The following is a 109,829-nucleotide window of genomic DNA, read 5'->3' as shown; positions in this document are numbered from 1 at the left end:
AGCCATGGGCAGGTTGAAGGTTGAGTAACATCAACTGGAGGACCGAACCCACTAACGTTGCAAAGTTAGGGGATGACCTGTGGCTGGGGGTGAAAGGCCAATCAAACTCGGAGATAGCTGGTTCTCCCCGAAAGCTATTTAGGTAGCGCCTCGGACGAATACTACTGGGGGTAGAGCACTGTTTGGGCTAGGGGGTCATCCCGACTTACCAACCCCATGCAAACTCCGAATACCAGTAAGTAATATCCGGGAGACACACGGCGGGTGCTAACGTCCGTCGTGAAGAGGGAAACAACCCAGACCGCCGGCTAAGGTCCCAAAGTTCTGGTTAAGTGGGAAACGATGTGGGAAGGCTCAGACAGCTAGGATGTTGGCTTAGAAGCAGCCATCATTTAAAGAAAGCGTAATAGCTCACTAGTCGAGTCGGCCTGCGCGGAAGATGTAACGGGGCTCAAACCAGGCACCGAAGCCGCGGATTCACGCTAAGCGTGAGTGGTAGGGGAGCGTTCTGTAAGTCTGCGAAGGTGTGTCGAGAGGCATGCTGGAGATATCAGAAGTGCGAATGCTGACGTAAGTAACGATAAAGGGGGTGAAAAGCCTCCTCGCCGGAAGACCAAGGGTTCCTGTCCAACGTTAATCGGGGCAGGGTGAGTCGACCCCTAAGGTGAGGCCGAAAGGCGTAATCGATGGGAAGCAGGTTAATATTCCTGCACGACTTGTAATTGCGATGGGGGGACGGAGAAGGCTAGGTGGGCCAGGCGACGGTTGTCCTGGTGAAAGTGCGTAGGCGGTACCTTTAGGTAAATCCGGAGGTGCAACGCTGAGACACGAGACGAACGCACTACGGTGCGGAAGCCATTGATGCCCTGCTTCCAGGAAAAGCCTCTAAGCTTCAGATTACAAGTCATCGTACCCCAAACCGACACAGGTGGTCGGGTAGAGAATACCAAGGCGCTTGAGAGAACTCGGGTGAAGGAACTAGGCAAAATAGTACCGTAACTTCGGGAGAAGGTACGCTCTTGTTGGTGAAGTCCCTTGCGGATGGAGCTGACGGGAGTCGCAGTGACCAGATGGCTGGGACTGTTTATCAAAAACACAGCACTCTGCAAACACGAAAGTGGACGTATAGGGTGTGACACCTGCCCGGTGCCGGAAGGTTAATTGATGGGGTTAGCGCAAGCGAAGCTCTTGATCGAAGCCCCGGTAAACGGCGGCCGTAACTATAACGGTCCTAAGGTAGCGAAATTCCTTGTCGGGTAAGTTCCGACCTGCACGAATGGTGTAACCATGGCCATGCTGTCTCCACCCGAGACTCAGTGAAATCGAATTCGCCGTGAAGATGCGGTGTACCCGCGGCTAGACGGAAAGACCCCGTGAACCTTTACTACAGCTTGGCACTGAACATTGAACCTACATGTGTAGGATAGGTGGGAGGCTTTGAAGGCGTGACGCCAGTTGCGCTGGAGCCGTCCTTGAAATACCACCCTTGTATGTTTGATGTTCTAACGCAGGCCCCTGAATCGGGGTCGCGGACAGTGCCTGGTGGGTAGTTTGACTGGGGCGGTCTCCTCCCAAAGAGTAACGGAGGAGCACGAAGGTTGGCTAATCCTGGTCGGACATCAGGAGGTTAGTGCAATGGCATAAGCCAGCTTAACTGCGAGACGGACAGGTCGAGCAGGTACGAAAGTAGGTCATAGTGATCCGGTGGTTCTGAATGGAAGGGCCATCGCTCAACGGATAAAAGGTACTCCGGGGATAACAGGCTGATACCGCCCAAGAGTTCATATCGACGGCGGTGTTTGGCACCTCGATGTCGGCTCATCACATCCTGGGGCTGAAGTCGGTCCCAAGGGTATGGCTGTTCGCCATTTAAAGTGGTACGCGAGCTGGGTTCAGAACGTCGTGAGACAGTTCGGTCCCTATCTGCCGTGGGCGTTGGATGATTGAAGGGAGTTGCTCCTAGTACGAGAGGACCGGAGTGAACGAACCTCTGGTGTTCGGGTTGTCACGCCAGTGGCACTGCCCGGTAGCTAAGTTCGGAATCGATAACCGCTGAAAGCATCTAAGCGGGAAGCGAGCCCTGAGATGAGTCATCCCTGACCCCTTGAGGGTCCTAAAGGGCCGTTGGAGACCACAACGTTGATAGGCGGGGTGTGTAAGTGCAGCGATGCATTGAGCTAACCCGTACTAATTACCCGTGAGGCTTAACCATACAACACCCAAGAAGTGTTCTGGGCCTTGTAGCGAATGAGCGAACTACTAATTCAGTGATAGCGACCAGTCGTTATTCACGTCAGCTTTCCAAGATTGAAGAATTTGCTTGGCGGCCATAGCGCCGTGGAACCACCTGAACCCATGCCGAACTCAGAAGTGAAACGCGGTAGCGCCGATGGTAGTGTGGCATTCGCCATGCGAGAGTAGGACACTGCCAGGCACCCAACATGAAAACCCCGCTCACTGAGCGGGGTTTTTTTATTGCCTGAAATTCAGGGTTTCTGATGCCCGCCTCATTCGTTCGATATCTATTCACGGCATGTCTTGGCTGGATATAAAAAGCACAGAATGTGATGCCTCCACCTTTCTTGTGATCCCCGCTCTGGTTTAATTCATCAGTCCACCACGATGGACCAAGGAATCACAATAATTTGAGGAATGGACACATGTTCAAGAGAACAGTAACGATGATACTGGCGGCGGGAACCCTGGTATTGGGCGGTTGTGCATCCAATGGTGGTGCTGAGTCGTCGATCGATAACGGCGATTTTGGTGGCAAGTCCATCTACCTGCGCGGGGAGATGAATGACTGGATGGCAACCGATGAGAGCAAGGTGGTCAAGGTGGCCGACAAGCTCTACATGGCCAAGGGCACGCTCAAGAAAGAGTGGGCCCCCTACAAGTTCAAATTTGCCGACTCTGGCTGGAGCTGCGGCACCAACTTCGGCTACAAGAGCCCGAGTGACGGCGTTGCGGTGCTGGGTGGTGAGGCTGTGCCGGTCAATCCCTGCTCCAAGTATGAGGACATGAAGTTTTCACCCGAGGTGGACGGGGTCTACGAGTTCTATCTGAATATGGCCGGCGAGACGCCGACCGTGTATGTCAAACAGCCCTGAGCTCAGTCTGAACGTTAAATCTTTCAGGAAATGAACCAGTTAAATGCCCCGGTCCAGAAATCTGCTGGCCGGGGCGTTTTTTTAGGATAAAATCAGCGCCCTCATGGCGGCAGGTATACTATATATTGTGTCATTTTTATTTAATGTCACTATTGGTTGTGTTGTGTGCCGCGCGGTGACCTAGGTGCATTCATATAAGGTTGATTGAATATGGCTAAATCCGAACCGGTACTGGCGAGCGAAACCGGCTCTCGCCTTATCCCTTTGCAAGAGACCTCTCTCGAAATCTGGGATAGCAAGTATCGCCTCAAAAGCAAGGATAGCGTGCCCGTCGATGGCAGCATCGATGACACCTATCAACGGGTGGCCCGAGCCCTGGCTGCACAGGAGCAGGATCCGGCGGCCTGGTATGAGCCCTTCTTGTGGGCGCTGCGCAATGGTGCCATTCCGGCTGGCCGCATCACCTCCAACGCGGGGGCCTTCGAGCACAAGCCGGCAACCTCGACCATCAACTGCACCGTCTCCGGCACCATCGAAGATTCGATGGACGATATCCTCGGCAAGGTCCATGAGGCAGGCCTGACCCTGAAGGCCGGCTGCGGCATTGGCTATGACTTCTCGACCCTGCGTCCGCGCGGTGCTTTTGTCTCCGGTGCCGGTGCCTACACCTCGGGTCCGCTCTCTTTCATGGATATCTATGACAAGATGTGTTTCACCGTGTCGTCTGCCGGTGGTCGTCGTGGCGCCCAGATGGGCACCATGGATATCCGTCATCCCGATGTGATCGAGTTCATCCAGGCCAAGCGGGAAGATGGCCGCCTACGCCAGTTCAACCTCTCCCTGCTCATCACCGAAGACTTCGTCAAGGCGGTGAAGGAGGATGCTCCCTGGCCGCTTATCTTCCCCTACACCGCCAAAGAGGTGGAGCTGGATGGCATAGCGCTCGACGACCCGGAGCAGGTGGTCTGGGCCGACTGGCCCAACAAGGAAGGGGTGGTTTTCAACGAGCTGGGGCAGGTCGCCTGCAAGGTCTACAAGACCCTGCCTGCCCGCAAGCTGTGGAATGTCATCATGACCTCCACCTATGACTATGCGGAACCCGGTTTCATCCTGATCGACAAGGTCAACCAGATGAACAACAACTGGTTCTGCGAAGAGATCCGCGCCACCAACCCTTGTGGCGAGCAGCCTCTACCGCCTTATGGCGCCTGTCTGCTGGGATCGGTCAACCTGACCCGCTTCGTGCGCGATCCCTTCACCGAGCAGGCCGCCTTCGACTGGCCCGCGTTTCGCAAGGTGGTGGCCATCTTCACCCGCATGCTCGACAACGTGGTGGAAATCAACCAGCTGCCGCTGGCCAAGCAGCGCGAGGAGATCGTAAACAAGCGTCGTCACGGCATGGGCTTCCTTGGCTTGGGCTCGACTCTCACCATGCTGCAGATCAAGTATGGCTCTGCCGCCTCCGTCGCCTTCACCGAGCAGGTTTCCCAGGAATTGGCCATGACTGGCTGGCAGGAGTCTCTGCGGCTGGCAAAGGAGAAGGGCCCGGCTCCCATCATGGAGCAGGAGTTCGAGGTGACCGGCAAGATGCTGCGACTGCGTCCCGAGATGGCTGCCGATGGCATCAAGCTGGGCGACAAGGTCAAGGGCAAGGTGCTGCATGCACGCTACAGCCGCTACATGCAACAGGTGGCCGAGGTGGATCCCGAGCTCGTTGCCGAACTGGCCGAAGTAGGTGGCCGCTTTACTCACCACAGCAGTATTGCGCCGACCGGTACCATCTCGCTGTCGCTGGCCAACAACGCCAGCAATGGCATCGAGCCAAGCTTTGCCCATCACTATTGCCGCAACGTCATCAAGCCGGGCAAGAAGAGCAAGGAGAGCGTGGATGTCTACTCCTTCGAGCTGCTGGCCTACCGTGAGCTGGTGAATCCGGCCGCCATGCCCCATGCCGAGGATGAGGCGAGCCGGTTGCCGGACTACTTCATCACCGCCGATGACATCAGCCCGGCCCAGCATGTGGATATTCAGGCCGCGGCCCAGCGCTGGATCGACTCCTCCATCTCCAAGACCGCCAATGTGCCGACCGATTTTCCGTTCGAGCAGTTCAAGGACATCTACATGTATGCCTCGGACTCCGGCCTCAAGGGCTGCACCACCTTCCGCTTCAACCCGGAGGCCTTCCAGGGCGTGCTGGTGAAGGAGAAGGATCTGGAGAACACTCAATACGAGTTCACTCTGGAAGATGGCTCCGTCATCACCGCCAGGGGCAATGAAGAGATCGAATACGACGGCGAGCTGCACACCGCTGCCAACCTCTATGACGCCTTGAAAGAAGGCTATTACGGTAAATTCTGAGAACGACATCATGGTCAAGAAGATCGACAAGAAAATCGTCGCCTACAAGGTGCACACCCGGGATGAGCCACAAGAAGATCTGGCACCGCAGGACGACGTGGTACACATGCACGAAACCGTGCTGCGCCCGGAGCGGCTGATGGGCACTACCTACAAGCTGAAGACGCCGGAACATGTCTCCGAGCACTCGCTGTTTATCACCATCAACGACATCATCCTCAACGAAGGCACTGTCCATGAGACCCGCCGTCCGTTCGAGATCTTCATCAACTCCAAGAGCCTGGAACACTACCAGTGGATCGTGGCGCTGACCCGCATCATCTCGGCGGTGTTTCGCAAGGGCGGGGATGTTACCTTCCTGGTGGAGGAGCTGCGCTCCGTGTTCGATCCCAAGGGCGGTTACTGGAACAAGGGCAAGTATGTTCCCTCCCTCATCGCCGAAATTGGCAACGTGATCGAGACCCACCTCACCGAGATTGGCATGCTCAAGGCCCCCGGGCTGGATGAACACCAGCAGGCGTTTCTGGCCGAGAAGCAGGCCGAACTCCAGGCCCAGCAGAACGAGGAAGCTCAGTCGGCCGGCAATGGCTTCCCGGCCAATGCCGCGCTCTGTTACAAGTGCCACACCAAGGCGCTGGTACTGAAGGATGGCTGTATGACTTGCCTCAACTGCGGCGATTCCAAGTGCGGTTAAGTAGATGAACCAGCAAAGCGACCGGCCACAGTGCCGGTCTTTTTTTGCTGCTTTTATGCGCAAACGATCGAGATGAATAAGCGATTTGTTGCGCGATGGTAAAATCGGGCGTAGCGTTGAAAGTAATAAAACTGTCACGGCCGTGTGGTTTCAATGACATCTGAGATTCACACACGTGGCACCTTCAGTGCCAAGGAGGATGCTTATGGACAATGCTGACCGAAAGCTGTTTATCCTGGATACCAACGTTCTGCTTCACGAACCCCTCGCCATCTACTCCTTCAAAGAGCACGACGTACTGATCCCCATGACGGTGCTGGAGGAGCTCGACAACATCAAGGATCGCCACAAGGATGTCAGCCGTGACGCCCGGGTGGCTATTCGGGCACTGGAGGATGTTTTTCGCGATGCCTCGACCGACGAGATCACCCAGGGCGTTCCTCTGGCCGGTGAGGCCAGTGGCCACATCTGCATCTTCAGCGATCACCATCTGCCCCAGGATGCCGAGGTGTTCACCGACAAGGAGGCGGACAACCGCATCATCAACGCCGCCCTCTATCTGCAAAAGCATGAGATGAAGCGCCAGGTGGTGCTGGTGACCAAGGACATCAACATGCGCCTCAAGGCCAAGGGGGCTGGGCTGGCGCATGTGGAGGATTATCGCAGCGACCAGCTGATCGACGACATCCGGCTGCTGGCCAAGGGCTTTCAGGTGGTGCCTGGCAGTTTTTGGGAGCGGGTGGGGGAGTGCGAGAGCGAGACCCACGGCCGCGACACCATTCACGTCATTGATGACAAGCTGCTGGATGGCGTCCACGTCAACCAGTACCTGATCGATGAAGAGAACTTCTTCGCGGCCAGGGTGCTGAGCCACGATGGCCACAAGATCCGCCTCAAGGATCTGGGACGTGAGCGCCTGCTGTCGCGCAAAGCCTGGGGCGTACATCCCAAGAACGTCTATCAAGGCATGGCGCTGGACGCCCTGCTCGATCCCCACATCGATCTGGTGATCCTGACCGGCCCGGCCGGCTGCGGCAAGACCCTGCTGGCCATGGCGGCGGCCCTGGAGCTGGTGATCGAGAAGGGGATCTACGACAAGGTGATCGTCACCCGTAACACCCCCGAAATCGCCGAGAGCATCGGCTTCCTGCCCGGCACTGAAGAAGAGAAGATGATGCCCTGGCTGGCAGCCATCACGGATACCCTGGAGGTGCTGCACAAGCAGGACGAGAACATGAGCGGGTCGCTGAGCTACATCATGGAGAAGGCCAACATCCAGTTCAAATCGGTCAACTTCATGCGCGGGCGCAGCATCCAGAACACTTTCGTGCTGCTGGATGAGTGCCAGAACCTGACTGCCTCCCAGATCAAGACCATCATCACTCGCTGCGGCGAGGGGACCAAGATCGTCTGCTCCGGCAACCTGGCGCAAATTGACTCCAACTACCTGAGCCCGGTGACCTCGGGTCTGACCTACATAGTCGAGCGATTCAAGGACTTCGATGGCAGTGCCAACATCTTCCTGAACGGGGTAATGCGCAGCAAGCTCGCCTCCTTCGCCGAGGAAAACCTCTGATTGCAGGCGATCTCTGTCCATGCAAAAGGGGAAGCCAGTCGGCTTCCCCTTTTTGATCTCATCGCTGGTTTATTGCCCCAGATAGCGCAGCAGCCCGGGATGATCGCTCTGTTGCAGGATGGTCGGCGTGCCTTGCAGGGCGATGCGTCCCGCGCCGATGAAGAGCACCTGATCGGCGATAAGCTGGGCATCATTCAGAGCAATGAGGGGGAAACCATCGCTGTTAATTGTTCCTTTATGGTGCGGGAGTACAGCCAAGGTAGCGCAGCAGCCCGGGGTGATCGCTCTGTTGCAGGATGGCCGGTGTGCCTTGCAGGGCGATGCGTCCCTCGTCGATAAAGAGCACCTGATCGGCGATAAGCTGGGCATCTTCCGGATTGTGGGAAACCATCAACACTGTGATGCCCTGTTCGCAGGCGAGGCGGGCGACTTCGGCCAGCATCTCCCGGCGCAGGGCGGGATCGAGCGCCGAGAAGGGCTCATCCAGCAGCAGCAGAGGCTTGCCCCGCACCAGGGCGCGGGCAAGCCCCACACGTTGTTGCTGACCACCGGATAGCTGCTCCGGCAGACGTGTCAGCATCTCGCCAAGGCCCACTCGTGCAGCGGCATCTCTCACCTGTTCCCGCTGGGCTGGAGTCAGTCTCAGGCCCGGGTGCAGGCCGATGGCGATGTTGTCGAACACCGAGAGGTGCAGGAACAGGTTGTGATCCTGAAATAGGGTGGTGACCGGTCGTTCGGCCGGCCCCAGCGGCAGCAGATCCTGACCGTCGAAGCTGAGAGCGCCAGACTCCACCGGCACGAAACCGGCGATCATCCCGAGCAGGGTCGACTTGCCCGCGCCGCTCGGGCCAATCAGCGCGGTGATCTCCCCCTTCGGCAGCGTCGCCGTGAAGCTCACGCGCCAATCCGGGTAGCTAGTGACGAGGGTATCAATGTTCAGCATTCTTTCTTCCTCAAGGGGTCCGTTCGGCCAGCCAGAATAGCCCCAGAAACGGTAATGCAGAGAAGTAAGCTCCTTTGTCGCTCAATGCTCGACATGTTTCCCTCCAAGTCCCCGCTCGACTAGCCAGAACAGGGAAAAACAGAGCATCAGCAGCAGCAGGGCGGTGGCGGCCGCCTCGGTCAGGCGATAGCTGCCGAGCTGCTGATAGAGCAGCCAGGGCAGGGTGGTGAGCTCCTGGCTGCCAAACATGGCGATGGCGCCAAGATCCCCCAGCGAGAGGATCATGGAGAGCGCCGCCGCCTGGGCCAGCGGACGGCGCAGCAGGGGCCACTCCACCAGCCGCAGGCGATGCAGGCTGTGTACCCCCAGGCTGTCAGCCAGCCGGTCATACTGGCGTACCACCAGCTGCATGGGAGCGGAGAGAGTGCGTAGCACATAGGGCAGTGCCATCAGAGCGTTGACCAGCACCACCAGCCAGGGACCGAGAGCAAACACGTCGGTGAAGGGCATGAACATGATGAACAGGCCGGTGGAGAGCACCACGGCCGGGATCATCAGGATCATGGAGCCGCTGGCTTCCCACAGGGCGGCGGCCCGGCACTTGTGTTCACGTACCTTGAGGTGACGACTGGTGAGCAGCAGGGCGGCCCCGAGCAGGGTAGCCAGGGTGCCCGCCGCGAGCGCGATGAGGATCGACTGGCCACTGGCCTGCCATAGCCGGTTCGAGCTCAACGCCGTCAGCAGGCCGGGGTGAAAACCGGCCACGACGATGGCCAGCAGTGGCGGCAGGAAGATGGCGAGCCCGCTGAGCAGTGCCAGAGTATCGACCGCGAGCGTGCCAGGCTGGTGGCGGTCCGGGCGCAAGCAGGGGCGGCGTGAGCTCAGGCGGTTGGCCGGTGTGGTTTGCAGCTTGTGCTGCAGCAGGAGCAGGGCGGCGGTCAGCAGCAACTGCACCAGCGCCAGTCCGCCGGCGGTGGCGAGATCGAAATCAAAGCGCAGCGCCTGATAGACGGCCACCTCCAGGGTGGTGGACTTGGGGCCGCCACCGAGGGCCAGTACGGTCGTGAAGCTGGTGAAGCAGAGCATGAAGATGAGGCTCGCCAGACCCGGTAGCTGGGCCCGGATCAGCGGCCACTCCAGCAGTCTGAAGATGTGGATCGAGCGCATGCCGAGCTGACTGGCGAGGCGCCAGGAGGATTCTGGGATGCTCTCTATGCTCTGCAGGATGAGGCGCGCTGCCAGCGGCATGTTGAAGAAGACGTGGGCCAGCAGGATGCCGAACAGACCGTAGAGGTAATTGCCGGGATCCAGCCCGAGGGAGCGCAGCAACTGTGGTAGCCAGCCCTGCTTGCCGTGCACCGCGACGATGCCGAAGATGGCGATGATGACCGGCAGCACCAGGGAGAGGCCAAACAGTTTGAGCAGCAGGCGGCGACCGGTAAAACGGCGCCGTGCCAGAGCGCGGGCGACCGGGATGGCGAGCCCGAGGCTCAGCAGGGTGGAGAGCAGCGCCTGCCCCAGGCTGAAACCCAGTACGTGGCGCAGGTAGGGATCGGCCAGCAGGGTGCGAGGGGCGAGCCCCCCGGCCTGCCACAACAGGGCCGCGAGCGGCCCCAGGGACAACAGCAGGATCAGGAGGGTGGCTGCACTGCCGGGCAGCCACCAGAGAGGGCGGCCCCCTGGTTGCACGAAGAGACGGCTCACTGGGTGACGGCTTGCAACCACTCGCGGATCCACTCCTTGCGATGGGTGGCGACCTCATCGGCAGTGAAGGCCAGCGGCTTGCTGACGGTGATCATCTGCTCGAATCCTTTGGGCAACGGCATGTCTGTCACCGGATACATCCAGTTACCGGTGGGGATCGCCTGCTGGAAGGCGGGGCTCACCATGAATTGCAGGAACTGGTTGGCCAGCTTGTCCTGCGCCGCGCTCTTGAGTTTGGCCGCCACTTCAACTTGGCGATAGTGCCCCTCTTCGAACGCGGCTGTCTGATACTGGGGCTTGCTCTCGGCGATGAGGTGATAGGCCGGGGAGGTGGTGTAGGAGAGCACCATGTCCGCCTCGCCATCGAGGAACATGCCATAGGCCTCTGACCACCCCTTGGTGACGGTGACCGTCTTCTTGGCAAGTTGGGCCCAGGCGGCAGGAGCCTGGTCGCCATAGACGCTCTTCATCCACAGCATCAACCCCTGACCCGGGGTGGAAGTGCGGGGATCCTGGTAGATCACTTTGATATCGGGGCGTTCCACCAGCTCTTTCAGGCTCTTGGGCGGTTGCTTGAGCTTCTCCTTGTCGTAGACGAAGGCGAAGTAGCCGTAGTCATAGGGCACGAAGGTGTCATCCTGCCAGCCGCCCGGCACTTTCAGACCATCCAGCTTGATGGTGTGGGGGGCGAACAGGCCGCTCTGCTTGGCTTCACTCAGCAGGGCATCATCCAGCCCCAGCACCAGATCGGCCTTGCTGTGTTTGCCTTCCAGTCGCAGCCGGTTGAGGATGGCGACGCCATCTTCCAGCGCCACCAGATTGAGGTTGCAGCCGCACTCCTTCTCGAAGGACTGCTTGATCTTGGGACCAGGCCCCCATTCGGCGGCGAAGGAGCTGTAGGTGTAAACGGTGAGGGTATCGGCCGCGAAGGCGCTGGCCGAGAGCAGGCTGGTGGCAACCAGCAGCAGGGTTTTCATCGAGGGCACTCCCTGTGAGTCACTAGGTGCCATCGGTATGGTGTTTGGCGATGGCACATTTGGGGTTGTGAAGTGCCAGCGGATGAGGGCGCCCGCAACGGGAGCCATGCCTCAAATTCCTCCGCCAGCATTATCTGGATCAGGTATACGGGTATAATCTCAGCGGCAAGCCGCACCCCGTTTGAGAAACGAACCGCATTGTATTAACGTTCTTGGGGGGAGGCCAGCACTATGTTTCTGCAGGCCGTCGAGATGGCGCCAGTACAACAGAGGATGCTCGCGTGATAACCAATACCAAGGAAAGACGCGCCTTCCAGCGCATGATCATCAATGCTCCCGTTACCATCTTTCAGCAACAACAGGTGCTGGAGGGGATCTGCCGGGACCTCAGTGCCAACGGCATGGGGATCGCCATTGCCGAACACCGGCTGGATGTAAATCAGCCCATCCGGGTGAGCCTTGCCACCCACAACAACCTGTTGCCCCCCTTCGAAGCCCAGGCCCGCATCATACGGGTTCTGGAAGAGGAAGAGGGGCTGCTGCTGGCCATTGAGTTTCACTCCCTCGGCTGAGCCCTTGTTTAGATGACCTATGAATCGACCGGCAACCCGCCGGTCGATTTCATTTCGGCCTCCGTCAGGGGGTTGCCTGCACCGGCTGGATGCTCAGTTGCCCGCTGTCGATCAGCGTCTTGCTGGTCGGCGCTATCTGGCCGGGAGGGAGCTCCGCCGGCCCCGTGGGTTCCAGCAGCAGATAAGTCTGCCCCTGCCAGCTGATGGTCTCATCCCCGGGCTGGGCGGGCAAGTCGACGGCCAGCAGCGCATGACCCGGCACGAAGACCATGGCCTGTTTAAGCTCGGGAAAGAGCTGGGCAAGCAGGGCTGCCATCAGGGTAACCTTGCTGTCGCAGTCGCCGCGATTTTGCATCAGCACCTGGCGCGGCGTGAGAAAGCCCTTGCCCAGCCGTCCCCCCAGATTGTCCAGCTGCAGATAGGGAATGCTCTGGATGAAGGTGAGCATATGGGCCGCCGTTTTCTGGCGCGCCTCCACTTCGGTGGCCCCCTCCTGCTTGAGCTGGGCAGCCAGCGGGGCCAGCTCGCCACGGCTCTCCAGCGCGATGCGCACATGATCCTGTTTGACGGCCAGCTGTCCATCGGGCGGGGTGAAGTATTGAAAGTAGTGCTTGTGCAGCCAGGCCTCTTCGGCCTTGTTGCGCTCGGCTTCCAGCCAGGCCATCGCCTCGCCGGCCTTGTCCGGATTGCGGCTCTTCATGTGCAGCTCGAGTGAGGGGCGGGCCAGGGTAAATTGTACCTCCGGGTATTGCTGGCGCACCTGGCGCAGCAGTCCCTGCAGCACCTCTTCCTGCATTCGTGCCGGGCGGTAGGCGATAAGCGGCGGCAGCTTGCCCGGTTCCAGCCGATAGGTGAGCTGCTGGCGTTCTCCCTTGCTGTCTTGCCAGCCGACATTGTTCTGGCCACCACTGACATTGAAATAGGTTTGTTCGGCGCTGGCCGGCAGCGCAAACAGCAGGGCGGCGAGCAGCGGAACTGGCATGGCTTTCATCGAGACTCCTTTGCAGGTGCGCACTCCCTGGCACCCATGACCGGACAGTAAAACGGGGAGCCAAGGCTCCCCGTTGATTCTACTCGTTTTATTGCAATCAGCTCGTCAAATCCAGCACGGCTGCTTCGCTTCGAAGGCGCTGATGGACGCCTCGTGTTGCAAGGTGAGACCGATGGCATCCAGCCCGTTGAGCAGGCAGTAACGGCGGAATTCGTCGATCTCGAAACTGAAGGTGAGTTCACCGGCCCGCACCTGATTGGCCTCCAGATCCACTTCGATCTCGATGCCCGGCTGGGCGGCGACCAGCTGGAACAGGGCGTCGACCTCCTCCTCCTTCAGGCGCACCGGCACCATGCCGTTGTTGATGGCGTTGCCGTAGAAGATGTCGGCAAAGCTTGAGGCGATCATGGTCTTGAAGCCGTAATCCGCCAGCGCCCAAGGTGCGTGTTCGCGACTCGAGCCGCAGCCGAAGTTCTCGCGAGCCAAGAGGATGCTGGCGCCGGCGAATTGTGGCCGGTTCAGCACGAACTCGGGGTTGGGCTGCTTGCCGGCATCGTCCAGAAAGCGCCAGTCGTGGAACAGGTGCTTGCCAAAACCAGTGCGGTTTACCTTCTGCAGAAACTGCTTCGGAATGATGGCGTCGGTGTCGACGTTGGCGCTGTCGAGGGGGACGACGATCCCTTTATGCTGTTTGAACCCTGTCATCTTGTTCTCCTCGTAATTACAGCGCGCGAATGTCGGCGAAACGGCCGGTAACGGCGGCGGCGGCGGCCATGGCCGGGCTCACCAGGTGGGTACGGCCGGCACGGCCCTGGCGCCCCTCAAAGTTGCGGTTGCTGGTGGATGCGCAGCGCTCGCCCGGTTGCAGGCGGTCGTTGTTCATCGCCAGACACATGGAGCAGCCCGGCAGGCGCCACTCAAAGCCGGCCTCGATGAAGATCTTGTCCAGCCCCTCGGCCTCGGCTTGTGCTTTCACCTGCTCGGAGCCTGGCACCACCAGCGCCTGTACCCCGGCAGCGACCTTGCGACCACGGGCGATGGCGGCGGCGGCGCGCAGATCCTCGATGCGGCTATTGGTACAGGAACCGATAAACACCTTGTCGATGGCGACCTCGGTGAGCTTCTGGCCGGCATTGAGCCCCATGTACTCCAGCGCCTTGCGGGCGGATTGCTGCTCGATGAGATCGGCAAAGCTCTCGGGGGCGGGGATGGGGGCATTGACGTCGATCACCTGGCCCGGGTTGGTACCCCAGGTCACCTGCGGTGCGATATCGGCGGCTTCCAGCACCACTTCGGCGTCGAACTTGGCGCCTTCGTCGCTCTTGAGGCTCTGCCAGTAGGCGATGGCCTGTTCCAGTGCCTCACCTTTGGGTGCAAACTCCTTGCCACGGATATAGTCGATGGTGGTTTGATCGGGGGCAATCATGCCCGCCTTGGCACCCAGCTCGATGGCCATGTTGCACACTGTCATCCGCCCTTCCATGGTGAGCCCTTCGATGGCCTCACCGGCGAACTCCACCACGTAGCCGGTACCGCCGGCGTGGCCGACCTTGCCAATGATGGCGAGCACCACGTCCTTGGCGCTGATCCCCTCGGCCAGCTTGCCGCGTACGCTGATGCGCATGGTCTTGGCGCGACCCTGTTTCAGGGTCTGGGTGGCCATCACGTGCTCGACCTCGGAGGTGCCGATGCCAAATGCCAGCGATCCGAAGGCGCCGTGGGTGGCGGTGTGGGAGTCGCCGCAGACGATGGTGGTGCCGGGCAGGGTGATGCCGAGCTCGGGGCCCATCACATGGACGATACCCTGGTACTTGTGGTTCAGGTCATAGAGACGAACCCCGAACTCCTTGCAGTTGGCGGCCAGGGTCTCCATCTGGATGCGAGCCATCTCGCCGGAGGCAGCGATGTCCTTGGTGGTGGTGGAGACGTTGTGATCCATGGTGGCCCAGGTCAGATCCGGGCGGCGCAGCTGGCGGTTCATGGCGCGCAGGCCGTCGAAGGCCTGCGGGCTGGTCACTTCATGCACCAGGTGGCGGTCGATGTAGATGAGGGGCGTTTCGCCTTCCACTTCCCGCACCACGTGGGCGTCGAATACTTTCTGATAGAGGGTCTTGGCCATTGCTCAGTTTCCTTGTTATCGATTCCGTGGCGTCAGATGCGGGCGGCGATCTGGTCACCCATGGCGGCAGTGCTCTGTACCGGGTGGCGGGCGCTTGCCTGGTGCAGATCGGCGGAGAAGTAGCCTTCGGCCAGGGTCTGGGCCACGGCCTGCTCGATGGCTTGGGCGGCAGCTTCCTGGCCCAGGCTATAGCGCAGCATCAGGGCGGCTGAAAGGATCTGGGCTATGGGGTTGGCGATGCCCTTGCCAGCGATGTCCGGCGCCGAGCCACCGGCCGGTTCGAACAGGCCGAAACCGGATTCGTTCAGGCTGGCGGAGGGGAGCAGCCCCATGGAGCCGGTGATCATGGCGCACTCGTCGGAGAGGATGTCGCCAAACAGGTTGGAGCAGAGCAGCACGTCGAACTGGGACGGATCCTTGATGAGCTGCATGGTGGCGTTGTCGATGTACATGTGGTTGAGGGCCACGTCCGGATAGGACTTGGCGACTTCGGTCACCACTTCGCGCCACAGGATGGAGGAGGCGAGTACGTTGGCCTTGTCGATGGAGGTGACTTTACCGCGACGAACACGGGCCGATTCAAACGCAATCTTGGCGATGCGCTCGATCTCGAAGCGATGGTACACCTCGGTGTCGAATGCCTTCTCGGTGGGGCCTTCCCCTTCACGCCCCTTGGGCTGACCGAAGTAGATGCCACCGGTCAGCTCGCGCACGCAGGCGATGTCAAAACCGCGATCAGAGATGTCGGCCCGCAGCGGCGAGAACTGCTCCAGACCGGTGTAGATGCGAGCCGGACGCAGGTTGCAGAACAGCTTGAAGTGGGCGCGCAGGGGCAGCAGGGCACCGCGCTCCGGCTGATCGTTGGGGGGCAGGTGCTCCCACTTGGGGCCACCGACCGAGCCGAACAGCACGGCGTCGGCGGCTTCGCAGCCTTTGATCGTGCTCTGGGGCAGCGGAGTGCCGTGGTTGTCGATGGCGATGCCGCCGACGTCATGGCGATCGTACTCGAGATTGAAGCCGAACTTGGCCTGCACTTTTTCCAGCACCTTGACGGCCTCGGCCATCACTTCCGGGCCAATGCCGTCACCCGGCAATACTGCGATCCGATAACTGCTCATACTGTCTCCGTCTTGATATTGTTATTGCGTTCCATCTGCTCGGCGACCTGATCGGCGCGCCAGATGCTGTTGATCACATGCAGCAGGGCATGGGCTGATGATTCGATGATGTCGGTGGCCAGCCCCATGCCATGGAATTTGCGTCCCTTGTACTCGGCGACGATATCGACTTGGCCGAGGGCATCTTCCCCTTCCCCCTTGCTCTTGAGGGCGTATTTGTCGATGCGGATCTCGTAACCCGTGATGCGGTTGATGCACTGGTAGACCGCATCCACCGGACCATTGCCGGTGGCCGCCTCGCAGACCAGATCCTGCCCTACCTTGAGCTTGACCGAGGCAGTGGCGAGCACCGAGCTGCCGCTTTGCACCCCGAGGTATTCCAGCTTGAAGTGCTCCGGCTCTTCGTGGATCTGGCTGAAGAAGGCGAGCGCCTCCAGGTCATAGTCGAACACCTGCCCCTTCTTGTCGGCCAGGGTGAGGAACTTGGCATAGAGATCGTCGAGGCTGTAGCTGCTCTCGGCGTAACCCATGGACTCCATCCGGTGCTTGATAACGTGACGGCCGGAGCGGGAGGTCATGTTGAGGTTGTTCTGGGTCAGGCCAATGCTCTCGGGAGTGATGATTTCATAGGTGTTTTTCGCCTTGAGCACGCCATCCTGATGGATGCCGGAGCTATGGGAGAAGGCGTTGGCACCGACGATGGCCTTGTTCGGCTGCACCGGCATGTTGCAGAGTTGGCTGACCAGGGTGCTGGTGCGATGAATTTCGCTGTGGCGGATATTGGTGTGCACCCCGAGCAGGTCGGCGCGGGTTTTGAGGATCATCGCCACCTCTTCCAGCGAGCAGTTGCCGGCCCGCTCGCCGATGCCGTTGATGGTGCACTCGATCTGGCGGGCCCCCATCTGCACGGCACCGATGGAGTTGGCCACCGAGAGCCCCAGATCGTCGTGGCAGTGCACCGAGATGATGGCCTGGTCGATGTTGGGCACCCGGTTGAACAGGGTCTGGATGATGCCGGAGAACTCGGTCGGGACCGTATAGCCCACGGTATCCGGAATGTTGATGGTGCGGGCTCCGGCCTTGATGGCGGCTTCTACCATGCGGCAGAGGTTATCGATCGGGGTGCGGCCCGCATCCTCGCAGGAAAATTCCACGTCATCGGTGTAGCGGCGGGCGTGTTTGATGGCGCCGATCCCCATCTCCAGTACGTCCTCGAAGCTCTTCTTCAGCTTGCTTTCGACATGGATGGAGGAGGTGGATATAAAGGTGTGGATGCGAAACGCCTCGGCGACTTTGAGCGCCTCACCGGCGGCATCGATGTCTTTTTGCAGAGCCCGGGCGAGGGCACAGACCCGGCTCTGCTTGATGTGGCGGGCGATGGTCTGCACCGACTGGAAATCGCCGGGGGAGGAGACCGGGAATCCCACTTCCATGACATCGACACCGAGCCGCTCCAGGGCTTGGGCTATCTGCAGCTTCTCCTTGACCGTCAAACTGGCGGCCAGGGCCTGCTCACCATCACGCAAGGTGGTGTCGAATATGATGACCCGATCTGACATGTGACTTCCCTCTTCCTAAGTTCGGTGACGTGCATCCTGCGGCGGCATAAAAAAACCCGTGCAGGGTGCACGGGTTTTTGTAAATTCCGGCTATATCTGAGCCCGGCTACAAGGATCCCGCGCGAGTCAACGCGATTAGGGAGATTAGTAGTAGCGGGGTGGCAATATGCATGACGGTGTTATTCCTTCCTGTCGGTAACGCCTTTACCAATATCGAGATTTTTATGCTGTGTCAACACGGGCGGCCAGGGGCAATCTGCTGACGTATTTAATCGGATTGTAAAGGATTGCAAATTTCCTTGTCCCATATTCGGCCCATGACTGATTATTCGGTCATTCCTGCTGTACTCGATTCTTTGCACAACCAGATCGACTTATCAGCATTGGCTGAATTATCTGAGGTGTTAAATGGAAAAACGTAGACCTGGTCGTCCGGTCGGGCGTTCTGACATTCGTGACAAACTGCTGGCAGCCGCTCGCGAGCGCTTTCTCTCCACTCCCTACAGCAAGGTCACTACCCGCGAAATCGCCGAGCTGGCCGGCTCCAATCTGGCGATGATCCACTACTACTTCGGCAGCAAAGAGGGCCTCTACAAGGCGGTGCTGGGAGATGTGGCCGAGCCACTGGAACATGCCTGGCAGGATGAGCACAGTAACCACAGTCTCAACGAGTTGCTCAACACCTACTACCAGGTGATGGCGCCGAACAGCGAGTTGACCTCCGCCATCTCCAGCGCATTGTCGACCGAGAAAAGCCCGGGACGGGATTTTGTGCTGAGTCGTCTGCTGGAGCGCCAGCTGCCCCAGTTCGATGCGCTGCTGGAATCCATGAAGTCCAACGGTGAACTGGGTGACAACCTGGATCCCGAGATGCTGAAGGTCTCCTTCCTCAGCATGATGTGGCAGCCGTTCGTGATGAAGGATCTCTACGAGCAGGTGTTTGGCCTGAAGGTGGATGAGCACTTCATGGCCCGTCTGGCGGATCACAACTGCCGTCTGATGGAAAACGGTCTGCGTGGCAGCCTGAACTAAAGACGCCGAGGCACACCCCCTGGCAGTCATCAAAAGGGCACTTCGGCCCTTTTTTCATAAATCTGTTATCCCCCGTTCAACACCCTGTCATCCCCCTTTCCTACCCTGCCATGAAAGCTCAAGGAAGGAGGGGTTATGAACAAGCTCCAGCAATGGGATCTGCAGGTATGCCGGGTCTGCCTGCTGCATGCCTACAACCGGCCACAGGCAAGAGTCAGTCGGCTGATTTCCCGCACCGGTGATGGCCCGCTTTATGGCGTGCTGGGTGCCTTGCTCTGGTGGCAGGGGGAGCGGGAACTGGTAGGGCAGGTATTGCTCGCCTTTGCCCTCGAGCTGCCACTCTATCTGCTGCTGAAAAACAGCCTCAAGCGGCAGCGCCCGGTGGGGCTGCCGGTCTTCATTACTCCCTCCGATCGTTACAGCCTACCCTCTGGTCACACCGCCGCCGCTTTTCTGATGGCCACCCTGCTGGCCACGGCGTTTCCGCTCTGGGCACCTCTGCTGTTTAGCTGGGCCGCCCTGGTAGGGGCATCCCGATTGTTGCTCGGGGTGCATTATCTCAGCGATCTGGTGGCCGGCGCCCTGCTCGGCGGTGGCTGCGCCATGCTGGTACTGCTCTGGAGTCAGGGATGAGAATACTGTTCGGGGTGCAGGGCACCGGCAATGGCCATATCAGTCGCAGCAGAACCCTGGCCCGGGCTCTGCGCGGCGCCGGGGTGGAAGTGGATTATCTGTTCAGCGGCCGTCCCGCCGACGGTTACTTCGACATGGCGGAGTTTGGCGCCTATCGCGCGTTCTCCGGGCTCACCTTTGTCACTCATGAGGGCAAGGTGTCTCCCTGGCGCACCCTGCAGGCGGCATCGCCGCTCACCTTCTGGCGGGATCTGCGCGCCCTTGATTGCCGTGCATATGACCTGGTGGTGAGCGATTTTGAGCCGCTCACCGCCCATGCCGCCCGCCGTTATCACAAGCCGAGTCTCACCATCAGCCATCAGGCCAGTTTCAACTGGCCTATCCCCCGCTGGGGAGAAGATGGCCTGAGCCGCCAGCTGATGCGCCACTTTGCTCCCGTTTCCCGGCCGCTCGGATTGCACTGGTTTCACTTCGGACAACCCCTGTTGCCACCGGTGATCGACCCTCTGGTTGCGGCGCCAGACAACGGCAACATCCTGGTCTATCTCCCCTTCGAGCAGACCGAGGCGATTGCTGCTCTGTTGTCGCGTTTCAGCCAGCAACGCTTCGTCTGCTTTCATCCGGCGATCCGCAACGTCAGCCAATGGCGCAACCTGCGCTTCGAGCCCCCCTCCCGTGAGGGTTTCCTTGAGGTGCTGCGTGGCTGCCGCGGAGTCATCTCCAACGCCGGATTCGAGCTGGCGAGCGAGGCCTTGTCCCTTGGCAAGAAGCTGTTGGTCAAGCCGCTGCACGGCCAGTTCGAGCAGTTGACCAACGGCAAGACGCTGGAGATGATGGGGCTGGCGACCCTGATGGATTGCCTCGACGCCAACCAGGTTCGCCACTGGCTCGACAGCGCCGCCCCGGGAGTGATCAGTTACCCGGATGTGGCGGGCGAGGTGGCACGCTGGCTGGCGGCAGGGGCCGAAGAGAGCGTGCCCGCCCTGTCACGGCGGCTCTGGGCCCGTACCCTGTTTCCGGAAGAGGTCAGCGATCGCCTGAGCGAGCTGGAAGGGGGCGAGAGTTTGTCCGGTTGCTGGTTATCGCAAGTCAGTGTTGTCAACTAGACTGAAAGGCGAGCCGGCAAGATGCGAAGAGGAGGGAAGTAATGCGCTTTACCAATGAAAATGGCGAAACCATGGATCTGGCAGACAACCTGACATTGCACGAACTGCTGGACATGGGCGTCAGTATCTCTGTCAGCGAGGAGACAGATCCGGATCAACAAATCTGGCTGGCCGAGCCGGAACAGGATCACTGAGTCACCCGCAACGATAAAGCCCACCGATCAATCGGTGGGCTTTTTTATGGCCGTCACTGCTCTCATCGGGACGATCCGCTGGCTTTTCATCGACTTACTTCCCGTTTGTGTTACCGCCATGGTAGCAAACCATTGAATGTTAATAGCCGGTTGAAATCTATGACTGTTTCGGTCAGACAAAGCCGTGGACAAGCGTTCACGGGCAGGTTAAGTTGGTTTTTCACCCGATTCTCGGGTCAATGATGGAAAAATCCTTTTTTTCTGCTGTCGGCGGGGCTGAATTGGCCCGATCTGCATTCAGATAACAACAAGAAACGGATTGGGCTGTGCCGGGAAGCACGGTGCTGTCGACGGGATTCGCTAAACGGAGCAAAGCCTGGAGGGCTTTATCATGGAGATGTTATCAGGCGCCCAGATGGTGGTTAGAGCGCTGGAGGATCAGGGAGTCGAACACGTATTTGGCTACCCGGGTGGTTCGGTGCTCGACATCTACGACGCTCTCTTCGAAAACGGCAAGATGGAGCATGTTCTGGTGCGGCACGAGCAAGCCGCTGTGCACATGGCTGATGGTTACGCCCGTTCCACCGGCAAGGTGGGAACCGTACTGGTGACCTCTGGCCCTGGCGCGACCAACTGCATTACCGGTATTGCCACCGCCTACATGGATTCCATTCCGCTGGTGATCCTCTCCGGCCAGGTGCCGACCAGTATGATCGGCGAGGATGCGTTCCAGGAGACCGACATGATCGGCATCTCCCGCCCGGTGGTGAAGCACAGCTTCCTGTGCAAGAAGGCGAGCGACATTCCCGAGGCCATCAAGAAGGCCTACTACATTGCCGCCAGTGGCCGCCCGGGGCCCGTGGTGGTGGATCTGCCCAAAGACGTGCAGAACCCGAAAGAGAAATTCCCCTACCAGTATCCGGAGACGGTCTCCCTGCGCTCCTACAACCCGACCAAGTCAGGTCACAAGGGCCAGATCAAGCGCGCCGCCAAACTGCTGGTGGAGGCCCAGCGCCCCGTGATGTACGTGGGGGGCGGTGCCATCAACGCCAATGCGGATCATCTGGTGACCAAGCTGGCCGAGCTGTTGAACCTGCCGGTGACCACCACCCTGATGGGGCTGGGGGCCTTCCCGGGTACCCATCCGCAGTTCATCGGCATGCTGGGGATGCACGGCACCTTCGAAGCGAACAAGACCATGCACAACTCGGATCTCATCTTCGCCGTGGGTGCCCGCTTCGATGACCGCGTTACCAACAACGTGGCCAAGTTCTGTCCCAACGCCACCGTGGTGCATATCGATATCGATCCCACCTCCATCTCCAAGACGGTGCAGGCCCATGTACCCATCGTCGGCTCGGTGGAAACCGTGCTGGAGCAGATGCTGGAAGTGATCCGCGAGAACGGCTTTGACAACGACAAGCAGGTGATGGCGGACTGGTGGGAGCAGATCAACCAGTGGCGCTCCCGTCACTGCCTCGCCTACGAGACCTCGCCCACCCAGATCAAGCCGCAGCAGGTGATCGAGACCCTCTACAAGGTGACTCAGGGCCAGGCGTTCGTCGCCTCCGACGTGGGCCAGCACCAGATGTTTGCCGCCCTCTACTACCCGTTCGCCAAGCCGCGCCAGTGGATTAACTCCGGTGGTCTCGGCACCATGGGCTTTGGCATTCCGGCCGCCATGGGCGCCCAGTTTGCCAACCCGGATGCTGTTGTCTGCTGCGTTACCGGCGACGGCTCGGTGCAGATGAACATCCAGGAGCTCTCTACCTGCATGCAGTACGGGGTGCCCATCAAGATCATCTCCATCAACAACCGAGCGCTGGGCATGGTCAAGCAGTGGCAGAAGATGTTCTATGGCGGCCGTCACAGCCACTCCTACATGGAATCCCTGCCGGACTTCGTCAAACTGGCGGAAGCCTACGGCCATGTCGGTATCGCGGTGAGCGATCCGGCGGAGCTGGAGAGCGCCATGGAGAAGGCGTTTGCCATGAAGGATCGGCTGGTGTTCATGGACATCTCGGTCGACCCGGATGAGCACGTCTATCCGATGCAGATCAAGTTCGGTGCCATGGACGAGATGTGGCTGAGCAAGACGGAGAGAACCTGACGATGGAACATATTATTTCGGTCGTGCTCAAGGAGCTCAAGTTTGGTTCCATCAAGGACGAGATGTGGCTGAGCAAGGCGGGGGAAATATCATGAGACATATAATTTCCGTTCTGCTGGAGAACGAATCCGGCGCCCTGAGCCGGGTGGTAGGCCTCTTCTCCCAGCGCGGTTACAACATCGAGACCCTGACCGTGGCGCCCACCGAGGATCCCACCCTGTCGCGCATGACCATCGTCACCATGGGGGATGAGCGGGTGCTTGAGCAGATCCAGAAGCAATTGCACAAGCTGGTGGATGTGCTCAAGGTGTGCGATCTCAGCGAAGGGGAGCACATCGAGCGGGAGATCGCGCTGGTGAAGGCGCGCGCCGCCGGAGGTGGTCGCGACGAGCTCAAGCGCCTGGCGGATATCTTCCGTGGTCAGATCGTCGATGTGACCCCGGAGCAGTACACGGTGCAGCTGGTGGGCACCAGCGAGAAGCTGGATGCCTTCATCAAGACCGCCGCCCAGACCAACGAGATCATCGAAGTGGTGCGCTCCGGTGTCTGCGGCATCTCCCGTGCCGACAAGGCGCTGCGTCCCTGATGCAGGTGCAAGTCCGCGGGGCAAGAGAAAGACACCCATGATACAGGGGGCTCTGCGGAGCCCTCTGCTTTTGGCAATCAGGAAGTAGAGGAGGAGAGATGTTCGGGATCCACGATTTGGCGCTGTTTGTGGTATCGGGTCTGCTGCTCAACATGATGCCGGGGCCGGACTCCCTGCTCATCATGCTGCGCAGTGGTTCTCAGGGGTGGCGAGCCGGTTCGGCGGTGGCCCTGGGGATAGGAACCGGCACCATGATCCATGTGCTGGCGGCCGCCCTTGGTCTCTCGGCCCTGCTCAGCGCCTCGGCCGAGTTGTTCGCCGTGATCAAGTTGGTGGGGGCTCTCTATCTCATCTATCTGGGGATTTCGCTGTTTAGCCAGAAATCGGCCAGGGTCGACAGTTCCGGGGTGAGCCTGCCGGCGCTCTCCTATGGCCGCATTTACTGGCAGGGGGTGTTGACCAATGTGCTCAACCCCAAGGTGGCGCTCTTCTTTCTCGCCTTCGTGCCCCAGTTCATCGCGCCGGATTCCCCCGACAAGGCCCTTGCCTTTATCCTGCTTGGCTGCATCTTCAACCTGAACGGCATGATCTGGTGCCACTTTCTGGTCTTCAGCACCGCCTATGCCAGCAACAAGGTGAAGCTGCCGACCAGGATTGGCCGCTGGCTTAACCGGGGTATCGGCACCCTCTTTGTCGGGCTCGGGGTCAAGCTGGCGAGCGAATAGTCCGCCACTCCCTGACCTGGGGCAGGTTATCCCCGGTGACCCTGTGATATGGTCGTTGGGTATTTCCATTCGCGACCACGGCCTGCAGGCCGCCGACAATCGAGACCCACTAGCACAGATGAACATCGCCCGGCTCAAGAATTTTACCGAGATAGTGAAGAACAACTTCAACATCTCGGCGACGGCGGAGAAGCTCTACACCTCCCAACCTACCCTCAGCAAGCAGATGAAGATGCTGGAAGACGAGCTGGGGCTGGCCCTCTTCACCCGCAAGGGCAAGAACCTCATCGGTCTGACCCCTGCCGGTGAGCAGGTGATGGAGCTGGCCAAGGGAGTGGTGGCCCAGGTGGAGCAGATCAACCAGCTGTCCCTGGGCGAGCAGCTCGCTACCAGCGGGGTGCTGCGCATCGCCACCACCCACACCCAGGCTCGCTACAAGCTGCCCGAAGTGATTACCGAGTTTCACCGCCGCTATCCCGAGGTGGCGATCCATCTTCATCAGGGGGCGCCCGCCCAGCTGGCCCAGATGGTGCAAAGCGGTGACGTGGAGATGGCCATTGCCACCGAGTCCATGTACCTGTTCGACGAGCTGGCCGCGGTGCCCTGTCATCGCTGGGGGCGCAGCGTGGTGGTGCCCCATGGCCACCCGCTCCTTGAGTGCCAGCCCTTGTCCATGGCCGATCTGGCCCGTTACCCTCTGATCACCTATGTGTTCGGCTTCACCGGCCGTTCCAAGATGGACAAGGCCTTCGGTCGCCATGGCCTCTCCCCGAAAATCGTGCTGACAGCCACCGACACCGATGTCATCAAGCATTATGTGCGGCTCGGCATGGGGGTCGGGGTGATTGCCAGCGTTGCCTTTGACGAGGGGGACAGGGAGGATCTGGTCTGCCTCAACATCGATCATCTGATCGCCTCGAGTGCCACCCACGTCTGCCTGCGCAAACATGTGCACCTGCGCGATTACATGTATGACTTCATTCACCTCTACGCCCCCCATATCAGCCGGGAGACGGTACAGCGCCACCTGATGAACCAGCCGCCGGCCATCAATATGGCGGAGCTGCCCTGGCTGTAACGCCGTGTCCGCCATATGGATTTGAATCGCAGAGATAAAAAAAGAGAGGCGCTTGCCTCTCTTTTGTTTCAGGGGATGGAACTTTAAGGGCGACGGGTCGCCAGATTGATAAAGATCTGGGCCGCGATCAGCAGACAATCGTCATCCAGATAGTAGGGGCATTGACATAGTGCAGGTAGTTGCAGGCCCCTTTGTCCGTCAGGCGCGCCTGGTCGCCAGATTGATAAAGATCTGGGCTCCGATCAGCAGGCAATCGTCATCCAGGTAGTAGGGGTTCGCGTGCAGATAGTTGCAAATCCCCTTGGCCTGGCAGCCGCTGCCGAGGAAGAACATGGCGCCCTTGCGGCCACGGCAGGCGTTGACCATGTAGCTGAAATCCTCGCTGCCGGTCATCGGCTGACCCTGAGCGTTGATCCCTTCTGCTGGCAGTACGTCGGCGGCGGCCAGCAGCAGGCGCTCGCACGCCTCCTGGTGGTTCTCCACCGCCGGATAACCGGCATAGACCATGCTGGTCTTGAAGCCGCGCAGCTCGCTCTGGGCCACTATCTCCCTGAAGCTGTTTTTCAGGATCAGGTCGGTTTCGGCGTCCATGGCGCGGATGGTGCCGCGCGCCTGCACATGATCGGCGATGGCGTTGGGAATGGTGCCGCCGTTGATCATGCCGCAGCCGAACACCGCCGGGCTGAACGGACTGGTGCGCTTGGCGACGATATAGTCCATGTCCTCAATGATGCGCACCGCCTCGCGGATGGCGTCCAGCCCCTTGTGGGGAGTGGAGCCGTGGGCCGAGACCCCGTGCACTTCCAGGGTCCAGGCTGACCCCCAGGAGGACATGACGCCGCTGTTGAACTTGATGGAGCCGGTCTCCATGGCGCCGTCGTTGTGAAGGGCATAGACCTCGTCCACCCCCGCCATGCAGCCCAGCTCCACCATCTTCTCGGCGCCCGGCACCCGCATGTCTTCCTCCGCCATCTGGAAGATGACGCGCACATTGTGGGTCAGCCGCTCTTTGTGTTCCGCCAGAAATTTCGCCGTGGTCAGGGCGATCGCCATATGGGAGTCGTGACCGCAGTTGTGGGCCATCCCCTCGTGGGTTGACTTGAACGCCACCTCGCTCATGTCGTGCATCTCGAGGCCGTCCATGTCGGCCCGGAAGGCGATGGTGGGCAGGCTGGGGTCTATCACCAGATCCCCGTGAAAGCCGGTGAAGCCCGGGTAGTCGGTGAGGCGGTAGCCAAAGCCTTGCATCAGCTCGCGGCAGTAGGCCGAGGTCTTGAACTCGACGCCGGAAGCCTCGGGGATGGTGTGCAGGTGGTGGCGCACTTCCTGGCTGAAGTCGCGCAGGGCCAGCAGGGCCGGTTCAATGTGATAGTGGTTCATCAGATGATCCCTTGAATGGAGAAGCCAAGCTGGGCAACCAGCGACGCGCCGAAGAAGCAACTGGTGGAGACGATCATGAAGATCAGGATCACCTTCCACGACATCTTCTTCAGCTCCTCCAGCTGACCGCCCACCGAGAGGCCGGCGAAGGCCAGCAGCGGCACGCAGCAGGAGAGGAAGGAGATCTTGGCCACGGCATCGATAAAGAGGCCGCGCACCGGAGTGTCCGGCAGGCAGATGAGAATGCCGATGATGGTGGCATAGGCAAACGCCGGCAGGGAGGAGGGCAGATAGTGCTTGGCCACCAGAGAGGCAAACACCACCAGCGACATGGCCACGAAGCTGTCACCCATCTGCCAGATCGGCAGGCCAGTGGTCAGAGTCTGGGTAAACATGGCCAGCAGGATCGCCAGAAAGACGAACCGCATATCCATTACGATGCTTTTCATGCTTTCTCTCCTTTCGCAGTCAGGGCAAAGATCTTCTCGGCAAGGGGCAGTCCCAGGTAGGTGAGGGATAGGGCGCCCAGCGCCGACGAGAGCAGGTTTGAGGCGGCTGCGATGCTCAGCACCTGCTGGGCCAGCGCCTCGTCGAGGCCGTTGATCAGCGCCCCGGAGGCGGCGCTCAGCATGGAGCCTGAGCCCACCCCCGAGCCGGCGGCCAGCGCCAGCGGATGCAGGCCGGTGAGCGGCGCTATGCTGCCGAGCACGCTGAACCAGAGGGTGCCGATGACTGAGCCGCACAGGTAGATGGCGAGCACGCCTATGTACTCCTGGGAACCGGTGCCGAAGCGACCCTGGATGACTGCGACCGAGGGCTCACGGCTGATGGAGGAGCAGGCCCCGATGGCGCGGCGGCCGAAACCGAACTTCACCGCCAGCGGAATGGCGATGAGGATGGGCAGCAGGTTGCCAATCTCCTGTAAAAAGAGCGGTACGCCGACGCTCAGGATCAGTTTCAGGTTGGGGATGATCATCCCCGCATACTGGGTACCTAGGATCAGCAGGCTGAAGCCCACCATCTTGCCGCAGAACCCTTCTTCTTTTTCGGAGAAGAGCTTGCGCCAGCCGGGGATGCGCTCCTTGACCGGTTTGGCGGAGACAATCATGCCGATGATGACGGCAAAGAGCATGGGCAGGATGGGGATGATGGCGATGCCAATCTTTATCTCCTGTTTGCCTATCAGGTACTGGGCCACAAAGATCAGCATGGCGGTTGCCAATATGCTGACCGTGACCGTCTTGAGGGGGCTGGTTTGCTGCATAGTCTTCTTCTCTTGTTATCCCATGTGTGGCCATCCTCAGGGCGGGCCTGACGGATGATGGAGGCATGATAGGGTGCGGGTGAGGCGAGTAATGTGACCGCCATCAAGCTGGCCATATGGCATTTTTTCATGGGGTATGCCCTTTAACCCTTTGGATACCAAGGGTTAAATCCAGTGACACATCAGCGTGACAGATGCGGGCAAAAGCAGTGGGGGTGGGCCATTGGATGGATGGCCCACGGGAGAGGCTTATCGTTCGAGCGGCTTGAGCCGGGTGCTGCGCAGCAGCAGGGGGAGTTGGTAGAGCACCAGGGCACCCAGCACCAGCCCGGCGCCGGCCAGTTTGCTGCCACCGAGCGGCTCGTCATAGAAGAGGGTGCTGAGGATTAGGGTCCAGACCGGTTCCAGCAGCATCATCAGGGCGGCGTGGGCCGTGGTCATCCTGCTCAGGGCGTGGGTGAGCAGCCAGTAGCGCAGGGTGGTGGCGATCAGGACGCTCGCGGCAAACCAGCCCCAGATACCGTGGCTGATGTTGGCGGGCCACTGCTCGGTTAGCAGGGAGAGCAGGGCGCCAAGCAGGCCGGTCACCGCCAGCTGGATGCAGGTGAGCCAGGTGGGGGGAATGGACTGGGCGAAGTGGCGATGAACCGCAAGCTGGATGCCGAGGGTAGCGGCGGCTGCCAGAAACCAGAACAACGACAAAGATACGCCCCATTGGGTGCTGCTGGAGAGCAGCAGCAGGCCGGCGATGGCGAGCGGCAGGGTAAGCCAGTAGTGGCGACCCGGTCTGGCCTTGAAGGCGGCCCAGGCGGCGAGCGGCGCCATCAGGGTGGCCACGCTCATGATGAAGGCGCCGCTGCCGAGCGCATCGCTCTGGCTGATGGCGGTGACCCAGAGCAGCAGGCTGGTGCCGAGCAGGGTGCCGCAGCCCGCGGCGCGGATCAGTTGGCCGCGGTTGGGGGGCGGCTCGCGAAGCCAGGCGAGCGGCAACAGCAAGAGGGCGGCCAGCAGGAAACGGCTGCCGATAAAGGCGGCGGGAGGGAGTTCGCGGATCGCCTCTTTCGAGAAGAGCCAGCCGGCGGCGGCCAGCAGGGTGACCAGCACCATCAGCAGCAGGGGCGTGCGGTTCATAGGGGGCATCATGATGAAACAGGAGGGGAGAGCATAAAGGAAAGGCGCCGGGTATTGCTACCCGGCGCCTTTCATCTCTGCCTGGCATCGCTTGCACGATGCCCGGCCAGCAATCAGTTCATGCCGTAACGCTTGAGCTTCTTGCGCAGGGTGCCACGGTTGATACCCATCATCACGGCGGCGCGAGTCTGGTTACCACGGGTGTACTGCATGATCACGTCCAGCATGGGAGCTTCGACTTCGGAGAGAACCATATCGTACAGATCAATCACTTCCTGACCGTTCAACTGGGCCAGGTAGTTACGCAGGGCCTGTTGCACAGAGTCACGCAGGGGGCGCTGGGTCGGCTCGGCAGCGTGATTGTGAGTAGTTGTTACCAATGCATCAGAAGTCAGGGTTTGTTCGAACATATTCGGTCGGCTCTTTAGTTATCTTGTTAACCTAATCCATCGAAATACGCTTCGAGTGCCTCGAGCTGTGCGTCTGCACAATCCAGGGCATTGAAGTGCTTACGGAATTCTCGGCCCGTCTCTTCTTCATCCAGGTACCAGCCCACGTGTTTACGGGCGATGCGCGCTCCCAGATATGCACCATAAAACCGGTGCAGGTTGGTGACATGCTCGTTCATCAGGGTGCGAACCTCTTCCCTCTCGGGAGGCGGCAGCTTGGTGCCCGTCTCAAGAAAATGACGGATTTCCCGGAAAATCCAGGGTCGTCCTTGCGCAGCGCGGCCGATCATCACGGCATCGACACCGGTATAGTCGAGGACATACCGGGCTTTCTCCGGGCTGTTGATGTCGCCATTGGCGACAACAGGAATCGATACGGCCTGCTTAATCGCCCTGATCGTGTCGTACTCCGCTTCGCCTTTGTAGAGGCAGGCGCGGGTGCGACCATGCACGGCAAGGGCCGCGATACCGCAATCTTCGGCGATTCGGGCGATCTCCACGCCATTGCGGTTATCCGGATCCCATCCTGTGCGGATCTTCAAGGTGACAGGAACCTCCACTGCGTCCACCACGGCCCGGCAAATTGCTTTGACCTGGTCTGGGTAACGCAACAGGGCTGAGCCTGCCAGCTTCTTATTCACTTTTTTTGCCGGACACCCCATGTTGATGTCGACGATCTGTGCGCCCTGCTCCACGTTGTAGCGGGCAGCAAACGCCATCATCTCGGGATCGGCTCCGGCAATCTGGACCGATCGCAAACCCCCTTCAGCAGAGTGATCCATTCTCATCCTGGTTTTCTGGGTATCCCAGACATCCGGGTTGGCCAGCAGCATCTCGGAAACGGCCATGCCGGCCCCCAGTCGCAAACAAAGTTCACGGAATGGTCGGTCTGTTACACCGGCCATGGGAGCCACGATCAGGGGAGTTTCAAGCGTGTGGGGACCTATCTGCATTCCACGGTTACCATCGGCTTAGGGCGGCGTATATTACGCATTTTTTAGGCAGGAGAAAAGGTTAGTATTTGAGCGTCAGCCATTTTTTTCTGAAAAAAACGTCGCGCCAAGGCTTGCAAATTCTGGAGTTGTTGAAAAACGGCCAGATTGGGCGGCAAGGATCTCTATACCATAGGGGAAGCTCCCTTGCATAATTGTCAGTCCACTTGCGAGGCCTGTTTGCGTTATGATGGCGAGCTTCCAAAGAGTAAATACTCCAAACATTTTCATAACAATGCGGGTTGGGGATCTATGACGTCAAGGTTCATCAAATCACTCTGGCCATGCCTGATGGGGGCCATGCTGGGGTCGGCGCAGGCGCAGACCATCAGCTTCAGCGAAGCTTGGACCCGGGTCATCCAGCAGGATGAGGGGCTGGCGGCCGAACAGGCAGGGGTGGAGCGCGCCAAACAGCTGCGAGAGGCGGCCAAGGACATGTATCTGCCCAAGGTGGATGTGGGGGCCAGCTATACCCACCTCGATCAGCCGATGGAGCTCGACATGATGGATCTCAATCCCATCGCCAACCATCCCGAGCTTGGCAAGGTGCTGGCTCCCCTGATGCAGGCCTTCAGGCTTACCCCGGATGACTTCGTCACTCCTCTCACCAAACAGAATGTGGTCACCAGCTCGGTCAAGATGCTGTGGCCGCTGTTCACCGGGGGTCGCATCGATGCGGCGCAGGACATTCGCGAAGCCCAGGTGAGCGAGGCACAGCAGCTGCTGGTGCTCAAGCAGCAGTCCACCTTCGAGAGCCTCTCCCAGACCTATTTCGGGGTGGTACTGGCCGCCCAGGTGGTGCAGACCAAGCAGGAGATCGAAGACGGGCTGGCTCATCATCTCGATCACGCCAACAAGCTGGAGGCCCAGGGCCAGATCGCCCGGGTCGAACGCCTCTCCGCCCAGTCAGCCTATGACAGGGCACGCATCGATACCCAGAAGGCGCGACGCAGCCTGGAGATCGCCCAGCTGGCCCTCGGCCACATGCTCAAGCTCAAGCAGGCAAACCCGGACAGTGCTCTGTTCGTCAACACAGAACTGCCGCGTCTGGAAGGGTTGGTGAGCCAGACCCTGGAAGTACACCCCGGCCTCAAGCTGCTCAGCGCCAAGAAGGAGCAGGCCAAGGGGATGATCCGGCTGGAGAAGGGCAAGTATGCCCCCGAGGTGTTCCTGTTTGGCAACTACAACCTCTATGAAGATGACTCACTGGCGTCCAAGACCACCCCGGACTGGCTGGTGGGGGTCGGCGTCAGCATGCCGCTGGTGAGCCGCGATGGCCGCTCCGAGACGGTGCAGGCCGCCAAGAGCGCCGAGCTGCAGGTCAATCTGCTGCAGGCCAAGACCCGCCAGGATCTGGAATTACTGGTGGAGAAGACCTGGCGCGAGGCGGCTCAGGGACTGGAGGAGTATCAGTCTCTCTCCTCCACCCAGGCACTGGCGGAAGAGAACGTGCTGCTGCGGGACAAGGCATTCGGACAGGGGCTCTCCACCTCGCTGGATGTGGTGGATGCTCGCAACCAGCTGGCCGGGGTCAAGACCCAGCGCGCCGCAGCCGCCTATCAGTACGTGGTGTCGCTGGCCCGCCTGCTGGCGCTCTCCGGCCAGATCAACAGTTTCAACCAATATCAGCACGGCCAGGTGATCGAGGTGAACTCATGAGCCTGATGTTGACCGTGGATCTCTTTGTTCGTGTTTCGACCGCCAAGGGTCGCCAGATTGTCGAGGTGAAGTGATGAGCCATCCCCCCATCAAGAAGAAGATGAGCCAGGGTAAACCGCTGTTGTTGCCGCTGGCGCTGGTGATCCTGGTCGGCTGGCTCGGTTGGCGCTTCTGGCTCGCCTATCAGCCCGAGCCGGTCCATCTGCAGGGCCAGATCGAGGCGCAGCAGTATTCGGTCTCCTCCAAGGTACCGGGCCGCATCAACGAGGTGCTGGTGAAGAAGGGGGATCAGCTTGCCAGGGATCAGCTGGTGTTCACCCTGGCGAGTCCCGAGATTGAAGCCAAGCTGAGCCAGGCCAAGGCCGGCGAGGCTGCCGCCGGCGCCCTGGCGTTGGAGGCGGAGAGGGGGGCTCGTGCCCAGCAGATCGCCGCCGCCAAGGATCAGTGGCAGAAGGCCAAGGCCGCCGCCCTGCTGCGGGGCAAGACCTATGAGCGGGTCGCCAACCTGCACCGCGATGGCGTGATGCCGCTGCAAAAGCGCGATGAGGCCTGGACCGCCTGGCAAGCCGCCCGCTACACCGAGGGGATGGCCTGGCAGCAATACCAGATGGCGCTGGAAGGGGCGCGGGAAGAGACCAAGATCGCCGCCCGTGAGAAGGCCAAGATGGCGGCGGGCTCGGTGGCCGAGGTGGAGGCCTATCTGGCCGACACCCGCATTGTCAGCCCCCATGCCGGCGAGGTAAGCCAGGTGCTGCTGCGCAGCGGCGAGCTGGCGCCTCAGGGCTTCCCCGTGGTGACCCTGCTCGACATGAACGACGCCTGGGCCCAGTTCCATATCCGCGAGGATCTGCTGCCCCGCTTCCCGGTCGGCACCGAGTTCGACGCCCGCATCCCGGGTCTGGGGGATCAGACGGTACGCTTCAAGGTGACTCATGTGGCCGTGATGGGGGATTTTGCCACCTGGCGCGCCACCGATACCCGCCAGGGGTTCGACATGAAGAGCTTCCAGGTGGAGGCGCGTCCGCTGCAACCGGTCGACGGGCTGCGGGTCGGCATGAGCGTGCTGGTTGATCTCTGATGGGACGCGAACTTCGGCTGCTGTGGCAGGATCCGTTCAGCCGGGCCCTGATGAGCTGGGTGCCGTTGCTGCTGATGGGGATCCTCTGCTGGATCTTCTCGGCGGGGCTTGCCCGGGATCTCAAGGTGGGGCTGGTGGATCTGGACCAGAGCAGCCTCTCGCGCCAGCTCGCCTTTTCGCTGGATGGCTCGGCGGGGCTCAAGATTGCGCGCCAGTTTGACTCCATCGATGCTGGTGCCCGCGCCCTGCGTGGTGGCGACATCTATGCGCTGGTGGTGATCCCGAACCATCTGGAGCGGGATGCCCGTCAGGGCACCCAGCCGCAGGTCACCGTGTTCAACAACGGCCAGTTCATCCTGATCGCCAAGCTGGTCAATTCGGCGCTGGCCCAGGTGGTGGGCACCCTCAACGGTCAGGTGGGGGTGCTTTCCGCCATGGCCGACGGCAAGGCGCCCCCCGGAGCGCTCGGGCAGGCGGTGCCCATCAGCAGCCAGGTGACGGCGCTTTACAACCTCAACTCCAGCTATGCCCAGTTTCTGCTGAGCGCCATCCTGCCCGCGGTCTGGCAGATCCTGGTGGTGCTGTTCGGCCTCAATGCGCTGGCCCGTACCGACCGGCTGGGACTGGATTGGACCACCCGCGGCGTCTGGTTCGGGCTCTGGCGCACCCTGTTGCCCCATGTGCTGATCGGCTGGGCCTGGGGGCTGGCCTGGAGCTGGCTGCTGTTCAAGGGCTTTGCCTATCCCATGCACGGCAACTGGGCGGTGCTGGTGGCGGGGCTCGGGCTCGCCTCGGCTGCCTGCGTTACTATGGGGGCCTTCTTCTACGCCATCATCCGGGATCCGGCCCGCGCCCTGTCGCTGGCGGGAGCCTACACAGCGCCCGGCTTTGCCTTCATGGGGGTGACCTTCCCGGTGAGCGCCATGGGGGATTTCGCCCGCTTCTGGCGCAACCTGCTGCCGGTTTCCCACTATGTGGAGCTGCAGATTGGCCAGAGCAACTACAGCCTGCCACTGCAGGCCGCGCTGCCCCAGCTCGGGGCCCTGCTGCTGTTTCTCTTGCCCCTCATTCTGGTGGTGCGCCGATACAGGCAGCAGGCCGAGCTTGCCCGTCAACCTGCCGAGAAGGAGTCGCCGTAATGCTGGGTTTTCGGGATTTGCTGCGCCTTGAGCTGCGCACCCTGCTGGCAGATCGCGCCATCATGCTCACCCTGTTTGGCGGGATCTTCTTCTACTCCTTCCTCTATCCCCAGCCCTATCTGCACCAGCTGCCGCGGGAAGAGGCGGTGGTGCTGGTGGACGAAGATGGCAGCCAGCTTTCGCGCCAGCTGGCGTTCATGGCCGATGCCACCTCCCAGGTCAGGCTGGTGGCGCAGGCCAGCTCCCTTGAGAGGGCGCGCCAGCTCCTGCTGGAGGGCAAGGGGAGCGGCATACTGCACATTCCCAGACACTTCTATCGGGATCTGATGCTGGGCCGGAGCGTCACTCTGAGCTATGCCGGTGATGCCTCCTATTTCCTGGTCTATGGCACCATCGCCGAGGGGCTGGCTCAAGCGGGCGGTACCCTGGCGGCCCAGGTGAAGGTGGCGCGGCTGCTCACCCACGGCGAGGCGTTGCCCCAGGCAAGGATGGGCTGGAACGCGGTGGCCCTCAACGTGGTGCCGGTGTTCAACCCCACCATGGGCTATGTGAACTATGTGGTGCCTGCGGTGTTCGTGCTGATCCTTCACCAGATCCTGCTGATGGGGGCTGGCATCATGGGGGCGACCCAGAACCAGCGGGGCCTTCGCGGCGAGACCGGCTACTGGCAGAGTGCGCCCGTGCTGCCTCTGCTGCTGGCGCGTACCCTGGTGACGGTGGGGCTGTTCCTGTTGCCGGTGAGCTACTTCTTCGGCTTCTGCTTCGATTACTACAACATTGCCCGCAACGCCGAGCCGGCGCAGTTGTGGCTCTTCACCCTGCCATTCTTGCTGGCAACCTGTTGGCTGGGCATCGTGCTTGGCGCCCTCTTTACCCGACGTGACATACCAACCCAGGTGGTGCTCATCTCCTCCCTGCCGCTGGTCTTTCTGGCGGGCTTTATCTGGCCGCTGGAGCTGATACCGGCGCCGCTCAACTGGCTGGCACAGTGGGTGCCGAGTACGGCGGCCATCGAAGGATTTCTGCGCCTCAACCAGATGGGGGCGGGGTTTGAGCAGGTGGCCCCTTACTGGTGGCAGCTGTGGGGACTGGCGCTGCTCTACGGTATTCTGGCCTGCCTGTTGCTGCGCTGGCGCCAGCGCCAGTTGCCGCTGGCCACTCAGGGTGCCGCCCATGGGGCGACCACGGAGAGCGGCGCAACCGGTGGCTAAACGATGCCGGATGGATAACGAAACGGTCAGCCCTTGGGCTGACCGTTTTTTTGGGTTCAGGCGCGGGTGAGCGCGGGATCGGCGATGGCGTAGATCTGGCCCAAGGCGTCCTCATCGAAGAGCAGCCGCAGCCCCTGTGCGGCGACATCGGCACGGCGTACCAGGCCATGCACTTCCCGTCCCTGACTCAATTCGGCAAGACCGGTGGCCTCGCCATCCTGCAGACCCGCCGGGCGCACTATGGTCCAGGCCAGCTCGCTGGTTTGCAGCCAGCTCTCCGCCAGGCTTTTGAGCCGCACCTCGTGACCGAAGGCGGCGCGAGCCCGCTCTGGCAGATATTGCCAGCTGTCGCCACAGCCGAGGGAGGTGACCAGCAGCAGGCGCCTGAGGCCCTGTTGTTCCATGGCATCGATCACATGGCGGTTGCCGAGATAGTCGACGGGCTCGTGCTGGCGAAAGCTGCCGAGGGTGGAGACAACATGGGCATCCTTGCCAGCGAGCGTGCAGGCTCGTGCCACGGCCCCCATATCCAGCGCATCCCCTTCAACGACGTCGACCCCCTGTGTGCGCAGCTCGGCGGCCATCTCGGAGCTGCGCACCAGCGCCACCACCCGGTGGCCTGCTTGCAGGGCGTGATCGGTAAAGGCGCGGCCCAGCCCGCGGCTGGCTCCGAAGATGAGTGTGGTCGGCATAGATGAGGTTTCCTTCAAAGAAAGGGCTAGCCTAGTGGCTGACTCTTTCGATGTAAATGAGAGCTGTTTTTATTTGTGGAGCAAGAGATAAAAAATGCGAGCCGTATGGGCTCACATTTTTGCACGGGCTTAGCCGCGATAGTTACCGATGCTGGGGCGACGGCTGGGGCCGCTCAGGTGGATATCCACCGGGTTGAAGGCCTTGATCGCCTCGTAGCTGAAGTCACCGATCGCCTGATGCAGGGTCTGTGGCGTGTGGTTGGTGATGATGATGACGCTCTTTGACAGGTTGCGACGCCGGCGCAGCAGGTGGCCGAGGAAGCTGGACTGGCTCTCCGCCATCTTGGCCCGGTTGGCCGACACTTCATCGATGATCAGCAAGTCCACCTCTTCCAGGGCGCGGCGATACTGGTTGCGTTCGTCTTGATCGGGGATCACGTTGAAGAACAGCCGATCGACGATGGAGGCCCACTGCTGGAAGATCACCGACTTTTGGTGGCGCTCGATCAACTCATGAGCCACGGCACCTGCCAGAGTCGATTTGCCGGTGCCGTAGTCACCGTAGATCAGCATACAGCCGCCGCCGCTCTTCTCCCAGTGTTCGAAGCCGCTGATGAAGTAGCGGGCGGTTTCGATGGGATATTGCAACGCCGGATCGCCAGCATCCATCTTGTCGAATACCCAGTCCGGGTTGAGGTCGGCCTGGGCGATCAGCTTCTGGATCCGCTCCTGGCGCGCCACCTTCTGCAGCTCGCGCACCTCGGCATTGGCCTTGGCATCGTACTCCTTGCGCAGGGTTTCGTAGTCGTACTGGCTGCCACCGGTCTCCTGTTGCAGACGGCGAATCCGCTCCAGCAGGCTGCCGACGTGACGTTTCAGCTCGGGGTCGTGGGCGCGTTGATCCTGCTTGGTCTTGGCAATTTTCTGGCGCTTGGCCTCGATCTCTTCCAGCTCCTGGCGCAGGGGATCGTGCGGGTCAGTCATGGAGTGCTCCTTCTGCTTGATCAGGGATGGGGGGACAGGGGGCTGATTTTGCCTGTTGGCGGGGGCCTGTATCAATCATTATCCGGTGCCTCTGCTGCTTGTTGTCCCTGGGCCAGCCGTTTGGCCTCCTCGATCATCTCTTGGGCCCGCCGGCTAGGGCCAGCCTCCGCCGGCGCTGGCGTCACCTGTTGGTAACCCCTCACCTCCGTCGGTTGGCGACGGGCATAGCGGCGGGTCTTGAGGGCGCGGATGAACTTGAGCATCCACTGGTGCTGGGAATCGAACACCTCTGGGCGACCCAGCCAGTAGGCGATGAACTCCCCCAGATCCTCTTCGCTGTAACTGGCATCGATCACCCCGCACAGGCGGGCGAGGGCGGGCAGCTCCTCGTCAGGACGCCATTGCAGGTGCATCTGGAACGGGCGATCCGGCAACGGGCTGCGTACCTTCTGGGCCAGCAGCGGCAACTGGAATGGGCACTGATGATAGTGCTCACTCTCGCCCTGAGCCTCTACCTGCAAGAGCCCAGCCTCCATCAGCTCGTCGAACAGCTCGGTCAGTTGGCGGGCATTGACCTGATAGGAGAAGCCGCAAGGATCGCCTGGGTCGACCACCGCCAGCGCCCGGCCAAGCTCGGGGTAGTTGAGCCGGGCCAGCTGATTTTCCAGCACCAGTCTGCGCAGCTGCAGGGTGTAGAGGCTGCGGGCCGGGTGGGAGAGTCTGGGATGGGCGAGGGCGCTGTATTCGGCTGGGGTCATGGTCTTCTTCATGTTCTGGAGTAAGGGGCATTATCCCCCATGGCGGGGGCTTGCACAATTCGCCCGGCCGGTGCGGGAAGAGGATATCCTTGATAGAAGGGCCGAGAATCCGGGCTCTTCCTCCCGACGGTCGTGTCACTTCGAAGGCTTCCAGATGAGCTGCCGTTATCTTGAATGGCAAAACCATTTCAAATACATGGTTTTTGTGAGCAAGCTCGGGATTTGCGACCGTTTCTGACGAACTCGTTTCGGCGTTTTTGCCGATTTGGTCTAGTCTTATTGAGTAAATAACAGATTGACTAATAAGGATTTTATAACAATGTCAACTGCCGGGCTAAGGATCCTGGTGGTGGAGGACGAAGCCGTTTTTCGCCACTCGCTTGTGAGCTATCTGATGGGGGATGGGGCGACCGTTTTCCAGGCCGAGGATGGTATCGAAGGGCTGTCGGCTGCAGCGCTTTATCATCCCGATGTGGTGCTGTGTGATCTGAACATGCCGAATATGGATGGCCATGAGGTGATCGCCTGTCTCTCGGCTCGCAGCCCGGATATTCCGGTGATCGTGATCTCGGCCCAGAGCACCATGGAGGCGGTAGCTGCTGCCCTGCGTGCCGGTGCCCGGGATTACCTGATCAAGCCGCTCGACAATTATGTCCAGCTCGAGCGCAGTATTTCCGAGTGTCTGCACGGCAGTGTCGCACGCAGTCCACAGCTGGAACTGATGGATCATGTCGACTACTTTCGGGCTCACGATAGGGCGGCGACCCGCCTGCTGGCGGGTCTCAAGTCGCCGGGTGTGCAGGAGTGGGGGCCCTGGCAGGTGACTTTCAAGGGGAGGGGAGCGCTGTTTCTCTCCGATACCTTCAAGGTGGCTGACAAGCTGTTGATGCTGATCATCGAATTGCCGGTGGTGGGGGCGGATGCGGCGTTTTGCGGCGCCCTGGTGCGTTCTTTGATGAACGTACCTTACCGCCAGTTTCAGCGCGAGGAGAGCCAGTTGCTGGATCAGCCGCACAGGCTGCTCGACTACCTCAATCACCAGCTGATGGAGTCCGGCCTGCGCCACTCGCTGGCCATGGCGGCCCTGCTCTTCGATCAGGAAGATGGTCTGGTCTTTGCCAATGCCGGGTTGACCTCCCCTCCCTGGTTGATGCGAGCCGGCGGTTTGCCCCTGGGGTTGATGCGCAGCAGTCGCTATGCCTTGCACAGGCGCAGCTGGCATGAACCGTTCGAGCTGCAATTTCGCAACGAGAGTGGCTGCTCACTCCAGGTTCAGGTTCATCATCACTGAGTGAAAGCGAGCTTGCTCCAATAAAAGAGGGCGTCCCGTGGGACGCCCTCTTTACTTGCGTGATGCCAGCCTGTCAGGCAGTGGCAGATTGCAGTTTCTCGTCGCTTGTGTGCGGCTCTTTGGCCGGACCTTCGGCGCCATGCATCCAGTAAACCAGGCGGTTGGCCATGGCTAGCAGGATCAGGGCACTGATGATGGCCGCAAGCGCGATACCACCGAAGATGGCCAGGGGACCGGACTCGCCAATAAAGGAACCGATAAGGCCGGCTGCATAGTTGGCAACCGCGATGAAGCCAAGCCAGGCACCCATCATCAGGGAGGCCAGGCGCAGCGGAGCCAGCTTGGTCACCATGGAGAGGCCGATCGGAGAGAGGCAGAGCTCGCCCAGGGTATGGAACAGGTAGGCGCCCACCAGCCAGAACATGGAGGTCTTGACGCTCTGATCTCCGCCCTGCTCCAGCACGGCACCCACCATGAACAGGAAGCCGATGGCCAGGAACAACAGACCCATGGCAAATTTGACCGGTGAGTTCGGCTCTTTTTTGCCGAGCTTGACCCAGATAGCAGCTACGATCGGTGCCAGGGTGATGATGAAGAAGGGGTTCAGGGACTGGAACCAGGCGGTCGGCACTTCGAAGCCGCCGATCATCCGGTCAGTGTACTCTTGGGTGTAGAGGTTCATCAGACCACCGGCCTGCTCGAAGCCAGCCCAGAAGATGATGGTGAACAGGCCCAGCACCAGGATAACCTTGATGCGATCCACTTCCTGCTTGGTCAGCGGGGCTTTCTGGCCTTTGTCGCGCAGGGCGGCTGCGCGCTTGGCGGCAGGGATGCGGCCGATATCGCCGAGGAAGCGTTGGGCCAGGGTTGCCTGCAACACCAGGGAGATCAGCATGCCGATACCGGCGCCGACGAAGGCGGCTTGCCAGCCATAGGCCGTGGCAGCAGCACCGCAGATCACGCCGGTCAGCAGGGAGCCCAGGTTGATCCCCATGTAGAAGATGGTGAAGGCACCATCACGGCGGTGATCGCCCTCTTCATAGAGGTCGCCCACCATGGTGGAGATGTTCGGCTTGAACAAGCCGTTACCGATGATCAGCAGAGCCAGACCGGCGTAAAAGACGGTTACCACCTGATCCGGGAACATGCTGTGCGGCAGTGCCAGCGTGAATTGGCCGAGCGCCATCAGGACGGCGCCGATCAGAATGGCGCGGCGTTGCCCCAGGAAGGTGTCAGCCAGCCAGCCACCGATGAGCGGAGTGATATAAACCAGACCGGTATAGATACCGTAGAGCTTGAGGGCATCTGCCTGATTCCAGCCCAGACCACCGTTGGCAGTCAGGTCGGTCAGATAGAGTACCAGTACGGCACGCATGCCGTAGTAGGAGAATCTCTCCCACAGTTCGGTACTAAAGAGCAAAAAAAGCCCTTTAGGGTGACCTAAAAAGGTCCCTTTCGACGGGTTATTCATTGAAACTTCCACCTGTGTCTTATATTTTTTTAAGTTTTTTATGCAAGGGCGAGAAACACGCCTTAATCCTTATAGAACATGCGTAGATAAATTACAACATTATGATTTGATGGGGTTTTATTTATCAAAGATTGAGAAAGTGTTGCTGAAATGAAAAAGGAGCATCGTTTGATGCTCCTTTAATTTGTCTGTAGATAAGAGATTTATCAGCGATTACAACTGCTTGACGAACTGCTTCAGCCAGCCGATGAACTCGCCGTTCAGTTCGTGATGGCGTACGGCATATTCCACATTCGCCTTCATATAGCCCAGTTTGCTGCCGCAATCATGGCTCTTGCCCTTCATGAAGTAGGCGTTGACCTGCTCGCGCTCCATCAGCATGGCGATGGCGTCGGTCAGCTGGATCTCGTCGCCGGCACCGGCCGGGGTTTTTTCCAGCAGCGGCCAGATGTTGGCAGAGAGTACATAACGGCCGACCACGGCCAGGTTGGAGGGAGCCTCGTCACGGGGCGGTTTCTCGACGATGGCCTGCATCGGCAGTGACATGCCAGCACTCAGCTCTTCACCCTTGATATCGGCGATGCCGTATTTGTCCACTTCGCTCTCGGGAACCGCTTCCACCATGATCTGGCTGAGCTGGTTCTCTTCGAACATGTGCACCATCTCGGCCAGGTTGTCCTGTTTCGGGTCGCTGGCGGCCTCGTCGATCAGCACGTCCGGCAGCAGCACGGCGAAGGGGTTGTCCCCGATCAGCGGACGGGCGCAGAGCACCGCATGGCCCAGGCCTTTGGCCTCGCCCTGGCGCACGTGCATGATGGTGACGTCCTTGGGACAGATCTGTTGCACCTCTTCCAGCAGTTGACGCTTGACCCGCTTCTCGAGGGTTGCCTCCAGTTCGAAGCTCTTGTCGAAGTGGTTTTCGATGGAGTTCTTGCTGGAGTGGGTGACCAGTACAATTTCCTTGATACCGGCCGCGATCGCCTCGCGTACCACGTACTGGATCAGGGGCTTGTCGACCACCGGCAGCATCTCTTTCGGGATGGCCTTGGTGGCAGGCAGCATGCGGGTGCCCAGACCGGCTACCGGCAGCACGGCCTTGCGAACAACGAGAGGTGTCTTTTTCATGGAGAGGTGTCCAGGAGGAATAAAGTGGGGCCATGATACCCGAAGAAAAATGGGGCAGCCATAAGCCGCCCCATTTGTAGCTTTTTCATCGGACGTTATTTGACCATCATCATATCCCTGTTGGCTTCCAGCGTGGCCGGGCCGATCCCCGTGACATCTGCCAATTGATCTACAGAGGTAAATTTCCCCTGTTTCTCACGATATTCGAGGATGGCCTGAGCCTTCTTCTCGCCAATACCCTTGAGGGTAGTGAGCTCGGCCAGGGTGGCCGTATTGAGGTTGAGTTTGCCACTCTCCTTGGCGGCGGTTGTGGTAGTGGTTTGCTTGGTCTGCGTCTGTTCGGCTGCCAGCGAGGGCTGGCTGAACAGGGGCAGGGTTGAGAGCAACATCACGGCGGCGAACTTGTGTATCTGCATTTTGCTTCTTCCTTCAATGACTGTTTGCATCAGCATATTGATAGATAGCGCAGCAGTAGAATGCGTCACTGTGATAAATGACAGCGGAGTTATCCGGCACTCTTTTTGAAGATTTGCTATAAGCGTTCTGGACGTTGCCTGATATTGATTTAACTGACTAATTCCAATCTGTTTTTACTGAGGCTTTTGAATCTGAGCTGTTGGGATTCATATTGATCTCCAGTGCGTATTCATGAGGCAGCTGACACGGGGTTTCACTGGTGGAAATAAGCGTTGTTGGTATCTTTCACTGGTTGTCAAAAGAGAACCAATAAAAAAGGCTGCCCACCTTGGGTGAGCAGCCTTAATGATCGGTTTTTTCAGAGGGCGGACGATTACTCGGCCTGAGCCGCCTGAATACCTGTCAGGGCGATGGTGTAGACGATGTCGTCCACCAGGGCGCCGCGGGACAGGTCGTTGACCGGCTTGCGCATGCCTTGCAGCATGGGGCCGATGGAGACCAGCTCGGCGGAGCGCTGTACCGCCTTGTAGGTGGTGTTGCCGGTGTTCAGATCCGGGAACACGAACACGGTGGCCTTGCCTGCTACCGGAGAGTTCGGTGCCTTGGACTTGGCCACGTTCTCCATGATGGCGGCATCGTACTGCAGCGGACCATCGATGATGAGGTCGGGGCGCTTGGCCTTGGCCAGTTCGGTCGCTTCACGTACTTTCTCTACGTCCGCGCCGGCGCCGGAGGTGCCGGTGGAGTAGGAGATCATGGCCACACGCGGCTCGATGCCGAAGGCGGCAGCGGAGTCGGCGGACTGGATGGCGATCTCGGCCAGCTGCTCGGCAGTGGGATCCGGGTTGATCGCGCAGTCACCGTAGACCAGTACCTGATCCGGCAGCAGCATGAAGAAGATGGAGGAGATCAGGGAAGAGCCCGGGGCGGTCTTGATGATCTGCATCGGCGGACGGATGGTGTTGGCAGTGGTGTGCACCGCGCCGGATACCAGACCGTCGACTTCGTTGCGCTCCAGCATCATGGTACCCAGTACCACGTTGTCTTCCAGCTGTTCGCGGGCAACCACTTCGGTCATGCCCTTGTTCTTGCGCAGCTCGACCAGACGGGCCACATAGCGCTCGCGCACGGCAACCGGATCGATGATCTCGACGCGGTCGGTCAGCACCACGCCCTGCTGTTCGGCGACGCGACGGATCTCTTCCGGGTTGCCCAGCAGCACCGGACGGGCGATGCCGCGCTCGGCACAGATGGCGGCAGCCTTGATGGTGCGCGGCTCTTCCCCTTCCGGCAGCACGACGCGCTTGTTGGCCTGACGGGCCAGCTCGGTCAGCTGGTAACGGAAGGCCGGCGGGCTCAGGCGACGGGAGCGGGTGGACTTGGCGGAGAGAGACTCGATCCAGTGCTTGTCGATGTGGCCAGCCACGTAGTCTTGTACCAGCTCGATACGCTCGCGGTCATCTTCCGGAATATCGACGTTGAAGTTCTGCAGGCTGACGGCGGTCTGCCAGGTGTTGGTACCGGTGATCATGATCGGCAGGCCGGTGGCCATGGCCTGTTGGCACAGAGCCATCACCTGGGGTTCCGGATGGTAGTTACCGGTCAGCAGCAGGGCACCCAGCTTGACGCCGTTCATGGCGGACAGGCAGGCGGAGACGATGACGTCGGAGCGGTCGCCGGAGGTCACCAGCAGGCTGCCCGGGCGGAAGTGCTCGATCATGTTGTGGATGGAGCGAGCGCAGAAGGTCACGGTCTGCAGACGACGGCTGTCCAGCTCGCCCTGGTGCAGGATCTTGGCGGCCAGGTGCTTGGCGAGATCCTTGGCGCGCGGGGCGATCAGCTGGGTATTCCAGGGGATGCAGCCCAGAATGCGCAGCGGGCTCTTGCCAAAGACCTGCAGCACTTCCAGGTTGTGGCCGGTGTCGGCGCCATGGTGGTGGGCTTCGAACATCTCGGTCAGATCCGGGCGGGTCACGCCGTGCTCGTCAACCGGGGCGCCAACCTTGTTGATGACGCAGCCCACGATGCGCGGGTTGTTGACACCACCGAAGTTGGAGCAGGCCAGCTCGATGCGCTCTTTGAGCTTCTGGCTGGAGTCGTGGCCCGGGTGGGTAACGAACACCATGTCGGCGTCCAGCGCTTTGGCCACGTCGTAGTTCAGCTTGTTGGCAAACGGCTGCTTGTCGGTCGGCACCATGCCTTCGACCACCAGCACTTCGGCCCCGCTCGCTTTCACGTGCTCTTCGAAGCGGGCCACGATCTCTTCCAGCAGGATGTCGGTGTTGCTGGTGGTGATCATGTTCTCGGCGTAGGAGAGGGCGAACGGCTCGGGCGGATTGATGTTGGCTGCGGCGCGGATAACGGCGGTAGAACGCTCAGGACCGGTCTCACCCGGACGCGGCTGGGCGACCGGTTTGAAGAAGCTGACATTGACACCGTGACGTTCCATGGCGCGAACCACGCCAAGACTCACGGAAGTTACGCCGACACCAGTGCCGACCGGGATAAGCATAATAGTGCGTGCCACTTTATACCCCTTGTTCATTTTTTGGGATCAGGAAAAGGCCGCCCGAGGGCGGCCTTGCTTTACAGCGAAATTAGGCGCCGACCAGTTCCAGCGCATCGTGGGCGATGACCCACTCTTCGTTGGTCGGGATAACCAGAGCCTTGGTGGAGCCAGCCTTGGTGATCTCGCCACCCTTGCCGAAACGGGCGGCCAAGTTGGCGTCGTGGTCGACGTCGAAGCCCAGCAGGCCCAGTTTGCCCAGGGTGATTTCACGGATCGGGGCGGAGTTCTCACCGATACCACCGGTGAAGACCACTGCGTCCAGACGACCGTCCATGGCGGCGGCGTAGGCACCGATGTACTTGGCCAGGCGATAGCAGTAGACGTCCATGGCGCGCTTGGCTTCTTCCTTGCTGTCGTAGTTGTCTTCAACGAAACGGCAGTCGGAGGTCACTTCGGTCAGGCCCAGCAGGCCGGATTCCTTGGTCAGCATGGTGTTGATCTGCTCAACGCTCATGCCCAGCTTGTCATGCAGGAAGAAGATGATGGCCGGGTCCAGATCGCCGGAGCGGGTACCCATCACCAGGCCTTCCAGCGGGGTCAGACCCATGGAGGTGTCGACGGACTTGCCGTTCTTGATGGCACAGACGGAGCCGCCGTTGCCCAGGTGGCAGTTGATGATGTTGAGCTCTTCCACCGGCTTGTTCAGCTGCTTGGCAGCTTCTAGGCTGATGTAGTAGTGGCTGGTGCCGTGGGCGCCGTAGCGACGGATGCCGTTCTCTTTGTAGAGTTTGTACGGCAGGGCGTACAGGAAGGCCTCTTCCGGCATGGTCTGGTGGAAGGCGGTGTCGAACACGGCGACGTTCTTGTCGGCCAGGGCCGGGAACACGCGACGGGCTTCACGAATACCGATCAGGTGCGCCGGGTTGTGCAGCGGTGCGTACGGTACGGCGGCTTCGATGCCGGCGATCACGTCGTCGCAGATCACGACGGAGGAGGTGAAGCGCTCGCCACCGTGAACTACACGGTGACCGATGGCGATCAGGTTCTTGGCCAGTTCCGGATTGAGCGGCAGGATCTTGTTGACGATGAAGTCCAGCGCTTCCTGGTGAGCAGCCCCGGCGCCCAAATCGGCATTGCCTTTCTCGCCGTTCAGTTTCCACTTGATGCGTGCATCGTCGAGGTTGAAGCATTCGGCCAGGCCGGACAGCAGGTCATCACCGGTGGTTGCGTCAATGACGGCGAACTTCAGGGAAGAGCTGCCACAGTTAAGAACAAGAACCAGCTTACTCATGAATAAATCCTATCGCAGATTGGGTTGTGTAGGCGGATGGTGTTGGGCGCAGGGCGTCCAAAAACTTTCAACTTATCCTTATGAGGGTTGGCAATCTGTTGCTTGCCCCTTGTATAGTGATACAAGACCCGGAGTCCAGACGTCCCTGACAGGCCAACAGCAAGATGCGGTTGACGCAAAAATGGGCGTACAAAGGATAACCCGATTGTTGAAAAATAACAAAGTCATCCTCAACCTTTGTTACTTTGCATCAAAAAATGTCGAGGTTTTGCCGTCAGTGCGTTCAAAAAGCGCTCGGAGGTTGTATGAGCATGAACATTTTTGGAACTAAGTTACAGCAAGGCCACCATTATATGACGCTTTGGCCCCGTCGTCCCGAGCTCAATTCGATGTTTCCGGAAAATCGGGTGATCAAGGCCACCGAGTTTGCCCTCAAGGTCATCCCGGCGCTGGCAGTGCTCAGCGTCATGCTGCAATTCCAGTTTGGCGAGCACCATTACTGGCCTTCCGTCATCACTTCCGTCCTGTTTCTGTTCAGCCTGCCACTGCAAGGATTCTACTGGCTCGGCAAACGCGCCGATACTCGTCTTCCCCCCTCGCTGGCCAGCTGGTATCGCGAGATCAACGGCAAAATGAATGAGCAGGGCGGGCGTCGCCAGCTGGTCGCGCAGCCCCGTTATGAAGAGCTGGCCGATACCCTCAAGGCGGCTTTCCAGCAGCTGGATAAATCCTTCCTCTACGAATAATGCACCGCAAGCAAAACAAAGGCGCCATGGGCGCCTTTGTTTTTGTTGGGCATATCGGTCATCAGGCCGCCAGCACCTTGCGGATCTCCTGGATGGAGAGCTTGTACTGGCGCGGGCACTGACGCCACTCCACCAGCATGCGCTGGTATTTGCCGCGCATGGCGATGTCGCTGGAGAGCTCGTCACACGGGCACTTGAGCTCGGGGAAGCGCTTGTCCACCTCCAGCAGGAAGCAGACATAGTCCGCCAGCTCACGCTCCTGGCTGCGGCTGTAGCCGTTGAATTCCAGCCGACTGGCAGCTATCTCGGCCTGTTCGGCAGCCTCCAGGTTGCCCCAGGAGATGGCCAGCGCGTGATGCAGCTCCAGGGTGTCGATCACCTCCTGGCAGGTGGCCTGATCCAGGTGGCCGAAGTGCTTCTCCAGCTCGAGGAGTTGCAGGCAGTAGCCGCGCTCAATGATGGTGCTGGCACGCTGATAGAAGGCCGCCTTTTCCGGATTGAGCTTGGCCAGGATTTCGTACTGGTTGCTCAGGATCAAACGCTCTGCATTACTGATGTTCATGGGATATCTCACTGGAAGATGACACTGGGGTCACGTTAACCCATATCTAGAATGAATTTTTTGATCTGGCGGGGCTGTTGGCGAGAAAAGCGGTGCTAAATGCCGGGGCGGCCGAGAGCACTGAGGCCTGCGGTTGCAGGCCTCGAAGTGGGGGAATTACCCCTTGAGGAATGTCAGTACCACCTGATGGTGATCGCTGGTCTTGAACTTGGTGAAGTGATGGGCAACCTTGCCCTCTTCATCGATGAGGAAGCTCTGGCGATGGATGCCGTCATACTCCTTGCCCATGAACTTCTTCGGACCCCAGACGCCGAAGGCGTCAGCCACGGCATGATCTTCGTCCGCCAGCAGGGTGAAGTTGAGCTGATCGCGCTCTTCAAATTTCTTCAACCGTTTGGCGCTGTCCGGGCTGATGCCGAGCACGACCACATTGAGAGCCGCCAGCTCGGCGTTGACGTCGCGCAGGCTGCATGCCTGGGTGGTACAGCCCGGGGTCATCGCCTTGGGATAGAAATAGATCAGCACCTTCTTGCCGCGCAGATCGGCCAGGCGAACCGGGTTGCCATTCTGGTCCGGCAGGGTGAAATCGGGGGCGGTGCTACCTGCTTGTAAGGGTTGCATGGGATCTCCTCGAATAAACGCCCTCAGGCGTGTTTGCGATTGACGATAAACTCGAACGACTCGGCACCCAGTTCACGACAGAATTCGGCGAAGGCCGCCTGGGAGCCTTCCGGTTCTCCCTGCTTGGCCAGATTGAGTTGGAAACTCGCTTTGAGCAAGTTGAATGGCTGCTGTTCCAGGGTCATGGTCTGCATCGCCTGGATATCCCAGCCGTGGTCGCTGAAAAACTGGGTGCACTGGCTGACGATGCCATGCTCGTCACGGATCAGGATCTCGGCGTTGGCCCCGACATCGTACTGCAGTGACTGATGACGTTCGGTGCGTTTCATCATGGTGATGAGGTCCCACTCCTGACTGCGCAGGGGCAGGCTTATCTCGAGCTGCATCAGGCTGTTCCAGTCACCGGACAGCAGCATGATAAAGGTGAATTCATTGCCGAAGATGCCAAGGCGGCTATCCACTATGTTGCAACCACAGCCACTGACGTGGCGGGTGACCTCATTGACGATGCCGGGCCTGTCCGTGCCGATGGCCGTTACGACCAGGTAGTGAGTCATAAATCTTCTCTCGTCCGTTATATGTTGCGAAAGCGCCGCTGGGCCACCGATGCGCTGGTCAAATGACGCTTCCCTGACAGGCGGTGCCGGCTTTCGTTCATGGCGTTTGGAACCGGATGGTAACACGGCTCGCCCCCTCTCTCCCTTGTTTTTCAAAGGGGGCAGCTTTACCATTACGCCCCTGAAAATCGGGAGAATTATCCATGTTACGCGGTAGTATTGTTGCGCTCGTTACCCCCATGCTGACTTCGGGTGAAGTTGACTGGGCCAGCCTGGCCAGATTGGTCGACTATCATGTCAGCGCAGGCACCAGCGCAATCGTGGCAGTTGGCACGACAGGGGAGTCGGTGACCCTGAGCGAACAGGAACACATCGCCGTTGTTGAAAAAACCGTTGAATACGCCGCAGGTCGCATCCCGGTTATTGCCGGTTGTGGCTCCAACAATACCGCCCATGCCATCGAGTTGGCCAAACGGCTGGCCAAAACCGGCGTGGTGGCGGGCCTCTCGGTGACACCTTACTACAACAAGCCCACCCAGGAGGGTCTCTATCGCCACTATTGTGCGATCGCCGAGGCTAGTGGTCTGCCCCAAATTCTTTATAATGTGCCCGGTCGCACCTGTTGTGATCTCAAGCCGGAGACTGTGGCCCGTCTGGCCAAGGTGCCCGGCATCATAGGTTTGAAAGAGGCGACTGGCGATTTGAGCCGCACCCCGCTGTTGCGTGAACTGTGTGGCCCGGATTTTGCCCTTTACAGTGGCGACGATGCCACTGGTTGTGATTTTATGCTGCAAGGTGGTGATGGCGTCATTTCGGTCACCACCAACATTGCAGCGGCCCGGATGGCCGACATGTGTCGTGCTGCGCTGGCCGGTGATGCCGGTCTGGCTCATGACATCGACAATCTCTTGATGCCGTTGCACAAGACTCTGTTCTGCGAGCCGAGTCCGACCCCGGTGAAATGGGCCTGCGCCCGACTGGGACTGATTGCAACGGCCACCTTGCGTCTGCCGCTGGTTGACCTCACTGCCGAGGGCGAACAAGCGATGGCGCAAGCACTGACCACTGCGGAGTTGATGGCGAGTGTTTAAATCAAATGGAAAGGGAAATAGAGCCCGTCTGGTGCTGAGTGTCGCGACCGTTGCTGTGCTGGCGGGGTGCAGTACCCCCCAGGATCGCAAGATGGCCAACCGTGGTTTCGAATATGAAGATGCCCGTCTCGAGGGCCGTGCTTTCTTGATCCCCGCCGGATTGAGTGCCCCCACCTTCAACAGCCAGTTCGATATCCCGCCGCTTCCCGAAAGCAGCCGTGAAGGCGCCCTCGGTGCCAAAGTTGACGTGCGTCCCCCTGCCCAGCTGCTGACCGTGGTACCGGGCAGCCAGGTAGTGCCCAATGCCAGCGAACCCACCATCGCCTACTATGCCCTGAGCTCTGGCCAGAGCGTGGAGCGCGATACCTGGTCGTTCCTGATGAACTTCCTGGCCAAGTACAAAGTCTCCACCGAGAAGCTGGATCAGCAGGCCGGCGTGTTGCAGACCGGCTGGTTTGACAACACAGTCGCCCTCGATGGCTGGGCTGAAGATGACGAAGACTTCAAAATCCGTCAGCGCTACCAGTTCACGGTTCGCAACGATGAGCAGCGCCATGCCGTCAACATGTCGGTACGGGTGCTGGATCACGAAGAAACCATCGACGGTGAGACCAGCAACCGGATGAGCGAGGCCGAGGCCCAGCGCTATGCCGCACGGGTGCTCAACCAGTTCTCCCTCTACTACGACAGCCAGCTCAAGGCTCGCGAACAGCACAAGGCCAGCGATGGCATGGGGCTTGAGCTGGGTCTGGACAACAACGAACTGGCTGCCTGGGTCGCCAACGGTTCCTTTGAACAGGTATGGCGCCGTCTCAATCAGGTACTGCCGAAGTACGGCTTCATCATCAAGGATACCCAGCAGTCGCTGGGCTGGATCGATGTCGAGTATGAAGAGCCGGGTGCCGAGTTCTGGCAGGCCAAGGGTAGCGAACCGTTCAAGCTGGACGAGGAAAAGTACCGCTTCCAGCTGGGCGAGATGGCCGGGGGCAAGACCTCCATCACCCTGTTCGACAAGGACAAGAAGCCGGTGTCGTCCGGTGTCATCTCCCAGATGTATATCAGCCTGTCCGAGGCCTTTGCCAAGGGCTTGGCCGACCAGGCTGCAAACGCAGAATAACAACAGGGGCCTAGTGCCCCTGTTTTGTTAGGTTGATCCCCCTGTCAATACAGGGGCTGAAGCGCTTGATATGTTAACCCCCGGAAGCAGGAGCCCGGCGCTCTTGTTTCATTACTCCCACAAACAGGAAGTGTTATTAGCCATGAGTCTTGCAGATCAAGTATTGGCGGTGAACGACGATTTGCCGATCCACACCGATAAACCTGTCCATTCCGGCAAAGTGCGCAGCGTCTACTGGTTGACCCCGGCAGACAGTGCCCGACTCATCCAGGAAAAAGGCTATGATGTGCCCGCCGATGCGCCCCTCGCCCTCATGGTGATCAGCGATCGCATCTCGGCTTTCGACTGCATCTGGCAAGGTGTGGACGGGCTGAACGGCGTGCCGGGCAAGGGGGCTGCGCTCAACGCCATCTCCAGCCACTGGTTCAAGTTGTTCAAGGAGAAGGGACTGGCTGACAGCCACATCTTGGATATTCCCCATCCGTTCGTCTGGATCGTGCAAAAGGCCCGCCCCGTGCTGATCGAGGCGATCGCCCGTCAGTACATCACAGGCTCCATGTGGCGTGCCTACCAGGATGGCGAGCGCGAATTCTGCGGCATCACCCTGCCGGAAGGGCTCGAGAAGGATCAGAAACTGCCAGAAATTCTCATCACCCCTTCCACCAAAGGCATACTGAAAGGCCTGGATGGCGTGCCGGAAGCGGACGACGTCAATGTCTCCCGTGCCGACATCGAGCGCCACTACCAGGCTTTCGGCTTCCGCTCCCCGGCCGACATCGATCGCTACGAAGTGCTGCTCAAAGAGGGCTTCAACGTGATCAGCGACGCCTTGGCCGAGCTGGATCAGGTCTTCGTCGACACCAAGTTCGAGTTTGGCTATGTCCAGGATGCCGCTGGCAACGAGAAGCTGATCTACATGGACGAAGTAGGTACCCCCGACAGCTCCCGTATCTGGGATGGCCCCGCCCTGCGCGACGGCCAGATCGTCGAGAAGTCCAAAGAGGGTTTCCGCCAGTGGCTGCTCAACCACTTCCCGGATCCGGACATCCTGCTCAACAAGAACCGCATGCCGGAACGCTTCGCCCTGGCTCGTGACAACAAGCTGCCGACCGAAGTGATGATGGATATCTCCCACACCTACGTGGGGATTGCCGAGAAGGTTATCGGCCACCCGCTGGTGCGCGCCGCCAATCCGAAACAGGAGATCATCGATATCCTGCGCGATCAGTACGGTCTGATCGACTGAGGTTCTTGCTCTTTTTTTGTCGCCAACAAAAAAACGTTTGCTGGTGGCAAAATGAAGCATCGATATGACAAGCCGACGGGCCCCATAGCGGGGCCCGTTTTTATTGCCGTGACGACAAGCTACTGCCTGCCAGCCCGGTTATTTTTTTGTCATCTTCCCTTGTTACCCTTCGCCTATCGTAGGGATAAGGAAGATGAAAGAAGATGAGGGGTTATCAGAATTGGCGTAATTTGGCGCTGCTGTGTGCGGCAATGGGAACGGGGACAGTACAGGCCGCAGTGGAGGTGACGGTACCCGAGGATTTCCGGATCCTGGCGGTGAGCGAGGGTCGGCTGCACGACGAACAGCACGCCACCCTGGCCGATGGAGAACAGCAACTGCTGGTGCGTTTCGAAGGGGTGATCCCCAGTCGAAACAGCAGCGAGAACGATCGCCAGATCCGCTCCGAGCCGCAGGTCCTGCGCTATCGGGCCGACAACCAGTCCTTGCAACTGAGTGCCAAGGTGCCGGACAAAGAGCAGGGGATGGAGGCCTATGCCAGGGAGCCCGTCATCGCGCTGCAGGCCGGTGGGCAGCCGCTGCAGATAGCGCAGGATGCGCTGGTGACCCGTGGCATGCTGATCGGCATGGACTGGAACGCCAGACTCGTGGAGTACAACCGTAGTGGTGGCAAGGCGGCGTTGCGTGTTGCTGCGCCCAGTGGTGGTGCTGTTGTTGTCCCCGGTGGAGCGACAGCCGCGAGCGCGCCTGTGCTCCCGCAGAGCGAGCTTGAAGAGCAATTGCAGCAGCTGTTCCTGCAGGCCGACCCGGTTCTTCGCAAGCGCTTCATCGGCTGGGCCGTGCCTCAGCTTTAAGTTTGCCCCCCGTTGCAGTAACGTGAGGGGCTTGCGGCGTGCCTTGCGCCCCTCCTTATGCAACGAGGTCTTCATGTTTGAACTGCACTCCCGCCTTTTGGCGGATACCCGGCAGCTCGGGGATCTGCCCCTCTGCCGTGTCCTGCTGGCCAAGGACAGTCAGTATCCCTGGCTTATCCTGGTCCCCCGTGTGGCCAATCTGCGGGAGATCCACCACCTGGCGCCAGAGCAGCAACAGCAGCTGATGCAGGAGTCCTGCGCGGTGGCGAGCCTGATGGAACAGGCGCTCAATCCGGACAAGATCAACATAGGGGCACTCGGTAATCTGGTACCGCAACTCCATGTGCACCATGTCGCCCGTTTCACTACCGACAAGGCTTGGCCGGGTCCTATTTGGGGAGCTCACCCATCAGTGCCTTATGAACCACAAGTTTTGCAGCAACAGGCCGATATATGGCGTGCCCGACTCGCCAGGCTGACCGGTTTTACCCCTTTGACTGCTGATAACGGAGCCAACTGAGAGGTCCGTCGCTATTTCAGTCCCCGGCCAGCGCTATCTGTTAGAGTTATGGTATAGATAAGCCCATTTTCGATGTTCAGGAAGGTCCCATGATAGTAACAAGATCCGATGACGATGCCGTATTGACCACAGAGGATGTGCTGCTCAGCCTGTGCAACTCGGTAACGGATGTCTTGAGTGCCGCGACCATGAGCCAGGTGCGGTTTTCCGGTATGGTGCAACGGATCAGCAAGACCTGCCTCAAGCCGGACATTGGCTGTTTCGTGCTGTTTGATGGCGGTTTTTCCGGCCTGGTGGTGATCAACTTCTCCGCCGCGGCCGCCATGGAGCTGTACGAGAGCTACATGCTCAGCATGGGGCTCTCCAAGGAAGATCTCGCCATCTCCCACACCTCGGATGAGGTGAGCAACGTGATGGGCGAGCTGATGAACCAGATCGTCGGCAGCTTCACCGTCAAGGTAGGGCGCGACATGCAGACCCACATCACCCAGAACCAGCCCAAGATGCTGGCCCTGAACAAGCAGGTGATGCTGAGTGTCGATACCAACCTCGACAACCCGGAATCGCGCCGGGTAACCTTCTTCACCGCCCGCAACAACATCTTCTATCTGGAGCTGGCGATGGACAAGACCGAGTTCATCCGCATCCACAGCGACGGCATGGATGAGGAGGAGCTGGATCCGGATGCCCTGATCGCCCAGGCCAAACAGGGGGCTGCCAAGCCTGCATCTGCTCCGGCGCCAGCCGCCGGCAACGATCATGATGACCTGCTGGACTCCCTCGGCATCTGAATCGGTGCCAGCCAGAAAGCAAGAAGGCCACCCGAGGGTGGCCTTCTTGCTTTCTGGCTTTGCTATCAGAAGTTGTAGAGCAGGCCGGTGTTGAACAGCACGGCATTGCTGTCATAGAAGTCGATATCGGAGTCGGATTTGGAGTAACCGGCGGTGAAGGTCGCCGAGAGTGGCTCGATACCGAACAGGCGATGCCAGAAGAAGGTACCGCTCACGGCAAACTCGTCGGAATCGGCGCTGCGGCCAAAGATCGGGTTGGCTTCGTCATACTTGGTCTGACCCAGATAGAGGTTGCTGACGAACGACCATTGGGCGGCGCGCTTGCCATAGGTCAACTGCAGGCCGTTGCTCTCGTAACTCTGGGCGCTGCCGTCGAGATCGGCCTGACGATAGATGAAGGCGGGTTCGAGGATCTGGCCCGGCGCCAGGTGCCACTTGTAGGAGAGTTCCATGGCGTAGATCTTGCCGTTGCGATCCAGCTTGGCGGCGGTATCGGCACCATACTGGCTGCCGCTGCGCTCTTCATCCACCTCGATCTCGCGGGTGGTCAGGCTGCCGTAGAAGTTGCTGCTCCAGATGTTGTCCCAGGCAAAACGTACGCCTTTGGACTTGATGTCGGTGGATTGACGATCCACCCCGATGGCAAACGGATCGCTCCACTGCTCGATGGGCAGGACGTTGAACACCACGGAGCCGGCCACTATGCCCTTGTCCCCCATCTCCTGGCGAATGCCAAGCTGCTGGGTGAAGTCGAAGCGGATGGCATCCTGGATAAGGTTGCCGAGGAACACCTGGGTGCGGGTATCGGCAAAGGTGTAGCGAATATCGGCATTGAGCAAGGGGTTGACACTCTGAGTGCTGTCGGCGCTGCCCAGACCATGAATGCGACGGTGGTCATCATCACTGCTGGCGAAGTTGGATTCGTAGTTGATGACATTGACCCCACCGAGCAGGAAACCGGACCAGCCGGACTCCTTGGGGATGGTCCCGAGATCTGCATACGCACTGTTTGCTACCAGTAGACCCAGGCCGAGCAGGCTAGTGTTACGCATCAAATAGCTCCCAAATTAAACGATTTTTAATTAAGTGGCGGGGATTATAGAAACCCAGCCTTAATGGCAACTGACTGAATCGGGTCAAATATCCTAGCCTACTTCTTTATTCAGGGAATCATTAATTAATTGAGCGAGATAAGAAGAGTTCGCCGGGTTGTGCTGGTATTCTGTACCGCGCATATCGGGGGATAACAATAAGATGAAACAGATCAAATCCTGGGCACAATATTACGTCGACCTGATGACCAAGCTGGGACTGGTGCGCTTCAGCATGTTCCTGGCCGCCGGCATCATAGTGCTGGCCGTCGCCATCCAGATGGGGGTCACCCTCTTCCTGCGCGGCAATATCGATGTCATCGACTTTGTCCGCTCGGTCTTTTTTGGCCTGCTGGTTACGCCCTGGGCCGTCTATTTTCTCTCCATCGTGGTGGATCAGCTGGAGGACTCCCGTCAGCGGCTGAGCCGCATGGTGCGCAAGCTGCAGGATATGCGCGAGCGGGATCTGGAGCTCAACAGCCAGCTGCAGGAGAACATCAGTCGCCTCAACGCCCAGATTGCCGAGACCAACCGGGCAGAGAGCCTGCGTCTGCAAGCCATTGAGGATCTGGAAAACGAAGTATTCCAGCGCGAAAAAGCCCAGCTTCATCTGGGGGAGCGCACCGCCCTGCTGCGCTCCTTCATCGACTGCTCCCCCGATCTGGTTTACTACCGCAATGAAGACGAGCAGTTCTCCGGCTGCAACCGCGCCATGGAGGAGCTGACCGGCAAGGCGGAGGCCGAGCTCATCGGTCTGACCCCGTTCGACGTCTACAAGCAGGAGATCGCCAACAAGGTGGTGGAGACTGACAAGCTGGTCTTCGCCAGCAACGAGCCTCTCACCTACGAACAGTGGCTGGAGTATCCCGATGGCCGCAAGGCCTACTTCGAGCTGCGCAAGGTGCCCTTCTTTGACCGGTTCGGCAAGCGGCTCGGTCTGCTTGGCTTTGGCCGTGATATCACCGAGCGCAAGCAGTATCAGGACAAGCTGGAGAAGGCGAGCCGCGACAAGACCACCTTCATCTCCACCATCAGCCACGAACTGCGCACTCCGCTCAACGGCATAGTGGGCTTGAGCCGCATGCTGATGGATACGCCGCTCGATCCCAAGCAGCATCAGCAGCTCAAGACCATCCACCTGAGCGCCGTGACCCTTGGCAACATCTTCAACGACATCATAGATCTCGACAAACTGGACCGACGTCGGCTGGAGATTGCCCCGGCCCGTCTGGACCTGCCCGCCTTCCTCGACGAGCTGGAGACCCTGTCGCGCATCCAGGCGGAGCAGAAGGGGCTCTATCTCCACTTCGATCGGGATGGGGACATGCCGCAATTCGTGATGGCGGACGGTACCCGGCTGCGCCAGGTGTTGTGGAACCTGGTGGGCAATGCGGTCAAGTTTACCGATGAGGGTGGGGTGACGGTGCGCTGCCTCTCCCATCCGGCGGACGAACCGGGCAAGCTGGCGCTGCACTTCGAGGTGGAAGACACCGGAGTCGGCATCCCCCGAGCCCAGCAGGAGAAGATCTTCGCCATGTACTATCAGGTGCAGGGTCAGAAACACGCCACCGGTACCGGCATCGGCCTCGCGGTATCCCGTCAGCTGGTGCAGGCCATGGGTGGCCAGCTCTACGTGGACAGCGAACCTGGGGAAGGCTCCTGCTTCACCGCCGAGCTGGAAGTGGCCTGCGCCGAACCCGTATTGCCGGAGCAGGAGGAGGAGATGCCCTCCCTCGACATCCTGCTGGTGGAGGATGTGGAACTCAATGTGACGGTGGCCTGCGCCCTGTTGACCAAGCTGGGCCATCATGTCCAGGTGGCGCGGGATGGTGGTCAGGCGCTGGCGATGGCCAATCCCGATGATTTTGATCTGATTTTGCTCGATATCCAGTTGCCGGACATGACCGGCTTCGATGTGGCGGCCCAACTGCTGGAGCGTTACGGTGACAGCCTGCCGCCCATGGTGGCGCTGACTGCCAACGTGACCGGTGATCGCCAGTATTATCTGGCTCGCGGCATGCGGGATGTGATCAGCAAGCCGCTGGGCTCGAAGGCGGTGCGGGAGGTGATTGGCCACCTGTTTGCCGATTTGGCGGAAGATGAGGCCGACGAGCAGGCCGATGCCGGCAATCAGGATGCACTGCTGGATATCCCCTTCCTCACCGATTACGCCGATACCGTCGGCAAGCCGGTGCTGCTCTCCAGCGTCGAGCTGTTCGAGAAGATGATGCCGGACTACATGGCGGTGCTTGATTCCAACATGGTTGCCCGGGATCAGGCCGGGGTGGTGGAAGAGGCGCACAAGATAAAAGGGGCGGCCGGCTCCATCGGCCTGCGCCGCCTGCAGCAGACAGCCCAGCTGATCCAGAGCCCGGATCACCCCGCCTGGTGGGAGAATGTCGAGGACTGGATCGAGACGCTGCGCCGCGAGTACCCGGGTGATATCGCCCGCTTGCGGCGCTGGTTGTTGTCTTGAGCCCGATGAAAGCCGCTGGCAAGGAGTCGCCTATGTATCGCCGTTTGATTACCCCCGAGCGCATCCACCCCTGGGGAGACGAGGAGCTGCTGGAGGCGACCGAGCAGGATCGTGCCCGCATCGTGCAGGCCGCCCCAGTGCGCCGGTTGCAGCAGAAGACCCAGGTCTTTCCCCTCGACGTGAAGGCGTCGGTGCGCAGCCGTCTCACCCATTCGCTGGAGGTGCAGGAGACCGGCCGCCAGATCAGCCGCCGTATTCTGGCGGCCTTGCCAGCCGGCATGGTTTGTGAAGGGGCCTTTATCAATCTGGTGGAGATGTCCTGCCTGCTGCACGACGTGGGTAACCCGCCGTTTGGTCACTTCGGCGAGCAGGTGATGAGCCAGTGGCTCGGCGAGATGCTCGATCCCCTCTATCAACAGGCTTTGGGCCTGACTCCTTCGCCCCAGTGGGCGGAACTGCGCCAGGATCTGCTGCTGTTCGATGGCAATGCCCAGAGCCTGCGCCTGGTGCACAGCCTGCACGAACTCAATCTCACCTTGGGGCAGCTGGCGGCGCTGTGCAAATACCCTCAGCAGCCGCAGGCCGGGGTGAGCTATGGCCAGCATCATGGCTGGAGCAGCAAGCGGGGCATCTTCTTTAGCGAGCAGCCCCTCTACCGCGCTCTGGGCCAAAGCCTGGGGCTGGCCCAGGGCTGCCGTCATCCACTGGTCTACATCATGGAGGCGGCCGATGACATCTCCTACTGCATCGCCGATCTGGAAGATGCGGTGGATCGGCGCATCCTCACCCTCGGCGAGCTGCTGACGGCGCTGCGCAGCGCAGACGGGAGCGATTATCTGGCTGGATTGCTCGATGATGCGCTGGCTTCCGGCAGGGGCTTTTTCCCCCACTTTCGCCAGCAGTTGACTCAGGATCTGGTGGCGCTCGCGGCAAAGAGTTACGTGGATGAACACGATGCCATCCTGCGTGGCAGTTATCCCCAGGCGTTGTTGCACGGTCAGGCACCGGCGGCGCGGGTGCTCGATATGCTCAAGCAGGTGGCTCGCGAGCTGGTGTTCCGGCGCCCCGAGGTAGAGGCGCTGGAGCTGGAAGGCTATGCCGCCCTGCGCGGGGTGCTCTCTACTTACGCCTGCCTGTTGGCAATGCCGGCCGGGCAGTTTGCTCGCTTGCTGGCGGGGGAAGGGGGCAATGAACTGTTCTTCGCCCGGCGCCTCTACCACAGGCTCTCGGCCCGCCATCTCAAGGCCTATCGGCTGGCGGTGGCGACCCGTGATGCACGCTTTACCGACGAGGGGGAGCAGGAGTGGTATTACCGGGTGCGCCTGCTGCTCGATTACGTCAGCGGCATGACGGACACCTATGTGCTGGAGGAGTACCGGCTGCTGTCCGGCATCTGACGGCGATCCCGGTTTTTGTGATGGCCATGGCTTGCCAATGAAAACGTTTTTAAAAAGGTGCCATGAGAGACTTGTTTTAGATGTGAAGATTTTTTAGACTGCTGCGACCTGTTCAACTTTTACCCGGTAAGGAGACGAAAATGCAAGATCTGATGCTCAACGTTGCATTTGCTCGCTGCACTCATGGCAGCGTGAAATCTCGTGCTCTTTTACCGCGTGGCGTAAACAGGTAACCCCTGCTTATTTTTATCACCCGCGGTTGTCCCGCAGGGTGATGTCCACTTTCTCCGGGAGAACCGCATGTTCAACTGGAGAATGTCATGTCAATCGAACTGGTTTTACTGCGCAGTGTAGAGTCCCTGGTCCAGAAGCGGATCGCCCATGTCGAGCGTCGCCTGACGCAGGTCAATCTTTCGCCGGCCTTGCTTAAGGATATCGGCCTGGAAGGGTATGAGGGGCAGGTTTCCCATGTCACTCACGTCCGTGAGCGGGAGTATCAAACCGGCTTTCGGCTCGGGAATCGAATAACCTGATCAAGGAGGGGAGTCATCCCCCCAACCCCTGTGGCGTGACAGGCCGGAGCCTGTCACTTTTTCTGCCATAAAAAGTAGGCCTTTTATTCACTTTTATTAGATATACCTCTATCCTCTTGGCCCCGTTTGTGACGGATGCGTATGTTTTCTCGCCTTGTGGTGCAATTGCCAGCAAGATGGGCGATAGCTGCATTATCGATTTCACTCATCAGGACAAGACGTTCATGCCTCTTTCTCGCCACTTTTTCTTCGCCTGGTTCGCGTGGCTGCTGCTGAGCAGTCCGTTAAGCGCTGCGGCGCAGTCTGCATATGAAGGTAGCGGCGCCGTCGAGCAGCAGTCCGTACCCGAACTGGTGGTGGGAGTACCACGGGAAGGCTACCCACCATTTCTCTATGCCATGTCCGCCGGTCATTATGCTGGGCCCCAGCGGGAGCTGACCCTGCGTATTGCCGCCGAGATGGAAAGAGAGGTGCGTTATGTTCCCTACACCTCTTATGTCGAAGCGCAGCAGGCGCTGATCGACGGGAAAGTGGATGCGCTGTTTGGCATCCCGCGCGATAGCCTGGATCATCGCGAAGTCAGCCAGGTCGGCTATCTGGGGAGCTATGACAGGGTGGTGCTGCTGCGAGAACCTGCCCAGATGCTCACCCTTGAGCAGGCAAAGAAACTGCGCTGGGTGTGTGTGCGCGGGTTTGGTTCCTGCCAGATCCTGGACAGGATGGGGATAGAGAACGTCACCCAGCTCAACAGTCGTGACGAGGCCAGCTACAGGGTGAAACTGGGTCTGGCCGATGCCTATGTGGGTCTGGAGCCCGCGCTGAAGAACGCCATGGAGCACATGTCCGGCCCGCTGGGGATCGTCAATCCGGAGTGGTTGCAAGGCACAGTACTGACGATTGCGATCAGGAAGGGCAATATCGCCTTGAGAGATCGACTGCTCGAGGCTTACCAGCGGGTGCCGATCACCGATTCCAGGCTGCGTCTGGGGAGGGATGAATCTCCCGTCAGTTTGGCTCATCTGCTGGATGAAGAGGAGCGGGCCTGGCTGAAAAAGCGAGAGGTGGTTCGATTTGCGGTGGCGCCGGCCTTCGCCGGGATCAGTGAGATCGACAAAGAAGGTGTGCTGCACGGCTATGCGGCGGATCTGATTAAGCTGCTGAGCCTGCGTACTGGCATTCGCTTCGAGTTGACGCCAACGGACTCATGGACCCAATCCCTCGAACTGCTGCGCCGCCAGCAGGTGGATCTTATCCCCCTCATCACAGTGATGGACGAGCGGCGAGGCTACGCCTCTTTTACGTCTCCTTTCCTGATGCTCAATTCGTATGTGGTCGCCAAGCGGGGGAGCAAGAACCTGGCCTCTCTCGCTGATTTGCGTGGCCATCGGGTTGGCGGTGTAGTGGGTTCCTACGAGTCTTCTGTGGTCAATGCCAATGGTGGCATCCTGGTCCAGACCAGTACGGATAACGAGCTGCTGTCGATGCTGGATGACGGGCAAGCGGATTATGTGCTGCTGACCATGACCAATATCGGTCGTCAGGCGATGCAGGGCTTCAACGACAAGTATCAGGTCGTCTATGCCAGCAGCCAGTTTGGCACGCCGATCAGCATGGCGGTGGCGCACAGCCAGCCAGAATTGACCCGCATCATGGACAAGTTGCTGCTGACCATCAGCGACGATGAGTGGGCCCTGCTGGAGCGCAAATGGCTCAATATCTCCATCAACATGGAGCAGGACAATACGCTGCTTTACCGCTGGCTGGCCTTCTCTCTGGGCGGGGGGGTGGTCATAGGCGCGCTGGCATTTATCTGGGTCAGGAGTCTGCGGCGCCAGATAGCCCAGCGCCAGCGGGCGGAGCAAAAGCTCAACGAACAACTGGTATTTGTCCAGACCCTGCTCGATTCCTTGCCCAACATGGTGGCGCTGCGGGATCGCCAGCAAACCCTGACCCTGTGCAACAAGGCCTATCGGGAGACCTTCATCGGGGTCGAACTGGGGGATGGCTGGAGCAACATGCGTCCGGACGAGCGGGAGCAGATGCTGCGCGAGGAGCGCCAGATTTGGACGACCGGTGAGATCATCGCTGGGGCGGGGCAGAGCAGCAATCGAGATGGCACCTTGTTCCACGTCATCTATGTGAAACTGCCCTACCGCGCCGCGGATGGGAGCATTCAGGGCGTACTGACGGTGCTGACCGATGTGAGCGCCATCAAGGCGGCCGAAAGCAAGGTGCGTGAAGCCGAAACCCGGTTGAAGGACATGACCGACAGCATGCCCGGGGTCGTATACCAATATCTGTGGCAGGGAGTGGGAAAAGGGCGTTTTCTCTATGTTTCGCGTGGCGCCGAAGAGATCCTGGGCAAACCGGCGGAAAGCCTGTTGCAGGCCCAGCCTGGCGGGGCGGTATTTGATCTCGGCGAGGAGATGCGGCAGGCGTTCGTCAGCGAGGTGGCGGCCCATGCCATGGCCCTGACGCCACTGGATCTGGACGTCATGGTGCCTTCGCCTGCGGGGACGCGCTATCTGCAGGTGCGAGGCAACTTCGTCCCGCAGGAGAGTGGCGATCTGATCCTCAACGGTGTGGTGCAGGATATCACCACCCTCAAGCAGCAGGAGCTCGAGCTGCGCGAAGCGCGCGCGTCTGCCGAGCAGGCCATGCAGGCACGCAGCCGCTTCCTGGCGACCATGAGTCACGAGCTGCGAACTCCCATCTCCGGCATGCACGGCATGCTGGAGCTGCTGCGCATGAGTTCCCTCGACGAGGATCAGCGCTACCTGCTGCGCAATGTTGAGAGCTCCACCAACAATCTGCTCTATCTGGTCAACGATATCCTCGATTTTTCCAAGATGGAGGCGGGGCAGTTCCTGCTCGATTACCATCCCGGCCGCCTGCAGTCCGTCATCTGCGATGTGATCCGTGGCCATGCGGCCCAGGCCTACGGCAAGGGGTTGAAGGTGACGCTGCACTGGGAGGCGCAGATCCCCGACCAGGCGGTGCTCGATGCCATTCGCGTGGGGCAGGTGATCTCCAATTTGCTCAGCAATGCGGTCAAGTTCACCGAGCAGGGGAGCATCGGCATCCGGGTTGGCTATCGCGATGGCGCCCTCACCATTACGGTGAGTGACACCGGGATCGGGATCGCCGAAGAGAAGCAAGGGTTGCTGTTTACTCCGTTCGAGCAGGTGGAGTCCGACATCAATCGCCGTTTTGGCGGCACCGGACTGGGCCTTGCCATCTGCGATCAGCTGGTGCGCAAAATGGGCGGAACGCTCTCCCTCACCAGCCGGGCCGGTGAGGGGGCCAGCTTCAGCTTCACCATCCCGCTCTCCGACTGCCGGTGGGATGCCCCGGCACTGGCAGGTAGCCACTGGTGGCTGCTCAGTGATGATCCGCTGCTGCAGGCAACCATGACCCGTTTCGGTGCTACCCTGCATCCCATTGATGGCAGCCAGCTAGATGGGGAGCTGGAAGGCTTGCTGCTGGCGGATGAACAAAGCCTCGAGCGAGCGCTTGGCAGCGAATGGCAACGCTGGTTACAGGACACCAGCCTCAAGGGGATAATTATCTCCCCCCGGGAGGCGCTACGGGGGAGGCTTGGCACCAGCCACTGGTGGCGACTCGGTCAATCCCCACTCTACCCGGACCTGCTGCTGGAAACGTGCCGCGATCTGCTGGCCGACCATGCCATGCCAAGCCAGGACGAAGCAACGGCAACTCTGGATGGCCGTGTGCTGGTGGCCGATGATCACCCGGTGAACCGGGCCTTGCTGGTCCGCCAGCTGGCGATACTTGGGGTCGACTGCGAGGTGGTGGATAATGGCGAACAGGCACTGCGTGTCTGGCAAGGGCAGCATTTTGCCCTGCTGCTGACCGATTGCCATATGCCGGTCATGGATGGCTATACCCTGGCGAGAACCCTGCGCAGCCAGGGAGAGCAGGCCCCCATCATAGGGGTGACTGCCGATGCGTCCGAGGAGGCGACCCAGAGCATGACGGCGGCCGGCATGAATGGCATGCTGATCAAACCCTATGCACTGGAATCGCTGCGCAAGTTGCTGATCAAGTGGTTGCCTGCAAGCGGCACCAATGCAACTGAGCCTGCCGACTCGACTTTTGCCCTCGAGCAAGCCAGCCGCTGGCGGGATCTGTTTGGTGATGAGGCCCTGGCCTGCGCCATGGCGCGAGAATATCTGGCATCAAATCAGGCTGATTGCCAAGAGATGATGACAGCGACGGCGGCTCGTGATACCCGGGAATTGATGGAGATAGCCCATCGCATCAAGGGGGCAGCCCGCATGGTCGGTGAAGCCGCACTGGCGGAGCAGGCGGCCAGGCTGGAGTCGGCCGCCCGGTTGAAACAGCTGGATGAACTCGAGGCGTTGGCAGCCGGTGTGAATGCCGCCATGCATGAAGTAACACGCGAAATGGGACTGTGGATCCATGAATAAGAGAGAAGATGAGCTGGTTATCATGGTGGTGGAAGATCACGCCTTCCAGCGCAAGACCCTGTTGCACCAGATCCGCAGCCTCGGATATCAGCAACTGCTGGAGGCGCAGGATGGCCTCTCGGCGTTGGCGCTTTGCCAGCATCATCAGGTCGACATTCTTATCTGTGATCTGCGCATGCCCGGCATGGATGGCATGGCGTTGTTGCGCCGCCTCTCTCTGGGGGGCTTCAAGGGGGGCATCATCCTCTCCAGTGCACTGGAGGATGACGTGGTGGCGGCAGTGCTGCGAATGAGTGCCGCTTATGGTCTGCAGGTGCTGGGGCGGCTCGAAAAGCCCTCAAGTCCGCAGCAGATCCGGCAACTGATCGACTCCTGGTCCCCCGGACAAGAGCCACAACATAGCGAAGAGGGGTACGGCATCGACGTCGTCGAGTTGCAACTGGCCCTCGAGCGGGATCAGATCCTGCCCTGGTACCAGCCCAAGGTGAGCTTTGTGACCGGTGAGTGGGTGGGCATGGAGGCGCTGGCCCGCTGGCAGCACCCGGAATATGGCATGATCTCTCCCGCCCGTTTCATTCCCCTGGCGGAGAACAATGGGCTCATCGATCAGCTGACCGAGGTCATCATCAGCAAGTCGCTCCGTGATGGTCATCTCTGGGAAGAGACGGGTTTGTCATTGAATCTGTCGATGAACCTCTCCACGACATCCCTGATCGAGGGGGATCTCTGCCACTCCCTCATCAACCAGTGTCAACGCTGGAGCATCAATCCCGAGTTGATCACCCTGGAGGTGACCGAGAGCTCTTTCGTCCAGGATTTGGGCAAGTCCCTGGAGGTGCTGACGCGTCTGCGCATGCACGGTTTTGGCCTCTCCATCGATGATTTCGGTACTGGCTACTCCTCCATGCAGCAGCTGGCGCTGCTGCCGTTTACCGAGTTGAAGCTGGATCGATCCTTTGTGGATCGCTGCTATGCCGATCCTTCTCGTCTGGCCATTATCGAATCCAGCATCGAGCTGGCCCGCAAACTGGGGCTCAAGTCCGTCGCCGAAGGGGTGGAGGATGAACTCACCTGGCGGCTGCTGGCACGGCTGGGGTGCGACGTGTGCCAGGGCTTCTTCTCAGCCCGGCCCATGCCGCGCGAGGAGTTGATGGGATGGCATGACTCCTGGCGTGAACGGCTACCGGCGCTGCTCGGAGAGTGAATGTCGGGCAGGATGCCCGCAACGAAACAAGGATGTTCATGAAAATTTCAAGCAAGTTGCTGCTCAGCTTCTGTTTTATCAATCTGCTGGTGATCCTCTCTTCCAGCCTCGTCTACCACCAGCTCGCCCGCATCGGACAGGCCGGCAGTGCCCTGCTGGAGCAGGCTCTGCCCGCCCTGCAACGGGATGAGGCCAGCCAGAAGGCGCTGGTGGCGACCATCTCCTCCCTGCGGGCCTATCTCATCCTGGGCAAGGATCCGGCGCAGGCCGCCCGCCTCAAACAGGAGTGGGAGGGGGCCTGGCAGGTGATCGAGCATCAGCAGTTCACCGCCGAGCTGGCCCGCTCGCTCAAGGCCTTCAAGACCAGCCAGCAGAAGGTGTGGGACATCGCCCATACCGACGAGAACCTGCCCGCCCATACCCTGATGCTGCAGGAGGCGGGGCCGCTGGCGGAGTCAGCCCTCGATCAACTGCAGTCCTTTGCCAACGAAGAGGTGGCCACCCCGCAGGATCAGCTGCCCGGCGATCGCCGCCTGCTGCTCAAGCAGGTGGGGGATGCCTACAACGGTCTCTCCAATGCGCTCTCCGCCCTGCGCGACTTCCTCATCTCCGGCGATCCGGACTATCGCACCAAATACCAGGATTATTACCAGTTCCACCAGCAGCGGGTGGCCGAGCTGAAGCAGCAAGAGGCCAACTTTACCGAGGTGCAGAAGGGGATCTGGTCGCTGTTCGAGGAGATGTCGGCCCCCTTCGCCGAACTGGTAGGGCAGGTGATCAGCAAACGGCAGGCACCCGACTGGGATCAGGCCAACCATCTGATGGCGACCGAGATTGAACCGGCTCTCGGCCAGCTGGCGACCCAGCTGGCCGGCCAGGTGACCCAGACTCGCGCCGAGGTTGAAAGCATGGGCCAGAAGATGACCAGCGCCGGTCAGGCCATCAATCGCACCTTGCTGCTGGCCACCCTGACCGTGATCGTACTAGGCACCCTGGTGGCGCTGCTGTTCAGTCGCCGCCTGACCCGGGACATCGCCAGCCTGGTGCTGCGGGCCGATCTGGTGGCCAACGGCCGGCTGCCGGCCCGCCCCCTGCCGGTACAGAGCCAGGATGAGCTGGGCGGGCTGACGGGCTCCATCAACCAGATGTCCGGCCAGCTGCGCCAGTTGGTGGGGGAGATCCAGGGGGCGGTGGGGCAGGTGGATGGGGCCTGCGGCGAGGTGGGCAGCACCACCCGCGCCATCGTCACCGATCTGGCGAGTCAGAATCAGCGGGTCGATACGGTGGCGGCGGCCATCGAGCAGATGTCAGTGAGTACCCGGGATGTGGCGGGCAACATCGCCGAAGCGGCGCGAGCCGCTCAGCAGGCCGAGCTGCAGACTCGCCAGGGCGGCCACGAGCTGGCCCGCATGACCGCCACCATGCAGCAGATCGCCGCCATGATTGCCGAGGCGAACGAGGCGATGGGCCAGCTCAGCAGCCAGAGCGAGCAGGTAGGCAGGATCACCGAGGTGATCGCCACCATAGCCGAGCAGACCAATCTGCTGGCGCTCAATGCCGCCATCGAGGCGGCGCGGGCCGGCGAGCAGGGGCGCGGGTTTGCAGTGGTGGCCGATGAGGTGCGTCTGCTGGCGAGCCGGACCAGCCAGTCCACCGAGGAGATCAGCCAGACCATCGCCAGCATCCAGCAGCAAACCCGCCAGACTGTCAACACGGTCGGCAGCGGCACCCGGCTGGTGGAGGAGGGGCGTGGCGCCGTCGACTCGGTGACCGGCACGCTGAATGCCATGTTGCAGCTGGTGCAGGATCTGTCGGGCCAGCTGGGGGCGATCGCCACCGCGACCGAGCAGCAGTCACGGGTGGCCCAGGAGGTGGCGGGAACGGTGGAGGAGATCGCCGGGCTAAGCCGGCAGTCGAGCCAGCGCAGCCAGCAGGGGGAGGATATAGTGGCCCGACTGGCGCAGGATACCGGCCGTTTGACGGCGGTGATCAGCCGCTTTGAACTGGATGCCTGAGGCGGACAAGGAGCATGAAAACGGGGCAGGCCGCTGGGCCTGCTCCGTTTTTTTTTTCAGCCCTACTGGCGCAAGAGCTGATTGCTCTGGCCAGCCGTAGGTCAGTCCAGCCGGCGGAAGGACTGGTTGTCGAGGCTGCAGGGGGTCTCCTGGTTGAGCAGGTTGACCAGCAGGATGGCCCGCTTCTCGCCATCAGGTTCCATATAGATGGCTTCAAAACCGGCGAAGGGGCCGGTCTCTATCTTCACCTTGTCCCCCTGGCTGGGCAGCCTGGCGTAACTGGCTCTCGCCTCGTCACTGTCATCCTTGCTCATCAGCTGATAGACAAGCGCACTGTTGATGGGCGTCCATTCGCTGCCGAAGTGGATGATCCGGCTGATGCCGCGGGTCGACTTCAGGGTGATGGGGGTGACTTCGTTCAGATCGACGAAGATAAACAGGTAGTTGGGAAACATGGGTTCCCGAACGGGAACCCGCTTGCCCCGGCGCAGCTTCTCGATCTCCACCATGGGGTAATAGGATTCGATACCCTGGGCATCGAGATGGGCGCGGGCGCGGGCCTCTTCTTTTGGCTTGCAGTAGGCCAGATACCATTTTTTCATGTGATCAGTATGTTCGTGTTGCCGTGCTCGCGGATATGATAGCGGCGCTTAATAAAAAGGCCACGCAAAGCGTGGCCTTTTTTACCGAATGGATGATTACCAGCCTTTGACCAGGCCGCCCTTGAACAGCTCCTGACCTTTCTTGTAGACATCGTCAGTCTGGAAGGACTGGACGAACTGTTTGACCTTCTCGTCATCCTTGTTGTTCTCGCGGGCCACGATCAGGTTGACGTAGGGGGACTCCTTGTCTTCAACAAACAGGCCGTTTTCGCTCGGGGTCAGACCGATCTGGCCAGCGAAGGTGTTGTTGATGATGGCCAGATCCACGTCTTCCAGGGAGCGGGGCAGCTGGGCTGCTTCCAGCTCGACGATCTTGAAGTTACGCGGATTGTTGGTGATATCCAGTACGGTGGCTTCCAGGCCGGCACCCTCTTTCAGGGTCAGCAGGCCCTGCTTCTCCAGCAGGATCAGGGAGCGGCCCAGGTTGGTCGGGTCGTTCGGTACCGCGATCTGGGCACCATCCTGCAGCTCGTTCAGCGCCTTGATCTTCTTGGAGTAACCGGCGATCGGGTAGACGAAGGTGTTGCCGACCGGCACCAGCTTGAAGCCGCGATCACGGATCTGGGCATCCAGATAGGGTTTGTGCTGGAAGGCGTTGACGTCGATGCTGCCATCGTTCAGAGCCACGTTCGGGGTGACGTAGTCGGAGAAGGTCACCACTTCGACGTTCAGGCCATATTTCTCCTTGGCGATCTTGGCGGCCACTTCGACCAGCTCGGTTTCGGGGCCGGCGATGGCACCCACTTTCAGGCTCTTGTTCTCTTCTTTCTGGCCGCAGCCGGCCAGTACCAGGCCAGCCAGCAGGGCAGCCGCAACGGATTTGATGCCAAATTTCATAAAACCTCCTGTCAGAAATCGACGATTAACGATGATCGTATTTGTTGACCAGGCGCTCACCTGCGCTCTGGATGAGTTGAACCAGCACAACCAGGATAACCACGGTGACCAGCATGACGGTCGGGTCGAATCGCTGGTAGCCGTAACGGATACCCACATCACCCAGACCGCCCCCACCGATGGCACCGGCCATGGCGGAGTAGTTGACCAGGGTCACCAGGGTAATGGTGACGCTGTTGAGGATGCCGGGCAGGGCCTCGGGCAGCAGCACCTTGGTGATGATTTGCAGGGGCTTGGCGCCCATGGCCTTGGCTGCTTCCAGCAGGCCGTCCGGCACCTCCATCAGGGCCCCTTCCACCAGGCGGGCGATGAAGGGGATGCAACCGACGGTCAGCGGCACTATGGCGGCGATGGTGCCGATGCTGGTGCCGACGATCAGCCGGGTTAGCGGGATGATGGCCACCAGCAGGATGATGAAGGGCACCGAACGGCCGATGTTGACCACCATGCCGAGGGTGCGGTTGAGCAGCGGGTTGGCCAGGATCTGGCCGGCCTTGGTCACGTGCAGCGCCACGCCGAGCGGCAGACCGAGCAGGCAGCCGAACAGGGCGGAGGCAAACACCATGATGAGGGTGTCGCCCAGGGCCGTGAACAGCAGATTAATCATTGCTTCGGACATAACCCATTACCTCCAGCTGAATATGGTTGTCGATGAAGAACTGCTGGGTGGCCTCGCACTGGGCCTCATCCCCGAACAGTTCCGCCAGCAGGAAGCCGAACTTGACGCCGCCGGCGTATTCGATGTCGGCGCTCAGGATGCTGATGTCGATGTTGAAGCGGCGGCTCGCCTCCGAGATGAGCGGCGTGTCGACCGTGCTGCCGGTAAAGCCGAGCTTTACCAGCGGATAGCTGGCGGGTACCCGCTCCGTACTCATCCGATCCTGATACTCCTGGGGTACTTCCAGGTGGATGGTGGAGTGGATGAAATCCCGGGCCAGCTGGGTCTTGGCATTGCTGAAGAACCAGGCCACTTCGCCCTGCTCGATCAGGCGGCCGTCACTGATGATGGCCACTTCGTCGCAGATCCCCTTCACCACGTCCATCTCGTGGGTGATGAGCAGTATGGTGAGCCCCAGCTTGACGTTGATCTCCTTGAGCAGGGTCAGGATCGAGCGGGTGGTCTGCGGGTCGAGGGCCGAGGTGGCCTCATCGCACAGCAGCACCTTGGGCGCCGGCGCGAGGGCCCGGGCGATGGCGACACGCTGTTTCTGGCCGCCGGAGAGCTCTGACGGATAGGCGTGGGCACGGGCTTCCAGCCCGACCAGCGCCAGCAACTCGGCGACCCGATGCTGGATCTTGTCCTTGCTCCAGCCTGCCAGTTCCAGCGGGAAGGCGATGTTGGCAGACACGGTGCGGGAGGAGAGCAGGTTGAAATGCTGGAAGATCATCCCGATCTGGCGGCGGGCCTGGGTCAGGTCCCGTTCGCTCAGGGTCACCAGATCCTGGCCATCGACGATGACCTGGCCCTCTGTCGGACGCTCCAGCAGGTTGACGCAACGAATGAGGGTGCTCTTGCCGGCGCCGGAGGCACCGATCACCCCGAAAATTTTGCCTTGGGGCACATGCAGGCTGACATCACGCAGGGCGTGCACGGCATCACTGCCTTTACCGTAGACTTTGTTGAGACCGATCAACTTAATCATGGGATTCTTCCGTGCTAACAGCCTTAAAGCACAGGGCGCTACAGGCGGGTGAATTGGGCAGAGGTTTCACTGGGTGACACTGCCATCATGGAGGATGATGCTAAGATGTCTGGATGGCCGTGTCAACGACCATTTATACATCTAGACGTCTAAAAAAGTGAGAAAAAGGATGCCCTTCCCGAGATGATGTTTTGTGGCGAAGAGGGGCTAAATATTGAATTCATGAATGTGGCTATCAATCCGAATTTAACATGGAAATCCTGGCTTGAATGTCATTTATATTGGATTTTGCACGACCTTTTTGTTCTGCTTCGTTTGAAGCACCTATGCACGCCCCGCCCTATCTTTTTACTTTTTGTTGCACAAATCGTTCCCGTTTCCTCGTCTATGGCACTTCTTGCCCGTTCATTTGATATAGCGCAAGGGGCAGCGCGATCCTGATTGGGGCACGAAAGATGGTTTTTTATACTGGGATGGACATCAGACAAGGAGGGCAGTGCGATGAGATTCCAACAGATCAAACAGTTGCTGCACTATCTGGAGCAGGTACATCACCAGCTTGGGCTCTGCTACGGGCGCTTGGCCGCTCAGGTGGACAGTGAACGCAGCCGGATGTTGCTGGTGTATTTGCAGGGGCGGGAAGACGCCGCCTGCGCTCACCTGCACGAGTATGGCAGCCAGCTGACCGAGGCGGTAAGGGAGACCTGGCTGGAGCAGGGGTTTAGCGAAGACATGTTGCCCGGCATTCGCCAGTTCGAGCTGCCAGCCACGGCCCAGACCCAGGATATCGTCACCCGGGTGTGTAGTTGGGAAGAGCAGCTGGTGGGCGAGCTCAATCATCTGGCCCGCGAGTGCCCGACCTCGGATACGGCGGCGCTGCTCGAGAATCTGGCCCGGCTGGAGCAGACCCGCCTGACCCGGTTGGTACACGGGGTGCATCGCCTGGACGATTTGTAAGGCCATATGAAAGAAGGGCCCGGCATGGCTGTCGGGCCCCTTGATTATGGGAGGTAGTCACAATGCCGAAGTGTTCAGCCCTGATGCTGCTCGGCGGCATAGAGGGCTGCCCCTATGATGCCTGCTTGGTTGAGGCTGGCCGCCGGGATGAGCGGCGCCCGGGTCTGGATGCGGTCGACAAACTTCTCCAGTTTGGCAGCGCTGCCGCCCCCCAGGATGAAGAGGTCGGGGGAGAACAGAAACTCGAGGCGGGCCAGATACTTGTTGAAGCGCTTTCCCCAGCGGTTCCAGGAGAGATCTTCGCGCTTGCGCACCGCATCCGAGCAGTAGTGCTCGGCGACCATGCCTTCCAGAACGAGATGACCCAGCTCGGTATTGGGCAGCAGGTGGCCGTTGACAAACACCGCCGTACCGATGCCGGTGCCTACCGTGATAAGGATGATCACCCCCTGGCGCTCCTTGCCTGCGCCAAATTTCATCTCGGCCAGACCGGCGGCATCGGCATCGTTCAGCACGTAGCAGGGCTGGCCGGTGACATCGCTGAACAGGTGAACGGCGTCGGTTTCTATCCAGCTCTTGTCGATGTTGGAGGCATTCTTGGCGATCCCGTGGTGGATGGTGGCGGGAAAACCGCACCCCACCGGCCCTTGCCAGTTGAAATGCTCCACCAGTGCCTTGAGGGTATGGGCAATGGCGGCCGGTGTGGCCGGTTGTGGCGTGGCAATGCGATGGCGCTCGCCGATCAGCTCGCCGGTTTTGGTATCGACCAGACAGCCCTTGATCCCCGAGCCGCCAATATCCACTCCCAACATATGCATCTGTGGTGTCCTTTTAATGTGCTGACCGTGACGGATCGGCAGAGCATGAAAAAACTGCGGCGTGCCGGCAAGGGGCAGATCGCTCAGGCGTGATCCGGCAAACCTTTTTCGATGCAGCGGATCAGCAAGCGAGTCTTTTTGCTCTCCTCTTCCCGACGGCCGGCCAGGGTTGCCAGCGCCCATTCGATATGCTCAGCCACCAGGGGCTTGGCCTCGGCAAGGGCCTGTTGCAGGGCGTCAATCACTTCCGCTGTGGCCGGCCCGTTGCCGAGTGCCACCGCCAGATTGCGGCGCCAGCGCTGGTAGCCGATGCGGCGAATGGGGCTCCCTTCAGTGTGCTTGAGAAACTCGCTCTCGCTCCAGCGCCACAGCTCAAGCAGGGGCGGGCGGTGCAGATTGGGTCGCGCACTGAAGTCAGGCTCCGGGCTGGCGTCCGCGTAGCGGTTCCAGGGGCAGATGAGTTGGCAGTCGTCACAGCCATAGATGCGGTTGCCCATCAGCGGCCTGAACTCTGGCGGGATGGGACCGTCATTTTCGATGGTGAGGTAGGAGATGCAGCGGCGGCCATCCACCACGTAAGGGGCGACAATGGCGCCGGTAGGGCAGATGTTGATGCAGGCCATGCACTTGCCGCACCGTTCCTTTTCGACCGGTTCGTCCAGCGGCAGCGGCAGGTTGAGCAAGAGCTCTCCCAGAAAGAAGAAGGAACCGGCCGACTCATTGAGCAGCAGCGAGTGCTTGCCCACCCAGCCGAGGCCGGCCTTGGCTGCCAGCGGCCGCTCCAGTACGGGGGCCGAATCGACGAAGGGGCGCCACTCGCCGATGGGGTCGGTTGTGGTTTGAAACAGCTCAGCGCAGCGCCGCTCGATGCGTTCCCCCAGCTGCTTGAGCCGGTTGCGCAGCACCTTGTGGTAGTCGCGCCCGAGGGCGTAGCGGCTGATGTAGCCGAGAGCCGGATCGCGCAGGGTGGCGGCGAAGCCCGCCTCGAAGGGGAGGTAGTTCATCCGCACCGACAGCACACGCCGGGTGCCCGGCAGCAGCTCGTGGGGGCGGGCCCGCATCATGCCGTGACGCGCCATATACTCCATGCTGCCGTGGTGGCCTGCATCCAGCCAAGCCTGCAGCCTGGGCTCTTCGATGGCGAGATCCGTATCCGTGATGCCTGCCTGGTCAAATCCTAGCTCGCGGGCCCAGAGCTTGATATCTTGAGCCAACTGCTCAAAGTCGGGGGCCGTCATCCCGCTGCATGCCTTAATGAATTGATCTGCAAGGCAAACAGGAGTGGATGCTCAGGCATCATCATGGGCCGGGCTGGGCCGGTTCGGGACAATGGATAAGCGTCGGGAGCCGTCATGGTACAGGTCATCGGGGATGCTGAATGCAAGAAAGAGGCGGACAGTCTATCACAGGGGCTGTGGCGGACCGAACAGATCCGCGCCCGTGAACAGGAGTGGGCCAGGCGTGAAGGGCAACCGCTCTATGCCCTGATGGAGCGGGCTGGTGCGGCCCTCTTTGCCCATGCAATCCGACACTGGCCCGAGCGTCGCAACTGGTGGATCTTCACCGGCCCCGGCAACAACGGCGGGGATGGCTATGTACTGGCTCGCCTCGCCCGCCAGCATGGGTTGGAGCCCGTGGTGATTGCCGCAAGGGAGCCCGTTCAGTTGAAGGGGGATGCCAGAGTGGCCGCCGAGGCCTGGCTGGCCTGCGGGGGAAAGGTCTGGCTGGCCGAAGACCCGGTGCTTGCCAGCCTTCCTCCCCCCGATCTGGTCATTGACGCCCTGCTGGGCACGGGTGTCAGTACACATCTCGCTCCGTTACTGACAAAGATCGTCGCAACAATCAATGGCTTGGGTGTGCCCGTGCTGGCTGTGGATCTGCCTTCCGGACTCAATGGCGATACGGGGCGCGCCATGGGGGCCGTGGTGCGCGCCACCTGCACCCTCACCTTTATCGGCATCAAGCAGGGCATGCTCACCGGGGATGGGGTCGACTGTGTCGGTCGGCTTGAATGCGATGAGCTTGGCGTTATGCCCGATGAGCGTGTGCCGCCTTCAGCCTGGCGGCTCGATTATCCGGCGCTCAAATCGCAACTGGTGCCGCGCTTGCGTTCGGCTCACAAGGGGATGAATGGCAAGGTGCTGCTGGTGGGCGGCAATCGCGCCATGCAGGGGGCCATCCTGCTGGCGGCCAGGGCCTGCCTGCGGACCGGCGCCGGATTGGTGCGAGTGTGTCAGCATCCGGTTCATCCGCCAGTCAGTCTATCCCAGCCAGAATTGATGGGAGGCGATGAGGCGGATGACGGGGGCTGGGCATCGGTGCGTGTCATAGGGCCTGGCCTCGGGCTGGATGAGTGGGCTCGCACCCGGTTCGAGCAGGCATTGACCAGCAAAATTCCTCTGGTTTTAGACGCTGATGGATTGAATTGGCTGGCGCAAGCTCCTCGTCATCAGGATAATTGGGTACTTACTCCCCACCCTGGCGAGGCCGCTCGGCTGCTGGGGTGTTCCATCGCCGAGATTGAATCCGACCGGTTTGCCGCAGTGCGCGCCTTGCAGCAGCGTTACGGCGGCGTTGTGCTGCTCAAGGGGGCCGGTACCCTGATTGCCGATGACGAGGGGATCGCGCTCTGTTGCGAGGGCAATCCCGGCATGGCAAGTGGCGGCATGGGCGATCTGTTATCTGGTATAATCGCCGCCCTTTTGGCTCAGGGCTGGTCCGCCACCATGGCTGCCCGGCTGGGGGCCGTGCTCCACGGAGAGGCTGCCGATCTGGCCGCCGCTGACGGAGAGCGGGGCATGCTGGCGTCCGATCTGTTGCCCTGGATCCGCAAACTGGTTAATCCCGACACCATTACAAGTTAAAGAAGAACATGGCAAAACAGTTGATGATGACACTGCCGGACGAGGCAGCAACAGTGGCTCTGGGTGGCCGTCTGGCACAGGCCTGTCAGCAGGCGACCACGGTGTTTTTGCATGGCGCCCTGGGGGCCGGTAAAACGACCCTGACCCGGGGCTGGGTACAGGGGCTGGGCCATCAGGGCAAGGTAAAGAGTCCGACTTATACCCTGGTCGAACCCTATGAGCTGGATGGCTGGCAGGTCTACCACTTCGATCTCTACCGTCTGGCCGATCCCGAAGAGCTGGAGTTCATGGGGATCCGCGACTACTTCTCTGCCAACACCCTCTGTTTGGTGGAGTGGTCCGAGAAGGGGGAGGGCTGGCTGCCGGCACCCGACCTCGAAATCACCCTCACCTATGTAGGCGAGCAGCGCGAGGCCCTGATTGAGGCACGCACTGCTATTGGCGAAGCCATTCTGGAACGGTTGTCATCTACGTGCGCTTGATCCTTCTTATTGCTTTCTCCTTGATGGCCTTACCCTCCTGGGCGAATCAGCTCAAGAGCGTGCGGATCTGGCCATCACCGGACAACACCCGGGTGGTGCTCGACATGAGCAGCGCCCCCAATTACAACTACTTCACCCTGACCGGTCCGGATCGCCTGGTGATCGACCTGAAAGGGGCGAACGTGGCCACCAACCTGGCTCGCGTCGAGAACAACAGTGAACTGGTGCGCAAGGTGCGCCAGAGCACGCCCCAGGAGAAGGGCGACCTGCGGCTGGTGCTGGACCTGAGTTCAGCCATCAAGCCGGTGGTGTTCCCGCTGGCCCCGGCCGGCCCCTATGGGCATCGGCTGGTGATCGACTTGCCCTATGAAGAGAAGCGCTCGGCCGCCGCCGTGCGATCGGCGCCGGTGGGCGGCAAGGGCAAGGGGGTGGTGATTGCCATCGACCCGGGTCATGGCGGGGAAGACCCTGGCTCCATCGGCCCGCGTCGCACCTACGAGAAGCGGGTGACCCTGGCGGTTTCCCAGAAGCTGGCGGTTCTCATCGACCGTGAGCCCGGGATGCGTGCCATCCTGACCCGCCGTGGTGACTACTTCGTCGATCTGAACAAGCGCTCCGAAATCGCCCGCAAGGCGAAGGCTGATCTGCTGGTGTCCGTTCATGCCGACAGCTTCCATAACTCCACGCCACGTGGTGCTTCCGTCTGGGTATTGTCGACCAACCGCGCCAACCGCGAGATGGGCAGCTGGCTGGAGAAGCAGGAGAAGCAGGGCGAACTGCTTGGCGGGGTCGGCAAGGTATTGGCCGAATCCGATCCCAACCCCTATCTGGCACAGACCTTCCTCGACCTCTCGATGGACAAGTCCCGTGCCGAGGGCTATGACGTCAGCCGCCAGATCCTGCGCTCGATGGGTAAGGTCGCGAGGCTGCACAAGAAGGCGCCGGAACACGCCAGCCTGGCGGTGCTCAAGGCGCCGGACATTCCCTCCGTGCTGGTGGAGACGGGGTTCATCTCCAACCACGCCGAAGAGAAGTTGCTGGCCACCTCCAGCTATCAGGATCAGCTGGCTCGCGCCATCTTCGAGGGGATCCGCAATTATTACCGCGCCCACCCGACCAAGGGGGCCATGCTGACCGGCAAGAGCGTGGCGAGCCAGCCAGCTGCGGCGCCCAGACAGGTGGCCGCGAGCAAACCGGCTCCCCAACCCCAAGTGACCAACCGGATGCCGGCGACTGTGCGTGACAGTGGTGCACCGGTCAGCAGCGTGGGCAGCGCCTCCGGCGCCGGGGTGATCAAACCCTACTCGGCGACCACCAGTGCCGGGGTCAACGACAAGTCGAAGATGATCCGCCACGTGGTCACCCGCGGCCAGAGCCTCTCTCGCCTTGCCGAACGGTACGGGGTGAGCCAGGCCCGTCTGGTGGAGATCAACAAATTGAAATCGCGGGAAATCCAGATAGGGCAGGTGCTCTACATTCCCAAAAAATAAAGCAGGAGCCAGCGATGCCAATCCGTATATTGCCTCCGATTCTGGCTAACCAGATTGCCGCAGGGGAGGTGGTGGAGCGGCCCTCTTCCGTCGTCAAGGAGCTGGTGGAAAACAGCCTGGATGCGGGCGCTGACCGGGTCGAAATCGATATCGACAAGGGGGGCGCCAAGCTGATCCGTATTCGTGACAACGGCTGCGGAGTTGCCCGGGATGAACTGGTGCTGGCGCTGTCGCGCCACGCCACCTCCAAGGTCGCGACCCTGGACGATCTGGAAGGGATCAACAGCCTGGGATTTCGCGGCGAGGCGCTCGCTTCCATCAGCTCGGTTTCCCGGTTGACCTTCACCTCCCGCACTCAGGAACAGTCCGAAGCCTGGCAAGCCCAGGCCGAGGGGCGCGAGATGAGCGTCACCGTCAAGCCAGCGGCCCATCCGGTGGGTACGACAGTGGAGGTGGTGGATCTCTTCTTCAACACCCCGGCGCGGCGCAAGTTCATGCGCAGCGAAAAGACCGAGTTCGCTCATATCGACGAGCTGGTGCGCCGCATCGCGCTCTCCCGCTTCGACGTCACCCTGATCCTGCGCCACAACGGCAAGGTGGTACGCCAGTACAAGGCTGCCAATACGGTGCCGGAGCAGGAGCGCCGCCTTGCCGCCGTCTGTGGCACGCCCTTTATGCATCATGCGCTGGCGGTGGAGAGCGAACACAGCGACGTGCGGCTGTGGGGCTGGCTGGCCACTCCGCAAGGGGCCAGGCCGCAAAATGATCTGCAATACACCTACGTCAATGGCCGCATGATGCGCGACAAGCTCATCAATCACGCCATCCGTCAGGCCTATGACGAGCTGTTGCCCGCCGATCGCTTCGCCGCCTATGTGCTCTATATCGAGCTGGATCCCCGTCAGGTGGATGTGAATGTCCACCCCGCCAAGCACGAGGTGCGCTTTCATCAGGCCCGCCTCATCCACGACTTCATCTTCCAGGCGCTCTTTACCGCACTGCGCCGTGAAGGGGCTGGTACCGCCACCGATGAGCCGCTGGCCGAAACCCTGGTGGAACTGCCGGTCAGTCCGCAGATCGAATATCCCGGGCAGGCGCCTCGTCCCGAATGGTATGGCGCCGAGCACAACTACCGGGCGCCGGCTCAGGTGCGAGAAGGAGGATCGGGAAGCGCAGGTGCAGGGCGCGCCGGCAGCTACCAGCCACCCGAGCCCCCGAGCCGCGAGGCGATGCGGGGCATGGGAGCGCTGTTCACCACCTTGCCCATCGCCGAATCGGCACAAGTTGCGACAAACGCCCCTGCTGACGCTCCCAGGCCACCCGCACAACAGGGTTGCCGGGCGCTTACTCTGGTGGAGCAGGCCTATCTGCTGATGGAGCGGGATGGCCAGCTGGCACTGTTGTCGCTGGTGCGGGCCGAACGCCTGCTGCTGCGTCACTGGCTGCTGGAGACCTGGGGCCAGGGGCTGGCGGCCCAGCCACTGTTGTTGCCAGTCTCCTTCAAGTTGCCCAAAAACCTGATTACCCTGGTGGAGGTGCAGGAGCGTTTGCTCAAACGGATGGGGCTGGAGTTGAAAAGCGGTGGGCGCGACACCATGATCCTGACTCGGGTGCCCGCCTTGCTGCGTCAGACCGACCTGGTGCGGCTGTTACCCGAATTGCTGCAAATCATCGAGGGCGGATCTGACAGTGATGCCGGCCAGCAGGCTGAAGTATTATGCCAATGGCTGGTGGAGCAGGGGATAAGCCGCGAGAAAGTATACGATTTTTCAACTGCCAGTCGGTTGCTGACGGAACTTGTGGCCGATCACGCTGACCAACTGGCAGACGTTCGCATGGTGCGCCCGCTCTCGCTGGCGACCGTGCTGGAGGAGTTCAAGCATGGCGAGTGACTTGCCGACTGCAATTTTTTTGATGGGGCCGACGGCCTCCGGCAAGACGGATCTCGCCATCGAACTGTGTCAGGCGCTGCCCTGCGACATCATCAGCGTCGATTCGGCCCTGATCTATCGCGGTATGGATATCGGCACCGCCAAGCCGACCCCGGCCGAGCTGGCGCTGGCGCCTCACCGGCTGATCGACATCCTGGATCCGGCCCTGAGCTACTCGGCGGCGGATTTTTGCAAGGATGCTCTGCGGGAAATGAAAGAGATCGCCGATCGCGGCCGCATTCCGCTGCTGGTGGGCGGTACCATGCTCTATTTCAAGGCGTTGCTGGAGGGGCTGTCACCCCTGCCTTCCGCCGATCCGGCCATTCGCGCCGGCATTGAAGAAGAGGCGGCACGCCTCGGCTGGCAGGCGTTGCACGACGAGCTGGTGCGCATCGACCCGGTAGCTGGTGCCCGCATTCATCCCAACGACCCGCAGCGGCTCAGCCGGGCGCTCGAGGTCTACCGCATCAGCGGCAAGACGCTCACCGAATTGACCCAGGTACAGGGAGAGGGGCTGCCCTATCGGGTACAGCAGTTTGCTATTGCGCCGAGCGATCGCGCCGTGCTGCATCAGCGTATCGAACAGCGCTTCGACAAGATGCTGCAAGGGGGCTTCGAGCGGGAGGTGAGGGCCCTGATGGCCCGCGGCGATCTGACCCCGGATCTGCCCTCCATTCGCTGCGTCGGATATCGCCAAATGTGGGACTATCTGAACGGCGAGATAGAGTATGATGAGATGCGTTATCGTGGCATCGTTGCCACCCGCCAATTGGCAAAACGACAGATGACCTGGTTGCGCGGTTGGCCCGATGTGACCTGGTTGGAATCTGGTGAGTCTGGCAATCTGGAACGCGTGCTTGCTCGCGCTGGTGTGGCTTGACACTCCCTGTATAATCAGGTTGTTATATTGAGATTCGATGTTTAAAAACAACAAACTATAAGGAAAAGAAAAATGGCTAAGGGGCAATCTCTCCAAGACCCGTTTTTGAATGCGCTGCGCCGTGAGCGTATTCCTGTTTCTATCTATTTGGTGAACGGCATCAAACTGCAAGGTCAGATCGAGTCTTTCGATCAGTTTGTCATCCTGCTGAAGAACACCGTGAGCCAGATGGTTTACAAGCACGCCATCTCCACCGTGGTGCCGGCCCGTGCCGTCAACCATCACCAGCCAGCTCCCAACGGCGGTGCTGATGAACAGGGTGACGCCGAGGCGTGATATCCCGGGACGAGTCCACTCGTCAACTCAGATTCATCATGATTCCTGTTAAGGAGCAAGCGCTTGTTTGACCGTTATGAAGCTGGCGAACAGGCCGTTCTGGTGCATGTCAACTTCAGTGATGAGGGTGAACGGGAGGATCTGGAAGAGCTCAAGATGTTGGTGAGCTCTGCCGGAGTCAATGCGCTGGCGGTGATCACCACCAGTCGCAGTGCCCCCAGTGCCAAATTTTTTGTCGGCAGTGGCAAGGCTGAAGAGATCGCATCCCAGGTCCAGATGCTGGACGCCGACGTGGTGATCTTCAACCATGCCCTGACCCCTGCCCAGGAGCGCAACCTGGAGCGTCTGTTCCAGTGCCGGGTGGTGGATAGAACCGGCCTGATCCTCGATATCTTTGCCCAGCGGGCCCGAACCCACGAAGGTAAACTGCAGGTCGAACTGGCTCAGTTACGCCATCTTTCTACTCGCCTGGTGCGAGGCTGGACCCACCTTGAGCGTCAAAAAGGGGGGATCGGTCTGCGTGGTCCGGGGGAAACCCAGCTTGAAACCGACCGACGTCTGCTGCGTGAACGCATCAAGGCGATTTTGCGTCGGCTTGAAAAGGTAGCCAAGCAGCGGGAACAGGGGCGCCGCGCCCGCAATCGCAATGAAGTACCGACAGTATCCCTGGTTGGTTATACCAACGCCGGAAAGTCTACTTTGTTCAACCAACTTACAGCTGCCAGCGTGTATGCTGCCGACCAACTGTTCGCAACCCTGGACCCCACTCTGCGTAAACTGGTGATCCGGGATGTGGGTGATGTGATTTTGGCAGATACTGTTGGATTTATTCGGCACTTGCCCCATGATCTGGTCGCTGCCTTCAAGGCAACCTTGCAGGAGACCCGCGAAGCGGATCTGTTGCTGCATGTGGTGGACTGTGCCGATGAGCAGATGCAGGAGAATATCGACTCCGTGCAGCTGGTGCTGGCCGAGATCGAAGCAGACGACCGTCCCCAACTGATGATCTGCAACAAGATCGACAAGCTGGCGGACCGTCCGGCTGGCCTGGAGCGGGATGAAGAAGGACGCCCGTTGCGCGTCTGGCTGTCTGCCCAAACCGGTGAAGGGTGTGAATATCTGTTTCAGGCCCTGACCGAGCTGCTGGCTGGCTCCATGGTGCATCACACCCTGCAGTTGCCGCCTTCTGCCGCGAGATTGCGCAGTGCGCTCTATCAGTTGAAAGGGATTGAGCAGGAAGGTTTTAGCGAGGAGGGGGATTTTGTGCTGGAAGTCCGCTTGCAAGTGGCCGACTGGAACCGCCTCGTGAAACAGGAAGGTGAGAGTTTACAACGCTTTATCAGACATTGATTCGTCGGTGAATGCTGACAGGCTTCATCAACGATGAGGGTTCGATAGAGATGATATCCATCCGCAAGTATTAATGGAGACGCTGATGGCTTGGAATGAGCCTGGTAACAACGGCAAAGACCGTGACCCTTGGGGGAACAACGGCAAGAATCAGGGGCCCCCTGATCTGGATGAAATGCTGCGCAAGGTGAGTCGCCGTTTCGGTGGCCTGCTGGGTGGCGGCAAGTCTGGCGGCGATGTGGGCCGCTTTGGTATTTCCATCGCGCTGGTGGTCGCCGTGGTGGTGTGGGTCGTCAGCGGCTTCTACACCATTCGTGAAGCCGAGCGCGGTGCCGTGCTGCGCTTTGGCAAGTTTTCCCACATTGTCGAGCCGGGCCTGCGCTGGAAGCCGACCTTTATCGATCAGGTGATCCCGGTGGACGTCGAGTCCGTTCGCTCCCTGCCGGCTTCCGGTTTCATGCTGACCCAGGATGAGAACGTGGTGCGGGTCGAGATGGACGTGCAATACCGTGTCGTCAATCCCGAGCAGTACCTGTTCAGTGTGACCAATGCCGACGAGAGCCTGAGCCAGGCGACCGACAGCGCCCTGCGCTACGTGGTGGGCCACACCAAGATGGATGACGTACTGACCACTGGTCGGGAAAAGGTCCGTCAGGAAACCTGGGAAGTGATCGATGGCATCATCGAGCCTTACCAGATGGGTCTGCAGATCGTGGACGTCAACTTCCTGCCGGCTCGTCCGCCGGAAGAGGTGAAGGATGCGTTTGATGACGCTATCGCCGCCCAGGAAGATGAACAGCGCTTCATCCGTGAAGCGGAAGCCTATGCCCGTGAAGTGGAACCCAAGGCCCGTGGCCAGGTGAAGCGTCTGGAGCAGGAGGCCGAAGCCTACAAGTCCCAGATTGTGCTGAAGGCCCAGGGTGAGGTTGCTCGCTTCAACGAGCTGCTGCCCCAGTATCAGGCTGCGCCCGAGCTGACCCGTAACCGTATCTATCTGGAAACCATGGAAGAGCTGTACCAGCAAGCCAACAAGGTGCTGGTCGACATGCCTGCTGGCAACAACAGCATGATCTACCTGCCGCTCGACAAGCTGTCTGGCAAGCCGAACGTGGCTCAGCCACAGCGCTCGACCGTGGCTCCGACCGTAGAGCCGGCGCCGGTTTCCAACGAGGGGGCCAACTCCACTCCGATGCCGCTGCGTAGCGGTGACCGCTTCAGCTCAGGGAGAAACTGATAGATGAAAAAGCTAGCTATTGGTGCAATCGCTGTCGCGGCCATGGTCTGCTTCTCCTCTGTCTTTATCGTTGATGAAGGTCAGAAGGGGATCGTGGTGCAGTTTGGCAAGGTGAAGCGGGTTGATTCCGGCGAGCCGCGCCTCTATGAGCCGGGCCTGCACTTCAAGGTGCCGCTCATCGACCAGGTTCGCAAGATGGATGCCCGTATCCAGACCATCGACAGCCAGGCCGACCGCTTCGTCACCTCCGAGAAGAAAGACCTCATCATCGACTCCTACGTGAAGTGGAAGATCGAGGACTTCTCCAAGTACTACTTGGCGACCGGTGGTGGCAACAAACTGCAGGCCGAAGACCTGCTCAAGCGCAAGATCAACAACGGTCTGCGTTCCGAGATCGGTAACCGCACCATCAAGGACATCGTCTCCGGCGAGCGTAGTACTGTGATGGAAGATGCCCTGAAGAAGATGGCGCGCTCCTCCGAGCTCGGCATCAAGGTAGTGGATGTGCGGATCAAGCAGATCAACCTGCCGGTGGAAGTCTCCAACTCCATCTACCAGCGGATGCGCGCCGAGCGTACCGCGGTGGCCCGTGAGCATCGCTCCCAGGGTCGTGAGAAGGCGGAGATCCTGCGTGCCGACATCGACCGCAAGGTGACCGTGATGATCGCCGATGCCGAGAGTAATGCCCGTCAGCTGCGTGGTGAAGGGGATGCCGAGGCCGCCAAGATCTATGCCGACAGCTACAAGAAAGACCCCGAGTTTTTCAGCTTCGTGCGCAGTATGGAGGCCTATCGCAAGAGCTTCTCCGGTGGCAATGAGCTGATGGTGCTCAAGCCGGACAGCGAGTTCTTCCGTTACCTCAAGTCGCCTAACGGCAACAAGTAAGCCGTTGGGAAAAGTGGTTGCAAAGGGTCTGCATTGTCAGACCCTTTTCTTTTTCTTGGGGGCTGGCCACAGTGGTGCCGGCAGAAGAGGGGAGTAGAAGAGAACAAGATGCTGACATCTGTACTGATGGGATTGGGCTTGTTGCTGCTGTTTGAAGGGCTGGGTCCGCTGCTGATGCCAAGAGCCTGGCAGCAGATGCTGCGCCTGCTGAGCGAGCAGCCACCCGAGCAGTTGCGCCGCATCGGCGGCTCTCTGGTGGTGGCCGGAGGCGTGATCCTCTGGATGCTTGCGCGTTAAGCCACTCGATACGAATCAGAAAATAAAAAAGAGGCCGTTTGGCCTCTTTTCGTGTGTGGTTGAGCCTTGACTCAGGCGCTGCGCTGCACCGCCATATGTGCCAAGGTTTCCAGTGCCTGCTTGTGCTGGGAGTCCGGCAGAATGGCGAGAGCGGCGATGGCTTTGTCGGCCTCCTCGCGAGCCCGCATGCGGGAGTACTCCAGGGCGCCGGTGCGCTCGAGGATGGCCAGGATCTGATCGAGATGCTCCATGCCATTGCGATGCTCGATGGCATCGCGCACCAGTTGGCGCTCTTGCGGCGTACCCACTTCCATGGCCCGCAACAGCGGCAGGGTCGGTTTGCCTTCGGCCAGATCGTCCCCCACGTTTTTGCCCATGTCGTCGCTCTGGGAGCAGTAGTCCATCACATCGTCGATGATCTGGAAGGCGGTACCCAGATACATACCGTAGTCGGTCATGGCTTGCTCGATCGGCTCAGGCTGATGGGTCAGCACGGCGGCGAGGCGGGTGGCGGCCTCAAACAGTTTGGCGGTCTTGCAATAGATGACCGTCATGTAGCTCTCTTCGGTAGTGTCGGGATCGTTGCAGTTCATCAGCTGCAACACTTCCCCTTCGGCGATGGTGTTGGTGGCATCCGACAGGATCTCCATCACCCGCAGGTTGGAGAGCTCGCTCATCATCTGGAAGGAGCGACTGTAGAGGTAGTCGCCAACCAGGACGCTTGCAGCATTGCCAAACAGGGCGTTGGCGGTTTCCCGGCCGCGGCGCAGATCGGATTCGTCGACCACGTCGTCGTGCAGCAGGGTTGAGGTGTGAATGAATTCGATGATGGCGGCCAGTTTCAGGTGATCTTCACCCTCGTAGCCCAGCGCACGGGCTGCCATGACGGTCAGCATGGGGCGCATCCGTTTGCCGCCGGCGCTGACAATATAGAAACCCAGCTGATTGATCAGACTAACGTCGGACTGAAGTCGAGCCAGGATCAGTTCATTGACCGCCGTCATGTCGGCGGCACAGAGCGCACGGATAGTCTGTTGGTCCATAAGTCTCGTAACGTGACGGCAGCAATAACTGCGATTTTTAGTAATGGCGGGGATTCTACACGATTTCACAATGGGTTACAGTTAAGCGTTTATCCACGGCGGCAGATATGCGCACAAAATAAACTTTTTGCTAAATTGGCCTTGCCTGAGCAGATCGATTTGCGTAGAATGCCCGCCCATTGTTATAGGTTTTTGCGCATGTCTGGCCTTGAGCAAAAGACATGCCTTTACGGAGTTAATCAAATGTACGCGGTATTCCAAAGCGGCGGAAAACAACACCGTGTGGCCGAAGGTCAAATCGTTCGTCTGGAAAAGCTGAACGTTGAGACTGGCGCTACCATCGACTTCAACGAAGTGCTGATGGTTGCTGCAGGCGACACTTTTAAAGTAGGTGCTCCTTTCGTTGAAGGTGGCAAGGTTGTAGCTGAAGTTGTGGCTCACGGCCGTGGCGAGAAAGTGACTATCGTCAAGTTCCGTCGTCGTAAGCACCACCGTAAGCAAGCGGGCCACCGTCAGTGGTTCACTGAAGTCAAAATCACTGGCATCAGCGCTTAATTAGAGGAGTCCGATAGATGGCACACAAAAAAGCTGGCGGTTCATCCCGCAACGGTCGCGATTCTGAAGCTAAACGCCTGGGCGTGAAGCGTTTCGGCGGCGAAACAGTTCTGGCTGGCAGCATCATCGTTCGTCAGCGCGGCACCAAGTTCCACGCTGGTGAGAACGTTGGTCTGGGCAAGGACCACACCCTGTTCGCTACCGCGAACGGCAAGGTGCAGTTCGAAGTCAAAGGTCCGCTGAACCGTAAGTACGTTAGCATCGTTGCTGAGTAATTACGGACCGCAAGGATCCGAAGCCCCGCCAACAGGCGGGGCTTTTGTTTTTCTGACGTCTTTTTGATGTTTTTGACGAAAAAACGGAACGCAGCCGACCCCGGTTCTGCAGGGCATGATTGGCAAGATGCGTATCGCCTGCAGGGGTCTGTACCACTATAATTGCGTATCGGTTTTTCGAATTAAGGTGACGGTTACCTATGAAGTTTGTTGATGAAGTCCAGATTCGAGTCGATGCCGGTGACGGTGGTAACGGTTGTGTAAGCTTTCGCCGTGAAAAATACATCCCGAACGGTGGCCCGGATGGTGGTGACGGTGGTGATGGTGGCGACGTTTACTTGATCGCCGACGAGAACCTCAACACCCTGATCGACTATCGCTTCGAGCGTTTCCATGCCGCCGAGCGTGGCGAGAATGGCCAGAGCGCCAACTGTACTGGTCGCCGCGGCAAGGACAAGATCCTGCGCGTGCCAGTCGGTACCCGCGCTACCGACGAAGACACCGGCGAGCTGCTGGGTGATCTGACTCACCACGAGCAGAAGCTGCTGGTCGCCAAGGGCGGTTTCCACGGTCTTGGCAACACCCGTTTCAAGAGCTCGGTCAACCGTGCGCCGCGCCAGAAGAGCAACGGCACCCCGGGTGAAGTGCGCACCCTGAAGTTGGAGCTGCTGCTGCTGGCCGACGTCGGCATGCTGGGTCTGCCCAATGCCGGCAAATCCACCTTTATCCGCGCCGTTTCCGCCGCTCGTCCGAAAGTGGCCGACTACCCCTTTACCACCCTGGTGCCAAACCTGGGCGTGGTGCGTGGCGAGAACTCCCGTTCCTTCGTGATTGCCGACATTCCGGGCCTCATCGAAGGGGCTGCCGAAGGTGCTGGCCTCGGTATCCGCTTCCTCAAGCACCTCGAGCGTTGCCGCGTGCTGATCCACCTGGTGGATATCTGCCCCATCGATGGTTCCGATCCGGCTGAAAATGCCGTGACCATCGTCCGCGAGCTTGAGAAGTACAGCCCCGAGCTGGCGAGCAAGCCGCGTTGGCTGGTGTTCAACAAGATGGACCTGATCCTGGAAGAAGAGGCTCAGGAAGTGATGGATCGGGTCAAGGCTGCCCTGAACCATGAAGGGCCCGTCTACGCCATCACCGCCATCAGCAAGGAAGGGACCAAGAAGGTCTGCTATGACATCCTGGATTTGCTGGACACCATGCCCCGTCAGCTGGAAGCCGATGCGAAAGAAGCCATCGAGAAGGTTGAGTTCAAGTGGGATGACTACCACAAGAACCAGCTGGCCAAGGCCGAAGCCGAGGCGCTGGCCGCGTCCATGGCCTTCGACGAAGGGCTCGACGATGATGACTGGGATGAAGATGACGACGATGGCGTCGAAGTCATTTATGTCCGTGACTGAATCCCGTCACTGGCATTGAAGACCGGAGCCTGCGAAGGCTCCGGTTTTTTTATGCCTGTCAGTCGGATCAATAGATATATTTGTGATGCTGCTTATTGCCTGTGATGGCCAACCGATTATACTGCCCACCTGAATTAACAGTAATGAAACAATCTACTGGTGATGTCGAATGAATCGATATGCGCTTCTGTAACGGGTTGTTTTGATGGATGGTTTTCCTGTAAAAATATTTATGCGCAGATTTATCCATAAAAAGGTTGTTTGTGCATTTTTTTAGAGTATTCTTGCGCCCGTTTTGCCGGGTTATGCGTGAGTATGCAGGTTGACCAGGCTAAGGAAAGTAACGTTAAGGTTGTCACATCATGTTGGAAAAGAGTCTGGAAGCACCGGCGGTCAACACCCGCCGCAACTTGTTGATGTTTTTGATCCCGTCCCTCATCGGGATCCTGCTGTTCATGACGCCGGTCGTCTATGAAGGCAATGTCACCATCCCGGTCGCCGTGCTGGCGAAGCTGGTTCAGCTGGTCTTTGCCGACTATCTGGTCGCCATGGTCAGCGCCGTGATCACCACCACCATGCTGATGACGATCATCGCCTGGTTGTTCAAACCGGCCATCCTGGTTCGTCGTCCTTTCCTTAACAGTCTGTTCAATGTCTCCCCCTTCTGGGCCTGCGTGCGGGTGCTGGGTGGCATCTTCGTCTTGCTGACCTTCTTCCAGATGGGGCCTGAGGTGCTCTACTCGGGCGCCACCGGCGGGCTGGTGTTGCACGATCTGCTGCCGGTACTGTTCTCCGTGTTCATCTTTGCCGGCCTGCTGCTGCCCCTGCTGCTCGATTTCGGTCTGCTGGAGTTCGTCGGTACCATGATGACCCGCATCATGCGTCCCGTGTTCCGTCTGCCGGGTCGTTCCGCCGTTGACTGCTTCGCCTCCTGGCTGGGGGATGGCAGCGTCGGCATTCTGCTGACCAGCAAGCAATATGAAGGCAAGTTCTATACCCAGCGTGAAGCTGCCGTGATCGGCACCACCTTCTCTGCGGTTTCCATCACTTTCTGCTTGGTGGTGATCTCCCAGGTGAAGCTGGAGCACATGTTCGTGCCCTTCTACCTGACCGTCTGCCTGGCCGGGGTGGTGGCCGCCATCGTAGTACCGCGTCTGCCGCCGCTCTCCTGGAAGAAGGATGTCTACGCCGATGGCTCTCCCCTATGCCGCAAGCAGGAGGTGGTACCGCATCGCCACAGCGTACTGAGCTACGGTTACGAGCGGGCGCTGACCAAGGCCGAGAGCGTGAGCGATCTAGGGGCAGTGGCGCGGGAAGGGGTGAAGAATGCACTGGATATGGTGTTTGGCGTGCTGCCCGTGGTGATGGCCATCGGTACTTGTGCCCTGATGCTGGCCGAGCACACTCCCATCTTCAACTGGCTGGGGGCTCCCTTTGTTCCCTTGCTGGAGTTGCTGCAACTGCCGGAGGCCGAGGCGGCCTCCAAGACCATCATGGTTGGCTTTGCCGACATGTTCATCCCGGCGGTGCTGGCTTCCACCATCGAAAGCGAGATGACACGCTTCGTCATCGCCGCCATGTCGGTGACCCAGCTCATCTATATGTCGGAAGTGGGCGCCCTGCTGCTGGGCAGCAAGATCCCGGTCAAGCTGTGGGAGTTGTTCGTCATCTTCCTGCTGCGCACCCTGGTGACCCTGCCAGTCATCGCCGGTGTGGCGCACCTGCTGTTCTAAAACAGCCATTGCGGACTAAAAACGGTCAACTTCGGTTGGCCGTTTTTTTATGGTCAACATTAGACCAAAGTGAATCTTCTCAAAAATTCATGGTTACATTAATGTAACAAATTGAACCCGTGCCAGCCGAGCAGTAGGCAATTCCAACCCATGTGGCCAGGAGTCACCCATGACCTCACTGCTCAGCTACCGGACCGGTCCCTGTGACCAACCTCTGTTATCCCAGACCATTGGCACTTATCTGCAAGAGATAGCCGAACGCTTTCCCGACCGCCCCGCCGTGGTAGTGCGCCACCAGCAGATCCGCTGGAGCTACCGCGAATATCTGGCCCGGATCGACAGACTGGCAAAGGGGTTGCTCGCACTCGGGATCAAGCCGGGTGACAGGGTCGGCATCTGGTCACCGAACAACATAGAGTGGTGCCTGGTGCAGTTTGCCACCGTTCGCATCGGCGCCATCATGGTTTGCATCAATCCCGCCTATCGCAGTTACGAGCTGGAGTTTGCCATCAACAACGTGGGTTGCCGTGCCCTCATCTGTGCCAGCGCCTTCAAGGGAAGCGATTACCTCGCCATGTTGAACGAGTTGGCCCCCGAACTGGCCGGCAGTACGCCGGGACGGCTCGCCGCCGCCCGTCTGCCAACCCTGGAGATGGTGATCCGGCTCGGGGAGGAGATGACCCCCGGCATGCTGAATTTTGATGCCGTGAAGGCCCTGGGGGAGGGAGTGGATCCCGCTGTGCTGGCTCGGGTGGGTGCTAGCCTCAAGCCGGAGGATGCCATCAATATCCAGTTCACCTCGGGCACCACGGGCAACCCCAAGGGGGCCACCTTGAGCCATCGCAACATTCTCAACAATGCGCGACTGGTGGCGAGCGGCATGGCGTTCAGCGAGCAGGACAAGCTCTGTATCCCGGTTCCGCTCTACCACTGCTTTGGCATGGTGCTTGGCAATCTGGTCTGCATCAGCGTGGGGGCCTGCGCCCTGTTTCCGTCGGAGGCCTTCGACCCGGTGGCAACCCTGCAGATGGTGAGCGAGGAGCGTTGCACCGCCCTGCACGGGGTGCCGACCATGTTCATCGCCGAGCTGGAGCTGCCACAGTTCGCCAGCTTCGATTTCTCCTCCCTGCGCACCGGCATCATGGCCGGGGCCATCTGCCCCGAACCCCTGATGCGCAAGGTTCAGAGTCTGATGCACATGACCGAGGTAACCATTGCCTATGGCCAGACCGAGTGCAGTCCGATCAATCACATGACCGCCATCGATGCGCCGCTGGACAAGCGGGTGACCACGGTGGGCCGTGCCCTCGCCCACACCGAGATCAAGCTGCTCGATGCGAGCGGCGAGACGGTCCCCATCGGTGAGAAGGGGGAGATCTGCTGTCGCGGCCATGGGGTGATGCAGGGCTATTGGCAGGATCCGGCCAAGACGGCACAGACCATAGATGATGATGGCTGGCTCCACTCCGGGGACATCGGCATCATGGATGAAGAGGGGTATGTCCAGATCGTTGGGCGCATCAAGGATCTGATCATCCGTGGTGGCGAGAACATCTATCCACGGGAGATCGAGGAGCGCCTCTACGAGCACCCGGCGGTGCAGGATGCGGCCGTGTTTGGCGTTGACAGCGAACGCTACGGCGAGGAGGTGTGTGCCTGGGTCAAGCTCAGGCCGGATCAGGTGGCGAGCGAGGAGGAGATCAAGCACTTCCTCTCGGCCCGCATCGCCTATTTCAAGGTGCCGCGTTATATCCGCTTCGTGGAAGAGTACCCCATGACGGTGACCGGCAAGCTGCAGAAATTCAGGATGCGGGAGATGATGACGGCCGAGCTGACTCGCCAGTATGTCGAGGCTGGCGGCTGATACGATCTGCCAAGAGAAGAGGGGCCCGCGGGCCCCTTTTCAATGTCGTGGTGGCAACTAGCTGGCCAGCAGTATCTCCTGATCCACTTCGTCCAGCTGTTCCGGGGTCAGGAAGCGCTTGGCATAGTCGCGCCAGATACCGCTGCTGACGAACAGGGTAAACAGGGCCGGATCGATATGCTGTTCTCGCACCATGTTCTGCATGATGGCCAGGGACTGGGAGACCGTCTTGCCCGATTTGTAGGGGCGATCGCTTGCGGTCAGCGCCTCGAAGATGTCGGCGATGGCCATGATGCGGGCCGGGATGCTCATCTGTTCCCCCAGCAACTGGCGCGGGTATCCCTTGCCATCCATCCGCTCATGATGGCCGCCGGCAATTTCCGGTACGCTGCGCAGATGGCGCGGGAAGGGGAGGTGCTCCAGCATGCGGATGGTCTGGATGATGTGCTCGTTGATCTTGTAGCGTTCCTCCTCGGTGAGGGTGCCGCGGCCGATGGCCAGGTTGTAGCGCTCCCCGCGGTTGTAGAGATGTTTGGGCACCTTGACCTTGAACCCCCAGGGATTGCCATCGTCAAACCTGTCCTGCTGGGGCCGCGGAATAAGATGGGAGGGTTTGTCGGCCAGCAGCTGCTCAACACAGGGCAGGGTCGACGCCGGCTCGCTTTGATGCAATTTGAGCTCCTCGCGGCTGATGCCGAGCCGATCGTCCAGGGTGCGCAGCCAGGTGCGGCTGGCGATGGCGTCGAGCCGTTCAATCTTCTCGGGGGCCATCCACTCGCCACCCAGATTGCATTGGGCCACGAAAGCAAACTCCTCGTCCAGTTCCGACCAACGTGGTGCCACCGCTTCGCGGCAGGCGATCCGCTCTGACTCTGGCAGCCTGGCACAGAGGGCCTCAATATAGGCATCGCGCTTGAGTACCTCGAAACGGGTGCGTATCTCGTGGATCCGGTCGTAGATGGTCTCCAGCTTGGTGGCCTTGTCGACCACGAACTCCGGGGTGGTGACCTTGCCGCAATCGTGCAGCCAGCTTGCGATATGGATGGCTTCCCACTCCTCCTCATTGAGCCTGAAATCGGCAAAGGGGCCCTGTCGCTGGGCGCAGGCCGCCTCGGTCAGCATCTTGGTCAGCTCGGGCACGCGTTGGCAGTGACCACCGGTATAGGGGCTCTTGGCGTCGATGGCGCCCGCCATCAGCTCGATGAAGGACTCCAGAAGTTGCTTCTGCTCTTCCAGCAGGCGCTGGTTCTCGATGGCGGAGGCGGAAGTCCCCGCCAGCGCTTCGATCAGGCTGATCCGCGAGACCAGTTCCCGTGGCGAGCACTCGGGCAGGATCAGAAACAGGTAACCGATCAACTCCTGGCGGTGATTGCGCAGGGGCTCGGCGACCAGTTCACTGGGGCCGGGGAAGGGGCCCCAGCTGCTCATGTATTGCTGCCAGCCCGCTTGGTCGATGCTGACGGAGAGCCGGTTGGCGGCGACCTGAGTCCCGAACAGTGCTGGTTGCCAGGGTACCTGTTCGATCGGCAAATCGCCCTGTAACCAGCGCGCATTTACTGCCACCATCTGCTGATCTTGCGCCAGATAGAGGCCGCCTCCCGTAGCCTGTACCGCTGACGTGGTCTCGTGCAGGATGCGGCTGATCAGGGAGTCGAAGCGATGTTCGGCAGCCAGTGCCCGACCCATGTTCATGAAGTTGCCCAGGGTCAGGCGCATGCCGGACATGGTACGGGCCAGATCATCGATCTCGCGGATTGCCGATTCGGGCTCCTTGCTGGCCGTAAAATCGAAATGCTGGATCCGCTCCGCCTCCCGGGTCAGGGCCTGCAGCGGGGTGGCGGTGCGGCGGGATACCCACCAGATCACCGGCAACAGCAACAGCAAACCGATCAGGGTGCGGGCCAGATTGACCAGCGCCGCGTCGCGCGCCTGCTGGTAGAGCACATCGGTCGAGACCAGCAGGGCAATATAGAAAGGCGAGCCCTCGCCGAGGGGGGCCAGGTTGGCCAGCCAGCTGTTGCCGTCAGGCAGGCTGATATCCAGCTCTACCGGAGTGTCCAGTAACCCGGGCTCACCGGTGATCTGCTGCTGCAACTGGGCCAGGGCGGGGTGAGCGAGGGCCGACAGCATGGGCAGCTGTTTTAACTGCTCGAAGCTGGGCAGATCCTTGGGATCGGCGGCCAGCAGGGTGGCATGGTCATCAAACAGAACCACCTGGCTATGTTGTGGCAGGCGCAGCTCACCGATGAGGGCCGACAGTCCCTCGACGCTGGTATCGAGCCCAAGCACGGCGCGTTTGTCCTTGCTCTCCACCGCCAGGGTCATTCCGGGTTCCTTGGTGGTGAAGAAAAGATAGGGGTGGGTGACGGCAATGCCTGGATGGCGACGCGCTTGCTTGTACCAGTCACGACTACGGGGATCGTACTGGTATTGCGGCATGGCCCGGCGCTCGAGCAGCGTCAGATGCTGGTCAAAGTAGAGAAATTCCCCCTTGCCCTGATGCAGGCTCTGCACCATCAGGGTGCTGGCGAGGGGAACATTTTCCAGTTGCGTTCTGGCCCGACTGGTCAGCTTGCGTACCAGAAAAAAATCGCCGTTTTCATAGCCTGCGTAGACGGCACCATAGCTGGCGCTGTTTGCCAGCACCTCGATCAACTGCGGCAGGTAACCGAGCCGTTCATCCAGGCTCTCCATGCCCGCCAGCCGGCCTGTGCGCAGCAGGCTGAGGGACATGCGGGCGGGACGTTCGTTCAACTGCAAGGCCAGGGCAAGCTGTTCCCGGTATTGCAAAAAATTCTGTCGCTCATGCTCGAGCCCTTGCTGGGTATCCTGCTGGAACTGAAGCGTGATAAGCGCCCCTCCCAGAAAGGTAAACAGCAAGATAAAGAGGGTGGCGATATGAACATAGAAGGGTTTACGACCAGGCCTGGCTGTTGTCATGGACACATCCTTGTCACACGTGCAGTTGCAGAAAAGATCAGTCAGCAGTGTGGCAATAAAATGACTAAAAAAACAGCGATGCTTTCAACCTACTCATCATTAGTCGCAGCATCCGCTTTAGGTGGATGTCCTGGCTCTTGTTCGGCATCTGACAGAAACCGGTTTGTAAGGTGATTCATTCAGGTATCTCATGCTACATTGCCCCACTTGTTACTGATCTGTGAATCAATGGAGTGACCCATGTCTGCCATCCCCTATTCCGTGCTCGATCTGGTGCCGGTTCCTGAAGGCTCCCTACCGGCCGAGTCGTTCCACCGCTCACGCGATCTGGCGCAACATGCCGAGCGCTGGGGTTACCACCGCTACTGGCTGGCCGAGCACCACAACATGCCGGGCATTGCCAGTGCCGCCACCTCTGTGCTGATTGGCCACCTGGCGGGAGCGACCCGTACCCTGAGGATAGGGGCGGGTGGCATCATGCTGCCGAACCACTCGCCGCTGGTGATCGCCGAGCAGTTCGGCACGCTCGCCTCCCTCTATCCGGATCGGATAGATCTGGGGCTGGGTCGTGCTCCAGGTACCGATCAGCGCACCATGCAGGCACTGCGCCGCCAGCGCAGCGGGGAAGTGGATGATTTTCCGGCAGATGTGCGCGAGCTGATGGACTATTTTGGCGATGAGGCGGGAGCGGTGCAGGCGGTACCTGGCCAGGGACTGCATCTGCCGGTCTGGTTGCTGGGCTCGAGTCTCTACAGTGCCCAGCTGGCGGCGGCCATGGGGTTGCCGTTTGGTTTTGCCTCTCACTTCGCCCCCGCGTTACTGATGCAGGCGCTGGAGATTTACCGCACCCAGTATAGCCCCTCGGCCCGCTGGCCCAAGCCCTATGCGGTGGTGTGCGTCAACATGATCGCCGCCGATAGCGAGCGGGAGGCCCGCTTCCAGTTCACTACGGTGCAGCAGCAGTTCCTGCGTCTCTATCGCGGTGATGCCGGCAAGTTGCCCGCCCCTGTCCAGTCACTGGGTGACGCCTGGTCCCCCCGCGAGCTGATGGCCATGGAACAGACACTGGCCCGCTCCCTGGTCGGGGATCAGGAACAGGTGCGTCATGGTCTCAAGTCGCTGCTGGCCGAGACCCGGGCCGACGAGCTGATGTTCAACGGCCCCATCGTCGATCATCAGGCGCGGTTGCGCTCCTTCGAGATCGCCGCCGAGTTGATGAAGAGTCTGTAAACCAGGCAGTTTGCGGCTGGTGCTTGTCAGCCGCAGGCGACACCTGTTTCCATGGCCTGTAGTTAACATTATGATTTTAAAAGATTGTCAGGTTTATGTCGGCTTGCTGTCGTCTCACCTTGCTCAATGCTGACCTTATGCTGGCCCCGTCAATCACCACAAGGAGTGCAAGATGATCGTCAGGAAGTTGAGATTGCAGCGGGGCTGGTCACAGGAGCAGTTGGCGACCTTCTCCGGCTTGAGTGTCCGCACCATCCAGCGGATTGAGCAGGGGCAGCAGCCCGGACTGGAATCCCTCAAGGCCCTGGCCGCCGTCTTTGAACTCGATGTGGCTCAACTGGATGGAGTACAGCAACAGGAGCGCGAGATGAAAGGCAGCGAGACGAGGGAACGGGATTGGGGACAGGTATCGGCCGAGGAGCGGGCAGCGATGAGCTATGTGGAGGATCTCAGAGGCTTCTACTACCATATCGCCAGCTATCTGGTGGTGATCGGCGGGCTGTTTGTCATCAACTACCTGAGCAACCCGGATTATATCTGGGCCTGGTGGGCGGCGCTGGGCTGGGGGCTGGGACTGATCTCTCACGCCATCAACCTGTTCCAGCCCTTCAAGTTATTCGGCCCGGAGTGGGAGCGGCGCCAGATAGAGAAACGGCTGGGGCGCAAGTTGTAACCCGCCTGACAATAAAAAGCCCGACTATTAGTAGTCGGGCTTTTCATGCAGCTAGTATGGGCTGCGATCAGCTCGCATGCACCGGGCAGGGGGTAGCGATCAGGGCATCATCCTCGTAGCGCCACAGGGTGAGGCTGTTGCCCCAGACGCAGCCGGTATCGAGTGCCTTGATATCCTGCTTGTCGGTCTTGCCCATCAGGGCTGCCCAGTGGCCGAACACCAGGATGGGATCATCCACATGGTGCTCGCGCTGCTCGAACCAGGGGCGCAGGCCCGGGGTCGATTCGCTGGGACCCTTCTTGCATTTGAAGTCGAGCCGGCCGTCGAAGTAGCAAAAGCGCATCCGGGTGAAGGTGTTGATGATGTAGCGGTAGCGGTCGATCCCGACCAGATCGTCCCGCCAGCAGTCGGGCTGGTCGCCATACATGTTGTGCAGCAGCCAGCTGTACTGGTCACCGCGCAGCAGGCTCTCCACCTCGCGGGCACAGTTGCGGGCGGTGCGGGCATCCCAGGCCGGCGAGATGCCGGCATGCACCATCATGATCGGCAGATCGGGGTGTTCCGCCAGCAGCGGCCGGTGGCGCAGCCACTCCAGCAGATCGTCCCGATCCGGCGCCTCCATCAGGCTCTGCAACCGGTCTTTTTTCTTGAGCGGCGCGACGCCGTTGGCGACGGCCAGCAGGTGCAGATCGTGGTTGCCGAGCACGGTGACGGCGCGGTTGCCCAGTCCCTTGACAAAGCGCAGGGTGTTGAGGGAGTCGGGGCCGCGGGCGACTAGGTCGCCACAGAGCCAGAGTACGTCATGCGCGGGATCGAACCCGGCCAGATCCAGCAGACGACGCAAGTCGTCGTAGCAGCCCTGGATATCGCCGACAAAACAGTTCGCCATGAAACCTCAGTTGATAATATTGGGGATGGCCAGCGTGAAGGGGGCGATGGGCGCCTCAAATTGCTGACCAGAGCCATCTTGCAGGGTATAACGTCCTTCCATCACCCCGAGCGGGGTCGCCAGCGGGACGCCGCTCTGGTAGCGGTAGGTCTCCCCCTCGGCGATCACGGGCTGTTCCCCGACCACGCCCGGACCTTCGACTTCCAGCATCTTGCCATTGGCATCCGTAATGAGCCAACGCCGGTGCAGCAACTGCACCGGGCCGGGACCCAGATTCTCGATTTCAATGAGATAGTGAAACTGATATGGGTCTTTGGAGTCCGCCACATAACTGGGGTAGGGGCGGATCACAATGCGCGGGGTGGTCACGGGATCAGGCCTTTGGCTGATCCGCCAGCCAGTTGGCGATCATGACAAATTGCTCCAGGGTGAGGTTCTCGGGGCGCAGGTTGCCATCGATACCAAGCTCGGTCAGCTGGGCGTCGGTGATGAAGTTGGAGAAGCTGTTGCGAATGGTCTTGCGACGCTGGCCGAAGCCTTCGGTGCAGACGCGATTCAGGCAGCGGATGTCTTTCGCGACTACGCTCGGGTTCTTGTGCGGCACCAGACGCACCACGGCGGAGTCCACCTTGGGGGCCGGCTTGAAGGCGCCTGGGCCTACTTCCAGTACCGGGATGACCTGGCAGTAGTACTGGGTCATCACGCTCAGACGGCCATAGGCCTTGCTGCCGGGACCGGCGGCCAGACGCAGAACCACTTCCTTTTGCAGCATGAAATGCATGTCCTCCACCCGATCGGCGAACTCGCACAGGTGGAAGATGAGCGGGGTGGAGATGTTGTAGGGCAGGTTGCCGAAGATACGCAGCGGCCCCTTGCCTTCACCCATCAGGGTGCTGAAGTCGAAGCGCATGGCGTCGGCTTCGATGACGGTGAGCTTGTCCTTCAGTGTCGGGTGCTCGCGCAGGCGGGCCGCCAGATCCCGGTCCAGTTCGACCACGGTCATCTTGTCCATCTGGGCGGCAACCGGCTCGGTCAGCGCGGCCAGACCCGGGCCGATCTCCACCAGGTTTTGGCCCGGCTGCGGATTGATGGCGGCCACGATCTGGTCGATCACGTAGCGATCGTGCAAGAAGTTCTGACCAAAACGCTTACGGGCCGTGTGGCCCATGTGCACCTTACTGCTCATATCTTTGTTTCTCTACCATCTTGATGGCGTGGTTAATCGCGGTGGTAAGGCTACCGGGATCGGCCAGGCCTTTGCCTGCCAGATCCAGTGCGGTGCCGTGATCCACCGAAGTGCGGATGAAAGGGAGTCCAAGGGTGATATTGACCGAACTGCCGAAGCCCTTGTATTTGAGCACGGGCAGTCCCTGGTCGTGGTACATGGCGAGTACCGCATCCGCATCCTTGAGGTATTTCTCCTGGAACAGGGTGTCGGCCGGCAATGGGCCGACCAGATCGATTCCCTCCTGGCGCAAGGTGGCCAGGGCGGGTTCGATCACATCAATTTCTTCACGACCGAGATGGCCCCCTTCCCCGGCGTGGGGATTGAGGCCGCAGACGTAAATGCGCGGTTTGGCGATGCCAAACTTGGCCTTGAGATCCGCATCCAGGATACGGATCACCTTGCCGAGGCGATCCTCGGTGATGGCCTTCGCCACATAGGCCAGGGGGATGTGAGTGGTTGCAAGCGCCACCCGCAGCCCCTCAGTTGCCAGCAGCATCACCACGTCGGCGGTGTTGGATTGCTGGGCGAAGAACTCGGTGTGGCCGCTGAACGATACGCCGGCCTGGTTGATGATCCCCTTGTGCACGGGTCCGGTCACCACGGCGGCAAACTCACCGCTCATGTTGCCGTCGCATGCGCGCTGCAGGGTGGCCAGCACATAGGCGCCGTTGCCTTCGTCGAGCTCTCCGGGCACCACGGCGGCGCCGAGAGAGACGGGGCTGACGGTCAGGGTGCCGGCCCGCTGTGGATGCGCGGGCGCGGCGGGATCGTAGGGCTCAAGCTCGATGGGCAGACCCAGCAGGGCGGCGCGTTCACGCAGCAGCGCCGGATCGGCGATCACCACCAGCTGGTGGGGCCAATCCTGCTGGGCTATCTGCAACACAAGATCCGGACCAACCCCGGCCGGTTCACCCGGGGTCACGGCAAGGCGACGACAACGCATCAGCTGCTGGCGCCTTCGATCTGGATGTAAGCCTCATCACGCAGCTCGTCCAGCCATGCCTGGGACTCTTCAACGAAGCGGCGGTTGTAGATCAGCTGATAGGCGCGCTGTTCCTGGGCCTTGTCGGTGGCATCCTGGCTGCGACGATCTTCCAGCTGGACGATGTGCCAGCCGTGAGAGCTGCGGAACGGGGCACTGATCTGGCCCGGCTGCAGGCGGTTGACCATGTCGCGGAACTCGGGCACGTAGACGTTGGGATCAGACCAGCCCAGTTCGCCGCCCTGCACCGCGGAGCCCGGGTCTTCGGAGTATTTCTCCGCCATGCTGGCGAAGCTCGCCTTGCCGCTCTTGATGTCGTGCAAGATGCCGTCCAGCATGCCCTTGGCTTTCTCTTCGCTCAGGATGATGGAGGGCTTGATCAGGATGTGACGGGCTTTCACCTCGGTCTGCATCACCTGCTGCTGACCCTTGGTGTCGAATACCTTGATGATGTGCAGGCCGGCGCCGGAGCGCAGCGGACCAACGATGTCGCCCTTGGTCGCGCCCTGAACCGCTTCGGCCATCAGGGTCGGCATCTCCTGCGGGCTCATCCAGCCCCAGTCACCCCCTTCCAGCGCCTTGGGTCCGTTGCTCTCTGCAATGGCCAGCTTGCGGAAATCGGCCCCCTGTTTGAGCGCGGCCAGAATGCCCTCGATCTTGCTCTTGGCGGCATCTAGCTGAGCTGCGGAAGGGTTGTCAGGCAGGGCAATCTGGATATGACCGAGGTGATACTCGTTCTGCTGCTGACCCTGTTTTTTCAGGATGTCGACTACCTGTTTCACTTCCTGCTCGGAGATGTTGATGCGACGGCGCACCTGGTTGCGGCGTACCTCGTTCATCAGGATCTCGCGGCGCACCTCTTCCCGGTACTGGGCATAGCTCATGCCTTCGCGCGCGAGCTGGGCACGCAGCTGATCCAGGGTCATCTTGTTGTCGGCGGCGATCCCCTGGATGGCTTGTTCCAGCTGGGTATCGCTGATCTTCAGGCCCTGGCGTTCGGCCAGCTGCAGTTGCAGGCTCTCCTGGATCAGGCGATCCAGCGCCTGTTTGCGCAGGGTGGCGTCATCGGGCAGAGACTGGCCGCTCTCCTGGGCGGAGATTTTGACCTTGTTGACCAGGGCATCCTGTTGGCTGGCAAGTACCACGTCCTTGTTGACCACGGCCAGAACCTTGTCCATCAGCTCGGGGGCCGCCATGGCGGCCTGGCTCATGGCGCCGAACATTCCCGCGGTCAGCAGGGCTATCAGGGTCTTTTTCATATCCATCTCTCAAGGCTGGACCAGCATCATTGCTGGTCTTTCAGATTAAACGGGCGAACATAGGGCAACAGTTCGGTATCCAGAGTGACGCTGCGGCCACCGGTACCGACACTGCCGAGCCCCTTCATCTCGAACTGCAGACCGATCGATTTCTCCGAAGTGGGTCTCAGGGTGACGTTGTCAGGCTGGTTGTGCCACTCCAGGCTCAGGTTGATGCTCCAGCAGCAGGAGTCGTATTTGACACCGATCTTGCGGTCAATGTTCACATCCTGCTTGATATCGCGATAGTAGCCGCCGTAAACCTGCCACTGATTGGCAATCGGCGCCATCATTACCAGACCTGCCTGGCTAAGGTCCTCTGCCAGGGCGGCGTTGGTCGGGTAGCGGTAATCCCGGTTGCCATCCTGAATAAAGCGGTAGTTGAGCTGGGTAACCAGCTTGTCATGACGGTATTCCACGGCACCATTGCCTGAACTGAACGCACCCTCCTCGGTATCGTACTGGGCGCCAGCGTGGGCGAACCACTGATCCGTGATCCGGGCATCCCCCTCAAAGGAGAGCAGAGAACGGGCGTTGGTGCTCTCGGGATCCGAGGAATAGAGACGAACCTTGGGAGAGGTCAGCTCGAACGCCTGGGCGACGGAGAGACGCAGCCGCTCATCCCCGACGTTGTCATAGATCCGGCTGGTGAGACCAGCGCTGATCCGGTTGGCATCGCTGATCCTGTCGAGACCGGCGTAACGGCGATCGCTGAACAGGCTGTAGTAGTCCTGTCGGGTAGTAGTGGAGTCGTAGACCCCGATATCGTCCTGGTTCTCGTAGGGGATGTAGAGATACTGGAACTCGGGTTCCAGAGTCTGGGTTCCCTTGCCGTCAAACCAGTCGACCGAGCGATCGAAGTTGAGGCCACCCTTGAGGCGGAAAGAAGGTAGCAGACGATTGATGGTGCCATCCTTGAGGGTCAGCTTGCCAGTCTCTGCATCGGTGAAGCGAGCGCGATCCGTACCGACCAGGGTGTCTGGTACCTCCTGGTTGTAGGAGGTAAACATCAGCTTGTACTGGCTGGTGAGGTAGTAACCGGGGGCATCCACCAAGGGAACCGTCAGGGTCGGGGCCATGTGTAAACGGGTTGCGGTATAGCGCTCTCCCGACTGATAGCTGCTGGCATTGCCGCTGTCATAGCCAAACTTGGTCAGCTCGCTGTTCCAGGCCAGATCGAACCAGTTGCCCTGGCGATAGTAGTTGTAGTCGATGCGCGGCAGCATCTCGTGCGGCAGCAGCGCATAGGGACTCAGGATCTGGTAGCGGCGCACCTCGGAGGTGAGGTTCCAGTTCTCCTGGTAGTAACCGGCGGTAAAGGATTGCTGCAACTGGTCATCAATCTGGGTGCCCACCTGGGGGCTGAAGTCGTTGAAGTAGTTGTAGTCCCTGTCCCGCACCTTGGTGTAGTCGAGCCCGAAGTGCAGGGAACCGTCCATCAGGCTGGAACCGTGGCGAACGTTCAGCAGATAGCGGTGGCCGTCAGACAAACCGGCCAGGCTGGGGTTGCTCGGGCTGTACTGTTTGTCATCCGCCAGGTTTTCGAAATAGAGGGTGCCTGTGTGGGCGGGGTCCGGCATGTAGCGGAACTCCACCTGTTCCATCAGGCCGCGCTTGTCCATGAAGCGGGAGGTGATGGTGGCGTCATAATTGGGGGCAATGTTCCAGTAGAAGGGCTGGGTGATCTCCATGCCGTTGCCGGAGCTCTGCTTGTAACCCGGATAGAGCAGACCCGTCTTGCGTTCATCCTTGATGGGGAAGTTGATGTACGGGAAATAGAACACCGGATAGTCATAGAGCCAGAGGCTGGCGTTCCAGGCTTCACCGAACACCTCCTTCTGATCGATGTCGATGCTGCCAGCCTTGAGGGTCCACACCTCCTGACCGGGGGGACAGGTAGTGTACTGGGCCCCCTCCATGGTGATGTTCTGGTTGTTGTTGGTCATGGTGACCCGTTTGGCAAAGCCGCGCACCGGTGAACCATGAACCTGATACTTGCCCTCTTCCAGTTCGGAATTCTTGGTATCCAGGTTGGACTTGAGGGTCTTGTCGCTGGTGACGGTCACCTGACCGTCGTTGTAATAGATGTTGCCGATGGCGATGACATCCCGGCTCTTCTGATCGAGCTGGGCATAGTCGGAGTCAAACTTGCGAACCCCCTGACGCACCTTGACGTCCCCTTCATAGACGGCGGTGCCGCCCTGCTTGGCCTCGAGGCGATCGGCGTCGACCTCGACCGGCAGGGCATTGGCATCTTCCGCCGAAGAGGGCTTTTCGACCTTGGGGACATAGTCATAGCAGAGGCTGTCGAGAATACCGGTCGCAGGCGGCGGATTGAACGGGGCCGCCTGCACCATCATGGAGGTCAGGGCCGGTGCCAGGCTGATAGTCAGGGCGATGGGATAGCGGTATCCCAGTGTCCATTTTGTCATGTGAAAGACTCGTGCAATCCGTGATAGGTACGGTTGATCCAGGGCATGCATTTTACGACAGGTTTCATCGAGTTGACATTGCATGTCATTGCTTTATGTTAGCCGGCAATGATAAAGCATTATTGCGGCCAGGGCTAACAGCCAAGTGCTGCTTTCCACCTTGGTCCTCGACTTATGCACGATCGCGATTCCCTGCTTCTGCAGTGGGCACGCCGACTCTCCGGTGATGCCTGCCTCCATCTTACCCTTATTTCCGGTGATGCCAGTTTCCGCCGCTACTTTCGTGGCGGTGGTCTTATCTGGGTGGATGCCAATCCAAAAACCGAAAAAAATCATGAGTTTGTTCGCAATGCGGCGGCCTTGCGTGCGCGTCAGCTGCTGGCGCCCGAGGTCAAGGCGGTGGACTATGAACTCGGTCTGCTGGCGGTCACCGATCTGGGGGATACCCAGCTTATTGGCTGCCTGAATGCCGACAACGTACTGGCCTGGTATGACAAGGCCATCGGGCTGTTGCCTCGCCTTGGTGCGGTTGAGCTTGACCTGGAGCCTTTTGATGCCGCCTTTATGGCCAGGGAGAACAGCATCTTCCCCGAGTGGCTGCTGGGCCACCACCTTCAACTGACCCTGAGCGCGGCAGAACAACAGCTGCTCGACGATACCTTTGCCTGCCTGACCGCCAGCAACCTGGCCCAGCCGCAGGGAGTGATGCACCGGGATTTTCACAGCCGCAACCTGATGGTATGTGGTGGCAATACCCCCGAGAGCAGCGAGCTTGCCATCATCGATTTTCAGGACATGGTCATCGGCCCCCTTGGCTATGACCTGGTCTCCCTACTCAAGGATTGCTACGTGCGCTGGCCGGACGAGGTGATCGAACAGGGGATGTGCCATGGTTTTGCGACCCTGCAGCAGGCGGGGCTGCTCGGCGATCTCGATTACGCCAGCTTCCGCCGCCATGCGGATCTCACCGGCATGCAGCGTCACCTGAAAGCCGCCGGCATCTTCACCCGACTCTATCATCGGGATGGCAAGTCAGGTTACCTCAAGGATATTCCCCGCACTCTGGGATATGTGGTGGATGTCTGCCAGCTGCACGGGGCCAGCGAGCCCGTGCTCGCCCGTTTTGGCGACTGGTTGCGGCAGGTTGTGCTGCCGGGACTTGCCCGGGTGGCGGAGGCGCAGTCATGAAGGCGATGATCCTGGCGGCAGGACGTGGCGAGCGGATGCGCCCGCTCACCGATACCCTGCCCAAGCCGCTGCTGGTAGTGGGGGGCAAGCCTCTCATCGTGCATCATATCGAAAAGCTTAAAGCTGCGGGGGTGGCCGAATTGGTCATCAACCACGCCTGGCTCGGCCACAAGTTGGTGGAGGCGTTGGGGGATGGCAGCCAGTTCGGGGTGACCATCCACTGGTCAGCAGAGGAGAGTGCGCTGGAGACAGCAGGGGGCATAGTGCAGGCACTGTCGCTGCTGGGCAGCGACCCCTTTCTGGTAATCAACGGGGATACCTGGCTCGATCTGGACTACCGTACCCTGGTGACCCAGTCTCTGGGTGAGGATCTGGCCCATCTCTGGCTGGTGCCCAATCCCCCCCAGCATCCCCAGGGGGATTTTTCCCTGCAAGAGGGGCGGGTGCTGGATATTCCCGGGTTTACCTTCAGTGGCGTCGGGCTCTATCATCCGGCAGCATTCTCCGGCCTGGCGAGCGGTGCGCGCAAGCTCGCTCCCCTGCTGCGGGAGTGGATGGCACAAGGGCGAGTGGGTGGTAGCCTGCTGGCCGGCGAGTGGCGTGATATAGGCACAGTCCCGCGACTGCGCGAGCTGGATGATCAGCTTCTGGCTCGCACTCATTAACATCAAGAGGTCTTGAACCATGCGTATTTGGGGTAAGGTGCTCGGCGCCTTCTTCGGTTTTCTGCTCGGCCACCTGATTGGTGCCCTCATCGGCCTCTGGATTGGCCACCGTTTCGATCGGGGCATGGGATTGCAAAGTGCGTTTCGCCGTGGGCCGACTCAGGAGCAGCAGGCGGTCTTCTTTCATGCCACTTTCGCCGTCATGGGGCACATTGCCAAGTCCAGCGGTCAGGTGACCGAGCAGGAGATCCGGGTGGCCTCCAACCTGATGGATCGGATGCGACTGGCAGGGGAGCAGCGAGCCCGCGCCCAGGAGTCGTTCCGTCAGGGCAAGGAGGCCGGTTTTCCGCTGCACGAGACCTTGGCCGAGTTTCGTCGTGCCAGCCAGGGGCAGCGGGACATTCTGCGCTTCTTTCTGGAAGTACAGCTGCAGGCCGCGTTTGCCGATGGCCGGGTTGAGGATGGGGAACGTGCCATCCTGCACACCATCGCCGACGAGCTGGGCTTCAGCCGTATCGAGCTGGCCCGGATCCTGGCCATGGCCGAAGCGCAGATGAACTTCTTCAATCGCGCCCATGGCCAGTACCAGGGCGGTGGTGCGGGTGGCCAACAGTATCGTCAGGAAGCACCGTCAGCCGATCGTCTCAAGGATGCTTATCAGCTGCTCGGGGTGAACGAGAGTGACAGCGATCAGGATATCAAGCGTGCCTATCGCAAGGAGATGAGCAAGCACCACCCCGACAAGCTGGCCGCCAAGGGGCTGCCACCCGAGATGATGGAGATGGCCAAGGAGAAGGCCCAGGAGATCCAGCAGGCCTGGGAGTGGATCCGCGAAGCCCGCGGCATTCGATGACCTGTTCTCGCCGATGACAAAAAGCCCCGCACGATGCGGGGCTTTTTGTTCAGCGCAGGAACCTTGGCTTACTTGGCCGGGATCTGCTCCAGCACGCGGGTCAGCAGCTGCCAGAAGCGCTCGACCGCGACGATGTGCACCTTTTCGTCCGGGGAGTGGGCGCCGCGGATGGTCGGGCCGAAGGAGACCATGTCCCACTCTGGGTAGGCGCTCTTGAACAGCCCGCACTCGAGGCCGGCGTGGATCACCATGATGTTGGGGCGGCTGCCGAATAGCTCCTCATAGGTGCCGCGCACCAGCTCCATCACCGGGGAGTTGACGTTCGGGGCCCAACCCGGGTAGGCGCCGGTGAACTCGCAGCTGGCGCCGGCCAGGGTGAACAGGGAGCGGGTCATCTGCTCGATCTGATTGCGGCCCGAGTCGATGAGGGAGCGGATCAGGCACTGGACGTACACTTCCCCGTCCAGGGTCTTGATGACGCCCAGGTTGGTGGAGGTCTCGACCACGCCGGTCATGCTGTCACTCATGCGCATCACGCCGTTCGGGCAGGCCATCAGGGCATCCAGCAGGCGATCGCGCAGGGAGGCGCTCATCACCTTGGCGGGGGCGGCAGTCTGGGTCAGCAGGAGGGTCAGGTGTGGCTCGGTGGCGGCCAGCTCGGTCTGGTAGATGCCGGTGAAGCGATCGACCAGGGCCTTGAACTCGGCGACGTTGGCACCCGGCACCACCAGGGTGGCACGGGCCTCACGGGGGATGGCGTTGCGCAGGGTGCCGCCATGGATCCCGGCGAGCTCCACATTTAGGGCCTGGGCGGCCTTGAGCAGGCGCACCAGCAGCTTGTTGGCGTTGCCGCGACCGCGGTGGATATCACCGCCGGAGTGGCCGCCGACCAGCCCCTTCACCTGCAGCTCGAACGCCTCGCCCGCCGGAGCGGCGGTCAGCTCGAGGGGGAAGCGGATGTTGGCGTCGACGCCACCGGCGCAGCCCATGTAGACCTCACCGTCCTCTTCGGAATCTGTATTGATGAGGATCTCGCCCTCCAGCCAGCCGGCCTCGAGGCCGAAGGCGCCGGTCATGCCGGTCTCTTCGTCGGAGGTGAGCAGCACCTCCAGCGGGCCGTGCTTGAGGCTCTTGTCGGCCAGCACCGCCAGGCAGGCGGCCATGCCGACGCCGTTGTCGGCGCCCAGGGTGGTGCCGCGGGCGGTGACCCATTCACCGTCCACGTAGGCATCGATGGGGTCCTTGGTGAAATCGTGCGGGGTATCGGCGTTGGCCTGGGGCACCATGTCGAGGTGCGCCTGCAGCACTACCGGCTTGCGGTTTTCCATGCCCGGGGTAGCGGGCTTCTTGATGAAGAGGTTGCCGACCTTGTCCTGCTTCACCGCCAGCCCTTCGGCGCTGGCCCACTCGGTGATCCAGCTGGCGAGCGCCTGCTCGTGCTTGGAGGGGTGGGGGATGGAGCAGATTTTCTCGAAGAACTGCCACACCAGGGTGGGAGAGAGGGAACTCAGTTGTGCCACGTCAGGACTCCTTACCAGCACGGAATAGTGAGAGGCCCCGTCAACGGGCCCGGGAAGTGGATAACGATAATACAGCCAATCGCAGAAAAATGTGAGCAGACAGCGTAAATCTCGGGTCGGTTATGCTGCCGGGGAAGGCTGTGGTAGGCAATGATCAGGTTCGAGGAGGTCTGGCTGGTGGAAAAGAAATTATGTGACGCATCTCACAAAAAAGTTGAATTTATGGCGCCGACTGGTAAATTAGCTCCCGTGGTTCGCCACCCGTCAGGATGACGATGAAAGCCTCCAGGGAACCGAAGCAAAGACAAGTGCGCCTCCATGGAACCGAGTGTTCGTTCAAGGATTTGAGCCCGCATTAAAGGTACGTAACTTGTTAAGCAATCAGGAGTTTAAAGATGCCAGGCAGCAACTCAACCTATTGGTTCGCCCCGTCTCTCTATACCCAGGGTTTCAGCTACCCTAACCCCTTCGTCACCCGTCGCTAAGACGGTCTGTCCGAACAAACGGACAACCCGCCTGTGACAAACAGGCATGACGAGAAAGCAGCAGGTGTGTGAGGTAAATCCTCCTCCCTGCTATTTTTTTATCTGCTGTTTGGCGTTGTGATGGATTTTGCGTCAACCGGACGGGTAGTCGCTTGGTCATTTGGCTCTTTATATGAGTCATCTGGGGATAATCTGGACGATCTTTCCTTCATTTGGCATACGTTTGCCAGTCATTTTATCTGCAAACGGTGCTATCATACCGGCCCAACAGCCTGTCCGCGGTGTTGGCACTCCATGCAACCGATCGCCGGATATGCCCATCTTGCTTCCACTGCCATAGATCCGCTGCCGAGGCTTAGCCCTGAGGCAGCCAAAGTGCAATCTGAATTCAGTCGAGCAAGGGCCGTCATTGCTTGGTTATCGGGGAAGCGTCCCGGTTACCATCATTTTAAGTGATTGTTTTAAATAACTATTCGAGATCGATAACATGCCGAAGAAGTTTTATGTATCGTGGGACAACCTGCAACGTGAAGCGCGCCGTCTGGCCCGTCGTCAACTGCCAGTCAGCCAGTGGAAAGGGATCATCGCGGTCAGCCGTGGCGGCCTGGTGCCCGCTGCCCTGATGGCCCGTGAACTCGGCATTCGCAACGTGGAGACCCTGTGCATCTCCAGCTATGACCATGACAACCAGCGCGAGCTGGTGGTGGTCAAGGCCGCGACCACCGCAGGGGATGGTGAAGGTTGGCTGGTGGTGGACGATCTGGTGGATACCGGTGGCACAGCCAAGGCGATCCGCGAACTCTATCCCCGCGCCAAGTTCATCACCATCTTCGCCAAGCCGATGGGCGAGCCGCTGGTAGATGACTTCGAGGTTGCCATTCCGCAGGATACCTGGATTGAACAACCCTGGGACATGGCGCTGGAGTTCACCACGCCAATCTGCGACGAAAAATAACAGTTTCACAGGGCTCCACTTCGGAGCCCTGTTTTTTTGTCTGTCAATTGGGCCTGGGGTGGCTGTGTGACGACAAATCTGGTTAAGATGAACCATTGCCTGATCATGAATGAGATTTTACCTTGGACTTGAACGACGACCTCAACCTGACCGACCGACTGTTTACCCGCGTCAAGAAGGTATTGGAGACTTCCGAGATATCCAATACCAGTCCGGCGGCGGAAGAGGGCGAGTCAGAGGAGATGTTTATCGATGGCTCCCTGTCAAATCGCTGGTATCGTCTGCTGCGGCGCCCTTCCTGGGCCTGGCAGGGCGCCGATCCGGTCGAAGTGGAGCAGACCCTGGCGCGCATCGCCATGGCGACCGGGGAGCGAACCCATGATTGCTACTTCGATACCATCAAGGGTTATGTGCCGGGCAACTGGATCTATGAGTGGAGCCAGGTGGCCGGCACCTATTTCAAACGGGGACGCGAACTGCGCGAGCAGGGAGATTCGGCGGCTGCGCTGAAGCAACTGCTCAAGGCGGTGCGCTACTACTCCATCGCCAGCTACCCCCACCTCAAGAATGACGAGCTGGCGGATCAAGCCCAGCTTTTAGGCAACATGGCCTATCGCGAGGCGGGCCGGCTGTTCAAGGTGCCGCTCAAAGAGATCCAGGTGCCGTTTCGCGGCAAGCATATTCAGGGCTATCTGCACCTGCCGACCACCGACAAGCCGGTGCCTCTGGTGATCATCAGCGGTGGGATCGACTCCCTGCAGCTCGATTTCCTCGCCTTCTATCTCAAGCGGCTGGAACCCAACGGCATCGGCATGCTCTCGCTGGACATGCCGGGGATCGGCTATGCCGAACATTGGCCGCTGGTGCAGGACACCAGTCGCCTCCATCAGGCGGTGCTGCAGTATCTCTCCGAGGTGGCCTGGGTCGATCACCAGCGCATCGCCATGGTAGGCATGCGCCTTGCAGGGAATATTGCCGCGCGTTTGGCCTTCATCGAGCCTTTCAAGCTGCGTACCGTGGTGTGCGTGGGGGCGGGGGTCAATCAGGTATTCACCAGTCCTGAGCTTTTTGCAAAATGCCCTCGCATGATGCGAGACAGCCTGGCCAACCGGCTGGGAGAGGATGCAGCCCAGTGGGATACCATGCGCACCAAGTGCCAGGTATTTTCACTCAAAACGCAAGGATTGCTGGGGACTCGCACCTCGGTGCCGATATTAAGTATCGGGCACAAGAAAGATTTCATCTGTCCCGAGAGCGATGTCCGGGCATTGGCGGCGGCCAGCCGCAATGGCAAGGCGGTCGTGTTCGACAAGCAACCCTTGCTGGAGGTGTATGACCAGGCAATGGAGGAGATTGTCGAGTGGTTGAAACGACATCTGTGTGTCTGATGTCGCGCTAAAAATCTGATGCCATCACAAGGTGGCGCGGCTTGTTTAACAGGGAGGTTAACATGTCTGAAAGAGTGACCTACAAGCGACTGCTGAGGCAATTCGCTGCCATAGGCCCCTATCTGCGCGAGGATTTGTGTGAAGAGGGGCGTTATCGTTTCGACTGTCTGTCCGTCTGTGTCAGCGCAAAGCCGGCACCGGACAAG

97 protein-coding genes, 2 rRNA genes, 1 pseudogene and 1 riboswitch (2 of these 101 cut by a window edge) are annotated in these 109,829 nt (G+C 60.1%); of the genes and pseudogenes, 57 read left to right on the top strand and 43 right to left on the bottom strand.

Annotated features, from left to right (window positions below; genetic code table 11):
* The 6 genes from I6L37_RS00790 to I6L37_RS00765 form a co-directional block, all read left to right on the top strand.
* Positions 1-2,212, top strand: a 23S ribosomal RNA gene (locus I6L37_RS00790); it begins 677 nt to the left of the window's first position.
* A gap of 107 nt (positions 2,213-2,319) precedes the next feature.
* A 5S ribosomal RNA gene (gene rrf / locus I6L37_RS00785) occupies positions 2,320-2,434 on the top strand.
* A 226-nt stretch (positions 2,435-2,660) separates the two neighbouring features.
* Positions 2,661-3,110: a pullulanase gene (locus tag I6L37_RS00780; protein WP_216993042.1), complete on the top strand. Its 450-nt coding sequence runs from the start codon at positions 2,661-2,663 to the stop codon at positions 3,108-3,110.
* Between the two features lie 210 nt (positions 3,111-3,320).
* Positions 3,321-5,468, top strand: coding sequence for an adenosylcobalamin-dependent ribonucleoside-diphosphate reductase (locus I6L37_RS00775; protein ID WP_216993041.1), 2,148 nt, complete (start codon positions 3,321-3,323; stop codon positions 5,466-5,468).
* 10 nt (positions 5,469-5,478) lie between these two features.
* Positions 5,479-6,162, top strand: coding sequence for an NrdJb (locus I6L37_RS00770; RefSeq protein ID WP_042028716.1), 684 nt, complete (start codon positions 5,479-5,481; stop codon positions 6,160-6,162).
* Between the two features lie 205 nt (positions 6,163-6,367).
* On the top strand, positions 6,368-7,738 hold the full coding sequence (locus tag I6L37_RS00765) for a PhoH family protein (RefSeq protein WP_026455906.1): 1,371 nt from the start codon (positions 6,368-6,370) through the stop codon (positions 7,736-7,738).
* A gap of 69 nt (positions 7,739-7,807) precedes the next feature.
* On the opposite strand, the pseudogene I6L37_RS00760 reads toward I6L37_RS00765, so the two are convergent.
* From I6L37_RS00760 to thiB, 4 genes and pseudogenes are all read right to left on the bottom strand, one after another.
* Positions 7,808-7,930 (bottom strand): annotated as a pseudogene (locus tag I6L37_RS00760) (thiamine ABC transporter ATP-binding protein); the annotation flags it as partial.
* Between the two features lie 43 nt (positions 7,931-7,973).
* Positions 7,974-8,681 carry a thiamine ABC transporter ATP-binding protein gene (gene thiQ, locus I6L37_RS00755; RefSeq protein WP_042028719.1) on the bottom strand — a complete coding sequence of 236 codons (708 nt, stop codon included), beginning with the start codon at positions 8,679-8,681 and terminating at the stop codon, positions 7,974-7,976.
* 81 nt (positions 8,682-8,762) lie between these two features.
* Entirely contained in the window at positions 8,763-10,385 is a 1,623-nt protein-coding gene (gene thiP, locus I6L37_RS00750; protein WP_216994101.1) for a thiamine/thiamine pyrophosphate ABC transporter permease, read from the bottom strand.
* Positions 10,382-11,362, bottom strand: a complete 981-nt coding sequence (gene thiB, locus I6L37_RS00745) for a thiamine ABC transporter substrate binding subunit (RefSeq protein ID WP_216993040.1) — start codon at positions 11,360-11,362, stop codon at positions 10,382-10,384. Before thiB ends, thiP begins: the two co-directional genes overlap by 4 nt.
* A 99-nt stretch (positions 11,363-11,461) precedes the next feature.
* A riboswitch (TPP riboswitch) is annotated at positions 11,462-11,552 on the bottom strand.
* A gap of 91 nt (positions 11,553-11,643) precedes the next feature.
* Here thiB and I6L37_RS00740 point away from each other — a divergent pair.
* Positions 11,644-11,934, top strand: a complete 291-nt coding sequence (locus I6L37_RS00740) for a PilZ domain-containing protein (RefSeq protein ID WP_185378245.1) — start codon at positions 11,644-11,646, stop codon at positions 11,932-11,934.
* 64 nt (positions 11,935-11,998) lie between these two features.
* Here I6L37_RS00740 and I6L37_RS00735 read toward each other — a convergent pair whose 3' ends face one another.
* The 5 genes from I6L37_RS00735 to leuA form a co-directional block, all read right to left on the bottom strand.
* Positions 11,999-12,925 (bottom strand): transglutaminase domain-containing protein, encoded by a 927-nt coding sequence (locus I6L37_RS00735; protein ID WP_216993039.1) that lies wholly within the window; start codon positions 12,923-12,925, stop codon positions 11,999-12,001.
* Between the two features lie 105 nt (positions 12,926-13,030).
* Positions 13,031-13,630, bottom strand: coding sequence for a 3-isopropylmalate dehydratase small subunit (gene leuD / locus I6L37_RS00730; protein ID WP_026455910.1), 600 nt, complete (start codon positions 13,628-13,630; stop codon positions 13,031-13,033).
* Positions 13,631-13,646: 16 nt separating this feature from the next.
* A complete protein-coding gene (leuC, locus tag I6L37_RS00725; RefSeq protein WP_216993038.1) occupies positions 13,647-15,044 on the bottom strand; it encodes a 3-isopropylmalate dehydratase large subunit in 1,398 nt (465 codons plus the stop codon).
* Positions 15,045-15,076: 32 nt separating this feature from the next.
* Positions 15,077-16,162 (bottom strand): 3-isopropylmalate dehydrogenase, encoded by a 1,086-nt coding sequence (gene leuB / locus I6L37_RS00720; RefSeq protein WP_216993037.1) that lies wholly within the window; start codon positions 16,160-16,162, stop codon positions 15,077-15,079.
* Positions 16,159-17,721, bottom strand: coding sequence for a 2-isopropylmalate synthase (leuA, locus tag I6L37_RS00715; protein WP_216993036.1), 1,563 nt, complete (start codon positions 17,719-17,721; stop codon positions 16,159-16,161). Before leuA ends, leuB begins: the two co-directional genes overlap by 4 nt.
* A 408-nt stretch (positions 17,722-18,129) precedes the next feature.
* Between leuA and I6L37_RS00710 the strand changes: the two genes are divergently transcribed.
* The 8 genes from I6L37_RS00710 (at position 18,130) to I6L37_RS00675 (ending at position 25,185) form a co-directional block, all read left to right on the top strand.
* Complete coding sequence (locus I6L37_RS00710) at positions 18,130-18,753, top strand: TetR/AcrR family transcriptional regulator (protein ID WP_026455914.1); 624 nt, start codon at positions 18,130-18,132, stop codon at positions 18,751-18,753.
* Positions 18,754-18,888: 135 nt separating this feature from the next.
* Positions 18,889-19,386, top strand: coding sequence for a phosphatase PAP2 family protein (locus I6L37_RS00705; protein ID WP_216993035.1), 498 nt, complete (start codon positions 18,889-18,891; stop codon positions 19,384-19,386).
* Positions 19,383-20,492: an MJ1255/VC2487 family glycosyltransferase gene (locus tag I6L37_RS00700; protein WP_216993034.1), complete on the top strand. Its 1,110-nt coding sequence runs from the start codon at positions 19,383-19,385 to the stop codon at positions 20,490-20,492. The genes I6L37_RS00705 and I6L37_RS00700 overlap by 4 nt, the downstream gene beginning before the upstream one ends.
* Positions 20,493-20,533: 41 nt before the next feature.
* Entirely contained in the window at positions 20,534-20,686 is a 153-nt protein-coding gene (locus tag I6L37_RS00695) for a hypothetical protein (protein ID WP_156130703.1), read from the top strand.
* 391 nt (positions 20,687-21,077) lie between these two features.
* Positions 21,078-22,796 carry an acetolactate synthase 3 large subunit gene (locus I6L37_RS00690; RefSeq protein ID WP_042028738.1) on the top strand — a complete coding sequence of 573 codons (1,719 nt, stop codon included), beginning with the start codon at positions 21,078-21,080 and terminating at the stop codon, positions 22,794-22,796.
* 91 nt (positions 22,797-22,887) lie between these two features.
* Positions 22,888-23,382 (top strand): acetolactate synthase small subunit, encoded by a 495-nt coding sequence (gene ilvN / locus I6L37_RS00685; protein WP_026458423.1) that lies wholly within the window; start codon positions 22,888-22,890, stop codon positions 23,380-23,382.
* A gap of 98 nt (positions 23,383-23,480) precedes the next feature.
* On the top strand, positions 23,481-24,107 hold the full coding sequence (locus tag I6L37_RS00680; protein ID WP_216993033.1) for a LysE family translocator: 627 nt from the start codon (positions 23,481-23,483) through the stop codon (positions 24,105-24,107).
* Positions 24,108-24,150: 43 nt separating this feature from the next.
* Positions 24,151-25,185 (top strand): LysR substrate-binding domain-containing protein, encoded by a 1,035-nt coding sequence (locus I6L37_RS00675; RefSeq protein ID WP_254203531.1) that lies wholly within the window; start codon positions 24,151-24,153, stop codon positions 25,183-25,185.
* Positions 25,186-25,383: 198 nt separating this feature from the next.
* On the opposite strand, the gene I6L37_RS00670 is transcribed toward I6L37_RS00675, so the two are convergent.
* The 7 genes from I6L37_RS00670 to I6L37_RS00640 all read right to left on the bottom strand — a co-directional run bounded on the left by I6L37_RS00670 (position 25,384) and on the right by I6L37_RS00640 (position 30,626).
* On the bottom strand, positions 25,384-26,565 hold the full coding sequence (locus I6L37_RS00670; protein WP_216993032.1) for a M20 family metallopeptidase: 1,182 nt from the start codon (positions 26,563-26,565) through the stop codon (positions 25,384-25,386).
* Positions 26,565-27,014 carry a hypothetical protein gene (locus I6L37_RS00665; protein ID WP_042028750.1) on the bottom strand — a complete coding sequence of 150 codons (450 nt, stop codon included), beginning with the start codon at positions 27,012-27,014 and terminating at the stop codon, positions 26,565-26,567. The genes I6L37_RS00670 and I6L37_RS00665 overlap by 1 nt, the downstream gene beginning before the upstream one ends.
* Entirely contained in the window at positions 27,011-27,829 is an 819-nt protein-coding gene (locus I6L37_RS00660; protein ID WP_026457658.1) for a DUF3100 domain-containing protein, read from the bottom strand. The genes I6L37_RS00665 and I6L37_RS00660 overlap by 4 nt, the downstream gene beginning before the upstream one ends.
* A gap of 249 nt (positions 27,830-28,078) precedes the next feature.
* The gene (locus tag I6L37_RS00655) at positions 28,079-28,960 is read right to left on the bottom strand and encodes a DMT family transporter (protein WP_042028753.1); all 882 of its coding nucleotides are present in this window, start codon (positions 28,958-28,960) and stop codon (positions 28,079-28,081) included.
* A gap of 113 nt (positions 28,961-29,073) precedes the next feature.
* Entirely contained in the window at positions 29,074-29,370 is a 297-nt protein-coding gene (gene fis, locus I6L37_RS00650; protein ID WP_005309538.1) for a DNA-binding transcriptional regulator Fis, read from the bottom strand.
* A 26-nt stretch (positions 29,371-29,396) separates the two neighbouring features.
* On the bottom strand, positions 29,397-30,362 hold the full coding sequence (dusB, locus tag I6L37_RS00645; RefSeq protein WP_026458041.1) for a tRNA dihydrouridine synthase DusB: 966 nt from the start codon (positions 30,360-30,362) through the stop codon (positions 29,397-29,399).
* A gap of 75 nt (positions 30,363-30,437) precedes the next feature.
* Positions 30,438-30,626, bottom strand: a complete 189-nt coding sequence (locus I6L37_RS00640) for a hypothetical protein (RefSeq protein WP_216993031.1) — start codon at positions 30,624-30,626, stop codon at positions 30,438-30,440.
* Positions 30,627-30,653: 27 nt separating this feature from the next.
* On the opposite strand from I6L37_RS00640, the gene I6L37_RS00635 reads away from it, so the two are divergent.
* The 4 genes from I6L37_RS00635 (at position 30,654) to I6L37_RS00620 (ending at position 35,488) form a co-directional block, all read left to right on the top strand.
* A complete protein-coding gene (locus tag I6L37_RS00635; protein ID WP_254203530.1) occupies positions 30,654-32,060 on the top strand; it encodes a TolC family protein in 1,407 nt (468 codons plus the stop codon).
* 73 nt (positions 32,061-32,133) lie between these two features.
* On the top strand, positions 32,134-33,138 hold the full coding sequence (locus tag I6L37_RS00630) for an HlyD family secretion protein (RefSeq protein ID WP_216993030.1): 1,005 nt from the start codon (positions 32,134-32,136) through the stop codon (positions 33,136-33,138).
* On the top strand, positions 33,138-34,277 hold the full coding sequence (locus tag I6L37_RS00625; protein ID WP_216993029.1) for an ABC transporter permease: 1,140 nt from the start codon (positions 33,138-33,140) through the stop codon (positions 34,275-34,277). Before I6L37_RS00630 ends, I6L37_RS00625 begins: the two co-directional genes overlap by 1 nt.
* Positions 34,277-35,488 (top strand): ABC transporter permease, encoded by a 1,212-nt coding sequence (locus I6L37_RS00620; protein WP_216993028.1) that lies wholly within the window; start codon positions 34,277-34,279, stop codon positions 35,486-35,488. The genes I6L37_RS00625 and I6L37_RS00620 overlap by 1 nt, the downstream gene beginning before the upstream one ends.
* A 56-nt stretch (positions 35,489-35,544) precedes the next feature.
* Here the strand turns inward: I6L37_RS00620 and I6L37_RS00615 are convergent, their stop codons facing one another.
* The 3 genes from I6L37_RS00615 to I6L37_RS00605 all read right to left on the bottom strand — a co-directional run bounded on the left by I6L37_RS00615 (position 35,545) and on the right by I6L37_RS00605 (position 37,922).
* Entirely contained in the window at positions 35,545-36,180 is a 636-nt protein-coding gene (locus I6L37_RS00615; protein ID WP_216993027.1) for an NAD(P)-dependent oxidoreductase, read from the bottom strand.
* 129 nt (positions 36,181-36,309) lie between these two features.
* Positions 36,310-37,164, bottom strand: a complete 855-nt coding sequence (locus I6L37_RS00610; protein WP_216993026.1) for a DnaA/Hda family protein — start codon at positions 37,162-37,164, stop codon at positions 36,310-36,312.
* Positions 37,165-37,235: 71 nt separating this feature from the next.
* Positions 37,236-37,922, bottom strand: a complete 687-nt coding sequence (locus I6L37_RS00605) for a DnaT-like ssDNA-binding domain-containing protein (protein WP_061477098.1) — start codon at positions 37,920-37,922, stop codon at positions 37,236-37,238.
* 319 nt (positions 37,923-38,241) lie between these two features.
* Between I6L37_RS00605 and I6L37_RS00600 the strand changes: the two genes are divergently transcribed.
* On the top strand, positions 38,242-39,213 hold the full coding sequence (locus I6L37_RS00600; RefSeq protein WP_216993025.1) for a response regulator: 972 nt from the start codon (positions 38,242-38,244) through the stop codon (positions 39,211-39,213).
* Positions 39,214-39,286: 73 nt separating this feature from the next.
* Here the strand turns inward: I6L37_RS00600 and I6L37_RS00595 are convergent, their stop codons facing one another.
* The 5 genes from I6L37_RS00595 to I6L37_RS00575 form a co-directional block, all read right to left on the bottom strand.
* A complete protein-coding gene (locus I6L37_RS00595) occupies positions 39,287-40,684 on the bottom strand; it encodes a peptide MFS transporter (protein ID WP_042028771.1) in 1,398 nt (465 codons plus the stop codon).
* A 213-nt stretch (positions 40,685-40,897) separates the two neighbouring features.
* A complete protein-coding gene (gene galU, locus I6L37_RS00590) occupies positions 40,898-41,809 on the bottom strand; it encodes a UTP--glucose-1-phosphate uridylyltransferase GalU (protein ID WP_216993024.1) in 912 nt (303 codons plus the stop codon).
* 95 nt (positions 41,810-41,904) lie between these two features.
* On the bottom strand, positions 41,905-42,225 hold the full coding sequence (locus I6L37_RS00585) for a ComEA family DNA-binding protein (protein WP_026455883.1): 321 nt from the start codon (positions 42,223-42,225) through the stop codon (positions 41,905-41,907).
* A 374-nt stretch (positions 42,226-42,599) separates the two neighbouring features.
* On the bottom strand, positions 42,600-44,771 hold the full coding sequence (gene pta / locus I6L37_RS00580) for a phosphate acetyltransferase (RefSeq protein WP_216993023.1): 2,172 nt from the start codon (positions 44,769-44,771) through the stop codon (positions 42,600-42,602).
* Positions 44,772-44,823: 52 nt separating this feature from the next.
* Complete coding sequence (locus tag I6L37_RS00575) at positions 44,824-46,026, bottom strand: acetate kinase (RefSeq protein WP_026455881.1); 1,203 nt, start codon at positions 46,024-46,026, stop codon at positions 44,824-44,826.
* A gap of 305 nt (positions 46,027-46,331) precedes the next feature.
* Between I6L37_RS00575 and yfbV the strand changes: the two genes are divergently transcribed.
* On the top strand, positions 46,332-46,772 hold the full coding sequence (gene yfbV, locus I6L37_RS00570; RefSeq protein ID WP_216993022.1) for a terminus macrodomain insulation protein YfbV: 441 nt from the start codon (positions 46,332-46,334) through the stop codon (positions 46,770-46,772).
* A gap of 61 nt (positions 46,773-46,833) precedes the next feature.
* Here the strand turns inward: yfbV and I6L37_RS00565 are convergent, their stop codons facing one another.
* The 3 genes from I6L37_RS00565 to I6L37_RS00555 form a co-directional block, all read right to left on the bottom strand.
* A complete protein-coding gene (locus I6L37_RS00565) occupies positions 46,834-47,334 on the bottom strand; it encodes a YfbU family protein (protein WP_042028775.1) in 501 nt (166 codons plus the stop codon).
* A 156-nt stretch (positions 47,335-47,490) separates the two neighbouring features.
* Positions 47,491-47,955, bottom strand: coding sequence for a thioredoxin-dependent thiol peroxidase (bcp, locus tag I6L37_RS00560; protein WP_216993021.1), 465 nt, complete (start codon positions 47,953-47,955; stop codon positions 47,491-47,493).
* 23 nt (positions 47,956-47,978) lie between these two features.
* Positions 47,979-48,512, bottom strand: coding sequence for a glycine cleavage system protein R (locus I6L37_RS00555; protein ID WP_026455877.1), 534 nt, complete (start codon positions 48,510-48,512; stop codon positions 47,979-47,981).
* Between the two features lie 203 nt (positions 48,513-48,715).
* Between I6L37_RS00555 and dapA the strand changes: the two genes are divergently transcribed.
* The 6 genes from dapA (at position 48,716) to I6L37_RS00525 (ending at position 54,131) form a co-directional block, all read left to right on the top strand.
* The gene (gene dapA, locus I6L37_RS00550) at positions 48,716-49,603 is read left to right on the top strand and encodes a 4-hydroxy-tetrahydrodipicolinate synthase (RefSeq protein ID WP_042070147.1); all 888 of its coding nucleotides are present in this window, start codon (positions 48,716-48,718) and stop codon (positions 49,601-49,603) included.
* Positions 49,596-50,720, top strand: coding sequence for an outer membrane protein assembly factor BamC (bamC, locus tag I6L37_RS00545; RefSeq protein ID WP_201982306.1), 1,125 nt, complete (start codon positions 49,596-49,598; stop codon positions 50,718-50,720). Before dapA ends, bamC begins: the two co-directional genes overlap by 8 nt.
* A 142-nt stretch (positions 50,721-50,862) precedes the next feature.
* Positions 50,863-51,966 carry a phosphoribosylaminoimidazolesuccinocarboxamide synthase gene (locus I6L37_RS00540; RefSeq protein WP_216993020.1) on the top strand — a complete coding sequence of 368 codons (1,104 nt, stop codon included), beginning with the start codon at positions 50,863-50,865 and terminating at the stop codon, positions 51,964-51,966.
* Between the two features lie 203 nt (positions 51,967-52,169).
* Positions 52,170-52,820: a DUF2057 domain-containing protein gene (locus I6L37_RS00535; protein ID WP_216993019.1), complete on the top strand. Its 651-nt coding sequence runs from the start codon at positions 52,170-52,172 to the stop codon at positions 52,818-52,820.
* 73 nt (positions 52,821-52,893) lie between these two features.
* Positions 52,894-53,340 (top strand): HIT domain-containing protein, encoded by a 447-nt coding sequence (locus I6L37_RS00530; protein ID WP_082037570.1) that lies wholly within the window; start codon positions 52,894-52,896, stop codon positions 53,338-53,340.
* A gap of 89 nt (positions 53,341-53,429) precedes the next feature.
* On the top strand, positions 53,430-54,131 hold the full coding sequence (locus I6L37_RS00525) for a DUF3334 family protein (protein WP_124238949.1): 702 nt from the start codon (positions 53,430-53,432) through the stop codon (positions 54,129-54,131).
* 65 nt (positions 54,132-54,196) lie between these two features.
* Here the strand turns inward: I6L37_RS00525 and I6L37_RS00520 are convergent, their stop codons facing one another.
* A complete protein-coding gene (locus I6L37_RS00520; RefSeq protein WP_216993018.1) occupies positions 54,197-55,183 on the bottom strand; it encodes a DUF2860 family protein in 987 nt (328 codons plus the stop codon).
* Between the two features lie 202 nt (positions 55,184-55,385).
* Between I6L37_RS00520 and arcB the strand changes: the two genes are divergently transcribed.
* The 6 genes from arcB to I6L37_RS00490 all read left to right on the top strand — a co-directional run bounded on the left by arcB (position 55,386) and on the right by I6L37_RS00490 (position 67,298).
* Positions 55,386-57,698: an aerobic respiration two-component sensor histidine kinase ArcB gene (gene arcB, locus I6L37_RS00515; RefSeq protein WP_026455869.1), complete on the top strand. Its 2,313-nt coding sequence runs from the start codon at positions 55,386-55,388 to the stop codon at positions 57,696-57,698.
* A gap of 32 nt (positions 57,699-57,730) precedes the next feature.
* A complete protein-coding gene (gene dgt, locus I6L37_RS00510) occupies positions 57,731-59,095 on the top strand; it encodes a dGTPase (RefSeq protein ID WP_061477102.1) in 1,365 nt (454 codons plus the stop codon).
* 320 nt (positions 59,096-59,415) lie between these two features.
* Entirely contained in the window at positions 59,416-59,628 is a 213-nt protein-coding gene (locus I6L37_RS00505; RefSeq protein WP_026456921.1) for a hypothetical protein, read from the top strand.
* Between the two features lie 224 nt (positions 59,629-59,852).
* Complete coding sequence (locus I6L37_RS00500) at positions 59,853-64,079, top strand: transporter substrate-binding domain-containing protein (protein WP_216993017.1); 4,227 nt, start codon at positions 59,853-59,855, stop codon at positions 64,077-64,079.
* On the top strand, positions 64,072-65,283 hold the full coding sequence (locus tag I6L37_RS00495; RefSeq protein WP_216993016.1) for an EAL domain-containing protein: 1,212 nt from the start codon (positions 64,072-64,074) through the stop codon (positions 65,281-65,283). The genes I6L37_RS00500 and I6L37_RS00495 overlap by 8 nt, the downstream gene beginning before the upstream one ends.
* A 38-nt stretch (positions 65,284-65,321) precedes the next feature.
* Positions 65,322-67,298 carry a methyl-accepting chemotaxis protein gene (locus tag I6L37_RS00490; RefSeq protein ID WP_216993015.1) on the top strand — a complete coding sequence of 659 codons (1,977 nt, stop codon included), beginning with the start codon at positions 65,322-65,324 and terminating at the stop codon, positions 67,296-67,298.
* Positions 67,299-67,399: 101 nt separating this feature from the next.
* Here the strand turns inward: I6L37_RS00490 and rfaH are convergent, their stop codons facing one another.
* From rfaH to metN, 4 genes are all read right to left on the bottom strand, one after another.
* Entirely contained in the window at positions 67,400-67,900 is a 501-nt protein-coding gene (gene rfaH / locus I6L37_RS00485) for a transcription/translation regulatory transformer protein RfaH (RefSeq protein WP_026457148.1), read from the bottom strand.
* A gap of 96 nt (positions 67,901-67,996) precedes the next feature.
* Positions 67,997-68,797 (bottom strand): methionine ABC transporter substrate-binding lipoprotein MetQ, encoded by an 801-nt coding sequence (gene metQ / locus I6L37_RS00480; protein ID WP_042070136.1) that lies wholly within the window; start codon positions 68,795-68,797, stop codon positions 67,997-67,999.
* A 25-nt stretch (positions 68,798-68,822) separates the two neighbouring features.
* Positions 68,823-69,476: a methionine ABC transporter permease gene (locus I6L37_RS00475; RefSeq protein WP_042070135.1), complete on the bottom strand. Its 654-nt coding sequence runs from the start codon at positions 69,474-69,476 to the stop codon at positions 68,823-68,825.
* On the bottom strand, positions 69,457-70,500 hold the full coding sequence (gene metN / locus I6L37_RS00470; RefSeq protein ID WP_042070134.1) for a methionine ABC transporter ATP-binding protein MetN: 1,044 nt from the start codon (positions 70,498-70,500) through the stop codon (positions 69,457-69,459). Before metN ends, I6L37_RS00475 begins: the two co-directional genes overlap by 20 nt.
* Before the next feature lie 501 nt (positions 70,501-71,001).
* On the opposite strand from metN, the gene I6L37_RS00465 reads away from it, so the two are divergent.
* On the top strand, positions 71,002-71,457 hold the full coding sequence (locus tag I6L37_RS00465) for a hypothetical protein (RefSeq protein ID WP_026457144.1): 456 nt from the start codon (positions 71,002-71,004) through the stop codon (positions 71,455-71,457).
* A 74-nt stretch (positions 71,458-71,531) separates the two neighbouring features.
* On the opposite strand, the gene ppgK is transcribed toward I6L37_RS00465, so the two are convergent.
* Both ppgK and queG read right to left on the bottom strand, forming a co-directional pair.
* Positions 71,532-72,275, bottom strand: a complete 744-nt coding sequence (gene ppgK, locus I6L37_RS00460; RefSeq protein ID WP_042070132.1) for a polyphosphate--glucose phosphotransferase — start codon at positions 72,273-72,275, stop codon at positions 71,532-71,534.
* Positions 72,276-72,358: 83 nt separating this feature from the next.
* Entirely contained in the window at positions 72,359-73,513 is a 1,155-nt protein-coding gene (gene queG, locus I6L37_RS00455; protein WP_042070131.1) for a tRNA epoxyqueuosine(34) reductase QueG, read from the bottom strand.
* 114 nt (positions 73,514-73,627) lie between these two features.
* On the opposite strand from queG, the gene I6L37_RS00450 reads away from it, so the two are divergent.
* From I6L37_RS00450 to I6L37_RS00405, 10 genes are all read left to right on the top strand, one after another.
* On the top strand, positions 73,628-75,139 hold the full coding sequence (locus I6L37_RS00450; RefSeq protein ID WP_216993014.1) for an NAD(P)H-hydrate dehydratase: 1,512 nt from the start codon (positions 73,628-73,630) through the stop codon (positions 75,137-75,139).
* 8 nt (positions 75,140-75,147) lie between these two features.
* Entirely contained in the window at positions 75,148-75,621 is a 474-nt protein-coding gene (gene tsaE / locus I6L37_RS00445) for a tRNA (adenosine(37)-N6)-threonylcarbamoyltransferase complex ATPase subunit type 1 TsaE (RefSeq protein ID WP_042028249.1), read from the top strand.
* Between the two features lie 23 nt (positions 75,622-75,644).
* Positions 75,645-77,111 carry an N-acetylmuramoyl-L-alanine amidase gene (locus tag I6L37_RS00440; RefSeq protein WP_223380415.1) on the top strand — a complete coding sequence of 489 codons (1,467 nt, stop codon included), beginning with the start codon at positions 75,645-75,647 and terminating at the stop codon, positions 77,109-77,111.
* Positions 77,112-77,125: 14 nt separating this feature from the next.
* Positions 77,126-79,003, top strand: a complete 1,878-nt coding sequence (gene mutL, locus I6L37_RS00435) for a DNA mismatch repair endonuclease MutL (protein WP_216993013.1) — start codon at positions 77,126-77,128, stop codon at positions 79,001-79,003.
* The gene (miaA, locus tag I6L37_RS00430; protein ID WP_216993012.1) at positions 78,993-79,922 is read left to right on the top strand and encodes a tRNA (adenosine(37)-N6)-dimethylallyltransferase MiaA; all 930 of its coding nucleotides are present in this window, start codon (positions 78,993-78,995) and stop codon (positions 79,920-79,922) included. Before mutL ends, miaA begins: the two co-directional genes overlap by 11 nt.
* 72 nt (positions 79,923-79,994) lie before the next feature.
* Positions 79,995-80,258 carry an RNA chaperone Hfq gene (hfq, locus tag I6L37_RS00425; protein ID WP_026456017.1) on the top strand — a complete coding sequence of 88 codons (264 nt, stop codon included), beginning with the start codon at positions 79,995-79,997 and terminating at the stop codon, positions 80,256-80,258.
* A gap of 63 nt (positions 80,259-80,321) precedes the next feature.
* Positions 80,322-81,608 carry a ribosome rescue GTPase HflX gene (hflX, locus tag I6L37_RS00420; protein WP_042028255.1) on the top strand — a complete coding sequence of 429 codons (1,287 nt, stop codon included), beginning with the start codon at positions 80,322-80,324 and terminating at the stop codon, positions 81,606-81,608.
* Between the two features lie 85 nt (positions 81,609-81,693).
* A complete protein-coding gene (gene hflK / locus I6L37_RS00415) occupies positions 81,694-82,842 on the top strand; it encodes an FtsH protease activity modulator HflK (RefSeq protein WP_026456016.1) in 1,149 nt (382 codons plus the stop codon).
* A 3-nt stretch (positions 82,843-82,845) separates the two neighbouring features.
* Positions 82,846-83,727: a protease modulator HflC gene (gene hflC, locus I6L37_RS00410; protein WP_216993011.1), complete on the top strand. Its 882-nt coding sequence runs from the start codon at positions 82,846-82,848 to the stop codon at positions 83,725-83,727.
* A gap of 108 nt (positions 83,728-83,835) precedes the next feature.
* Complete coding sequence (locus I6L37_RS00405; protein WP_026456014.1) at positions 83,836-84,024, top strand: DUF2065 family protein; 189 nt, start codon at positions 83,836-83,838, stop codon at positions 84,022-84,024.
* Positions 84,025-84,095: 71 nt separating this feature from the next.
* On the opposite strand, the gene ispB is transcribed toward I6L37_RS00405, so the two are convergent.
* Entirely contained in the window at positions 84,096-85,067 is a 972-nt protein-coding gene (ispB, locus tag I6L37_RS00400; RefSeq protein ID WP_201982204.1) for an octaprenyl diphosphate synthase, read from the bottom strand.
* A 243-nt stretch (positions 85,068-85,310) separates the two neighbouring features.
* Between ispB and rplU the strand changes: the two genes are divergently transcribed.
* The 5 genes from rplU to I6L37_RS00375 all read left to right on the top strand — a co-directional run bounded on the left by rplU (position 85,311) and on the right by I6L37_RS00375 (position 90,897).
* Positions 85,311-85,622, top strand: a complete 312-nt coding sequence (gene rplU, locus I6L37_RS00395; RefSeq protein WP_005304210.1) for a 50S ribosomal protein L21 — start codon at positions 85,311-85,313, stop codon at positions 85,620-85,622.
* Between the two features lie 17 nt (positions 85,623-85,639).
* The gene (gene rpmA, locus I6L37_RS00390) at positions 85,640-85,897 is read left to right on the top strand and encodes a 50S ribosomal protein L27 (RefSeq protein WP_005304202.1); all 258 of its coding nucleotides are present in this window, start codon (positions 85,640-85,642) and stop codon (positions 85,895-85,897) included.
* Between the two features lie 200 nt (positions 85,898-86,097).
* A complete protein-coding gene (gene cgtA / locus I6L37_RS00385) occupies positions 86,098-87,300 on the top strand; it encodes an Obg family GTPase CgtA (RefSeq protein ID WP_042070120.1) in 1,203 nt (400 codons plus the stop codon).
* A gap of 362 nt (positions 87,301-87,662) precedes the next feature.
* On the top strand, positions 87,663-89,033 hold the full coding sequence (locus I6L37_RS00380) for a YjiH family protein (protein WP_216993010.1): 1,371 nt from the start codon (positions 87,663-87,665) through the stop codon (positions 89,031-89,033).
* Positions 89,034-89,202: 169 nt separating this feature from the next.
* On the top strand, positions 89,203-90,897 hold the full coding sequence (locus I6L37_RS00375; RefSeq protein ID WP_216993009.1) for an AMP-binding protein: 1,695 nt from the start codon (positions 89,203-89,205) through the stop codon (positions 90,895-90,897).
* A gap of 57 nt (positions 90,898-90,954) precedes the next feature.
* Here I6L37_RS00375 and I6L37_RS00370 read toward each other — a convergent pair whose 3' ends face one another.
* Positions 90,955-93,837: an HD domain-containing phosphohydrolase gene (locus tag I6L37_RS00370; RefSeq protein ID WP_216993008.1), complete on the bottom strand. Its 2,883-nt coding sequence runs from the start codon at positions 93,835-93,837 to the stop codon at positions 90,955-90,957.
* Between the two features lie 240 nt (positions 93,838-94,077).
* Here I6L37_RS00370 and I6L37_RS00365 point away from each other — a divergent pair, with 240 nt between their 5' ends.
* Both I6L37_RS00365 and I6L37_RS00360 read left to right on the top strand, forming a co-directional pair.
* Positions 94,078-95,067, top strand: coding sequence for a luciferase-like monooxygenase (locus I6L37_RS00365; protein WP_216993007.1), 990 nt, complete (start codon positions 94,078-94,080; stop codon positions 95,065-95,067).
* Positions 95,068-95,239: 172 nt separating this feature from the next.
* Complete coding sequence (locus I6L37_RS00360) at positions 95,240-95,740, top strand: 2TM domain-containing protein (RefSeq protein ID WP_042028262.1); 501 nt, start codon at positions 95,240-95,242, stop codon at positions 95,738-95,740.
* Positions 95,741-95,807: 67 nt separating this feature from the next.
* Here I6L37_RS00360 and I6L37_RS00355 read toward each other — a convergent pair whose 3' ends face one another.
* From I6L37_RS00355 to lptD, 6 genes are read right to left on the bottom strand one after another with little or no spacing between them, the layout of a single operon-like run.
* Positions 95,808-96,629 (bottom strand): symmetrical bis(5'-nucleosyl)-tetraphosphatase, encoded by an 822-nt coding sequence (locus I6L37_RS00355; protein WP_216993006.1) that lies wholly within the window; start codon positions 96,627-96,629, stop codon positions 95,808-95,810.
* Between the two features lie 6 nt (positions 96,630-96,635).
* The gene (apaG, locus tag I6L37_RS00350; RefSeq protein WP_026458356.1) at positions 96,636-96,998 is read right to left on the bottom strand and encodes a Co2+/Mg2+ efflux protein ApaG; all 363 of its coding nucleotides are present in this window, start codon (positions 96,996-96,998) and stop codon (positions 96,636-96,638) included.
* Positions 96,999-97,002: 4 nt separating this feature from the next.
* The gene (gene rsmA, locus I6L37_RS00345) at positions 97,003-97,815 is read right to left on the bottom strand and encodes a 16S rRNA (adenine(1518)-N(6)/adenine(1519)-N(6))-dimethyltransferase RsmA (protein WP_216993005.1); all 813 of its coding nucleotides are present in this window, start codon (positions 97,813-97,815) and stop codon (positions 97,003-97,005) included.
* On the bottom strand, positions 97,805-98,800 hold the full coding sequence (gene pdxA, locus I6L37_RS00340) for a 4-hydroxythreonine-4-phosphate dehydrogenase PdxA (RefSeq protein WP_216993004.1): 996 nt from the start codon (positions 98,798-98,800) through the stop codon (positions 97,805-97,807). The genes rsmA and pdxA overlap by 11 nt, the downstream gene beginning before the upstream one ends.
* The gene (gene surA / locus I6L37_RS00335) at positions 98,800-100,098 is read right to left on the bottom strand and encodes a peptidylprolyl isomerase SurA (RefSeq protein WP_042028374.1); all 1,299 of its coding nucleotides are present in this window, start codon (positions 100,096-100,098) and stop codon (positions 98,800-98,802) included. The genes pdxA and surA overlap by 1 nt, the downstream gene beginning before the upstream one ends.
* 26 nt (positions 100,099-100,124) lie before the next feature.
* Positions 100,125-102,569, bottom strand: coding sequence for an LPS assembly protein LptD (gene lptD, locus I6L37_RS00330; RefSeq protein WP_216993003.1), 2,445 nt, complete (start codon positions 102,567-102,569; stop codon positions 100,125-100,127).
* A gap of 174 nt (positions 102,570-102,743) precedes the next feature.
* On the opposite strand from lptD, the gene I6L37_RS00325 reads away from it, so the two are divergent.
* The 3 genes from I6L37_RS00325 to djlA are packed head-to-tail and all read left to right on the top strand — an operon-like array spanning position 102,744 to position 105,275.
* Positions 102,744-103,757, top strand: a complete 1,014-nt coding sequence (locus tag I6L37_RS00325; RefSeq protein WP_216993002.1) for an aminoglycoside phosphotransferase family protein — start codon at positions 102,744-102,746, stop codon at positions 103,755-103,757.
* The gene (gene murU / locus I6L37_RS00320; protein WP_042028269.1) at positions 103,754-104,422 is read left to right on the top strand and encodes an N-acetylmuramate alpha-1-phosphate uridylyltransferase MurU; all 669 of its coding nucleotides are present in this window, start codon (positions 103,754-103,756) and stop codon (positions 104,420-104,422) included. Before I6L37_RS00325 ends, murU begins: the two co-directional genes overlap by 4 nt.
* 19 nt (positions 104,423-104,441) lie before the next feature.
* Positions 104,442-105,275, top strand: coding sequence for a co-chaperone DjlA (gene djlA / locus I6L37_RS00315; protein ID WP_216993001.1), 834 nt, complete (start codon positions 104,442-104,444; stop codon positions 105,273-105,275).
* Between the two features lie 68 nt (positions 105,276-105,343).
* On the opposite strand, the gene I6L37_RS00310 is transcribed toward djlA, so the two are convergent.
* The gene (locus I6L37_RS00310; protein ID WP_216993000.1) at positions 105,344-106,795 is read right to left on the bottom strand and encodes an aminoacyl-histidine dipeptidase; all 1,452 of its coding nucleotides are present in this window, start codon (positions 106,793-106,795) and stop codon (positions 105,344-105,346) included.
* A gap of 972 nt (positions 106,796-107,767) precedes the next feature.
* Here I6L37_RS00310 and gpt point away from each other — a divergent pair.
* The 3 genes from gpt to crl form a co-directional block, all read left to right on the top strand.
* Complete coding sequence (gene gpt, locus I6L37_RS00305) at positions 107,768-108,235, top strand: xanthine phosphoribosyltransferase (RefSeq protein ID WP_026457557.1); 468 nt, start codon at positions 107,768-107,770, stop codon at positions 108,233-108,235.
* A gap of 122 nt (positions 108,236-108,357) precedes the next feature.
* The gene (gene frsA, locus I6L37_RS00300; protein WP_124239573.1) at positions 108,358-109,623 is read left to right on the top strand and encodes an esterase FrsA; all 1,266 of its coding nucleotides are present in this window, start codon (positions 108,358-108,360) and stop codon (positions 109,621-109,623) included.
* Between the two features lie 62 nt (positions 109,624-109,685).
* On the top strand, positions 109,686-109,829 hold the 5' end (the start) of the coding sequence (crl, locus tag I6L37_RS00295) for a sigma factor-binding protein Crl (protein ID WP_216992999.1). It continues 249 nt past the right edge of the window; only the first 144 of its 393 coding nucleotides appear in the window; it begins with the start codon at positions 109,686-109,688; its stop codon lies beyond the right edge, outside the window.

It is taken from the genome of Aeromonas sp. FDAARGOS 1407 (genome assembly GCF_019048725.1).
GTDB classification, from domain to species: Bacteria; Pseudomonadota; Gammaproteobacteria; order Enterobacterales; family Aeromonadaceae; genus Aeromonas; species Aeromonas enteropelogenes.
This window is presented reverse-complemented; position numbering and strand designations above follow the sequence as displayed.

Excerpts from the sequence above, each read along its gene's own strand:
- I6L37_RS00440 (WP_223380415.1), top strand. The coding sequence starts at position 75,645 with ATGGCCTTACCCTCCTGGGCGAATCAGCTCAAGAGCGTGCGGATCTGG.
- arcB (WP_026455869.1), top strand. The coding sequence starts at position 55,386 with ATGAAACAGATCAAATCCTGGGCACAATATTACGTCGACCTGATGACC.
- I6L37_RS00680 (WP_216993033.1), top strand. The coding sequence starts at position 23,481 with ATGTTCGGGATCCACGATTTGGCGCTGTTTGTGGTATCGGGTCTGCTG.
- I6L37_RS00620 (WP_216993028.1), top strand. The coding sequence starts at position 34,277 with ATGCTGGGTTTTCGGGATTTGCTGCGCCTTGAGCTGCGCACCCTGCTG.
- tsaE (WP_042028249.1), top strand. The coding sequence starts at position 75,148 with ATGGCAAAACAGTTGATGATGACACTGCCGGACGAGGCAGCAACAGTG.
- fis (WP_005309538.1), bottom strand. The coding sequence starts at position 29,370 with ATGTTCGAACAAACCCTGACTTCTGATGCATTGGTAACAACTACTCAC.
- I6L37_RS00605 (WP_061477098.1), bottom strand. The coding sequence starts at position 37,922 with ATGACCCCAGCCGAATACAGCGCCCTCGCCCATCCCAGACTCTCCCAC.
- I6L37_RS00735 (WP_216993039.1), bottom strand. The coding sequence starts at position 12,925 with ATGAAAGCCATGCCAGTTCCGCTGCTCGCCGCCCTGCTGTTTGCGCTG.
- rpmA (WP_005304202.1), top strand. The coding sequence starts at position 85,640 with ATGGCACACAAAAAAGCTGGCGGTTCATCCCGCAACGGTCGCGATTCT.
- I6L37_RS00775 (WP_216993041.1), top strand. The coding sequence starts at position 3,321 with ATGGCTAAATCCGAACCGGTACTGGCGAGCGAAACCGGCTCTCGCCTT.
- I6L37_RS00710 (WP_026455914.1), top strand. The coding sequence starts at position 18,130 with ATGGAAAAACGTAGACCTGGTCGTCCGGTCGGGCGTTCTGACATTCGT.
- I6L37_RS00475 (WP_042070135.1), bottom strand. The coding sequence starts at position 69,476 with ATGTCCGAAGCAATGATTAATCTGCTGTTCACGGCCCTGGGCGACACC.
- queG (WP_042070131.1), bottom strand. The coding sequence starts at position 73,513 with ATGACGGCCCCCGACTTTGAGCAGTTGGCTCAAGATATCAAGCTCTGG.
- I6L37_RS00595 (WP_042028771.1), bottom strand. The coding sequence starts at position 40,684 with ATGAATAACCCGTCGAAAGGGACCTTTTTAGGTCACCCTAAAGGGCTT.
- hfq (WP_026456017.1), top strand. The coding sequence starts at position 79,995 with ATGGCTAAGGGGCAATCTCTCCAAGACCCGTTTTTGAATGCGCTGCGC.
- pta (WP_216993023.1), bottom strand. The coding sequence starts at position 44,771 with ATGAACAAGGGGTATAAAGTGGCACGCACTATTATGCTTATCCCGGTC.
- I6L37_RS00655 (WP_042028753.1), bottom strand. The coding sequence starts at position 28,960 with ATGAACCGCACGCCCCTGCTGCTGATGGTGCTGGTCACCCTGCTGGCC.
- I6L37_RS00780 (WP_216993042.1), top strand. The coding sequence starts at position 2,661 with ATGTTCAAGAGAACAGTAACGATGATACTGGCGGCGGGAACCCTGGTA.
- dgt (WP_061477102.1), top strand. The coding sequence starts at position 57,731 with ATGTATCGCCGTTTGATTACCCCCGAGCGCATCCACCCCTGGGGAGAC.
- I6L37_RS00500 (WP_216993017.1), top strand. The coding sequence starts at position 59,853 with ATGCCTCTTTCTCGCCACTTTTTCTTCGCCTGGTTCGCGTGGCTGCTG.
- I6L37_RS00695 (WP_156130703.1), top strand. The coding sequence starts at position 20,534 with ATGCGCTTTACCAATGAAAATGGCGAAACCATGGATCTGGCAGACAAC.
- dapA (WP_042070147.1), top strand. The coding sequence starts at position 48,716 with ATGTTACGCGGTAGTATTGTTGCGCTCGTTACCCCCATGCTGACTTCG.
- I6L37_RS00360 (WP_042028262.1), top strand. The coding sequence starts at position 95,240 with ATGATCGTCAGGAAGTTGAGATTGCAGCGGGGCTGGTCACAGGAGCAG.
- I6L37_RS00555 (WP_026455877.1), bottom strand. The coding sequence starts at position 48,512 with ATGACTCACTACCTGGTCGTAACGGCCATCGGCACGGACAGGCCCGGC.
- I6L37_RS00625 (WP_216993029.1), top strand. The coding sequence starts at position 33,138 with ATGGGACGCGAACTTCGGCTGCTGTGGCAGGATCCGTTCAGCCGGGCC.
- I6L37_RS00660 (WP_026457658.1), bottom strand. The coding sequence starts at position 27,829 with ATGCAGCAAACCAGCCCCCTCAAGACGGTCACGGTCAGCATATTGGCA.
- I6L37_RS00365 (WP_216993007.1), top strand. The coding sequence starts at position 94,078 with ATGTCTGCCATCCCCTATTCCGTGCTCGATCTGGTGCCGGTTCCTGAA.
- pdxA (WP_216993004.1), bottom strand. The coding sequence starts at position 98,800 with ATGCGTTGTCGTCGCCTTGCCGTGACCCCGGGTGAACCGGCCGGGGTT.
- bcp (WP_216993021.1), bottom strand. The coding sequence starts at position 47,955 with ATGCAACCCTTACAAGCAGGTAGCACCGCCCCCGATTTCACCCTGCCG.
- I6L37_RS00690 (WP_042028738.1), top strand. The coding sequence starts at position 21,078 with ATGGAGATGTTATCAGGCGCCCAGATGGTGGTTAGAGCGCTGGAGGAT.
- miaA (WP_216993012.1), top strand. The coding sequence starts at position 78,993 with ATGGCGAGTGACTTGCCGACTGCAATTTTTTTGATGGGGCCGACGGCC.
- yfbV (WP_216993022.1), top strand. The coding sequence starts at position 46,332 with ATGAGCATGAACATTTTTGGAACTAAGTTACAGCAAGGCCACCATTAT.
- djlA (WP_216993001.1), top strand. The coding sequence starts at position 104,442 with ATGCGTATTTGGGGTAAGGTGCTCGGCGCCTTCTTCGGTTTTCTGCTC.
- I6L37_RS00610 (WP_216993026.1), bottom strand. The coding sequence starts at position 37,164 with ATGACTGACCCGCACGATCCCCTGCGCCAGGAGCTGGAAGAGATCGAG.
- I6L37_RS00325 (WP_216993002.1), top strand. The coding sequence starts at position 102,744 with ATGCACGATCGCGATTCCCTGCTTCTGCAGTGGGCACGCCGACTCTCC.
- I6L37_RS00700 (WP_216993034.1), top strand. The coding sequence starts at position 19,383 with ATGAGAATACTGTTCGGGGTGCAGGGCACCGGCAATGGCCATATCAGT.
- I6L37_RS00670 (WP_216993032.1), bottom strand. The coding sequence starts at position 26,565 with ATGAACCACTATCACATTGAACCGGCCCTGCTGGCCCTGCGCGACTTC.
- gpt (WP_026457557.1), top strand. The coding sequence starts at position 107,768 with ATGCCGAAGAAGTTTTATGTATCGTGGGACAACCTGCAACGTGAAGCG.
- I6L37_RS00465 (WP_026457144.1), top strand. The coding sequence starts at position 71,002 with ATGAGATTCCAACAGATCAAACAGTTGCTGCACTATCTGGAGCAGGTA.
- I6L37_RS00770 (WP_042028716.1), top strand. The coding sequence starts at position 5,479 with ATGGTCAAGAAGATCGACAAGAAAATCGTCGCCTACAAGGTGCACACC.
- hflK (WP_026456016.1), top strand. The coding sequence starts at position 81,694 with ATGGCTTGGAATGAGCCTGGTAACAACGGCAAAGACCGTGACCCTTGG.
- mutL (WP_216993013.1), top strand. The coding sequence starts at position 77,126 with ATGCCAATCCGTATATTGCCTCCGATTCTGGCTAACCAGATTGCCGCA.
- leuC (WP_216993038.1), bottom strand. The coding sequence starts at position 15,044 with ATGGCCAAGACCCTCTATCAGAAAGTATTCGACGCCCACGTGGTGCGG.
- I6L37_RS00765 (WP_026455906.1), top strand. The coding sequence starts at position 6,368 with ATGGACAATGCTGACCGAAAGCTGTTTATCCTGGATACCAACGTTCTG.
- ppgK (WP_042070132.1), bottom strand. The coding sequence starts at position 72,275 with ATGCATATGTTGGGAGTGGATATTGGCGGCTCGGGGATCAAGGGCTGT.
- dusB (WP_026458041.1), bottom strand. The coding sequence starts at position 30,362 with ATGCAGATAGGTCCCCACACGCTTGAAACTCCCCTGATCGTGGCTCCC.
- I6L37_RS00615 (WP_216993027.1), bottom strand. The coding sequence starts at position 36,180 with ATGCCGACCACACTCATCTTCGGAGCCAGCCGCGGGCTGGGCCGCGCC.
- leuD (WP_026455910.1), bottom strand. The coding sequence starts at position 13,630 with ATGACAGGGTTCAAACAGCATAAAGGGATCGTCGTCCCCCTCGACAGC.
- rsmA (WP_216993005.1), bottom strand. The coding sequence starts at position 97,815 with ATGAGCAGTAAGGTGCACATGGGCCACACGGCCCGTAAGCGTTTTGGT.
- I6L37_RS00665 (WP_042028750.1), bottom strand. The coding sequence starts at position 27,014 with ATGAAAAGCATCGTAATGGATATGCGGTTCGTCTTTCTGGCGATCCTG.
- I6L37_RS00380 (WP_216993010.1), top strand. The coding sequence starts at position 87,663 with ATGTTGGAAAAGAGTCTGGAAGCACCGGCGGTCAACACCCGCCGCAAC.
- I6L37_RS00535 (WP_216993019.1), top strand. The coding sequence starts at position 52,170 with ATGAGGGGTTATCAGAATTGGCGTAATTTGGCGCTGCTGTGTGCGGCA.
- I6L37_RS00450 (WP_216993014.1), top strand. The coding sequence starts at position 73,628 with ATGGTACAGGTCATCGGGGATGCTGAATGCAAGAAAGAGGCGGACAGT.
- leuA (WP_216993036.1), bottom strand. The coding sequence starts at position 17,721 with ATGTCAGATCGGGTCATCATATTCGACACCACCTTGCGTGATGGTGAG.
- I6L37_RS00565 (WP_042028775.1), bottom strand. The coding sequence starts at position 47,334 with ATGAACATCAGTAATGCAGAGCGTTTGATCCTGAGCAACCAGTACGAA.
- I6L37_RS00405 (WP_026456014.1), top strand. The coding sequence starts at position 83,836 with ATGCTGACATCTGTACTGATGGGATTGGGCTTGTTGCTGCTGTTTGAA.
- cgtA (WP_042070120.1), top strand. The coding sequence starts at position 86,098 with ATGAAGTTTGTTGATGAAGTCCAGATTCGAGTCGATGCCGGTGACGGT.
- ispB (WP_201982204.1), bottom strand. The coding sequence starts at position 85,067 with ATGGACCAACAGACTATCCGTGCGCTCTGTGCCGCCGACATGACGGCG.
- ilvN (WP_026458423.1), top strand. The coding sequence starts at position 22,888 with ATGAGACATATAATTTCCGTTCTGCTGGAGAACGAATCCGGCGCCCTG.
- galU (WP_216993024.1), bottom strand. The coding sequence starts at position 41,809 with ATGAAAAAGACACCTCTCGTTGTTCGCAAGGCCGTGCTGCCGGTAGCC.
- I6L37_RS00370 (WP_216993008.1), bottom strand. The coding sequence starts at position 93,837 with ATGACAACAGCCAGGCCTGGTCGTAAACCCTTCTATGTTCATATCGCC.
- thiQ (WP_042028719.1), bottom strand. The coding sequence starts at position 8,681 with ATGCTGAACATTGATACCCTCGTCACTAGCTACCCGGATTGGCGCGTG.
- I6L37_RS00525 (WP_124238949.1), top strand. The coding sequence starts at position 53,430 with ATGATAGTAACAAGATCCGATGACGATGCCGTATTGACCACAGAGGAT.
- I6L37_RS00505 (WP_026456921.1), top strand. The coding sequence starts at position 59,416 with ATGTCAATCGAACTGGTTTTACTGCGCAGTGTAGAGTCCCTGGTCCAG.
- I6L37_RS00600 (WP_216993025.1), top strand. The coding sequence starts at position 38,242 with ATGTCAACTGCCGGGCTAAGGATCCTGGTGGTGGAGGACGAAGCCGTT.
- surA (WP_042028374.1), bottom strand. The coding sequence starts at position 100,098 with ATGAAAAAGACCCTGATAGCCCTGCTGACCGCGGGAATGTTCGGCGCC.
- I6L37_RS00520 (WP_216993018.1), bottom strand. The coding sequence starts at position 55,183 with ATGCGTAACACTAGCCTGCTCGGCCTGGGTCTACTGGTAGCAAACAGT.
- hflC (WP_216993011.1), top strand. The coding sequence starts at position 82,846 with ATGAAAAAGCTAGCTATTGGTGCAATCGCTGTCGCGGCCATGGTCTGC.
- I6L37_RS00630 (WP_216993030.1), top strand. The coding sequence starts at position 32,134 with ATGAGCCATCCCCCCATCAAGAAGAAGATGAGCCAGGGTAAACCGCTG.
- I6L37_RS00490 (WP_216993015.1), top strand. The coding sequence starts at position 65,322 with ATGAAAATTTCAAGCAAGTTGCTGCTCAGCTTCTGTTTTATCAATCTG.
- leuB (WP_216993037.1), bottom strand. The coding sequence starts at position 16,162 with ATGAGCAGTTATCGGATCGCAGTATTGCCGGGTGACGGCATTGGCCCG.
- I6L37_RS00635 (WP_254203530.1), top strand. The coding sequence starts at position 30,654 with ATGACGTCAAGGTTCATCAAATCACTCTGGCCATGCCTGATGGGGGCC.
- I6L37_RS00575 (WP_026455881.1), bottom strand. The coding sequence starts at position 46,026 with ATGAGTAAGCTGGTTCTTGTTCTTAACTGTGGCAGCTCTTCCCTGAAG.
- rfaH (WP_026457148.1), bottom strand. The coding sequence starts at position 67,900 with ATGAAAAAATGGTATCTGGCCTACTGCAAGCCAAAAGAAGAGGCCCGC.
- thiB (WP_216993040.1), bottom strand. The coding sequence starts at position 11,362 with ATGAAAACCCTGCTGCTGGTTGCCACCAGCCTGCTCTCGGCCAGCGCC.
- metN (WP_042070134.1), bottom strand. The coding sequence starts at position 70,500 with ATGATTAAGTTGATCGGTCTCAACAAAGTCTACGGTAAAGGCAGTGAT.
- lptD (WP_216993003.1), bottom strand. The coding sequence starts at position 102,569 with ATGACAAAATGGACACTGGGATACCGCTATCCCATCGCCCTGACTATC.
- murU (WP_042028269.1), top strand. The coding sequence starts at position 103,754 with ATGAAGGCGATGATCCTGGCGGCAGGACGTGGCGAGCGGATGCGCCCG.
- rplU (WP_005304210.1), top strand. The coding sequence starts at position 85,311 with ATGTACGCGGTATTCCAAAGCGGCGGAAAACAACACCGTGTGGCCGAA.
- I6L37_RS00540 (WP_216993020.1), top strand. The coding sequence starts at position 50,863 with ATGAGTCTTGCAGATCAAGTATTGGCGGTGAACGACGATTTGCCGATC.
- metQ (WP_042070136.1), bottom strand. The coding sequence starts at position 68,797 with ATGAAATTTGGCATCAAATCCGTTGCGGCTGCCCTGCTGGCTGGCCTG.
- I6L37_RS00375 (WP_216993009.1), top strand. The coding sequence starts at position 89,203 with ATGACCTCACTGCTCAGCTACCGGACCGGTCCCTGTGACCAACCTCTG.
- I6L37_RS00530 (WP_082037570.1), top strand. The coding sequence starts at position 52,894 with ATGTTTGAACTGCACTCCCGCCTTTTGGCGGATACCCGGCAGCTCGGG.
- I6L37_RS00585 (WP_026455883.1), bottom strand. The coding sequence starts at position 42,225 with ATGCAGATACACAAGTTCGCCGCCGTGATGTTGCTCTCAACCCTGCCC.
- I6L37_RS00355 (WP_216993006.1), bottom strand. The coding sequence starts at position 96,629 with ATGGCGAACTGTTTTGTCGGCGATATCCAGGGCTGCTACGACGACTTG.
- I6L37_RS00640 (WP_216993031.1), bottom strand. The coding sequence starts at position 30,626 with ATGTTTGGAGTATTTACTCTTTGGAAGCTCGCCATCATAACGCAAACA.
- I6L37_RS00705 (WP_216993035.1), top strand. The coding sequence starts at position 18,889 with ATGAACAAGCTCCAGCAATGGGATCTGCAGGTATGCCGGGTCTGCCTG.
- I6L37_RS00495 (WP_216993016.1), top strand. The coding sequence starts at position 64,072 with ATGAATAAGAGAGAAGATGAGCTGGTTATCATGGTGGTGGAAGATCAC.